Genomic DNA, 113,168 nt, shown 5'->3' on the forward strand with positions numbered 1-113,168 from the left:
CTTGTCGGCTCGCAACCTGAGTTATCGCAGCAATTGCGTGGCGGACTACGCGCGTTTCGATTTGCCAGCCATTGCCGCATTCGTCGTCGAGCAAAGCGGGCAGATACCGCACTGGATCGGCCACTCGCTGGGCGGCACCAGCCTGGCGGCAGCCTTGGGCGGTCAGTATCTGGGTGCTGATACTGCGGCGTCCGTGGCGCTGTTCGGCAGCCAGGTCAGCCGCACCTACTGGCCGCTGAAAGTCCCGCCACTGCAATGGTCTGCGAAGTTGCTGCTGAGGTCCTTCGAGCATATTTCCGGCCCGCGTTTCAAGCGCGGGCCGGAAGACGAGCCGATCGGTCTGGTTCTGGAAAGCATGCGCTGGCACGGGCTGTTCGGACGTTTCGGTGAGCGTGACAACAACTGGTGGGCAGGGTTGAGCGCGGTTCAGGTGCCGCTTCTGGCTGTCGCTGCGGCCGGCGACCAGCAGGACCCGGTGTGGGCTTGCCGTGAACTGTTCGAGCAGATCGGCAGCGCACACAGGCAATTCCTCTGCCTGGGCCGCGAATACGGCTTCAGCGAGGATTTCGACCATGTGCAGATGCTGGTCAGCAAGGCTGCGCAGCAGCAGGTCTGGCCGCGAGTGATCGAGTGGCTGGGTGAGCGTTCCGTTCCTGAACAGGTTGCAGAGTTTCAGGTCGCGGTAGGCAGTTAGCCGGTAAAGTCGCTATGGTTATGCTCATCCGGTCGTGTCTGTTTCAATAAATCGTCTGTATCAATCGCGACCCCATAGCCGATGACAGGAGTTGACCCATGCACTACCTCACCCCCGATCTGTGTGACGCCTATCCGGACCTGATCCAGGTCGTGGAGCCGATGTTCAGCAATTTTGGCGGCCGCGATTCGTTTGGTGGCCAGATCGTCACGCTGAAATGTTTCGAGGACAACTCCAAGGTCAGGGAGCAGGTCGACCTCGACGGCAAGGGCAAGGTGCTGGTCGTCGACGGCGGTGGTTCGCTGCGTTGCGCGCTGCTGGGTGACATGCTGGCAGACAAGGCTGCCAAGAACGGCTGGGAAGGCATGTTGATCTACGGCTGCATCCGTGACGTGGATGTCATCGCCCAGACCGACCTGGGTGTCCAGGCGCTCGCCAGTCATCCGAAGAAAACCGAGAAGCGCGGCATAGGCGAACTGAATGTGCCGGTGACCTTTGGCGGCGTGACGTTCCGCCCGGGTGAGTACCTGTATGCCGACAACAATGGCGTCATCATTTCCCCATCCCCCCTGACCATGCCGGAATAAGCGAAGTATCCATGTTCGATGAAGCAAACGCGCAGTGGGGGCTGGTTCATGCCCTCGTTTTGGACGGTAAGGGTGGGGCGCGTTTCATCGCTCGAACCGAGTTGCAGGACCTTGCATTGCAGCCAGAAGAAAGCCTGTGGCTGCATTGGGATCGTAGTCACCCGCAGACACATGCGTGGTTGCGCACCGGCAGCGGTCTGAGCGAGTTTGCTTGCGACCTGTTGCTGGAAGAGAACACCCGGCCGCGTTTGCTGCCGTTGCCGGAGCAGGAGCTGCTGCTGTTTCTGCGCGGCGTGAATCTGAATCCCGGTGCGGAACCTGAAGACATGGTCTCGGTGCGTATCTTCGCCGCCGCGCAGCGAGTCATCTCGCTGCGCCTGCGTCCGTTGCGTGCCACCGAGGAGCTGATTGAGCTGCTGGGGCAGGGCAAAGGCCCGAAGGGCGCCTCGGAGCTGATCCTGCACCTGGCGCAGCACCTCACCGACAAGGTTCAGGATCTGGTGGGTGAGCTGACCGAATCGGTCGATGAAGAGGAAGAAAAGAACGATGCCGACGAATGGTACAGCCCCGAGCACGGCAAGCTGCTGCATATTCGTCGGCGCGCCGCCGGCCTGCGCCGGTTCCTCGGGCCGCAGCGGGATATTTATGGCCAGCTTTCACGCATCAAGCTTTCCTGGTTTGCGCATGACGACGCTGACTACTGGAATGAGCTGAACAACAGCCTGACCCGTTACCTGGAAGAGCTTGAGCTGACCCGCGAGCGGGTGGGGCTGCTGCTAGAGTCCGAGGACCGGCGCCTGCGCGAGCACATGAACCGCACCATGTACCGCTTCGGGATCATTACCTGTATCTTTCTGCCGATGAGTTTTCTCACCGGTCTGCTGGGTATTAATGTTGGCGGCATTCCGGGTTCGAGCAGTTCGTACGGCTTCCTGGTGGCCTGTCTGCTGATCGTCGCGCTGGGCGCAGGGCAGTGGTGGTTGTTCCGCCGTTTGCGTTGGGTGTAGGGCGGGCCTGTGATGGTTATTTGGCGAGCCTGTGTGACTTGTTGTTTTCGCGTCGCGTCTTTGAATGACATTACGTGAGGTGCCTGATGCACGATCCGTTTGAAGAATCTTTACGCGACATGCTCAATTCTTCATCCTCCAGCCGGGATGATGACGCATGTCTGGGACGCGTCCTGAAAACCGCCAATCGCCAGGTCGGCGCCGGTGTGTTGTTCGGGTTGCTGGGCCGCTGGTCGGAGGCGCTGATGATCGCCGTGAACAACGGCTCGGCCCACGTCTCTCCCGTTTCTCGTCGCACCTCGAACGGTGCGCGTTCTCTCGATAAGGCTGATTGAGCATGGAATTGAATCTCTGGACCCAGAGCCTTCTTGCTGCAATGACTGCATTGTGGACCAAAGTCGCAAACTTCATTCCCAACCTGTTCGGCGCCCTGGTTGTGGTGCTGCTCGGTTTTGTCGTCGCCAAACTGCTCGACGCACTGCTTTCCAAATTACTGGCCAAACTGGGCCTTGATCGTCTGGTCGGCGGTACCGGCCTGACCAAGATCATCGGCCGCGCTGGCGTCAAGGTGCCGGTCTCCACGCTGATCGGCAAGGTCGTCTATTGGTTCGTTCTGCTTATCTTTCTCGTATCGGCCGCTGAATCTTTGGGCCTGCAGCGGGTCTCAGCGACGCTGGACATGCTGGCGCTGTATTTGCCCAAGGTATTTGGTGCCGCGCTGGTGTTGCTGGTCGGTGTGCTGCTGGCGCAACTGGTCAATGGTTTGGTGCGCGGTGCTGCCGAAGGTGTAGGGATCGACTACTCTGCCGGCCTGGGGCGAATTGCCCAGGGGCTGGTCATTATCATCAGTATTTCGGTCGCCATCAGCCAGCTCGAGGTCAAGACCGACCTGCTGAACCACGTTATTGTGATTGCGTTGATTACCGTTGGTCTGACAGTGGCGCTTGCCCTGGGCCTCGGAAGTCGCGAAATTGCCGGGCAGATCATTGCCGGAATCTACGTCCGCGAATTGTTTCAGGTCGGCCAACAGGTACAGATAGGCGATACGGAAGGGCAGATCGAGGAAATCGGTACGGTCAAGACAACGCTGCTGACAGACGAGGGGGAGCTGGTGTCGTTTTCCAATCGCATCCTGCTCGAGCAGAGAGTAAGCAGCCGTTAAGCGGTTAACCTGCTAATGTATGCCGCCAGGTTGCCGATACAGGCCATGGCGGACACTGACCTGACTGTCGGCAAGATTTGTTTTGAATAAACCTCAACCGTTTTCGACGCGCTACGATCCACGCGAGCTCTCAGATGAGGAGCTGGTTGCGCGCGCCCACGTTGAGCTGTTCAATGTGACGCGGGCCTACGAAGAATTGATGCGCCGTTACCAGAGAACACTTTTTAACGTCTGTGCACGTTATCTGGGGAACGATCGCGATGCTGACGATGTCTGTCAGGAGGTGATGCTTAAAGTGTTGTATGGGTTGAAAAATTTTGAAGGTAAATCTAAATTTAAAACCTGGCTGTACAGCATCACCTACAATGAATGCATCACGCAGTACAGGAAGGAACGGCGTAAGCGTCGCTTGATGGACGCGCTGAGTCTGGATCCACTTGAGGAAGCGTCGGAAGAAAAGGCGCCCAAACCTGAAGAACGGGGCGGACTTGATCGCTGGCTTGTGTATGTGAACCCGATCGATCGGGAGATTCTGGTGCTGCGGTTTGTAGCAGAACTTGAATTCCAGGAAATCGCTGACATCATGCACATGGGCTTGAGCGCAACGAAAATGCGTTACAAGCGGGCTTTAGATAAATTACGAGAGAAATTTGCGGGAATCGCCGAAACTTAATACGGTGCAAATATCTCTAACAAACTGGCAAGGTCTGGTAGACTTGCCGCTGAGTTGTCCCCCTGTGTGGGACTGCTTAATAATCATCAGATGGGGATTTAACGGATGAAACTGAAAAACACCTTGGGCTTGGCCATTGGTACTATTGTTGCCGCAACTTCGTTCGGCGCTCTGGCTCAAGGCCAAGGCGCGGTCGAAATCGAAGGCTTCGCCAAGAAAGAGTACTACGACAGCGATCGTAACTTCAAAAACGACGGCAACCTGTTCGGCGGCTCCGTTGGCTACTTCCTGACTGACGATGTTGAGCTGCGTCTGGGCTACGACGAAGTCCACAACGTCCGTAGCGACAGCGGCAAGAACATCAAGGGCGCAGACACTGCTCTGGACGCTCTGTACCACTTCAACAACCCAGGCGACATGCTGCGTCCATACGTATCTGCCGGTTTCTCTGACCAGAGCATCGGTCAAGACGCTCGCCGTGGCCGTGACGGTTCCACCTTCGCCAACATCGGCGGCGGCGCCAAGCTGTACTTCACTGACAACTTCTATGCCCGTGCAGGCGTTGAAGCTCAGTACAACATCGACCAAGGCAACACCGAGTGGGCGCCTAGCGTCGGTATCGGTGTAAACTTCGGCGGCGGCAGCAAGAAAGTTGAAGCAGCGCCAGCTCCAGTAGCTGAAGTGTGCTCCGACAGCGACAACGACGGCGTGTGCGACAACGTCGACAAGTGCCCGGACACCCCAGCCAACGTTACCGTTGACGCTGATGGCTGCCCAGCAGTTGCCGAAGTGGTTCGTGTTGAGCTGGACGTGAAGTTCGATTTCGACAAATCCGTAGTCAAGCCTAACAGCTACGGCGACATCAAGAACCTCGCTGACTTCATGCAGCAGTACCCACAGACCACCACCACTGTTGAAGGTCACACTGACTCCGTCGGTCCTGACGCTTACAACCAAAAACTGTCCGAGCGTCGTGCAAACGCCGTTAAACAGGTTCTGGTTAACCAGTACGGTGTTGGCGCTAACCGCGTAAACTCGGTTGGTTACGGCGAATCCCGTCCAGTTGCTGACAACGCAACTGAAGCTGGCCGCGCAGTTAACCGTCGCGTAGAAGCAGAAGTAGAAGCTCAAGCTAAGTAATTAGCCGCTTATACTGAAAAGCCCGGCTCAGGCCGGGCTTTTCTTTGCCTGCGATTTGGTGGGGCGTGTGCTCAGACGAGCCTGGGGTCAGCCGGCATTCAACTGCGCGTGGTCCATCAGGGTTTGATCGATCAGCTCATTGTTGTACGCGGCAACCGCACCGATCACCAGGATGGCGGGGCTCTTCAACTGGAAAGCGGCTGCGTCCTGTTGCATGGCATTCAGGGTGCTGCGGCATTCGCGCTGCCACGGCAGCGAAGCGTTCTCGATCATCGCCACCGGCATCTCGCCACTCATTCCGCCTGCCAGCAGACTCTCGCGAATTTCCGCCAGTTTCGCCACGCCCATGTAAACCACCAGGGTGGTTCCGCCTTGCGCGAGTGCCTGCCAGTTGAGGGTGCTGTCGTCCTGAGTGTGGGCGGTGACCAGTGTTACGCCACGGCTTATACCGCGCAGGGTCAGCGAAATGCCGCACTGTGTTGCGCCGGCAAGACCCGCTGTAATGCCGTTGACCAGCTCCACGGCGACACCGCGCTCCTGTAGCCATTGAGCCTCTTCACCGCCACGTCCGAAGATGCACGGATCGCCGCCTTTGAGGCGAACGACACATTTGCCCTGACGTACGTAGCGCAGCATCAGGCGATGGATGAACGCTTGCGGCGTCGAACGACAACCGCCGCGCTTGCCGACCGCGATGACCCGCGCTCCCGGACAATGTTCCAGCACTGCGGGGTTGACCAGATCGTCGATCAGCACCACGTCGGCTTCAGCCAGGGCACGTACTGCCTTGAGAGTCAGCAGTTCCGGGTCGCCTGGGCCCGCGCCCACCAGCCATACTTTTGCGCTCATGCCGCATTCCTCATTCTGTAACCGCCACGGTATGGATCAGTCGTCTTATTTCCGGCACGCAGGAGCCGCACTGGGTGCCGCAGCCCAACTGTGTCTTGAGTTGATTCAGGTCCAGGCCACGCTCGATAGCGCTCATTACCGCGCTCTGGCTGACGTTCATGCAGTTGCACAAGGTCTTGTCGCGAGGCTGTGTCGAGTCTTTGCCCGGTTCGCTGCTCAACGGTGCCAACAGCCAGCGCCGCAACGAAGCCTCAACGCGCTCTTCCAGCCACAACGTCTGCAGCCAATACCGGGCAAGTGTTTCACCGGCCAGGCGAATAGCAGTAATACGTTCGCCGTCGATCCGTACCCGTTTGCCGATCGAGCGCTTGGGGTCGTCATACGCCATGACCGGTCCTTCATCCAGGCCCAGTACTTGATCAATCTGCTGCAGCAGCGCTGAATCGGGTGCTGCTGCGCTGGCGGCGCGTATCACCAGCGCCGGTCGCTCGCGTCCGGCAAGGCTCATGCTCAGATAGGTGAAGGTGTCGCACAAGGGGCGCAGCTTTTCCATCCGTTGCTGCACGTTGCCCTCGACCAGCGCAAAGAACTGCCAGGGCAGTCGGGCTTTTTCGATCCTGACGCCGGCGTGCTTGAGTTCCGGTTGCTTCGAAACCGGGTCGAAGGCTGGCTGGGTGAGAACGTTGACACCCCCCTTGAGGAACCTGTCGCCCCAATGCATCGGCACAAAAGCCTGGCCGACTGCAACGCTGTCCTCACTGCCGACCGGCAACAGCAGCTCGCCGCGTCGACTGATCAGCTTGACCAGGTCGCCGGGCTGCAGGTCATGGCTGAGCATGTCCTGCGGATTGAGGCTCAGCACCGCTTCACTGACATGCCCGAACAAGCGGGCAGCGGTGCCGGTGCGGCTCATGCCGTGCCACTGATCGCGCAGTCTGCCGGTATTGAGCGTCAGCGGGTAGTCGGCATCGCGCACTTCCCTGGCGGCGATGTAAGGCTCGGACAGAAACTGCGCCCGGCCTGAATCGGTGGGAAAGATGCCATTGTTGTACAGGCGCGGCGTGCCGCTGCTGGCGCCACGCGGGAAGGGCCATTGTTGCGGACCCTGCTGATCGATGAGCTCGCGGTCGATTCCGGACATGTCCAGATCGCGCCCGACCGTCAGGCCCTTGAACTCATCGAACAAGGCTTTGGGTGTAGCGAAGTCGAACAGCGCGGGTGCGCCGGGTTGCAGGCGTTTTTGCAGGCGCTGGGCGAAATCCACGGTGATCGCCCAGTCGGAGCGCGCTTCGCCGGGCGCCTGAATAGCTTTGCGCACGTTGGAGATGCGTCGTTCGGAGTTGGTCACCGTGCCTTCTTTCTCACCCCAACTGGCAGCAGGCAGCAACAGATCGGCATAACGCGCGGTTTCGGTGGTCTTGAAGGCCTCCTGGAGTACCACGAACGGGCAGGTTTCCAGCGCTTGCCTGATGCGGTTCTGGTCGGGCAGTGACTGTGCCGGGTTGGTGCAGGCAATCCACAGGGCCTTGATCGTTCCATTCTGCAATTGCTCGAACAGTTCGATGGCTGAAAGGCCGGGATTGGCAGGCAGGCTATCGACGCCCCAGTAGTCTGCAACCTCCTGACGATGCTGAGGATTTGCCGCGTCGCGATGGCCAGGCAACAGGTTGGACAGACTGCCGGTTTCACGTCCGCCCATGGCGTTGGGCTGGCCGGTGAGCGAGAAGGGACCTGCGCCGGGTTTGCCAATCTGTCCGGTCGCCAGGTGCAGGTTGATCAGCGCGCTGTTTTTCGCGCTGCCGGCCGTGGACTGATTCAGCCCCATGCACCACAGCGACAGAAAAGCCGGCGCTTCGCCCATCCATCGGGCGCAGGTGTGCAGCTGTTCCAGAGTAATGCCGCAGAGGGCGGCCACGTATTCAGGTGGGTAGTCACGGGCCAGCGTGGCCAGTTCCTCATAGCCCTGCGTGTGCGCGGCAATGAACGCCGGGTCGATCAGCCCTTCGTTCATCAGTATATGAAAGATGCCGTGAAACAGCGCGACGTCCGTGCCGGGCTGAATCGCCAGGTGAAGGTCAGCCAGTTCGCAGGTGTCGGTGCGTCGTGGATCGATGACGATGAGTTTCATCTGCGGGCGACGGCTTTTTGCCTCTTCCAGACGGCGAAACAGAATCGGGTGTGCGTACGCCATGTTGCTGCCGACGATCATCACACAATCGCTCAGTTCCATGTCTTCATAGCTGCACGGTGGGGCATCGGCACCCAGGCTGCGCTTGTAGCCCGCCACGGCCGATGACATGCACAGCCGTGAATTACTGTCGATATTGTTGGTGCCGATCAGTGCGCGCGCCAGTTTGTTGAACGCGTAGTAGTCTTCGGTCAGCAACTGGCCGGAAATGTAGAAGGCAACGCTGTCGGGGCCATGTTCGCGAATGCTCTCGGCGAACACATTGGCCGCATGCTCCAGCGCGGTATCCCAATCGGTGACGCTGCGCGCCAGGCCCTTGCTCAGGCGCAGTTCCGGGTACAGCGCGCGGGCTTCAATGTCGCCGGTCAGGTGCAGGCTCGACCCTTTGCTGCACAGCTTGCCGAAGTTGGCCGGGTGCTTCGGGTCGCCGCTGACACCAAGAATATGCTCGCCGTCATGTTCGATCAGTACGCCGCAGCCTACGCCGCAATAGCAGCAGGTAGACGCCGTGACCCGGGGGGTGTGGAGGGCAAGGCTGTTCATGCGCAGGCAGCCTCTGGAGCAACGGGTTTGCCGAACATCAGGTGGTCGCGAATGGCGTCGATACCCTGGCCATCACGGATCTGCTGCAAGTACCAGTTGCCGTCGGCGGTGTCGCCGTACAGGCAGGCGCCGACCAGTACATCGTTCTTTATTACCAGCTTCTTGTAGATACCGCCGATGGGGTCGGAAAGGGTGATGCTTTCAGTGCCTTCACCGCCGAGGAAATCCCCGGCGGAAAACAGGTCGATACCGGTGACTTTCAGCTTGGTCGAGGTGACCGAGCCCGGATAACGCGCAAAGCCCAGTTGCGCGAGGTGGTTGGCGCAGACCCGCGCCTGCTCGAACAGCGGCGCCACCAGCCCATAGGCGATGCCACGGTGGCTGACACATTCGCCAATCGCGTAGATGCGCGGGTCGTAGGTCTGCAAGGTGTCATTAACCAGAATGCCACGGTTGCAGGGCAGGCCGGCTTGCTCGGCCAATTCGGTGTTGGGCCGTATGCCTGCTGCCATGACCACCAGATCGGCGTCGATCCTGTCGCCATTGTTGAATTGCACCGCGGTTACCCGGCCCTGATCATCGCCGAGCAAGGCGTTGGTCTGTTCGTCGAGGCGAAAGCTCAGGCCGCGCTTTTCCAGCGCCGCTTGCAGCATGCGCCCGCTGGTCTTGTCCAGTTGGCGCTCCAGCAGCGTCTGGCCGTTATGCACCACCGTCACGTGCATGCCGCGCAGGCTCAAGCCGTTGGCCGCTTCCAGGCCGAGCAGTCCGCCGCCGATGACGACTGCGCGCTTGTGCGTGACGGAGGTGTCGATCATCTGCCGCGTGTGGCCGATGTCGCGATAACCGATCACACCGTTCAGCGTGTTGCCGGGGATCGGCAGTATGAACGGCCGCGAACCGGTGGCAATCAGCAGCCGATCATAATGGGCCTGGGTGCCGTCATCGGCGATCACCAGGCGTCTGATGCGGTCGATCTTCACCACGCGACGGTTGAGCAACAACTGGATACCGTTGCGTTCGTACCAGTCGAGGTCGTTGAGCACGATGTCTTCGAAATTCTGCTCGCCGGCCAGTACCGGCGACAGCAGAATGCGATTGTAATTGGGGTGTGGCTCGGCGCCGAAGACCGTGATGTGGTAAAGGTCTTCGCTCAGTTTCAGCAACTCTTCGAGTGTGCGCACGCCGGCCATGCCGTTGCCGATCATCACCAGTTTGAGTTTGGTCATCTTGCCTCCGAGTCACTGCAGCGCGTGCTCGATACGTTTCGCGCAAACAAAAAAAGGCGTCCCGTCAGTGGCCTGACGAGGACGCCTTTGTCCGGTCCCGTTCGCTCGGGAGACGCAGCCTTCATCGTTGAGGGCGGCGTGTTATGAATTATCTGCCAGTGACCATGCAGCGCTTGTGCCAACTCGGATTTGCCAGCCTGCGCGGTGTGCAGTCGATAACCCTGGCGCTTTCTGCACTGCGTTGAGGCGCGTTGCACAGAAGCGGGGCGCAAGGGCTCAGTGGCGGCCCATCAACCAGATCACCAGCATCAGGTTGAACAGCAGAGAGAGCAACGCCAGTGTTCGCCAGACTTTCAGCGGTTCGCGTTCCAGCAGCGGACGCGGCTTTGCCACCAGCGGACGATGCTCGGCCTGCTCCAGCTCCAGCAACCACTGTTCGGCGGTTTCATAACGCTGGCTCGGGTCGGCGTGCAGTGCCTTGTCCAGGCTTTGGCTCAGCCACTGCGGCAGATCCGGTCGATAACGACTGGCAGGTATCGGTGCGCCGAAGCGACGGTGCTGAAAGGCTTCGATCTCGCCGTAAGGGTATTGCCCTGTCAGCAGGTAGTACAAGGTGACGCCTGCTGCGTACAGGTCCTGTTGCGGATGCGGTTCGGCGCCGTTGAAGGCTTCCGGTGCTATATAACTGGGTGTGCCGGGCAGGTCTTCGGTGTTGACCGCCGACAGGCCCGGGCAGAACGCCAGGCCGAAATCCAGCAGGCGCAACTCGCCGTCGTCGGCCAGCAGCAGGTTTTCCGGTTTGATATCGCGATGGATGATGTTGCGTCGATGCAGCAGGCCCGTGGCCCGTAACAGTCGGGTGGCCAAGTCCTGCCACTGGGCCAGCGGCAACGGCCCTTTGTCGGTGAAGCGCTCGGCCAGTGTGTGCCCGCGATACTCGCGCATGACGTAATACAGATGCTGACGGTCTGGCAGCGGGTGTATCTCGGGAAAAAAACGCCCGGCGACCCGACGCAGAAACCACTCCTCCAGCAGTAAACCCTGACCGGCACCGGTCTCGTCATGACGACTGGCTGGCAGGGTCTTCAGCAGCCAGGGCTGCTCATTGATATCGGTGACTCGATAAACGATGGACTGGCGTGATTGCGCCACGATGCTGACGACTTTCCAGCCTTCGAATGTCTGATCGGCCTTGAGTGCGGGTGGCAGCGGCCATTGCTGCAATTGCAGTAGCGTATCGCCCAGATCGTCCTCGCCGAGCGTGTCGACCTGAATCAGCAGGGCGCTGGCATTGTCCTGACTGCCGGCCAGGTGCGCCGCGCTGACCAGGGTTTTCACTGCCGCGTCGAGGTCGTGCTGTTCGCCCAGAATCGAGCGGATACTTGCATCGCCCAGTGCCGCCCATACGCCGTCGCTGACCAGCAGCAGGCGTTCGCCTTCACACAGCTCGCCGTCCAGGTAATCCATGACCACGTACTGATCCAGGCCCAGCGCACGTTTGAGCACATGCTGCATGTCGGCCTGTTCCCAGACGTGATCTTCACTGATGCGTTTCAGCGTTCCGGTGTGCCAGCGGTAAGCCCGGCAGTCGCCGACATGGGCGAGGGTGAAACGCCTGCCACGCAGTACCAGAGCGCTGAGGGTGGTCAACAGGCCGTTGGCCAGCAGCCAGCGATTCTGCGCCAGCAGCAGGCGATCAAGGGACTGCGCCACGCCCCAGGTTTCCGGCGTGGCGTAATAGTCGAGGGCCAGCGCCTGCAGGGTCGACTGCGCGGCCAGTGCGCCGTCGGCACATTGGCTGACGCCGTCGGCAAGGGCGAACAGATAGCCCTTGCTGGCCGCCAGTGCCGGGACTGGCGTGACCAGGCGCACGGCGTCCTGATTCTCCGCTCGCGGTCCGCTGGCGCTGAATTGAGCGAACTGCAGTTGCAGGGTCATCGGCGCTTCAGACCCGGGCCGCCGTGACCGCGGCCGAACCCCAGGTGGTTCTCCAGCGACGTTTGACGTTCAGCAGGCCGAACCAGGCCAGTATCGCCAGGCCGGCGAACAGCCACAGACCCAACTGGTAGTCGCCGGTGTTCTGTTTGATGCTGCCCAGGCCCGCCGCCAGCAGGAAGCCACCGATGCCACCGGCCATGCCGATCAAGCCGGTCATGACCCCGATTTCCTTGCGGAAGCGCTGCGGTACCAACTGGAACACCGCACCGTTGCCGGCCCCCAGGCCCAGCATCGCGGCCACGAACAACGCCAGTGCTGCCCACGAACTCGGCAGGTTGAAGCCCACGGCGGCAATGCCGATGGCGGCAACCGCATACATCACGGTCAGCGTGCGAATCCCGCCGAAACGGTCGGCCAGCGCACCACCCAACGGACGCATCAGGCTGCCACCGAACACACAGGCAGCGGTGTAGTAACCGGCAGTGATCGGGCTCAAGCCATATTGGTCGTTGAAATAGCCGGGCAGGGCGCTGGCCAGGCCAATGAAGCCACCGAACGTCACACTGTAGAAAAACATGAACCACCAACTGTCACGGTCACCCAGCGCCTTGAGGTAGTCCGCCATGGATTTGGGTTTGCTGCGTTGCGGGGCGTTGCGGGCCATCAGGGTGAAGGCGATCAGGGTCAGAACCAGCGGGATCAGCGCCAGGCCGAAGACGTTGCCCCAGCCGAAACTGGCGGCCAGCACCGGCGCGATCAGCGCGGCCAGTACAGTGCCGGAGTTGCCCGCACCGGCGATGCCCATGGCCTTGCCCTGGTGCTGCGCCGGATACCATTGCGACGCCAGGGGCAGCGCGACGGCGAACGAGGCACCGGCCATGCCGAGGAACACGCCCAGTACCAGCACCTGGCCGTAGGTGTGAATGCCCAATTGCCAGGCACCCAGCAGCGCGCCGATGACGATCACCTGGCCGATGATTCCGGCGGTTTTGGGCGACAGCTGGTCGGCCAGCAGGCCCATGAAAAAGCGCAGCACCGCGCCCGCCAGAATCGGCGTGGCGACCATCAGGCCACGTTGCTGAGTGGTCAGGTGCAGGTCAGTGGCAATCTGTACCGCCAGTGGGCCCAGCAGGTACCAGACCATGAAACTCAGGTCAAAATAGAGAAAGGCCGCGAACAGGGTCGGTTTGTGGCCTGCCTTCCAGAAGCTTGTATCCATGTGCACACCTCATCATCTGCTAGTTAGTCAGTCGGGCCATGACCGCGACACGGGTGGTTCAGACGCTGTGGTGGAGTGTTCCGAATGACGGCGACTCCACCGGCCCCTTCGCCGGGGCCAAAACGCAAAAAACGTCGCCTCTCTGTCCACGGGGCGGAAAGAGATGAGCGACGTCTTTGTCGTAAAAGGTGATAGCCGCCGTTGGCTACCGGTGCGATTGCATTAGCAATAGACGGGCCAATGGTCGTGCAGGCGCGTCAGCCATACGTTGCAGGCAGGTTGTATGGCTTTCAGAGACTGCGAGCAGACTGATGTATGACCTCGAACCGGGCGTGGGCCATCAGACGCGCTGCAAAAAAGGGCGTGGCGGCGAAAAGCCAGATAACGGCTTGCACAGTCCGTATCAGTCAACAGAAACAGGCAGTTAACAGGGTTTAAGTATGTTTTATTAAAGTTCAAACTATTTAATATTATTTAATGTGCCATCAGTTTTGCGTGTAAGTACTGTCATTGTGATGCTGTTTCGATACGCAGCTATGGTGGCCTTAATATATATAATTTAATGCGCAGCTCTCACCGTTGTACGATAGCAACGCTGTAAATATTTAATTTACTTTGCGTGGCATCTCTGAGAGCATCGCTTCTGTTGCGACGTGTGACGCTTATTAAAAAAGGTGGTTTCACTTTTCAATCCGGTAATCTGTAGTTGCAGTTTGCCAGTCAATCTCGATAAATGCTTACTTCGAAAGAAGTCATCGGCTACTCGCTCTTTTATCGGCGTCCGGCTGTCCTCGACACCTGAATGCCCGACACACTCTGCACCTCGGCATTGCACGCATGCCTGCCGTGTTGCCTTCCTATACGCGCTGCTTGTACAGGCGCCAGCAAAGGACATCATCATGAGTAACATCAATTACGCACCTACCATCTGGTCCCGTGCCGATGCGTTGAAGGTCAATGAAAATGACCCGACCACCACGCAGCCATTGGTAAAAGCGGACTTTCCGGTCATGAGTGATAAGGTCTTCATCTGGGACACCATGCCGTTGCGAGAGCTTGACGGCACGGTGGTCTCAGTCAACGGCTGGTCGGTTATCGTCACACTGACGGCTGATCGCCACCCCGACGACCCGCAGTATCTCGGCGCCAACGGCCGCTACGACATCAAGCGCGACTGGGAGGATCGTCATGGACGGGCGCGCATGTGCTACTGGTATTCGCGCACCGGCAAGAACTGGATCTTCGGTGGCCGGGTCATGGCCGAAGGCGTGTCGCCCACCACCCGTGAGTGGGCGGGCACACCGGTATTATTGAATGACAAGGGTGATATCGATCTTTACTACACCTGCGTGACACCGGGGGCGACCATTGCCAAAGTGCGCGGCCGTATTGTGACGTCCGATCAGGGCGTGGAGTTGAAAGACTTTACCCAGGTCAAAAAACTGTTCGAGGCCGACGGCACTTATTATCAAACCGAGGCGCAGAACTCGACGTGGAACTTCCGCGACCCGAGTCCGTTTATTGATCCCAATGATGGCAAGTTGTATATGGTCTTTGAAGGTAATGTGGCCGGTGAACGCGGTACGCATACCGTTGGCGCTGCAGAACTTGGCCCGGTGCCACCCGGCCATGAAGAAGTGGGGGGTGCGCGTTTTCAAGTGGGCTGTATCGGCCTGGCAGTTGCGAAAGATCTCAGCGGAGAAGAGTGGGAAATACTACCGCCACTGGTGACTGCGGTGGGCGTCAATGACCAGACTGAACGTCCGCATTATGTCTTTCAGGACGGCAAGTATTATTTATTCACCATTAGTCACAAGTTTACGTATGCCGACGGTGTGACCGGGCCGGACGGCGTTTACGGTTTTGTGGGCGAGCATTTGTTCGGGCCTTACCGGCCGATGAACGCTTCCGGACTGGTGCTGGGCAATCCGCCTGCACAGCCATTCCAGACGTACTCCCACTGTGTGATGCCCAACGGCCTGGTGACTTCGTTCATCGACAGCGTGCCCACCAGCGGCGATGACTACCGTATCGGCGGCACCGAGGCGCCGACGGTCAGAATCCTGTTGAAGGGCGACCGCTCGTTCGTGCAGGAAGAGTATGACTACGGCTACGTCCCGGCGATGAAGGATGTGCAGTTGAGCTGACAGGCTGCGCCTCTGTAAACGGTGAAGAACGCCTGTGCGGGCAGGCGTTCTTCCTGGCTTCAGCCCAGCAGTTCGCTCATTGCGATAATCTGCTCGGCCACCTGAATCAGCTTCTGCTGACGACTCATTGCCTGACGTCGCATCAGCGTATAAGCCTCTTCTTCGTTGCAATCCTTCATCTTCATCAGTAGCCCCTTGGCCAGCTCGATGCGCTTGCGCTCGGCCAGTTGCTGATCGCGGGCATGCAATTGCGCACGCAGCGCCTGATCGCTTTCAAAGCGGGCCATTGCCACATCCAGAATGGGTTGCAGCCGTTGTGCCTGAATCCCCTCGACGATATAAGCGCTGACCCCGGACTTGATGGCCTGGCGCATCACGCCTGGATCGTGCTCGTCGGTGAACATCACGATGGGACGTGGCTGGTCGCGGCTGACCAGCACCACCTGCTCCATCACGTCGCGACCTGGCGATTCAGTGTCGATGAGGATGACGTCCGGGCGCACGGCTTCGACGCGTGCGGGCAGGTCGATGATCAGGCCGGATTCGTCGATCACTTCGAAACCGGCCTCTATCAAGGCTGACTTGAGGCGACCGACCTTTTTGGCGGTGTCATTGATAAGCAGGATACGCAGCATGGTCACGTTCTCCGTCAACGACTGGCCACAGCGGGCGCGTCGTCGGCCAGCGAATGGAGCTTGAAGCTACGCGCGTAGCCCGCCGGATCGCTGCCGTCCCAGATCCTGCCATCGATCAGCTGACTGCTGCGCATGGTTGCGGCGGGTACGTCGATGCCCAGCGCGCTGGCCGCCTGACGATACAGGTCGAGTCGCTGGACGCGACTGGCGACCGCCAGGTAATCCGGGTCTTCGCGCAACAGGCCCCAGCGTCGGAACTGGGTCATGAACCACATGCCGTCGGACAGCCAGGGGTAGTTGACCTGTCCTTGGGCATGGAAGCTGACCGCGTGAGGGTCTTGCCAGCGATTGCCGAGACCGTCGCTGTACTGACCGAGCAGGCGCGGCTCGATGCAGTCCACTGAGGTGTCCAGGTAATCGGCACCGCTGAGAAGTTGTGCGGTGCTGCGCCGGTTATGATCGTTTTCCTCGATGAAGCGGCTCGCTTCCAGTACGGCCATGATCAGCGCTCTGGCGGTATTGGGGTTCTGCTCGACGAACTCACGGGTACAGCCCAGCACCTTGCCCGGGTGATCCGGCCAGATCGACTGGCTGGTCGCCATGGTGAAGCCCAGTTGCTGTTGAACGGCGCTGGCGCCCCAGGGTTCGCCGACGCAGAAACCGTCGATGCGCCCAGCCTGCAGGTGTTGCGCCATTTGCGTGGGCGGCACCACGACACTGGTCACATCATCGAGCGGATGAATGCCCTGACTGGCCAGCCAGTAGTAGAGCCACATGGCGTGGTTGCCGGTGGGGAAGGTCTGCGCGAAGGTCAGCCTTGATCCGCTTTGGTGCGCGCGTTTGTCCAGTGCTTCAGGAGTGATCACGCCCGCCTGCTGCAACTCGCGGGACAGGTTGATGCACTGGCCGTTCTGGTTGAGCCCCATGAGGATGGCCATGTCGGCCGCCGGGCCACCGCTGATGCCCAGTTCCACCGCATAGATCAGACCGTACAGGCTGTGTGCCGCCTGCAACTGCCCGCTGACCAGCCTGTCGCGCAGCCCGGCCCAAGAGGTCTGACGCTCGAGGTTCAGGCTCAGGCCGTAAGGCTGGGCGAAACCCTGAGTGGCCGCGACCACCAGCGGGGCGCAGTCGGTCAATGCCATGAAGCCCACGTCCAGGCTGTTCATTTCCGGGGCGTCGCTACCGGCCACCCAGTCCAGCGCATTACCGGTTCGTTCGTTCATCGCGCGTGCTTCATCAAAGGTCCGTCCAGAAAAAAGGCGTCGTCCGACCCATTGCAATGCAAGTGTCGAAGCGACGCCGTTGTCCATGCACCGCTCCGCCGTTGGAGTGAGTGCCGATAGCGGTTTCAAGCAAGGCATATGCCATCGCCGGGGAGGGGCGAGCAACAAGTTTGTCGCGCGCCTCGCCTGACAGGCCCGCACACGTCTATAATCGCCACCCTGAATTCAGCTGCTCACGAGCCCATCCCGCCATGTATAACCTGGCCCGCCAGTTACTGTTCAAACTTTCCCCGGAAACCTCTCATGACCTGTCGCTGGACCTGATCGGTGCAGGCGGACGGCTGGGCCTCAATGGCCTGCTGAGCAAGTCCCCGGCGAAGTTGCCGGTCAGTGTGATGGGCCTTGAATTTCCCAACCCTGTGGGGCTGGCAGCCGGCCTGGACAAGAATGGTGCAGCCATCGATGGCTTCGCGCAACTGGGCTTCGGGTTCGTCGAGATCGGCACAGTGACGCCACGTCCGCAGCCGGGCAACCCCAAACCGCGTATTTTCCGCCTGCCCAACGCCGAGGCGATCATCAATCGCATGGGCTTCAACAATCTGGGTGTCGACAACCTGGTGTCCCGTGTCGAAGCGGCAAAATATCGCGGCGTTCTGGGCATCAATATCGGCAAGAACTTCGACACGCCGGTCGAGCGCGCGGTCGACGATTACCTGATCTGTCTGGACAAGGTCTATGCCCATGCCAGCTACGTTACGGTCAACGTCAGTTCGCCCAATACGCCGGGGCTGCGCAGCCTGCAGTTCGGCGACTCGCTCAAGCAACTGCTCCAGGCCCTGAGCCTGCGCCAGCAGGAGCTGACGCAACGGCATGGCAGGCGTGTGCCGCTGGCGATCAAGATTGCCCCGGACATGACCGACGAAGAGACCGTGCTGGTGGCCGCAGCCCTGATCGAGTCCGGTATGGACGCAGTCATCGCCACCAACACCACGCTTAGCCGCCAAGGCGTCGAAGGCCTTCCGCATGCTGATCAGGCAGGCGGCTTGTCCGGCGCGCCGGTTCGGGAAAAAAGCACGCACATCGTCAAGGTCCTGGCCGGTGAGCTCGCGGGGCGTCTGCCGATCATCGCCGCAGGCGGGATCACCGAAGGCCGACACGCCGCCGAGAAGATCGCCGCGGGGGCCAGTCTGGTGCAGATCTATTCGGGGTTCATCTACAAGGGCCCTGCGCTGATTCGCGAGTCGGTGGATGCCATTGCGGCAATGCCTCGCGCCGCACGCTGAGCCCGGGGTAAAAAAAGGGGCTCTGCAAGAGAGCCCCTGGGCGTTGGCCCGCCGCCCGGGTCGGGCGTGCATGGTGCAGGTGTGAATCAGTCAATCATGTGTGTGGCCCGACAGAGGCCGAAAGTCTTTGATGTGAATCGCCTCATCCGACCGCGTGAAGTTCGTTGAGTCTGTGGATGCCCGCAGTGCCGGTCATACCGTCCCAGTTGTCGCCGCGTCCTTCGCGCCAGCCATTGATCCATGCCTGGCGTACTGACGGTAGAGTAAAAGGGCAAAGCTCACGGGATTTACCATGAACGCCGTATTGATATCCGCGTAAAAATGCTCTTTCCAACGGATCACGCTTAAGTCTTCTCATAGGGTAATGCCCTCGTCTGTTGACTGTAATATCCCTGAGACCCCGTGATGAGGTCGGGCAGAATCTTCTGCCGTTGGGGCCCGCTGCCGGCGTCGCGGGCCTTGATGCCATAACCATTGCGGCGATGACCTGAGACGATTTCTAACCAAAGCGCAGGGCGGTGTGAATGATCGTTTTGTCATAAGCACGTCACATTCAGGTCTGTCGAGCAATAAGCGATGACCTGTTTCAACCATGATTTTTTCTGCAGCCCCTTGAACATGGGCGTTTGCAGGCTAATTGAAATCGCTTATCAGGCTCATATACTGGCTCAATGCCTTGGCTGGTTAAGCGACGAAGGGTCATGATCGGCGCTGCACAAATGTGACTTTTCAAAACACCACTTTTGATTGCGTGCCTTATTGCCGACATCGACTTGCCTGATATCTGTTCTAATACGCGCCAGAACTGCCGCAATGACATGACAGGATCATGCGGTGGACCGGCACACATCACGTGCCACGCAGGCGTTCTCCATGAAAGACGCCTGTTCAAATCTGGCAGGGCAATGCGTTGCCCGCCGCAGACGGCTCAGGCCCTGGAATACACATGTCGGATCGCTACGAACTTTTCCTCACTTGCCCCAAGGGCCTCGAAGGCCTGCTTGCCGAGGAAGCCACTGCGCTGGGCCTGCAAGAGACCCGCGAGCACACTTCAGCCATTCGCGGCTCTGCCGACATGGAGACCGCTTACCGGCTATGTCTCTGGTCGCGACTGGCCAACCGCGTGTTACTGGTGCTCAAGCGCTTCCCGATGAAGGATGCCGAAGACCTCTACCATGGCGTACTGGATGTCGAGTGGCAGGATCATCTTGAATCCGACGGCACCATTGCGGTGGAATTCAGTGGTCATGGTTCGGGCATCGATAACACCCATTTCGGTGCATTGAAGGTCAAGGATGCGATCGTCGACAAGCTGCGTACTCCGGATGGTGAGCGTCCTTCGGTCGACAAGATCAACCCCGACCTGCGCGTGCACCTGCGCCTGGATCGCGGCGAAGCCATTCTGTCCCTCGACCTGTCCGGGCATAGCCTGCACCAGCGCGGTTACCGTCTGCAGCAGGGCGCTGCACCGCTGAAGGAAAACCTCGCCGCCGCTATCCTGATTCGTGCTGGCTGGCCGCGCATCGCTGCCGAGGGCGGCGCGCTGGCTGACCCGATGTGCGGTGTCGGTACGTTTCTGGTCGAGGCCGGGATGATCGCCGCCGACATCGCCCCGAACATCAAGCGTGAACGCTGGGGCTTCTCGGCCTGGCTGGGCCACGTCCCGGCGCTGTGGCGCAAGCTGCACGACGAAGCGCTGGCCCGCGCAGAAGCCGGGTTGGCCAAAACACCTTCGTGGATTCGCGGTTACGAGGCTGATCCGCGACTGATCCAGCCGGGACGCAACAACATCGAACGTGCTGGTCTGAGTGACTGGATCAAGGTCTATCAGGGCGAAGTCGCGACCTTCGAGCCGCGTCCCGACCAGAACCAGAAAGGTCTGGTGATCTGCAACCCTCCGTACGGCGAGCGCCTGGGTGACGAAGCCAGCCTGCTGTATCTCTACCAGAACCTCGGCGAGCGCCTGCGTCAGGCCTGCCTTAACTGGGAAGCTGCGGTGTTCACCGGCGCGCCGGACCTCGGCAAGCGCATGGGCATTCGCAGCCACAAACAGTATTCGTTCTGGAACGGCGCCTTGCCGTGCAAGCTGCTGCTGATCAAGGTCACGCCTGACCAGTTCGTGACCGGCGAGCGACGCACCCCCGAGCAGCGTCAGATCGAACGCGAAAACCCGGTCGAGGTTGAAGTCGTTGAGCGCAAACTCAACAAGAACGGCAACCCGATCAAGCCGGAACCGGTGGTGGTCGAACAGGCGCGCCTGAGTGAAGGCGGGCAGATGTTTGCCAATCGCCTGCAAAAGAACCTCAAGCTGATGGGCAAGTGGGTACGTCGCGAGGGGATCGATTGCTACCGCGTGTATGACGCCGACATGCCTGAATACTCGCTGGCGATCGATCTGTATCACGACTGGGTGCATGTTCAGGAATACGCCGCACCCAAGTCCATCGATCCGGAAAAGGCGTCAGCCCGGCTGTTCGATGCGCTGGCGGCCATTCCGCAAGCCCTGAACATCGACAAGAACCGCGTAGTGATCAAGCGTCGCGAGCGTCAGAGCGGCACCAAGCAGTACGAGCGCCAGAGCGCCCAGGGCCAGTTTCTGGAAGTCAGCGAAGGAGGCGTCAAGCTGCTGGTCAATCTGACCGACTACCTGGACACCGGGCTGTTTCTCGATCACCGGCCGATGCGCATGCGTATTCAGCGCGAGGCGGCCGGCAAGCGCTTCCTGAACCTGTTTGCCTACACGGCGACGGCCAGTGTGCATGCTGCCAAGGGCGGTGCGCGCAGCACCACCAGCGTCGACCTGTCGCGGACCTATCTGGACTGGGCGCGTCGTAACCTGTCGTTGAACGGTTTCTCCGACAAGAATCGTCTCGAGCAGGGCGACGTGATGGCCTGGCTGCAGGCCAATCGCGACGAGTACGACCTGATCTTCATTGACCCGCCGACGTTCTCCAATTCCAAGCGCATGGAAGGCATTTTTGATGTCCAGCGTGATCAGGTCGAGCTGATCGATCTGGCCATGGCGCGTCTCGCACCGGGAGGCGTGTTGTACTTCTCCAACAACTTCCGCAAGTTTGTGCTTGATGAAAACCTGAGTCAGCGTTACGCGGTCGAGGACATTACCGCGCAAACCATCGATCAGGACTTCGCCCGTAACGGCAAGATCCACCGCGCCTGGAAAATCATGGCGCATAGCTGATCCGGTGCGCGATGAACTGATCGGTAATGGTCCGTTCATCGCGCCTCGCGATACCTCCTGCACTCGCTTGCATGCCCGTGCAGACAGACCAACGGATCGTCCTGAAACCGCCATAAGCCTATGAAAATTACTGGCGAATAGCTATAACAGAAGTCATAGCCAGCCTGACGCTTCCGTATGTTGGCGTCATGAGTTTGTGTGTATGACAGTGAAACGGTTCAAGCTGAGAATTCTGAGTTTCATCAATGGTCAGCGATCAGCGTGGCTTATCGCAGTGTTGGTATTGCTCATCGGTACGGCACTTACGATCATGCTGGCGCTGGCCGATAACGAGTTGTATCAGCGCCAGTTGCGTCAGCGTTTCGACATGGTTGCCGCGGAACGCTTCAGTCGCCTGCAGGAGCGTCTGGACCGGCAGGTCACCCGGCTCGACACGTTGGCTCGCTTCTTTATCTACTCCCATCAGGTTGAACTGTCCGAATTCGACGGGTTTGTCGCGCCGTTGCTGATTGGCACCCAGGCGTATGCCTGGAACCCGAGGGTGCTGCAGGCCGAGCGTGCAGCCTTTGAACGACAGTCGCGTGAGGAAGGATCGCCCGGGTATGCCATACGCGAGATGGATGAAAACGGCGCCTTGAAAATCGCCGCCGTGCGAAATGAATACTTCCCGGTTCGATTCATCCAGACCCTCAGCAACATTCCAACGCCAGCGGGGTTTGATATTGCTTCCGAGCCGGTGCGGCGTGCCGCTCTGGAGCGTGCGCGCTTGCTGAAACGAACGGTCGCAACGCCTCGTATTCGCCTGCTGTCCCTGGAGCCGTCCGATACCTACGGCATTTTGCTGGTCGCACCGGTGTTCTCGATTGGCCAGCCGGTTCCGCCATTGAGGGGCTACGTCACCGCAGTGATCAGCCTGACGCAATTGATGAACGTTGGAACGGCGGAGCAGGACAACCTTGCCGTGACCATGCTCGACCTCAGTTCGCCGGAAACGCCCGAGCAGGTCTACCAGTCTCCGCTCCCCGCAATACGCAATCAGCTGTACGCCAGCAGCCTGCTGAGCCTGGGCGACAGGGATTATCTGGTCGAGGTTCGCCCTACGCAGATTTTCAGTCTGAATAACCAGATCATGATGCCCGGTCGGGTGCTGTGGCTTGGAGGACTTTTGAGCCTGATGCTCAGTGCCTTGCTCTACAGCCTGATCAGCCAGCGTCAGCGCGCCTTGCAACGGGTGGCGCAGCGTACCCGCGAGCTGCGCCAGCGCGAGCAACAATTGAGGGCTGCGCACGGTCAACTGCGCAGTGTGCTGGATGCGGCAACAGAAGTGGCAATCATCGCGACCGATCTGGACGGGCTGATCAAGACGTTCAATGTCGGGGCACAGAAAATGCTCGGCTATGCACAGGAGGATGTGCTGGGCAGGTTTCGCCTCATGGACTTTTATCAGTCTGCTGATCTGGAGGCCCGAGCGAGCCGCTTGAGCAAAAGCCGCGGGCAACCGATCAGCGCCTCGCAACTGATGTTTCTCGACGCCGTGCAGGATGGTAACCACCCTTCGCAGGAGTGGACCCTGCAGCGCAGCGATGGCAGCACGCTGGTGGTGAATATGCTGGTCACCGCGGTGCGTGACGATCAGGGGCTCTGGACCGGGTATCTGGCCGTGTGCATCGACGTTACCGAGCACAAGCGTGTCAATCAGGCCCTTGCCGAGCAGGGGCAGTTGCTGAAAAAGCTCGGCTCGCAAGTCCCAGGCGGTATTTACCAGTACCATCTGGCCGTTGATGGCAGCGCGCGTTTCAGGTACGCCAGCGCCGGCATGTGCGAGCTGTTCGAAGTGGATGAAGAGCAGTTGCTGGGCGACTCTGAAACTATCCTGCAACGCATACAGCCGGTGGATCTGACACGGGTCAAAAGCTCCATTCTGATCAGCGCCAAACACCTGACACCGTGGAGTCAGGAGTACCGCGTCGATCTGCCACGCAAGGGTTTGCGCTGGCTACGCTCGGCGTCGACGCCTGAGCGCCTGGCCGATGGCAGCGTGCTGTGGCATGGCTTTGTGTCCGATATCACCGACCTCAAGCGCGTCGAGCAGGAGTTGCGTGCGCTGTCGGTCACTGACGTGCTGACCGGTGCCTATAATCGGCGCTACTTTCAGGACCGGATGCAGTCCGAGCTGAAAAGAATCGACCGGCACGGCGGTAACCTGTCGGTCATCATGCTCGATATCGATCACTTCAAACGGATCAATGACCGCTTCGGGCATGCCGCAGGCGATCAGGTGCTCAAGGCCATTTCGGAAAAGATCAGCCAGCGGCTGCGCAGCGATGATGTGTTCTGCCGCCTGGGTGGCGAAGAGTTCATGGTGATCTGCCCGGGAACGCGCGGTGCCCAGGCCTATCAACTGGCACTGAGCCTGCGCGATGAACTGCGCAAGCAGGTTATCGAAGGCGTCGATCAGGTGGTCACGGGCAGCTTCGGGATCGCCAGCTGGCGCGAGGGTGAGGGTGTGGACGCGATGTTGCTGCGCGCCGACTCGGGTGTCTATGCGGCGAAACAGGCCGGTCGCGATCGGGTCGAGCCCGAGCAACGCTGATGAAGACAGACCCGCTGCGACAGCGGGTCTGTTGTTGATGGCCAGTATCGGTTGGTTATTGCTGGATCGAGACCGTGGTGTTGGTCAGCTTGGGCTGTCGATACAGATCGATCAGTACCTCGTCGAGTATCGAGGATGCGCCGAACGGACGCGGGTCGTTGAGGATCGCCACGACTGCCCAAGTGTTGCCGTTACTGTCGCGGCTGAAGCCGGCAATCGCGCGTACGGTATTCAGGGTGCCGGTCTTGATGTGCGCCTCGCCCAGCAGCGGGGTGCGTTTGAGTCGCTTGCGCATGGTGCCGTCGAGGCCGGCCAGCGGCATTGAGCTCATGAATTCGGCCGCATAGGGGCTGCGCCAGGCCGCTTGCAGGATCACCGCCATTTCACGCGCGCTGACACGCTCGGCCCGCGAAAGCCCGGAGCCGTTCTCCATGACCAGATGCGGCGCAGTGATGCCTTTCTTCGCCAGCCACTGACGGATGACACGTTGCGCGGCCTTGCCGTCGTCACCGTCTGCTTCGTTGCGGAACTCTTCGCCCAGGCTCAGGAACAGTTGCTGGGCCATGGTGTTGTTGCTGAATTTGTTGATGTCACGAATGACTTCCACCAGGTCCGGTGAAAAGGCCTTGGCCAGCAACTTGGCATTGCCGGGCAGCACGCCAACGCGGTCCTTGCCCTGAATGGTGCCGCCCAGTTCCTGCCAGATGGCTCGCACTGCGCCGGCCGCGTAGGTCGGATGGTCCAGCAGTGACAGGTAGGTCTGTGAGTTGCAGCCATTGCCCAGCTGGCCGGTGACCGTCACGTTGACGCTGCCATCGGCCTGGGTGACCGGGTTGTAGCGCACATCCCCGGTGCATTGCTTCGAGGCGCTTGCCTTGACCTGATTATCAATGCGGATGCTGGCAATCGGCGGCTCGACCGAGACCAGAATCCTGCCATCGTCATTACGGGTCACGAATCGCAGCGCCTTGAGGTTGACCATAAGCGCGTCGGGTTTGACCAGAAACGGCTTGTTGTCGTCATTGCCGTCATCGTTGAACACCGGCAATTGCGGTTGCACAAAATGACTGCGGTCCAGTACCAGGTCGCCGGTCACCTGCTGTACACCGTTGGCGCGCAGGTCACGCATCAGCAGCCAGAGCTTTTCCATATTCAGCTTGGGATCGCCACCGCCCTTGAGGTACAGGTTGCCGCGAAGCACGCCATTGCTCAGAGTGCCGTCGGTGAAGAATTCGGTTTTCCACTGATGGGTCGGGCCGAGCATTTCCAGGGCCGCATAAGTGGTGATCAGCTTCATGGTAGAAGCCGGATTGACCGATACGTCGGCGTTGAACACGGTCGGCGTGCCCGGGCCGTTAAGCGGCAACATCACCAGCGACAGTGCGTCATCGCTGAGTTTGCTGGCTTTCATAGCCTGTTGAACCTTGGGGGGCAGCGTGGTGTTGATGACGGCGGCGTAGGAGGGCAGAGCCAAGGGCAAAAAAAGTGACGCGAGCAACAATGGACGTAGCGACTTGATCATTGACTAAAACCCTACTGCAAAGAGGGAAACGAAAAAGAGGGCATGGATGAATTCCCTCGGTAACTATTGCAAATGGCGATTCGATTTCGATAACTATAGTAGTGAATGCGCGGCGGGCTTTTTTCGTAACACGCAATGCCACGCATGAAACGAGTCGCATTATGCCCCAAGCGGGGCAGGCTTGTGACCGGGGGGTAAGCCCGTAAATGCTATTTTTTATTGATTCGGCATCGCCGGCTGCTGCAAGGCCGGATATCCATCACCTGCTGTAATTGTCGGGCTTTTAAATTGCCAAGCTGGTAAAGTGCCGCCCGATATTTATTGATGAGGATTGTCCCATGGCCACTAACCGCTCCCGCCGTCTGCGCAAGAAACTGTGTGTGGACGAGTTCCAGGAATTGGGTTTCGAACTGAACCTGGACTTCAAGCAAGAGCTGGACGACAAGGCAATCGATGCTTTCCTTGACGCTTTCCTGAAAGAAGCAATGGAAGCCAACGGTCTTGGCTATGTGGGCGGCGACGACTTCGGTCTGGTTTGCCTGAGCAAGCGTGGCTCGGTCAGCGAAGAGCAGCGTGCTGCTGTCGAAGCCTGGCTCAAGGGCCGCAGCGAACTGACAGAAGTCACTGTCAGCCCGCTGATCGACGTCTGGTACCCGGAAAAAGAAATCAATCCGGCCGCCTGATGTAGCGGGAAGCAGGCCAGCGCCTGCTTCCCTTGCCTGTTCCCGCGCACCCTTTCGTACATACCCTCGCCATACCGTCTTCAGCGCTCGCTCAGTCAGGCTTCGCCTGTTGCAGCATCAGTGCGTCCTCAAGCTCGATCATGGCCAGTTCGACCGCCTGCTGGCAGGTGCGAAACTGTTCATCCGGCGTGTCCGGTTCGCAGGCCAGTTCGAGTGCATCACAGGCGTCGACCACCCTTGAAGCCTGGATGATCCGTGCTGCGCCCTTGATCCTGTGCGCCAGGTCACGGGTTTTCTGACGATTGTTTTTCGGCATCAGTCTGGCGAGCAACAGCCGGTCTTCGTGGTTACTGTGCAGCAGTTGCGCGAGCAGGCGCTCAACCATTTCAGGACGGTCACCGGTCAGGTTGCTGACGCTGTCGAGGCTGAAGGGCAGGGCCCGCGGGGGCGCCAGCGGGGCAATGGCTGCCAGCCGCTCGCTGAGCATCGAGAGGCTGATGGGTTTGAACAGGCAATCGTCCATGCCTGCCGCCCGGCAGCGTTCTATCTCGTCGGGCTGCGCGTTGGCCGTGAAGCCCCAGACCGGGCAGCGTTCGCGTTCGCAGGCGCGCTCCTGTTCGCGGATAGCCGCGGTCATGTCGTAGCCGTTCATGATCGGCATGTTGCAATCGGCGACGACCAGATCGAAGGTATCGGTCTTCCAGCGCTCGAGCCCTTGCGCGCCGTTTTCGGCCATTTCGCAGTGATGGCCTAGAAAGCCGAGCTGCTGGCAAAGCAGCAGTCGATTGGCCGGATGATCGTCGACGATCAGGATTCTGAGTGCCTGATGAACGACGGCTGCCGGTTGCGCAACGACGGGCTGCCCGGTCAGCGCTTCAAGTGTGGTCAGCACCAGGTTCATGCTGATCCGGGTACCGTGCCCCGGTGTGCTGTCGAGCGAGAGATTGCCGCCCATCATCATGCACAGGCTGCGGCAGATCACCAGCCCGAGCCCGGCGCCGGTACGCGCCATTTGTCCGGTGTTATCGGCCTGAGCGAACGGTTCAAACAGGCGTTGCTGGTCTTCGAAACTGATGCCGATGCCGCTGTCCTGAACGGTGATGTGCAGATGCAGCAGTTGCGGGTCCGGACTTTCGGCTGCCTGCAGTACGACCTTGATCCGCCCCATCGGGGTGAACTTGATGGCATTGCTGACCAGGTTGGACAGTATCTGTTTGAAGCGCAGCGGGTCGATCAATACGTCGGCATTGATCCTGCTGTCCAGTTCCAGTACCAGCTCGAGGTCCTTCTGCCGCGCCAGACCGTCGAATACCCTGAGCACCGATTCCACCAGACGACGCAGATTCGCCCGCTCGGGGTTGAGTGACAGCCGCCCGGATTCGATGCGGGCGATGTCGAGGATATCGCCGATCAGGTCGAGCAGGTCGTTGGCCGAACTGTAGGCGACTTCGATGGCGGAGCGATCCAGTTCGCCGTGATCGGCACGTTTGAGCGCCAGTTCCAGCATGCCGATCACTGCATTCATGGGCGTGCGGATTTCATGGCTCATGGTGGCAAGGAAGGTGCTCTTGGCCCGGCTGGCGGCGTCGGCCTGCTCCTTGGCAGCCTGCAAGTCCTCGATGAGCTGGCGACGCTCGCTGATGTCGATCCAGCCACCGATAATGCCCTGCACTTCGCCCAGAGAGTCACGAAACGGCAGGATCCAGTGGTAGATGGTCAACTGTCGATCGCCAATGCGCAGAGGGCGGTCGAGGATCAGTGCGGTATTGCTGGCCATGACCCGCTGATAGTCGGCAGCATATTCCCGGGCTTCGAAGGCATTGCCCAGCACCCCTTCGGTAGCACTCTTGCCGATGATGTCCTCCCTTTGCGCGGAGAAAACCCTGAGGTAGCTGTCATTGCACATGCGCAGCATACCTTCGCGATCCCGTACGTAGATTGGATGCGGTGTACCCTCGACCAGCGCGCGCATGAACTCGAACTGATCGCCCAGCGCTCGTTCCGCAGCCTCGCGCTGACGTATCTGCCGGCGCATCCAGGCATTCCAGGCCAGCAGGCCCAGCAGCAACAGGCCTGCACCCACCACAATCTGATAGATCAGCCGCTCATAGTCATGCCAGTTGGCGCGTGAGGGGGTGTAGACGCGCCATCGGTTGTTGATCGCTGCCAGATCCTGCGGCGCGATACTCGCCAGCGCCTTGTCGAGAATCGAACTCAGCTCGATGGCATTGCGTGAGGTCGCCATCGAAATCAGCGCCGGATCCTCGCCGACGGTGGCGGTCATCTGCAAACGCTCCTCGAAGATGCCGGAAGACAGGAAATAGTCCGCGCTGAGCAGCGAGATGACCGCACCTTCCGCTCTGCCCAGCGACAACATGTCCAGCGCCTGGAATGGATTGTCGATCTCCAGCGGCACGACCCTGGGGTATTTGCGGCTTAGCCAGTCCAGCATCGGGCTGCCTTGGGTGATCGCCAGACGCTTGCCGTCCATCTGCTCCAGATAGCTGGGGGCACCCTGGCCCTTGTGGGTGACCAGCACGAACGAGTTGTCGATGTAGGGCCGGGTGAAGCTCAAGCGGTCCTCACGCGCATCACTGGACACCAGCGCGCCGATCATGTCGGCCTGGCCTTCGCTGACCTGATTGAGCATGTCGGTCAGGCTGGGCGAGCGTTTGACGTCGAACCTAAGCCCGGTACGCAGACGCACCAGTTCGAGCAAGTCTGCGGTGATGCCGCGAAAGTTACCCTTGGCATCGAAGAATGTCAGCGGCGCATACGCTTCGTTGACGACCACGCGTACGGTCGGGTGCTGCGCGATCCAGCGTTCCTCGCGTTGCGTCAGTTGCAGCTTCTGGTCGGTGAGCATCAGGTCGCTGCCCGTGCTCCAGCGTCTGGAAATATTGATGCGTTCATCGACGGGGATGGCTTTCAGCGTCTGATTGATGATGCCCAGCAGTTGCGTGTTTTCGTTGCTGACCGCGAAGCTGAAACCGTTGGGCTCGTGCTGGCCGAAATTCGACATCTGCACGTTGTTCAGATAACCCTTGTTGATGATGTATTGGGTGGAAATCGTATCGCCCAGAAACACGTCCGCCTGATTGAAAGCGACTGCGTTGATGGCGTTCTGAAAAGAGGGATAGGTTTTCAGCGTTGCGCCTGGATAGGACGCTTCGACCTCGGCAGGCGGCAGGTAGTGATAGACCATGCTCAGCCGCATGCCTTTCAGGCCCTCGTTCAGGGGGCGGGTGTCTCCGACCCGGGTGACCAGAACGGGTTGATCCACCGAGTAGGGCTGCGAAAGCCTGATGTTTCGATCGATGGCTTCAAAACCGTTTGCGGTACCCAGCAGATCGATCTGGCCTGCGGCAAGGGCCTTGATCGCCGCATCACGGGTTTCGAAACGCTGAACCCTGACGGGCAGGTCCAGCGCATCCGAAATGATCCCTGCATAATCGGCAGTGATGCCTTCGTAATCGTTACCCGACATCGTGATATCAAAGGGCGGGTAATCGGGGTTCGAGGTGCCGAGAATCAGTTCGCGTTGACCGCGCACCCACTGCCACTGGTGACTGTCCAGCTTCACATCCATGTGCGCCGGGCTCGAGCGACCGAGCAGGGTATAGTGATCGGCCGCATGAGGACCGGCCTCAGCACCCCAGCCTGTGCACAGGCTTGTAGCCAGTATTAATAATTGTCTGAAGCGCTTGGGCATCCGTTTTCTCACACTAGCGCGTTGCGTTTTGCCATCTCGATAAGTTCTACCAAGGTTCTTGTTTTTAGTTTTTGCATCAGTCGCGTTTTGTAAGTACTGACGGTTTTGTTACTGAGAAACATACCCTTGGCTATTTCCTTGTTGGAACGGCCCTGGGCAAATAACTGCAATACCATCAGTTCGCGGTCATTGACCAACTTGAACAGCTCCAGCTCGTGGGTCTGTCCATCTTCACGAACTGCGCACGTCAACGCTTGACTGGGAAAGTAATTGTAGCCGGATAATACCGCTTTCACCGAACTGAGCAGCTCGCTAAGGTCTTCCTGCTTGCACACATAACCCGAGGCGCCCGATTGCATGCAGCGAATGGCAAACAGGTTGGGAGTTTGCGACGTCAGCACCAGAATCTTGGAGGACAGCCCCATCGTATTGAAACGAGCCAGCACCTCAAGGCCGTCGAGCTTGGGAATGCTGATATCGAGGATGATCAGGTCGGGCATGCATTCACGAACCATTTGCATGGCGTCGACACCGTTATCGGTTTCGCCGACCACCTCATAGTTTTCGTTCTCCAGAAGCATTCTTACCGCCATCCGGATGACCGGGTGATCGTCGATGATAAAAACTGAGTTCATATTCCATTCCATAACAAGCAGTGAAGAAAGCGCGCACCTTAGCTCAGATGTTCGGGCAGGCACATAAAGAGACTTGCTCGGCAGGCATATATAGGAAAAGTCCTACAAAAATTAGCGTATCGGAGTACGTAAAAGCCTACGTAGAACACAAGTGTGTTTAAACGTTAACGCTTATTTCATTGTGTGTTTGGCGAGCGATGCACCCAATGTTTATTACTTTCTGGAATCATCATTCATGTTGACTGATAATTTCCTACGCGTCTGAACGTCGAATGTAAGCGGTACGGTTTGCCGGTTTAAGGTATGTACCGGTTTTTACCCGGGATATCCAAAAGCGCATAAAGCCGGGTTGCCGATGTCAGTCAACGAGGTGCCCCAGCAGGCGGCTGAGGTCGGGTCCGTGCAGGGGTTTGCTCAGGCAACCGAGCAGAGGGAGATCGCGCTGCAGGGCGAGTTGCTGCAGGTTTTCAAGCTGTGTATCCGGCAAGCCGCTGAGCAGAATGGCCTGGCGCAGCCAGCCGTGTCGGGATGCCTCGTCGATCAGGTCGAGGCCCGACATGTCCGGCAGGCACTGGTCGCACAACACAAGCCCGTAGGGTTCGGCACTGCGTTGCATGGCGGCCATCGCCTCGGCAGCCGTAAGCACGGGAGTCAGCAGGAAGTAGCCATGATTGTTGAGCAGCACTTGGGTGGCAATCAGTTGAAACGGGTGATCTTCCACCAGAAGGATGCGCAGGCTATGTGTGGACATGAGCGTTCCGGAAAGGCCCTGGCGAAGCGTTCAGGCATCGGCAGGCGGCGTGCGGACCCGTGAGTATCGCAGGCGGATGGATGACGTGCCGGATGGCAGTTGAAGTGGCTGGAATTATTGAGGGATGCAAGAAAACCTGCGATAGGACCCGTCCGACATGCTTGTAGGGCCTGTCTGAGTTTTGCGAGGCAATCAGTCTGACCAGCCTTTTGCCTGCATCCGTTCAGGCAGCGGGCGGGTCGAGGGAGGCTATATCTGTCCGGAGCGGCCGGTCATTTCCCGGGCCATTTCGCTGGCGTAGCTGTCGGTCATGCCCGCGATGAAGTCGATCATGCGCAGGAACGAGGTATGCAGCGGTGCCTTGGGATCGGGCGCACTGTTACCCAGCAAGTCGAGGATGCGCCGATGCTTGAACGATGGCGTCCTGCCGCCGAACTGTTCGACGGCCGCGCCGCAGAACGCATTGAGGAGGATCTCCAGCGTGGTGTAGGCACCGATTTCATGCAGGGTCTTGCGCTTGTCCTGGAAGATTTTCTTGCGCGCCATGTCCTTGGCATTCAGCACACAGCGTTTGGCCGGACCGTGCATGTGCTCGACCAGGTCGCCAGGCAGGGTGCCGGCCAGCAAGGCATCCTGCTGCTCGACGAAGGCTCTGGCGGCCGCGTTGGTCAAGTGTTCGATGGCCTTGCCGCGCAGGATTGCCAGTTTGCGCCGCCGTGAGTCGCCCGGGCCCAGTTGCCGGTAGGTTTCCGGAAGATCATCACCGACCAGCCCGAGCAAAAGTGATTCCACTTCTGCGTAGTTGAGCAGGTCCATCTCCAGACCGTCTTCCAGGTCGATCAGGGCGTAACAGATGTCGTCGGCAGCCTCCATCAGATACACCAGCGGATGGCGCGCCCAACGTTGATCTTCGAGCTGCGGCAAACCCAGCTTGCCGGCAATCTGCTCAAGAATCGGCAGTTCGCTCTGATAGCAGCCGAACTTGTGCTTCTTGTAGCCCAGCGAATCTGCGTGGCGCGCGGTCCACGGGTATTTGAGGTAAGTGCCCAGCGTGGCGTAGGTCAGGCGGGTGCCGCCGTCGAACTGGTGGTATTCCAGCTGCGTCAGCACCCGAAAGCCCTGGGCATTGCCTTCGAAATTGAGAAAATCATTGCGCTCGGTGTCGCTCATCGCATCAAGCCAGCCGCGCCCGGCCGCCTGATTGAACCAGTTGCGAATCGCATCTTCGCCCGAGTGACCGAACGGCGGATTGCCGATGTCGTGCGCCAGGCAGGCCGATTGCACGACCATGCCCAGGTCGCTCGGATCGCACCAGTCGGGCAGGGCAGAGCGCAGCGTTTCGCCGACGCGCATCCCCAGCGAACGGCCGACACAACTGACTTCCAACGAGTGGGTCAGGCGCGTATGAATATGATCGTTGCTGGACACCGGATGCACCTGGGTCTTGCGCCCCAGGCGGCGAAAGGCCCCGGAAAAGATGATCCGGTCATGGTCCTTGTGAAACGGACTGCGCCCCAGTTCCTCGGGGCTGTGCAGGGTCTTGCCCAGTCGTTCGCGGTTAAGCAGCGTTTGCCAATCCAATGCGTTCACTCCGTCAGTAATAGGGGCGTAGCTTCCCGGTTCGACACGCCTGCCGCAAGGGCTGCATTGATGAAAACAGGCCCGTAGAAAAACAAATGCCCGCTCCGGAATACCGGAGCGGGCATTTATATTCAGGCCGATACAGTCAGGCCTGGGTCACGCTGGACGCATGGCGCAATCAGACTTTGCGATTGCGATTCTGCAGGGCGCGCGTTTGCATGGCGACCTTGACCACTGGCGTCAACGTGATGCCCAGCTTCAACAGGCGACCCAGCAGGCTGGTACGTCCGGTCTTGGCGCGTTTGCCGCTCAGAAAACCCAGCAGGGCAACCGAGCCCACGCCCCAGAGCGGCGCGTGGCGAAAGCCCAGCGCGCTTTTCCAGTCGTGACGGATGCCGCGAAAGCGTTGCAACGGTTGCATCAGTTGCGCAGATTCGTGGCGAATTTCCTGGCGGTGCATTTCCATGCGCAAGCGAATCAATGCCTTGCGCAGTTCTCGACGGGTATTGCTCTGGTGCGACTTGGGTTCACTCATGGCATCAATCGCTCGCGGTCATTGGCCAGTTCTTCGAGGGTCGCATGGAAGGGCGAAGACTCGTCGAAGATCGCTGCCTTGAGGCGCAATCCACAGAAAATCGCGGCCAGCAGGTAAAACGTACACAGGCCGACGATGCCGGCCAGGCGATAGCTGTCCCACAGAACGATCAGCAGCAAGGCCGAGAGCCCAGTGAGCAGCAGCAGGCCGAAAACCAGTGCCAGACCGGCGAACAGCAGCAGGCTGACGGTTCGCGCTTTCTGTTCCTGCAATTCGATGCCGAACAGCTCGACGTGAGTGTGCAACAGGCCAAGGAAGGCAGCGCCCAGGCGCCGCGGTGAAGAGCCCGGAGTTCCCTCGGGCGGTGCTGATTCCGTTCCCAGAGTCATGATGTTAGCGCCTTGTAGCCAGCAGACCGATCAGAAAGCCGACACCTGCGGCGATACCGACGGACTGCCAGGGGTTGTTCTGAACGTAATCTTCGGTGGCGATCACTGCAGCTTCGCCGCGCTCGCGCAACGAATCTTCGGTGGTCTTCAGGGTTTCCTTGGCACGCAGCAGGCTTTCGCGGATCTGGGCGCGCAGTTCATCGGCCTGATCACCAGCGAGAGAGGCGGTATGCGCCAGCAATTTCTCAGTGTCGGCAACCAGTACCTGGAAGTCGGCTCTCAGGATTTCCTGAGCATTCTGTGCAGTTTGGCGGGCCATGATGTTCTCCGTTTGGTGGGCGTATGAATGTTTCGAGTACAGGTGATTCCTGAAGGTTCACTTCGATTGGCGTATCGTGTTCGATCAGGCTTTACGCAGCCGCTGCACCTTACTCCAAAACTATCTGCCAGGAAAAACCGCAAGCACTGGAAGATTGGGGTTCCGTATTTCTGGCCATTGGCTATGCTCCACACGCGTGACCACGGGATGGCCTGGCGCGCGCGACATCCGTTGAATGGAGAGAGGCATGGAGCGGCTGTATTCCCTGCAGGGGCTCAGGGGCGTAGCGGTCCTTGGCGTTGTGTTGTTTCACATGATGTCGGTGGAGAGCAAGTTTTCCGGTGGCGATATCCTTTTGCCGCCCTGGCTCGATTTTTTTCAGTTGGGCGTCGATCTGTTTTTCGTCATCAGCGGATTCGTCATGGTGATTGTCAGCCGTGGCCGTTTTCAGAGCGGAGTCGAGGCTCAGCGCTTTCTGTTCAATCGGGTCTCGCGGATCTATCCCACCTACTGGTTGTACTTTTTCATCACCCTGGCGGTTTATCTGGTGCAGCCGGGCATGGTCAACAGCGGGCATGGCTCGTCCAATCTGATCATGTCGTTCCTGCTGTTGCCCAACGACAAGGTGCTGCTGGTGATGGTGGCCTGGTCGCTGCTGTTCGAGCTGTGGTTCTACGTGGTGTTCTCCGGCTTCCTGCTGTTTCGCGAGCGCAGTCTGCCGTTTCTGCTCGGTGTTTGGGGCATGATCATCGTGGTGTTCAATACGCTGGCAGACTGGCAGGACTATTCCTCGGCCGTGAAGATCATCCTGCATCCCTACGCCCTCGAATTCATGCTGGGTGCCGCGCTGGCCTTGTTCTTTTACGGTCGCCACAGTGCCCGCGTGCCGACGGCTGCGGTCTGGTTGCTGCTCGGTGTCGCGTTGTTGGCGGCGGTGCCCCTGATCGGCTATTACCGGTTGTACGAAAGTCAGGGGCTGCTGCGCATGCTCATGGTCGGCGGCACGTTCGGCATACTGGTGGTGACGCTGGCCTTGCTCGAACGGCGCCGACAGCTGGTGGTGCCGGTGTTTCTGGTTGCCGTGGGCGATATGTCCTACACGATCTATCTGTCTCATCTGCTGGTGCTGGGGGTGATCGGCAGGGTCTGGAGTCTGGTGGGGGCCTGGCCCGAAAGCTACCTGGACAACCTGTTTTTCGCGCTGCTGATGATGGCTGCGGCGCTGTGCTATGGCTGGGTCGGTTACCGCTGTTTCGAGAAACCGGTGCTGGACCGCGCCAATGCGTTCAGCAAGGCGCATTTCCGGGTGTCGACGTGATCCCGGTGCGCGCCTAGAATAATTTCCGCTTACCGAGGATTCGCCGAGGATCGACTCATGACCCCCGAATGCCAGCTGTTCAGCACCCTGGGATGCCCGCTGTGCGAGGTTGCCGAAGCAGTTTTACTGCCGTTTGCCATTGAGCACGGCCTGCTGGTTGAGTTGGTCGACATCTGCGAGGATGAGCAACTGCATGAACGCTATGAGTTGCGCGTTCCTGTGTTGCGTCGGATCGACACCGGCGACGAGCTGGACTGGCCATTTGACGCGCCTCAAGTGGCGTCGTTTCTGAGTCGCTGAGCTGCCTTGTCGTTGAGCTGCATTCCCTTTCATTTACCGGACACGACGCGCAGTGAATATCGATACACGCATCAAATTTCGCCATCTGGTCTGCTTTCTCGAAGTGGCCCGGCAGGGCAGTCTGGCGCGTGCTTCCGACGTTCTGGCGATCAGTCAGCCTGCGCTGTCGAAAAGTCTCAAAGAGCTGGAAACCCTGCTCGACACCACGTTATTCGTGCGCAGCAAGAGCGGCGCGGCACTCACCGAAGCCGGCGTGGCGTTCATGCGGTTTGCCGGGCCCAGCGTGCAGGCCCTGCGCGAGGGCGTCAGCAGCCTGCGCTCGGGTGAGCATGACACCGTCACTGCACGACTGGGTGTACTGTCGACAGCCGAAAGCCTGCTGGTGCCTGAGGTCGTTCATCGCCTGCACCAGCGGCACCCGGCGCTGATCGTCAGCGTGATGACCGGGCCCAGCGCGTATCTGCTGTCGCAATTGAGGGTAGGGGAGCTGGATCTGGTGGTCGGGCGCATGACAGACAGCCCGCAGATTCAGGGCCTGACGTTCGAGCACCTGTACAACGAGTCGATGACGCTGGTGGTGCGCAGCGATCACCCGTTGCTGGCTGCGCCGCTCAAGCCCGAAAGTCTGGAGCAATTCCCGCTGGTATTGCCGCTGGCAGGCACCACCATCCGCAAGTTTGCCGACAGCCTGTTCGTGCAGTGCGGTATCCGCATGCCGCGTCAACGCCTTGAAACCCTCTCGCTCACCCTCAGCCGCCGCTATGTGCAATGCAGCGATGCGGTGTGGATCGCGCCACTGGATGCCGTGTCGCTGGAGTTGAAAGGCGGCACGCTGGTGGAGCTGGACATGGGTATTCGTGAACCGGGCGGCTCGGTCGGTTTGTGCAGCAACCCGGCCTTGCCACTCACGCGCGCAGCGCAGTGGTGCGTGGACGAACTGCGGAGCCTTGGAGAGGCCTATCGCAATGTCTAGCATCCATAACCAATTGGTTATGGATCATGGGGTTTATTTCAGTTCTCTATAAGCATGGATCGCGCGACACTTCGCCGCAGCCTGTAGCGCATGTGACCCACGCCTGCGCGCCCCATAAGAAAAACGAGGAGAACGCCATGTCTGCCGCGGACAACAGCCGCTTCGTCATTCGTGACCGAAACTGGCATCCAAAAGCTCTCACCCCTGATTACAAGACCTCGATCCTGCGCTCGCCGCGTCAGGCGCTGGTCAGTATCCCGCAGTCCATTTCCGAAACCACCGGCCCGGATTTCTCGCATTTGAAATTCGGTCAGCACGATAACGATCTGCTGCTCAATTTCAACAACGGCGGTCTGCCCATCGGCGAGCGTATCCTGCTGGCCGGGCGGGTCTGCGATCAGTACGGAAAGCCGATTCCGCACACGTTGGTGGAGATCTGGCAGGCCAACGCCGGTGGGCGTTATCGCCACAAGCGCGATGCCTATCTGGCGCCCATCGATCCCAATTTCGGCGGCGTCGGACGTGCACTGACCGACAGCGAAGGCAATTACAGCTTCCGTACCGTAAAGCCAGGGCCTTACCCGTGGCGCAACGGTCCCAACGACTGGCGCCCGGCGCACATTCACGTGTCGATCAGCGGGCCGTCGATTGCCACACGCCTGATTACCCAGTTGTATTTCGAAGGCGATCCGCTGATTCCGATCTGCCCGATCGTCAAGGCCATCGCCAATCCGGACGCCGTGCAGAGCCTGATTGCCAGGCTCGACCTGGGCATGGGCAATCCGATGGATTGCCTGGCGTACCGCTTTGATATCGTGTTGCGCGGCCAGCGCAAGACTCACTTCGAAAATTGCTGAGGAGGCCCGACATGCCCGTTCAATTGCTGCAGGAAACCCCTTCGCAAACCGCTGGCCCTTACGTCCACATCGGTCTTGCACCACAGGTGGCCGGCAACCCGACCCGCGAACTGGAAATCTGGAACGAGATGGCCAGGCCCGAGGCGCCCGGCGAGCATATCGTGTTGCTGGGCAACGTCTTCGACGGCAACGGTCATCTGATCCGTGATGCCTACCTGGAATTCTGGCAGGCGGATCATCAGGGCGCGTATCACAGCGAATTCGACCCGGACAGGCCGTTCAACGGCTTTGGTCGCACGGCTACCGCGGACGATGGTCAATGGATCCTCAAGACCATCAAGCCAGGCTCGGCGCGCAATGCGGCGGGTGTGCCGATGGCGGCGCACATCAATGTCTCGCTGTTTGCCCGTGGCATCAATATTCATCTGCAGACGCGGCTGTATTTCGACGACGAAGCCCAGGCGAATGCGCAGGACCCGGTGCTCAATCTGATCGAGCAGCCCCCGCGTCGCGAAACCCTGGTGGCGCGCCGTTGCACGCACGAGGGGCAGACGGCCTATCGTTTTGATATCCGTGTGCAGGGTGAAGGCGAGACAGTGTTTTTCGATTTCTGAATCGCTTGTCGATTCAGAAATCAATGTGCGTGCGTTTCAAGGCGCCTGCATCGGCAGGCGACCCTATAAAAATAAAAGGACACCTTCATGACGCTTTCCGCCAGCAGCCCTGCGTCGAGTACGCTCGACGTTCAGGCTTTCATCAATGCGCAACCGCTGTCCGGCTATCAGTGGCGAGTGGTTGCGCTGTGTTTTCTGATCGTGTTTCTCGACGGCCTCGATACTGCCGCAATGGGCTTCATTGCACCCGCGCTCAGCCAGGATTGGGGGATCGATCGGGCCAGTCTGGGGCCGGTGATGAGTGCCGCGCTGATCGGCATGGTGTTCGGCGCGCTGGGTTCCGGCCCGCTGGCCGACCGTTTCGGGCGCAAGGTGGTGCTGGTGGTCGCGGTGCTGCTGTTCGGTCTTTTCAGCCTGGCCTCAGCCTATAGCAGCAACATCGATCAATTGCTGGTGCTGCGCCTGTTGACCGGGCTGGGGCTTGGCGCAGCGATGCCCAATGCCACCACGTTGCTGTCGGAATACACCCCGGAACGGCTCAAGTCGTTGTTGGTGACGAGCATGTTTTGCGGTTTCAATCTGGGCATGGCCTGCGGCGGTTTTGTCTCAGCCAAGCTGATCCCCAGCATGGGCTGGCACAGCCTGTTGATGCTGGGCGGCATCCTGCCCATCCTGCTGGCGGCGGTGCTGATGGTCTGGCTGCCGGAGTCGGCGCGGTTTCTGGTGGTACGCAATCGCGGTGCAGAGCGGATTCGCAAAGTGCTGGCACCGATTGCGCCGAAGGCGCTGGCTGGCATCACTGACTTCAGCGTTCCCGAGCAGAAAACGGTGAGCAGCCGCAATGTGCTGAAAGTGATTTTTTCCGGCACGTACAGCGCAGGCACCCTGTTGCTGTGGCTGACATATTTCATGGGCCTGGTCATCGTTTACCTGCTGACCAGCTGGCTGCCGACGCTGATGCGCGACAGCGGCGCGAGCATGGAACAGTCGGCCTTCATCGGCGCGCTGTTTCAGTTCGGCGGGGTGTTGAGCGCTGTAGGCGTGGGCTGGGCGATGGATCGTTACAACCCGCACAAGGTCATTGGTTGTGCCTACGCGCTGGCCGGGGTATTTGCCTGGCTGGTCGGGCAGAGTCTGGGTAACGTCGCACTGTTGGCGACATTGGTGCTGCTGGCCGGTATGTGCATCAACGGCGCACAGTCGGCAATGCCGTCACTGGCAGCGCGTTTCTATCCCACCCAGGGGCGTGCCACGGGCGTGTCGTGGATGCTCGGGATCGGCCGCTTCGGCGCGATTCTCGGCGCGTGGGCCGGTGCCACGCTGCTGGGCCTGGGCTGGACGTTCGAGCAGGTGCTGACCGCGCTGGTGGTTCCGGCGGCGCTTGCCGCGATAGCGGTGCTGATCAAGGGCTGGGTCAGTCATTCGGACGCTACCTGAAACCTTTCAATCTGGAGTGGTGATGTGAACAGAGCGAGCAATCAACTTTTCGATGCCTACTTCATGCAACCCGAAATGCGTGAGATCTTTTCGGATGAAGGCCGGGTGCAGGGCATGCTCGATTTCGAGGCTGCACTGGCTCGGGCACAGGCACGAGTAGGCCTGATCCCGCCCGAGGTGGTCGCTGACATCGAGCTGAGCTGCGACGCACGGCTGTTCGATTTCGACGCGCTGGCAATGGCCATCGGCAGCGCCGGCAATTCGGCGATTCCGCTGGTCAAGGCGCTGGGCAAACAGATTGCCGCACGCAGCGCTGAAGCCGAGCGCTACGTGCACATGGGCGCGACCAGTCAGGATGTGATGGACAGCGGTCTGATCCTGCAACTGCGTCGAGCCATCGTACTGCTTGAGCATGATCTTGCTCGACTGGCCGATGCGATGGCTGAGCAGGCACAGCGTCATGCTGGCACGCCGCTGGCTGGACGCACCTGGCTGCAACAGGCCACGCCGGTCACCTTGGGGATGAAAATCGCCGGCTGGCTGGGCGCGGTCACTCGTCATCGACAGCGCTTGAACGAGATCAAACCACGCCTGCTGTGCCTGCAGTTCGGCGGTGCTTCCGGCAGCCTCGCGGCGCTGGGCGATCAGGCGTTTTCGGTGGCCGAAGCGCTGGCCGGTGAATTGCAACTGGCGTTGCCCGAGCAGCCCTGGCACACCCAGCGTGACCGACTGGTAGAGTTTGCCGGTCTGCTGGGCCTGATCGCCGGCAGCCTCGGCAAACTGGGGCGCGACGTGAGCCTGCTGATGCAGACCGAAGTGGGCGAGGTCTTCGAGCCTTCGGCACCGGGCAAGGGCGGATCTTCGACCATGCCGCACAAACGCAACCCGGTCGGTGCTGCGGTCATGATCAGCACCGCCACCCGTGCACCGGGGCTGGTCGCCACGATGCTGGCCGCCATGCCGCAGGAGCACGAGCGCAGTCTGGGCCTGTGGCATGCCGAGTGGGAGACCTTGCCGGAGCTGTGCTGCCTGGTTTCCGGTTCGCTGCAGCAGGCGTTGCAGGTGATACCCGGCCTGCAGGTCGATGCCGAGCGTATGGCGATCAATCTGCAATCCACCAAAGGCCTGGTTCTCGCCGAGGCAGTGAGCATTGCGCTGGCTCAGCGTATCGGCCGCGATGCTGCCCACCATCTGGTTGAACAGTGCTGCCGGCGTGCGGTGGAGCAGGGCGCCCATTTGCGTCAGGTGCTCGGCGAAACCCCGCAGATCAGCGAGCAGTTTTCTTCCGACGAGCTGGATCGACTGCTCGATCCGGCCCATTACCTTGGCCAGGCTCGCCATTGGGTCGAGCGTGCCGTGGCTGAACACACAAGGATTTCCCGATGACCGAAGACGAACGTTACGAAGCTGGCATGCAGGTGCGCCGTGCGGTGCTGGGCGATAAGCATGTCGATAACAGCCTGAGCAAACTGACGCCGTTCAATGAAGAATTCCAGGAGATGATCACCCGTCACGCCTGGGGTGATATCTGGACCCGTCCGGGGCTGCCACGCCACACGCGCAGTCTGATTACCATTGCGATGCTGATCGGCATGAATCGAGAAGGCGAATTGCGCCTGCACCTCAAGGCCGCGAAAAACAATGGCGTGACCCGTGAGGAAATCAAGGAAGTGCTGATGCAGAGCGCGATCTACTGCGGCATTCCGGCGGCCAATGCAACGTTCCACCTCGCTGAAGCGGTGTGGGATGAAATGGGCGTGGAGTCGTTGCAGGACAATTGAGGGTGTGATCGAGAACGCCGCCGCGCCATCGGCCACGGCGGCGTTCTGTCTGGATCAGAGCAGCGACAACGGGTAGCTGACGATCAGGCGGTTTTCGTCAAACTGGTTGGTGTTGTAGTCGCGGCGCATGGTGGAGTTGCGCCATTTGACTGACAGGCTTTTGAACGCGCCGCTCTGGAACACGTAGGCCAGCTCGGTTTCCCGTGCCCACTCTTCGCCGTCGGTGATGGCGCCGGTATGCACGTTGTCGCCGCTGATGTAGCGGTTCATGAGGGTCAGGCCGGGCACGCCCAAGGCTGCGAAGTCATAGTCGTGGCGCAACTGCCAGGATTTTTCCCTGGCGTTGTCGAAGCTGGAGTTGTAACTGTCGTTGGCCAACGTCCCGCCACTGGTACCGTTGACGCGCATCCAGGCGCTGTCGCCGCTGACTTTCTGCAGGCCCACATAAAATGTGTTGCCACCGTGCCGTGCCGAAAGCAGCGCTGACCAGGTCTTGTTGTCCAGCTCGCCGGCCAGCGACTGACCGTCGTCCTTGCCCTGGAAGTAGCCAAGGTTGGCCCCCAGCGTCCAGCTGCCCAACGGCTGACTGTGCAGCAGGTTGAAATATTGCTGGTGGTAGATATCTTCAAGCTCGGCGTACCACACGCCGACCTGGGTGCGCTTTTCGTTGAACACGTACTCGCCGCCGCCAAAGTTGAAGCGGTCGGAAGTGAACGCGGTACGGCCATTCAGGGACATGTCTTCCATGCTCGCGTCGTTGCGCGGGCTGTTGCCACGGAACTGACCACCGTAGAGGCTCAGGCCGTCGATCTCCTTGGAGGTGATCTGCCCGCCCTGAAAGGTTTGTGGCAGCGAGCGGCCGTCATCCGAGCGCAGGATCGGCAGCACAGGCATCCACTCGCCGACTTTCAATTCGGTCTTCGAGAAGCGCGCCTTGCCGGCCACGGCCAGTCGCCCGAAGTCGTCGGCCGGGCGCCCATCGCTATGGATGGGCAGCAATTGCGTGCCGCCGGTACCCTTGCCGCCGTCGAGCTTGAGCGAGTAGAGGCCCAGCGCGTCGACACCGAAGCCGACGGTGCCCTGGGTGAAGCCGGAGCGTGCGTCGAGGATGAAGTTCTGCGTCCACTCCTCGGCGTAGTTCTGTGCGTTGGCCGGGTCGACGAAGTTGCGGTTGATGTAGAAGTTGCGTAGGTTCAGATTGACCTTGGCGTCTTCGACGAATCCGGCGCTGTTGCCGCTGATGGGCGTCAGGCTTGCAGCGACGGCCGCTGACAGGCCGCAAAGGAGTTTGCAGGGGGAATTCACGCGCATGGAGCAGACCTTTTTTGTAGTTATTGAGTCGTGTAGCTGGCTGCGATAGTGAAATGCCGGAAAGCGCTGTGCAATTGTGAAACAGCTGTTCTGGGCGATTATCGAACGTTAATGAACCGGTTCGAACATTTTCTGCGAAGCGCTGCAAACGGGTGTGCGATGCTCACGGATCTGTCGATATGAGCAGCGGGCGCTGGCGCTTTCGGCCACGCTGTCAGGCTGCTGAAACTTGAACAAGGAAGCGCAATGAGCACTGCCAGCACGCCGTTGTCCGGCGTCAATCAACCTCTCAAAGGTATTGGCTTCATTCTTCTGGCGACCTTTCTGTTTGCCAGCCATGACACACTGTCCAAATACCTGTCCGGCTTCTATCCGATCATTCTGGTGGTCTGGGCACGCTATCTGGTGCATACGCTGTTGATGGCCTGCATCTTCATGCCGTCAGCGGGGTTGCGGGTGTTGCGCACCAAGCGTCCTGGCCTGCAGGTCTTGCGCGCCCTGGCCTTGCTGGGCACCAGTCTGCTGTTTACCAGCAGCCTGATGTTCATCCCGCAGGCAGAGGCGACGGCGGTCAACTTTCTTGCGCCGTTGCTCGTTACCGCGTTATCGGTGCCGCTGTTGCATGAGCGTGTCACGCGTGGGCAGTGGATAGCAGTGGTCGTCGGGTTTGTCGGGGTGATGATCATCATTCATCCGGGGGGCGAGCTGTTTACCCCGGCGATTCTGTTGCCCCTGTCGTCAGCCTTGTGCTTTGCGCTGTATCAACTCCTGACGCGGCTGGTCAGCCCGTTTGACAGTCCGACCACCAGCAACTTTTTCGCGGGGTTGTTCAATACCCTGTTGATGAGTGCACTGGTGCCGTTCTTCTGGGAAGTGCCGGCGCTCAAGCACTTGCCGTTTCTGCTGGCGCTCGGCGCGTGCGGGATGTCGGCGCATTTGCTGCTGACCCAGGCCTTCCGCTTCGCCGCCCCGGCCATGCTCGCACCGTTCAGCTATTGCCAGATCGTGTTTGCCGGGCTGCTGGGTTTCGTGGTGTTCGACCACATGCCATCACCGACCGCACAGGCAGGCATCGCCATCATCTGCCTCAGCGGCCTGGCGGCGGCTTGGCAACAGCGGCGCAAGGGTGGGTGATGAGCTGTTCCCTCGCACGAATACACAAATCTAACTGACTATCGTGCCAATGCTCTGCGTTGGCATGCAGTTCGTGACGCTCTGCGTCACATCTGTACCGCAGCACAACGTAGTGTCTTGCGCGCAATCACTTTACATAAATAAAGCGCTTTTTTATCGCGGTGGCACTGACGACGCAGAGTGCGACTTTAGTGACAGGGCGAAGGAATCCGACGAAGTCGGGCCGGAAACAAGCGCGAGGGGATTTGCCTACTTTGGCCCCATCAAAGTAGGTCGCCGAGGGGCGAAAAGGTGACCTGAGTCGAACCCTAATCTACCTGAAACCACAGAATCGCCGTGTGACGCCGAGCGTCAAGAACTGCATTCCCACGCGGAGCGTGAGGAACGAGAGGCGTCCGGGAGAGTACTTTTCGTCACTCTGCGCAAAGCGTGGGGACAATAGCAAAAAGGCCCGGTCACTGAGTGAGCCGGGCCTTTTTGATGGTGTCAGACGATCACTCGCTGAGCGTCGGAACCTTGCGAGGCGCCATGAAGTACAGCCAGATCAGGGCAATGAAATACATCGCCGGGATCATGGTGAACAACACGTTGTAGTTGTTATTGGTGGCGGTCAACACGGCACCGACAATCTGGGTCATGAACATACCACCAATGGCCGCACACATGCCGCCGAAGCCGAACACGGTACTCATCATGTGCTTGGGCGTGTAGTCCATCACCAGGCTCCAGATATTCGCGGTCCAGGCCTGATGCGCACCTACGGCAAGCGAGATGGCCAGTACCGCCACCCATAGCCCGCTGGCATTGGCAGCGAACACCACGCTGCAGATCGTGATGGCAAAGATCAGCATCGACAACAGGCGCGCAGTCGTCGCACGCATGCCACGACCAATCAGCCAGGACGACAGAATGCCGCCACCCACACTGCCGAAGTCAGCCGTCAGCCAGATCAGAATCAGCGGGATGCCCATCTGCGTCACGCTGATCCCCAGGTTGTATTGCTGATTGAGGAACGGCGGCAGCCAGTACAGGTAGAACCAGAAAACCGGAGCAGTAATCGCATACGCCAGCGCGAACGCCCATGTGCCACGCATCTTCAGAATGCCGGTGAACGGCACCTTGACCGGCGCCGGTTCTACTTCCTGATTGATGTAATCCAGTTCGGTCTTGCTGACGGTCGGGTGATCTTCAGGGTTGTAATACTTCAAGCGCCAGGTGATGACCCAGAGCAGCCCCAGCGAACCCATTGCCACGAAGGCGGCCTGCCAGCCCCAGACAGTCAGGATCACCGGCAACAGGGCAGGGGTCAGCATGGCGCCGACGTTAGTGCCGGCGTTGAAGATACCGGTGGCCACCGCACGCTCACCGGCAGGGAACCACAGCCGCGTGGTCTTCACACAGGCCGGGTAGTTGGCGGCTTCGGTCAGGCCCAGAATGAAGCGGCAGACCATGAAGCCGACGGCGGAAGTGGCAAGGCCGTGTGCGCCGGTCGCCAGGCTCCACAGCAGCACCGCGAGGAAGAACGCGCGCTTGACGCCGACCTTGTCGATGAAGCGACCCTGCAGCACGAAGCCGACCGCGTAGCCGACCTGAAACCAGAAGTTGATGTTGGCGTAGTCCATCGCCGTCCAGCTCATTTCCTTGGCGAGGATGGGCTGCATGACACCGAGCGCGGCCCGGTCGATGTAGTTCAGCGTAGTGGCGAAGAACACCAGGGCGAGCATGCCCCAGCGAGTCTTGCCCACGGCGAGTGCGCCGCGGATCTTTTCGCCCATCCCGGCACGGGCGGCCTGGGCGACAGGGTTGGTCTGGGTGTTAAGCATGATGTTCTAACCATCCGTTCCAGGACTGTGCTGCTGGCAACAGTCGGACTGAGAAGTCCACTCGATGCAGGCGTTGTGCAGGTAAAGTGAAGTCGTAGAACCGTGATTCGACTGGCCTGTAGACTCAGGCTGTCCTCGAAACGATCCGTCGGGCCGACAATTTACAGGTTGGGCCGCGTAAGTGTGTTGGAATGTTTCAGGCGACGTGTACCCAGGCCGGGCTTTTGGCCGGGCGGGTTCGTCGAACAGGACGTCTGGTAAGACGGATGGGCGAGCGGGCCAGCAAAGCGAGAAGGGTGCACATGAGCAATGTTCCTGTTTTTTGAATTGTTATGGGTTGCTGCTGATGAAGCGACGATCAAAAATGTTGGACTGCGGGTCTATCCTGCAATGTGATGCTGATGTTGAGCATTGCGAGATACAGCGTCAATTGAGTAAAACGGCTTTTGTTCGATAATCGAACGTAAAACTAACCGGTTCGTACACTTTATGTTGCTGTAGTATTTTCACAGGCAAATACTTTACTCGCACCTCTGAATAAGGCCGGGAAAGGCCAGGAATGCGGTGCTGTCCAGTCGCGACCCAAGCAGGTCGCGTTCATCCAGGAGCTGAAAAGCATGCAGCGTTCAATTGCTACCGTATCCTTGAGCGGTACTCTGCCCGAAAAGCTCGAAGCCATCGCCGCAGCCGGCTTTGACGGCGTCGAGATTTTCGAAAACGACTTGTTGTACTACGACGGCAGCCCACGCAATATCAGGCAGATGTGTGCCGACCTGGGCATCGCCATCACCCTGTTCCAGCCGTTCCGCGATTTCGAAGGCTGCCGCCGTGACCGTCTGCAGCGCAATATCGACCGTGCCGAACGCAAATTCGATCTGATGCAGGAACTGGGCACCGATCTGGTGCTGGTCTGCAGCAATGCGTCTGCCGATTCGGTGGGCGACGAAAACATTCTGCTCGATGATCTGGGCCTGCTCGCCGAGCGCGCCGGCGCCCGTAACCTGCGCGTCGGTTATGAAGCGCTGGCCTGGGGCAAGCACGTGAACACCTGGCAACAGGTCTGGAACCTGGTGCGTCAGGTTGACCACCCGGCGCTTGGCGTGCTGCTCGACAGTTTCCATACCCTGTCGCTGAAGGGCGATCCGAGCGCCATCGCGCAGATCCCGGGCGACAAGATCTTCTTCGTGCAGATGGCCGACGCGCCGCTTCTGGCGATGGATGTACTGGAGTGGAGCCGTCATTTCCGCTGCTTCCCGGGCCAGGGTGAATTCGATCTGGCCGGCTTCCTCGCGCCAATCCTGCGCAGTGGCTACACCGGGCCGTTGTCGCTGGAAGTGTTCAACGATGGCTTCCGTGCAGCGCCGACACGCGCCAATGCCGCGGACGGTCTGCGTTCGCTGCTCTATCTGGAAGAGAAAACCCGCCAGCTGATGGCGCGTGACGAGCCGGCCGCCGCTCCCGAAATCCTCTTCAATCCACCCGCTGCCAGTACCTACAATGGCGTCGAGTTTCTCGAGTTTGCCGTTGACGAGAGCCATGGCGCTCGCCTGTCGGGCTGGCTGCAACGGCTGGGCTTTGCCAAGCTGGGTCAGCATCGCTCCAAGGCGGTCAGTCTGCTGGGGCAGGGCGATATCAGGATTGTGCTCAATGCCGAACCCTATTCCTTCGCCCACAGCTTCTTCGAGGCGCACGGCCCTTCGTTGTGCGCGACCGCCTTGCGTGTCGACGACGGTCATCAGTCGCTGGAGCGTGCGCGTGCCTTCAAGGGCCAGCCCTATCGTGGCCTGGTCGGCCCCAACGAACGGGAGATTCCTTCGGTCCGTGCGCCCGACGGCAGCCTGATTTATCTGGTAGACAACGCCGCACCGGGAGAATCGATTTACGACAGCGATTTTGTCGTCGATCCGCAAGCAGTCGCCAAGGGCGGGTTGCAGCGTATCGACCACATGGCCATGGCGCTGCCGGCCGACAGCCTGGACAGCTGGGTGCTGTTCTACAAAAGCATTCTGGACTTCGAGGCTGACGACGAAGTGGTTTTGCCCGACCCCTACGGTCTGGTCAAGAGCCGTGCACTGCGCAGCCGTTGCAGCACCGTGCGCCTGCCGCTGAATATTTCCGAGAATCGCAATACGGCCATTTCCCATGCGCTGTCGAGCTATCGTGGCTCGGGCGTGCACCACATCGCGTTCTCATGTGAAGACATCTTCGCCGAAGTGAGCCGTGCCAAGGAAGCGGGCGTGCCGCTGCTGGACATCCCGCTCAATTACTATGATGACCTGGCGGCGCGTTTCGATTTCGACGAGGAATTTCTCAGCGAACTGGCGTACTACAACGTGCTCTATGACCGCGATGCGCAGGGTGGCGAGTTGTTCCACGTCTACACCGATGCGTTCGACGGGCGCTTCTTTTTCGAAATCCTGCAGCGCAAGAACGGCTACGTAGGGTACGGTGCTGCCAACGTCCCGGTGCGTCTGGCTGCGATGGCCAAGGCGCGCAATGTGGCAGCACGTCAGGCGCGTCTGTAAGGCGAATCCGATTGCAGGGCTGCTGCGAGGGTTCGATGCCCTCGCAGCTTCCCTCGGTTGCCGGTCGGCTTCATACTCCGCGCATCACTCGTGGTCATGAGCCAACAATGAAAACAACTGACGACTCCGTTGCCGTTGCGTCGAAAGGGCGCAAGAACAATCCGGAAAAGACCCGCGAAGACATACTGCAGGCCGCCGTTGCCGAGTTTGTCGCCCATGGCCTGTCGGGGGCGCGCGTCGATGCCATTGCCGAACGCACCAAAACCTCGAAACGGATGATCTATTACTACTTCGGCAGCAAAGAGCAACTGTACGTCGAAGTGCTGGAAAAACTCTACGGCGCGATTCGCAACACCGAGAGCCAGCTCAATCTGTCCGAACTCGAGCCGGTGGAAGCGATTCATCGTGTGGTCGAGTTCACCTTCGATCACCACGACAGCAATGTCGATTTCGTCCGTATCGTGTGCATCGAAAACATCCATAACGGCGAGAACGTCAAACAGTCCGAATCGATTCAGGCCAAGAGCCAGAACATCATCAGGGCGCTCGACGGCATCCTGCGTCGTGGCGAAGCCAGCGGCCTGTTTCGTGACGGTGTTCATCCGGTGGACCTGCACCTGATGATCAGCTCGTTCTGCTTCTACCGGGTCTCCAATCGCCATACCTTCAGCGAGATCTTTCAGATCGAGTTGTGGAGCGAGGAGGTCAAACAGCGTCACAAGGCAATGATCTGCGACGCTGTGTTGCGTTATCTCAAACGCTGATGTTTACAACGTGTGGAAGTGCGCCATCATCCGCTCTGCATCGGCGGACTGGCCACTGAACAGTTCAAAGGCCTTGACTGCCTGAAACACCGCCATGGTACTGCCATCCAGCGTTCGGCAGCCCAATGCGCGGGCATGCTTGAGCAGCTCGGTTTCCAGCGGAAAGTAAATGATTTCCGCCACCCACAGCTCGGGCCGCAGCAACCCGACCGGCAACGGCGTGCCTGGCAGTTTGGTCATGCCGACCGGCGTGGTATTGACCAGTCCGTCGGCTTCGGCCATCGCCGCAGGCAGGTCGATGCCCACCTGAGCGCGCCCGGCACCGAAGTGCTGGTTGAGGTTGTCCACCAGCCCTTGGGCGCGTTGCGGCTCGACTTCGAACACGCTGAGGCGCTCGACGCCCGCGCCCAGCAGCGCATGAGCCACGGCAGCGCCCGCGCCGCCTGCACCCATCTGCACCACCTGTTGACGTGGTGCCTTGTCCAGGCCGCGCTGGAAACCTTCGGCGAATCCCAGGCAGTCGGTATTGTGACCGATGCGCTTGCCGTCCTTGAACACCACCGTATTCACCGCGCCGATACCGCGCGCTTCATCGGACAGCTCATCCAGTAACGGGATGACTGCCTGCTTGCACGGGAAGGTGATATTCAGGCCAGTGAAGCCGCACTGTTGGGCGCCTTCCAGAAGCCGGGGCAGGGCGTGGATGTCCACTTGCAGGGCATCGATGTCGATCAGCCGATACAGATAGCGCATGCCTTGCGCATCGCCTTCATGCTCATGCATGGCGGGCGTTCGCGAGGCCTGGATGCCCGAGCCGATGAGGCCGGCGAGGATGGAGGGTTTTTCAGCATGAGTCATAAAATACGTCTCTTGTTTTTGTGTCACTGCCCGATTGGCGGCAGGTGTTAAACGGAATGTACCAGATGGTTAATAGTGCCGCAGGCAGGAGTCGATTACCACGCAGCGATGTTGTGCGGTGATCGCACTAATCAGTGATAATCCACCGCCAGCCGCTTCAGGCTTACACGAGTCCGAGTTCCCGCATGTCCGAGTCCGTCTTCAACGCCGCACAGCAGCAAGCCAGTACGTTGTATCTGCCACCGGGCTCGTGGGCCACGGTGCTCGATTGCCTGTGCGCGAAATTTCCGGCCATCAGCCGCGAACAATGGCTGGATCGGTTTGCCCGCGGCCGGGTGCTGGACGAAAACGGCAAGGCCATCGCGCCTGATCTGGCGTATCGGGAAGGGCTGCGGGTTCACTACTTTCGTGAGGTTGCCAACGAAACGCCGATCCCTGTGGTTGAAACGATCCTCTACGCCGACGAGCATCTGGTGGTGGCTGACAAGCCGCACTTCCTACCGGTGACACCCGCAGGCGAGTATGTCGAGCAAACCTTGCTGCGGCGCTTGATCCATCGCCTGGACAACCCTGATCTGGTGCCGCTGCACCGCATCGACCGGCACACCGCAGGGCTGGTGCTGTTTTCCGCCAACCGGCAGACGCGCTCGGCTTATCAGGCATTGTTTCCCACCCGGCGCATCGACAAGTTTTACCAGGCCATTGCACCAGCGCTGCCGGAACTGATATTTCCGCGTCTGCACGAGAGTCGTCTGGTCGAGGGTGAACCGTTCTTTCGCATGCATGAAGGCGTCGGCGCGAGCAACACCCGTACGCAGATCGAGGTGCTCGAACGGCAGGATAAATTGTGGCGTTACGGGCTTTATCCGGTGACCGGCAAAAAGCATCAGTTGCGCGTGCACATGGCTGCGCTGGGCGCTGCCATCTGCAACGACCCGTTTTACCCGGACGTGGTGAAAGACCCGGTGGACGACTATCGGCATCCCTTGAAGCTGCTGGCCAGCAGCTTGCGCTTCATCGATCCCATCAATGGCGAGCCGCGCCACTTCGAGAGCCTGTTGCAGCTCGACTGGTAGTACAGGGGCAGTGAAATGACAGGCAAAAAAAACCCGCACTCGGCGGGTTTTTTCAAATCAGTAACGCGACATCCGGATCACAGATCCTTGACGGTACGTACCTGATCCTTGTTGATGCGGGTCTGCTTGCCGTCGAGTTGCTTGAACTCGTAGAAGCCGGATTCTTCATCGTACTTCGGCGTGTCGACAGCCTGAATTTCACGACCATCGTTCAAGGTGATCACAGTGGGCGATGCGCAGCCGGCGAGGGAGGCAATGCTCAGTGCAAGCAGGAAGGCAGCGGGGAGGGTCCGTTGTTTCATTACTGTGTCTCCAGATGGATTCTTGATTTGCTGAACTCTCAGACGGATACACCGTCAGCAAGTTCCGTATACACCCGCAGCAACTTCAATGACCAGTCACTTGTTGCGGTTTTCACTGATCCCGGTCAACAGACAGGGAGTGTTCAGGTTGGCCAGGCGTGGATCACCGGCTTCCAGTTGCAGAGCGACTGGCTGCAGCGGTTCCAGAGCCCGTCTCGGACTGCGTTCGCCGGCCTGCCATGCGGCTTCCAGCGTTGCGGCGTGAGCGACAGGGATCATACCTAAAAGCGGCTGCCAGTGCTGACCTTCACGCACCATTATCGGTCGCTCCGGGTATTCAGAGGCTTTTTCACGCAATGCGTGCAGCAACGCTTCATCGACCAAAGGTGCGTCGCAGGGCAGGATCAGCAACCATCGATGCCGCGCCAGGGGCAGTGCGGCGCGAATCCCGGCCAGAGGGCCGTTGAAATCGGTATCGTCGTCCTGCACCAGTCTATCGGCGTAACGCGCATAGCGATCGATATTGCGATTGCAGGAAATGATCAGATCGTCGGTCAGCGGCCGGGTCAGACGATGCAGATGTTCGATAAGCGGGGTGCCCTGCCATTCGATCAGGCCCTTGTCGCGCCCGCCCATGCGCTGTCCCCGGCCTCCGGCCAGCAGCAGAATCGAGCAGGGCGGCAGTGGGGCAGGAACATTCATCGAACACTCGTCGGGCAGTCAAAAGGAGGGCTGTGATATAACACCCGCCTGTTTTCTTAACAACTGGATGAGGCCATGAAAGCCAAGGCTGACACACCTTTCGTACCCCTTAATATCGCCGTACTGACCGTCAGCGATACCCGCACCCGTGAAACCGATACCTCGGGGCAGATGTTTGTCGACCGCCTGACCGACGCAGGCCATGGTCTGATCGAGCGCGTGCTGCTCAAGGATGACCTGTACAAGATCCGCGCTCAGGTAGCGACCTGGATTGCCGACGATCAGGTGCAGGTCGTGCTGATCACCGGTGGCACCGGCTTTACCGGCCGCGACAGCACACCTGAAGCCGTAGCCTGCCTGCTGGACAAGCAAGTCGATGGTTTTGGCGAGCTGTTCCGGCAGATATCGGTGCCGGATATCGGCACGTCCACCATTCAGTCCCGCGCGCTGGCCGGCCTGTCCAATGGCACGCTGGTGTGCTGCCTGCCAGGGTCCACCAATGCGGTGCGCACGGCATGGGACGGCATTCTTGCCCAGCAGTTGGACTCGCGTTTCCGTCCCTGCAACTTTGTGCCTCACCTCAAGCAGGCCGAGCCCTGTGCGACTCGTGGTTGAGTGCTCATGAGCAACGAGCCGAAAACCCTGCTGCCTGTTGAAGACGCCATTGCGCGTCTGTTGAAAATGGCCGAAGCCACGCCGATCACCGAGCGCCAATGCGTCTCGCTGGCCGATGCCGAAGGCCGCGTACTGGCAGTGGATCTGGTCTCCACGCTGGATCTGCCGCCCTGGCCGAACAGCGCCATGGACGGTTATGCCTTGCGCGCGGCGGACTGGCACGGCGAGCCGTTGACGGTCAGTCAGCGTATCTTCGCTGGTCAGGCCCCCGAGCCTCTGGCCCCTGGCACCTGCGCGCGTATCTTCACTGGCGCGCCGATGCCCGAAGGCGCTGACTGCGTCGAGATGCAGGAAAACGCTGAGGTGCTGACGGATCAGCGTGTGCGGTTCAACGAACCGCTGGGCGCCGGGCAGAATATTCGTCCGCAAGGCCAGGAAACCCGGGTCGGCGATACTGTGCTGGCCGCCGGCACGCGGCTGGGTCCGATCGAACTGGGTCTGGCGGCCTCGCTGGGCCTCGCCGAGCTGGAGGTCATTCGCCGCGTGCGGGTCGCGGTGCTGTCTACGGGCGATGAGTTGATTGAGCCCGGTCAGCCGTTGGGGCCGGGGCAGATCTATAACAGCAACCGGGTGTTGCTGTGCAGCTGGCTGAAGCGGCTTCAATGCGAGGTCGTGGATGCCGGCATCCTGCCGGACGATCTGGAAAAGACGCGTGCTGCGCTGGCGAATCTGCAGGGTGTCGATCTGATTCTCTCCACGGGCGGAGTGTCCGTGGGCGAAGCTGATTTCCTCGGCCACGCATTGCGTGAGGAGGGCGAGCTGACGCTCTGGAAGCTGGCCATCAAGCCTGGCAAGCCGCTGACCTTCGGGCATTTTCGGGGTGTGCCGGTGATCGGTCTGCCTGGCAATCCAGCCTCTACGCTGGTTACCTTCGCCTTGCTGGCTAGGGCTTACCTGCTGCGTCGCCAGGGCGTGATCGACGTCGCTCCCTTGCAGTTTCCGGTGCCGGCCGGGTTTGTCTGGACGCGTCCTGGCAATCGTCGCGAGTACCTGCGCGGCCGTCTGGAGCAGGGCCGGGCGGTGGCGTATCGCAATCAGAGTTCGGGAGTCCTGCGCAGCGCTGCGTGGGCCGATGGTCTGATTGAAGTGCGCGAAGGCTCGACCGTTGCCGAAGGCGACTGGGTCAACTTCATCCCGTTGAGTGAAGTGCTGGGCTGAGTGCATTCGAATGGTGGGGCGGGTACGCATGAGCTACGCTCAACAACGCTGACACAGTGGGCAACCGGACTTCGCCCTGGAGTATTGTTATGGCGCCATTGAGAGTGGCTTGTGTGATCCCGACCTACAACGGACGCAAGGATCTGGAACGTCTGCTGGATTCACTGGCTGCGCAGACTGCCAGCTTCGATACGCTGATCGTGGACTCCAGTTCCTCGGATGGCACGCTGGAGCTGGCGCAAGCCCGATGTGCCAATGTGCTGCGCATCGACAGCAAGGATTTCAACCACGGCGGTACCCGGCAGATGATGGTCGATCTGCATCCTGACTATGATGTGTATGTCTTCATGACCCAGGATGCGTACGTTGAAGACATCAATGCCATCGCCAACATTCTGCTGCCGTTCGCCGACTCGAAGGTCGGTGCGGTATGCGGGCGACAGTTGCCGCACAAGGACGCCAACCTGCTGGCCCAGCATGCGCGGCTGTTCAATTACCCGCCGACCTCGCAGATCAAGACGCTCGCCGACGCCGGTACGCTGGGTATCAAGACGCCATTCATGTCCAACTCGTTTGCGGCCTATCGAGGCGAAGCGTTGCGGGCCATCGGCGGTTTTCCGCAGCATGTGATCCTTTCGGAGGACATGTACGTCACCGCGAAAATGCTTATCGATGGCTGGAAAGCGGCTTACGAAGGCTCGGCTGTATGCCGTCATTCCCATAATTACAGCCTGCGCGAAGAGTTTCGCCGTTACTTTGATATCGGCGTGTTCCAGGCCCGCGAGGCGTGGATCTACGAAACCTTTGGCGGCATTGGCGGCGAGGGCATGCGTTACGTCAAGTCCGAGCTGAAATTCCTCGGTCCCCGGCGAATCCTCTGGTGGCCTGTGTCGTTCGTGCGCAATGCGCTGAAGCTGCTGGCCTACAAGCTGAGCCGACAGGAAAAGCGCTTGCCGCGCGGCGTGAAGAAGAAGCTCGGCATGTACGCGCGCTACTGGGACAGCCCTTACGCCTGAGTTGCGCCGCAGACCACGCCTGCGGCGTATAGGCAGGTCAGCTTTTTGCGGCTTCTTCGTCCAGACGGTCTGCCTCGAACAGTTGCGCGAGGTCGGCCCTGGCTTCGCGGGCGGTCTGCAGCACCTTGGCGTCGTCGTCATACACCTCATGCTGAGCGGCCAGCACCTGTTCGTCGTGACGCTTGAAGCGACTGATGCGTGCGTCGGCCTGTGTTTCGCTGAGGCCCAGGCCCATGAGGGTCTGGCGACTCATTTCCAGGCTTGAGTAGAACGTTTCGCGAACCGCGTGAGCCCCCAGGTCCATCAACCGATGAACATGCTGGCGGTTACGTGCGCGAGCAATGATCTTCATGTGCGGATACAGTTTGCGAATCAGCTCGGCAGTCTTGATGTTGGTGTCCGGATCATCGGTCGCGATGACAAAGAATTCGGCCTCATCGACCTTGGCGGCACGCAATATTTCCGGGCGCAGCGGGTCGCCATAGAAGACCGGGACATTGCCGAAGCTGCGTGAGAACTCGATGGACTCTACGGCGGTGTCCAAAGCGATGAAAGGAATCTTCTGCGCGCGCAGGATACGCGCGACGATCTGCCCCATACGGCCCATGCCGGCAATGACCACCCGTGGTTTGTCGGTCTGGATATCGCGGTACTCGTCCGGCACCTCGACAGGCTTGATCCTGGGTTTGATCCAGCGCGCCAGGGCAATGAACAGCAACGGTGTGATCGCCATCGACAAGGTGATGGTCAACACCAGCATGTCGTACAGCCCGGCCTCGAACAGCCCCTGAGCGCTGCCGATCTTGAACACCACGAAGGCAAACTCGCCGCCTGCGGCCAGTACCAGGCCCAACTGCAACGCGCTGCGGTTGTTGAGTTCGCCAAGGGTGCGACCGATCAGGAACAGCATCGGCAGCTTGATTGCGATCAGCAGCAGCGTCAGGCCCAGCACGATCAGCGGCGAGCTGAGCAACAGGCCGACGTTGGCGCCCATGCCGACGCTGATAAAGAACAGCCCCAGCAGCAATCCCTTGAACGGTTCGATCTGTGCTTCCAGTTCGTGACGGTACTCGGAGTCGGCCAGCAACAGGCCAGCGAGAAACGCGCCCAGCGCCATGGACACCCCCACCAGTTCCATCAGCCACGCCGTGCCTATCACCACCAGTAAGGCCGTGGCGGTCGAGACTTCCTGGATTTTTGTCTTGGCGACGATACGAAACACCGGACGCAGCAAATAGCGTCCGCCAATCACCACAATGGCAATGCTGCCCAGCACGCGCAGGCCGTGGTTGATGCTTTCGCCGGTGTCCATCGCGTGATCGGCCCCGGCCAGGAATGGCACCATCGCAATCAGCGGGATCGCCGCGATGTCCTGAAACAGCAGAATGGCGAACGCCATCCTGCCGTGCGGGCTGTTCAGTTGTTTGCGCTCCGCCAGGCTCTGCAGGCCAAAGGCCGTGGACGACAGGGCAAGGCCGAGGCCCAGAATGACCGCAGTGTTCAGCGACTGGCCGAAGGCAGCGAAGGCGACCCCGCCGATGATCAGGCCGGTGAGTAGCACCTGCGCCATGCCGACGCCAAACACGGATTTGCGCATCACCCATAAACGTTTGGGCGAAAGCTCCAGGCCAATGATGAACAGCAGCAGTACTACGCCAAGTTCGGAAATATGGCTGACGCTCTCGGTATCGCCGATCAGACCCAATACCGAAGGGCCAATGATCACGCCGGCGAACAGATAGCCGATCACCGCGCCCAGCTTCAGCCGCTTGGCCAACGGAACAGTCAGCACGGCGGCGAGTAGAAACACTACTGCGACCTGCAGCAGGCTGCCTTCATGGGGCATGTGAAACTCCTTGGTAATAATTGAACACACTGTTGAAGCAGGGGCGGTATTAAAGCATGGGAGTTTTACACGGCAACGCGCATCGCGGCATGACGATAATCAACGTCGTTAATAGAACGTGCAGGAGAGGGCGTGCAGGAGAGTGAGGCGAGACAGAGGGTGACGATGCCATCCGTCGCGCATCGGCGTAAGATATGCGCGCAAACAGGCAGCGTCAGTTGCCCGCTCATGAGCATTCAGGAAGCCGTTATGACCAACAAGCAGCGTTTGATTTACTCGATTCTGATCGCCCTCGGCGTTCTGGCGATCATGCTGGGCTTGTCGCATCTGCAAAACACCGGTGCCATCACCGAAAAGACCTTTCAGTACATCGCGATCAGCGTGGCGGTGCTGGTAGTGATCCTCAACGGCATCATGCGTCGCAAGGTCAAGCGCTAAGCGCTGATGGTCGATGCGGCAAGGGGGCTGTGCTTACTGGGCGCTGTCCTTGCCGACGTCTCCCAGCCATTCCCGGGCGCGAGGGTGCAGACTGTAGGTCTTGTCATCGTTGAGGTGGATCACGCCCTCGTCGCACAGACGCTTGAGCACCTCGCGCACGCTCAGAAACGATAGCGGCACATCGAGCCTGAGCAACTGGCTGTGTACGCCGCGCACTCCTAGGGGATGGCCTTCCTCGCTCGAGACCAGCAGCGCATCGAGCACCTTGAGCCTGACCAGGCTGGTGCGCAGGCCAAAGCTTTTCAGGAGCATCCGGATGTGCTCGTTTCCGGGGCGCTCGGCCTCCAGAGCGGGCGACTGTGCCTGCGCAGCCAGTGCGGTTTGCCGCAGCAGGGTGCGAGTCGTGATTCCTTGGCGATTGAACATCCGTAAACTCCTTTTCAGGCTTTTTTTAAACACTCTCGATTACTAAGACGAACGAGCTCGGCAAAACCTCAGTTATCAGCGGAAAAAAATGTGCGGCTCAACGTGTACAGGCTCGCTGCAGCGTTGTGCGCTTGAGGTTAGATGAACAATCGTCGGTCGCGAGAGGAGATTGTTCCGACGGTGGGCGCAGTCGAAGTCGCTGCGCATCGGCAAGACTGCGAGTGCGATCAGCCTTTCGGTGTGTCGGAGGTGCGGCGATTGAGCACCGGATTGCCGTTCTGATTCTGCGTCACGTAAACCGGCAGCACCTTGGGCAGAGAAGTCAGCAGGCTCGACAGGTCATGGGTGTTGTAACTGCCGCCCAAGCGCATGGCACCGGTTGCGCTGTCCGCCAGCAGGATAGGTGTTTGCAGGTAGCGATTGATCAGCGGCAGTGCCTGGCTGAGCGGCAGATCATTGAAGATCAGCTTGCCATTGCGCCACGCCAGGCTGGTATCGCGTGCTTCGGTCTGACTGATCAGTGGAGCATCGTCGCCCGCCTTGTAGCTGGCCTGCATGCCAGGGGCGAGAGGGTGGTTCGAGGAAGGATGTGCACGATCACTGGTGACCTGAACCGACCCCTCGACCAGCGTCACGCGTACCTGATCCTGGTACATCCATACATTGAAACGTGTGCCGGTGACCGTGATGCTGCCTGAGCCGGCGTCGACAACAAAGGGGTGGGTGTTGTCGTGGCTGACCTCAAAGAACGCCTCGCCCTTTTTCAGCGTGACGCTGCGTCGATCCCGGTAATTGGCATAGGTCAACTCGGTACCCAGGTTCAGCTCGGCGCGGCTGCCGTCTTCCAGCATGACCAGGCGTGTGGTGGTATCGGCGTTGTAAGTTTCGTAGGTATCAGGCAGCCAGCCTTGATGCCAGCCGACGTACCCGGCAATCGGTAGCGCCAGGGCAACGACCGCTGCGGCTGCGGCCAGTTTTGCCCAGCGGCGACCGCGACGAGGCCGAACCTGACCGGGCCGATCAGTCTGGGCTTGGCGCACAGGTGCCGGATTAAGCGGTTCGATTTGCCCGGTGATATCCCAGACTTCCAGCATGGCGTTGTATTCGACCGCATGCAGGGGGTGGGCCTTCAGCCATTGCTCGAATGCTTTTCGTTCGGCAGCGGTACAGTCTTCTGCATGCAGGCGCATGCACCAATGCGCAGCGGCATCGGTGATCGCGTCGTGTTCTGCGTTGCTGAAAAGAGGGTCGCTCATGGGCGCTCCGGCCTATACCTTCGGCGCATTCTACCCTTTGATTTCAGGGAGAGAGAACATTTGCCGGCTATTGCCTATCAAGGTGCTGCGTATTTTCTGGTGAATGCAAGCTGCTCTCATTGAAAACTATCCGTCGCAGTCTGCCCGCCGCAATGAAGTTAGTGCCCGGGGAGTGTCTTTGCAGAGTCCTCGGCGCTACTCTCGGAACCTGTCTTCGCCTTGTCGTTCTCGCTAGCGTTCTCGATCTACCGCCATGAACAGGAGTTTCAGATGCGCGCCAACCCTGCCGATCAGTCGACCCGGACCGTTTCCTTTGAGCAACTGACAGATCTGTTGCGCCGGATCTTCCTTGCCCACGGCACTAGCACGGAGGTTGCCGACGTGCTGGCCGAGAACTGCGCCAGCGCCCAGCGCGACGGCTCGCATAGCCATGGCATCTTTCGCATTCCCGGCTATCTCTCATCGCTGGCCAGCGGGTGGGTGAACGGCAAGGCTGTGCCGGTGGTCGAGGATGTCGGCGCTGCGTTTGTCCGGGTCGACGCCGGGGGCGGCTTTGCCCAGCCTGCACTGGCGGCGGCCAGAGCCTTGTTGATCGACAAGGCACGCAGTGCCGGAATTGCGGTTCTGGCCATCCGCAACTCTCATCACTTCGCTGCGTTATGGCCGGATGTCGAGCCTTTCGCCGAACAGGGGCTGGTTGCCCTGAGCATGGTCAACAGCATGACCTGCGTTGTGCCGCATGGTGCGCGTCAGCCTCTGTTCGGCACCAACCCGATTGCCTTCGTCGCGCCCCGTGCAGGCGGAGTGCCTATTGTTTTCGACCTGGCGACCAGCGCCATCGCCCACGGTGATGTACAGATCGCCGCACGTGAAGGTCGGCTGTTACCAGCGGGCATGGGTGTCGATCGCGACGGCCAGCCCACTGAAGAGCCGCGCGCCATTCTCGAGGGTGGTGCGTTGTTGCCGTTCGGCGGGCACAAGGGTTCGGCATTGTCGATGATGGTCGAGCTGCTGGCCGCAGGGCTGACAGGGGGCAATTTCTCGTTCGAATTCGACTGGTCGAAGCATCCCGGTGCGCAGACGCCCTGGACCGGCCAGTTGCTGATCGTCATCGATCCTGACAAGGGCAGCGGTCAGTCGTTTGCACAGCGCAGTGAGGAACTGGTGCGGCAACTGCATGGGTCCGGGCAGGAGCGTCTGCCGGGGGATCGACGCTACAGCGAGCGCGCTCGATCAATGGCGCACGGTATCAGCATCGCCCAGGCTGATCTGGATCGCCTGCAGACCCTGGCGGGGCATTGAGCCATTTACACATTCACCGACCATTCGTCGCGACCGGTCTTGTATCGGCGCGCAGTTCAAAATACTGTATGCATGAACAGTAAAGAACGAATGAGGTCTGTCATGTCCCTTAAGTCAGCGCAAAGCCCGGTTGCTCAACAACATCGCATGCTCTCTGCAGCCAACGAAATGCAGCGTGAGGATTTTCTCCAGTTGGCGGCCGCACTGCGCCAGTTCAATGCCTACGAGCCAGAGGTGTCGATAGTCATCGCGGCTGCCCGCGCGGGCGGCGAATACCGCCAGGCTGGCTCGATGGAATAAGGTGGCTGATCACAGCCACGGCACGTCTCGGGTTGATTGTGAGTATACGCAGCGTATATGCTTCATATATTCAACTTGAGGTGAATCATGGGTCTGGTAAAAATTTCCGAAAACATGCACGCCAATCTGCGCTCTGCCAGCGTTGCGCTCAGCCGCTCGATCAATGCGCAGGCCGAGCACTGGATGCGTGTCGGTATGCTCGCTGAACTGCACCCGACGCTGGATTACAGCGAGATCTGCCAGATGCTGATCCGTCTCGAAAATGCCGGTGAGACCGTGCTGACCGCTTCGAACTTCAACGTCTCGGAGCTTTCGGCTTCCAGCCTTTCCAAGGCGGTCTCATGAGCAGCGCTATCGGTCTCAAGACCGAACAGGACCTCGTGCAACTGCGCATAGCCGGCAGACTGGCTGCCGATGTACTTGCGATGATCACGCCTTACGTCAAGGCGGGCGTCAGCACCGAAGCGCTTGACGACATCTGCAACGAATACATCGTCAAAGAGCTGAAAGTGATTCCTGCGAATGTGGGCTATCACGGTTTTACCAAGACCACCTGCATCTCTCCGAACGCCGTGGTGTGCCATGGCATACCTTCTGCCACCGATATCCTCAAGGAAGGCGATATCGTCAATATCGATGTCGCGGTCATCAAGGACGGCTGGTATGGCGATACCAGCCGTATGTACCTGGTGGGTGAGGTCAGCCCCCTGGCCAGGCGTCTGGTCGAGACGACCTATGAGGCAACCCGCGCCGGTATTCATGCTGTGCGTCCGGGTGCAACCCTGGGTGATATCGGTTACGCCATCCAGAGCGTCGCTCATCGCGAAGGCTTTAGCGTAGTGCGTGAATATTGCGGACACGGCATTGGGCGCAAGTACCATGAAGAGCCGCAGGTTTTGCACTACGGTGCGCAGGGCAAAGGCCTCAGGCTCAAGCCGGGCATGGTGTTCACCATTGAACCGATGATCAATGCGGGCAGGGCGGGCACCCGGACGCTGCCGGATGGCTGGACGGTTCTGACCAGCGACCTTTCACTGTCTGCGCAGTGGGAGCATATGGTTGCCGTCACCTCGACCGGTTTCGAGCTGCTGACGCCGTGGCCTGATGGCACAGGCGCTTACCCTGCCATTTGATCCGCAAGTGTCTGGCAATGCATAGGAACAACGGCCTTCTCGAAGGCCATTGTTGTGTTGAACAGGACGATGTTTCAGGCTTGCAGCGAAGCCCTTCTCCAATGCACCTGCGTCACGCCAAAACGCTTTGCCTGCAAGGTTGCGACGCCTATCGGGCCTGCGGATATATTGCCGCTCACGGTCCCGACACCTGCATGCAGGGTCGCACAGTGCAAGGCGTCGCTCTGGCACAGTTGCGTTGCCTGATGCAGAAAGCAGTGAGGTTGGCCATTGAATTGATAGTGAATTTCAAATTCCGTTTGATGATTCATCTTCCCTGCCTGCTAACGTGATAATCAGCCTGACTGTTTTGGGCATATACACGAAAGGGGGCCTCCCGATCACGCCTTTGATTCCAGAGAGTAGACCGAAAATCGTAGCGTTCATGGATTGAGTTAAGAGATGTCCGATAAGTGGTTTTGGATTCACTCAAGCGCGTTAATCAATGGCCGAGCACTCATCCGTTTGAGGGCTCGGCCTTTGATCAAGCTTCGTTATTTACACGACTTCAGGTCTACCGGGCCTACAAAATCATTACCACGTCCCATGACACAGGCGACCTGCTGGTTACGCTGGCGCTCCCATGCCTGGGGCGGATAGGTTTTATCCCAGGCCTGATAGAGCTGCTGGTCCTGGCGCGAGAGGCGCAGATTGTACTGTTTGCTCATGTAGAAGTAGGTGCGCGCGATCATGCCGCGTATCGAGGGGCGAGGCATGACCTTTTTGGCCTTGAAATCCACCTGTGTCAGGCATGAACCGTACTGGCCCTTTTGCTCGGGTATCCAGCCAAAACTGAAGTTGCTGCGGTCACCGTTGACCTCGCCGATGCTGGGTACCAGATTGTGCAGGTCTGCCTCGGCGCGTTTGTAAATCGGGTCAGCTCGTGTGCAGTTCTTGCGCCCGCCGTTCTGCCAGCATTGGCGCAAGTGGCCGATCTGCCAGGCAGGCACAATGTGCTCCCATTCGATACGACTGGCCCGTTTGGCGCTCTTGCGCGGGACATAGCCGCAGCCCGCGAGGTCGACCCGATTGCCGGTGTATTTGCAGCCGCAGTAAAACTCGGTCGACTGCGGTGCATACAAGCCCCAGGCAACTTTCTTGGCTTCGCTGAAGGTACGCGGGGCTTGTGCCTGGGCGGCGAATGAGGCGGTGATGAGCAGGGTGGTGCAAAGCAGTGTGGGAAATCGAAACGTCATGCCGTCAGTCTTCCTTCGGCAACGTCCAGAATATTTGCACGCCACCGTCGTCGCGCCAGGCGAGGGTGACATTGTCGTTCTCGGCTATTTCTTCAAGGAGTTGCGCCCAGTCGTCCTCTGCCTCGTCTGGCTGACGAAAGAGCAGGGCAGCCCTGGATTTCTGTGCGGTGGGCGAGTTGATGATCTTCTGTACCCGCATGCCCATACGCTCGTAAGGGCCGGGAATGGAAGGTGTCGCTGCGCTTTGTTTTGCCACGGAAAAAGGTCCCTGAATATTGCTGTACGGGCATACAGTATTTCAGTGTCGGATCTTTCGCAACATCTATGTAAGATAAAGCGCTCGAAGTGGCACACTATTGCCTTGAAAAAACACCCTGACGTTTCCGGAGTCACGCATGAATATCAAGTCACTGGCATTTCCGTTACTGGCCTCGGCAGTTGTGCTGCTGGCAGGCTGTTCCACGCCCTCGGTCGTCACGCTGCAAAACGGTACTCAGTACGTGACCAAAGACATGCCCAAGACCAAGACACGCGACGGTTTCTACGAGTTCGAGGATATCTCCGGCAAGACCGTCCGGATCAAGGCTGATGATGTAGCGACGGTCAAACCTGAAGAGTGAGACCCGACTGATCGTGACGCCCGTTCCCCGCGCTAGCGGGGGCGGGCAGCTCGGTAAGATTTAATTTCAGGTGGATTGACAAAGGTTGCAGCTTTTTCCATAGTTCGCTCCTCGCAAACGTTTGCGCGTCGATGCCCGGCATCGATCCTGCGCCGTTCGCCCGAACAATAATCACAAGATCGGAGATGAACTCATGAAGCTGCCATTCGCTGGACGCCTTCTCGCTGTCGCCATGTTTGCTGCCGTCACGGCAGTCATGCCCCTCTCTACCGTCTATGCCCAGACGCCTGAAAAACCCAAGGTCGCACTGGTCATGAAATCGCTGGCCAACGAGTTCTTCCTGACCATGGAAGACGGTGCCAAGGCCTACCAGAAAGAACATGCCACCGAATTCGACCTGATCTCCAACGGGATCAAGGATGAGTCCGACACGTCCGCGCAAATCCGCATTGTCGAACAGATGATCGCCTCCAACGTGAATGCGCTGGTGATCGCACCAGCCGACTCCAAGGCGCTGGTACCGGTGCTCAAGAAAGCCACCGATGCCGGAATCAAGGTCGTCAACATTGACAACCAACTCGATGTCGACGTGCTCAAAAGCAAGAACCTGCAAATCCCGTTCGTAGGGCCTGACAACCGCAAGGGTGCCAAGCTGGTGGGCGACTATCTGGCCAAGAAACTGACCGCTGGCGACGAGGTGGGCATCATTGAAGGTGTGTCGACCACCAATAATGCTCAGCAACGCACCGCCGGTTTCAAGGACGCCATGGACGAAGCGAAAATGAAAGTGGTGTCCACGCAGTCCGGTAACTGGGAAATCGACAAGGGCAATGCTGTGGCCTCGGCGATGCTCAACGAATACCCGAACCTGAAAGCCTTGCTGGCCGGTAATGACAGCATGGCGCTGGGCGCCGTCTCTGCAGTGCGTGCGGCAGGCAAGGCTGGCAAGGTCATGGTCGTGGGCTACGACAACATCAATGCGATCAAGCCGATGCTCAAGGATGGCCGGGTTCTGGCCACGGCCGATCAGTACGCAGCCAGGCAGGCGGTCTTCGGCATCGAAGCTGCCCTCAAGCTCGTCAAAGGCGAGAAGGTCGACACTAACGACAAGGGCGTGATCGAAACGCCGGTGCAACTCGTTACTCAACCTTGATCCACGCCGTGTAAAGGTGCCCGTCCGCAGAGGACGGGCGCTGGGAGAAATGTATGTCAGCGTCTGCTCAGACAGCTGTTCTTTCGGTCAGTGGCATCGGCAAAACCTACGCACAGCCCGTACTTGGTGACGTCGACCTGACGTTGATGCGTGGCGAAGTGCTCGCCCTGACCGGGGAAAACGGTGCCGGTAAAAGCACCTTGTCGAAAATCATCGGCGGGCTGGTAACCCCTACCACCGGAAACATGGAGTTCCAGGGCCAGCCTTATCAGCCTGCAAGTCGTACCCAGGCCGAAAAACTCGGCATTCGCATGGTCATGCAGGAGCTCAACCTGCTGCCGACCCTGACCGTGGCCGAAAATCTGTTTCTTCATGACCTGCCACGCAGGGCCGGCTGGATCGACCGCAAGCGCTTGCGCGAAAACGCGATCGAGGCCATGGCCCAAGTGGGGCTGGACGCCATTGATCCCGACACGCTGGTCGGCGAATTGGGGATCGGCCACCAACAGATGGTCGAGATCGCCCGCAACCTGATCGGCGACTGTCACGTGCTGATTCTCGACGAACCCACTGCCATGCTCACCTCGCGCGAAGTGGAAATGCTCTTCGAGCAGATCACACGGCTGCAGGCACGTGGCGTCTCGATCATCTACATCTCCCATCGGCTTGAAGAGCTGGCCAGGGTGTCCCAGCGCATCGCTGTGCTGCGCGACGGCAAGCTGGTGTGTGTCGAGCCGATTGCCCGATACAACAGTGAGCAACTGGTGACCCTGATGGTCGGCCGTGAGCTCGGCGAGCATATCGACATGGGCGCCCGGCAGATTGGTGAGGTGGCGCTGTCGGTCAAGGGGCTCAATCGCGCCGGCAAGGTTCAGGATGTGTCCTTCGACGTGCGTCGAGGTGAAATCTTCGGTATTTCCGGGCTGATCGGTGCCGGGCGTACCGAGTTGTTACGCCTGATCTACGGTGCAGACGTTGCCGACAGCGGTGACATCGAAGTCGGAAAGCCGCTGCGGAAAGTCAGCATTCGCTCGCCAGCCGACGCGGTGGAGCAGGGTATCGCGCTGATCACGGAAGACCGAAAGAGCGAAGGCCTGCTGATGTCGCAATCGATCAGCGCCAACATTGCGCTGGGCAACATGCATTCGATTTCCAGCGCGGGCATGGTCAACAGCGACGACGAGCTGAAGCTGGCGCAGCGCCAGGTAGCGGCCATGCGCATTCGCAGCTCCAGTCCGGGCCAATTGGTCTCCGAGCTGTCGGGTGGCAATCAGCAGAAGGTGGTGATCGGTCGCTGGCTGGAACGTGACTGCACGGTGATGCTGTTCGACGAGCCGACACGGGGCATCGACATCGGTGCCAAGTTCGATATCTACGCGCTGCTGGCCGAATTGACCCGTCAGGGCAGGGCGCTGGTGGTGGTTTCCAGTGATCTGCGCGAGCTGATGCTGATCTGTGATCGTATCGGCGTGCTGTCTGCCGGTCGCCTGATCGACACGTTCGAACGCGACAGCTGGACCCAGGACCAATTGCTGGCCGCTGCCTTCGCCGGTTATCAGAAACGTGACGCGCTGCTCAATGATGCGGCGCCCAGGAACGACTCATGAAAAATACTCCTTCTCCGACGCTGACTGTGCCAGTCCGTCGCGGCGGCAACTACTTTGGTCTGGGTACCTACATCGGGTTGGCCGGTGCGTTGCTGGTGATGATTGTGCTGTTCTCGCTGCTCAGCGATCACTTCCTGTCCTACCAGACCTTCAGCATGCTCGCCAACCAGATCCCGGACCTGATGGTGCTGTCGGTCGGCATGACGCTGATCCTCATCATTGGCGGCATCGACCTGTCGGTCGGCTCGGTGCTGGCCCTGGCCGCTTCGGCGGTCAGTGTGGCAATCCTCGGCTGGGGCTGGAGCGTGTTTCCGGCGGCGCTGCTGGGCATTGCCTGTGCGACGCTGGCGGGTACGGTCACCGGTTCGATCACGGTCGCCTGGCGCATCCCTTCGTTCATCGTGTCTCTGGGCGTGCTGGAAATGGCCCGTGGCGCGGCCTACCAGATGACCAATTCGCGTACCGCCTACATCGGTGATTCGTTCGCCTGGCTGTCCGATCCGATTGCCTTCGGCATTGCGCCGTCCTTCATCATCGCGTTGCTGATCATCTTCGTCGCTCAGGCAGTACTGACCCGGACCGTTTTCGGTCGCTACCTGATCGGTATCGGCACCAACGAAGAGGCCGTGCGTCTGGCGGGTATCAATCCCAAGCCTTACAAGATTCTGGTGTTCTCGCTGATGGGGCTGCTGGCCGGTGTCGCGGCATTGTTCCAGATATCCAGGCTGGAAGCGGCCGATCCGAATGCCGGCGCCGGGCTTGAACTGCAGGTCATTGCAGCCGTGGTGATCGGCGGCACCAGCCTGATGGGCGGACGCGGTTCGATCATCAGCACCTTTTTCGGTGTGCTGATCATTTCCGTGCTGGCCGCAGGCCTGGCGCAGATCGGTGCGACCGAGCCGACCAAGCGGATCATCACCGGTGCGGTGATTGTGATCGCTGTGGTACTGGACACCTATCGCAGCCATCGGGCTCGGCGCCAGGGCTGATATGGCAACCATCAAGGATGTCGCGGCCCTGGCGGGGATCTCGTACACCACGGTTTCCCACGTGTTGAACAAGACCCGGCCGGTGAGCGAGCCTGTCAGGCTAAAGGTCGAAGCCGCCATTGCACAGCTCGATTATGTGCCCAGTGCAGTGGCGCGTTCGCTGAAGGCCAAGACCACCTCGACCATCGGCCTGTTGATTCCCAACGGCATGAACCCGTATTTCGCCGAGTTGGCGCGGGGCATCGAGGATTACTGCGAGCGCAACGGTTTTTGCGTGATCCTTTGCAACTCCGATGATAATCCGGAGAAACAGCGTGGCTATCTGCGCGTGCTGCTGGAAAAGCGTGTCGACGGTCTGATTGTTTCTTCGGTGGGTGGCGATGCCGGTATTGCAGGTGGCCTTGCCGAGGTTCGTACGCCGTTGGTGATCGTTGACCGGGAACTGGACGGTATCGATGCCGACATGATCCGTATCGACCATGAGCAGGGCGCTTATCTGGCGACTCGGCACTTGCTGGACCTCGGGCATCGCGCCATTGCCTGCATCGGCGGGCCATTACACAGCACAGTGGCCGAGATGCGTCTGGCGGGGTACCGGCGCGCCCTGCAGCAGGCGTCCGTTCAGGTGCGGGCCGAATGGGCGGCGCACAGTGAGTTCACCAGCTCTGCCGGTCATGAGGCAGCGTGTCAGCTTCTGGCAGCGCATCCGCCAACGGCGATTTTTGCCGGCAACGACGTCATTGCCATCGGCGTATTGCGCGCCGCCGCCGAGCGCTTGATTCGCGTACCTCAGGACCTGTCGGTGATCGGTTTCGATGATATCCAGATGAGTCGCTATGTTTATCCGGCGCTGACCACCGTGGGGCAGTCGATCATGCAACTGGGCGAAACCGCCGCAGAAATGCTGCTGAGCAGAATCGCCACACCCCATGGGCTTCCTGCCGAAAAAAGACTCGTGACGCCCAGCGTCGTGGTGCGCGAGTCCACGGCAGCGCCCACTACTTTGTCCAACGAATGACGCGCACGCGCAGCAACGGATTAATGAGCCATGCAAGCAAAAATAGTGATAGTGGGCAGTCTGAACATGGATCTGGTCATCCGCGCCCAGCGTCTGCCGCGTCCCGGCGAGACCTTGAGCGGGGAAACATTTGATACCGTGCCGGGCGGCAAGGGGGCGAATCAGGCGGTTGCTGCGGCACGTCTGGGTGCCAGCGTAGCGATGATCGGTTGTGTCGGGGCTGATGCCTACGGTGAGCAACTGCGTGCGGCGCTGCTGGCCGAGCATATCGATTGCCAGGCGGTGACCGTCGTTGAGGGTGTGTCCACCGGGATCGCCTCGATCGTGGTCGACGCCAACAGCCAGAACGCTATTGTCATCGTGGCCGGTGGCAATGGTCGGCTCAGTCCGGCATTGATCGAGCGCTTCGATGCGCTGCTGGCGGATTCGCAAATCGTCATCTGCCAGCTCGAAGTGCCGACCGAGACCGTTTTCCATACCCTGGCCCGCGCACGTGCGCTGGGCAAGACCGTCATTCTCAATCCTGCGCCGGCCAGCGAGCCGCTGCCGGCAAACTGGTATGCCCTGATCGACTACCTGATCCCCAACGAAAGCGAAGCGCAGACCCTGACCGGTGTCAGCGTTGACTCACCGGCGGCCGCTGAAAACGCGGCTTCGGCGATGCTGGCGGCCGGCGCGCGCAACGTGATCATTACCCTTGGCGAGCGCGGAACCCTGTTCGCCAATGCGTCTGGCGTTGAGCATATTCCCGCACGTCGTGTGCAGGCCGTGGACACCACCGCTGCAGGTGATACCTTTGTCGGCGGTTTTGCGGCGGCATTGTCCGCAGGCCATGGCGAATTGCAGGCAATTCGTTTCGGTCAGGCTGCGGCGGCCATCTCCGTCACCCGAGCGGGTGCCCAGCCGTCCATCCCGACGTTCGAGGAAGTACAGGAATTCAATTCGCTATGAAAAAGACCCCGCTACTCAATATTGCCCTGTCCCGCGTGATTGCATCGCTGGGTCACGGTGACATCCTGATGATCGTCGACGCCGGCATGCCAGTACCGGCGGGCGTCGAATTGATCGACCTCGCGCTGACCCGCGGTGTGCCGGATTTCATCAGTGTGCTGGATGTCGTGCTGAGTGAAATGCAGGTTGAAAGCCACGTATTGGCCAACGAGATGGCCGAGATCAAGCCGCCTGCTTTGCAGGTGATCGAAAGCCTGAATCTGGACGACCAATTGGGGCAACAACGCTGGATAAGCCATGAAGACCTCAAGGTCTTGAGTCGCAAGGCCAAGGCAATCATCCGTACCGGAGAATGTCAGCCGTACAGTAATGTGGCGCTGGTGTCCGGAGTCGTCTTCTAGGCTATGTGCAAAAAGTGGCTGCGCTCGGTGATGCTGCGTTAAAAACAGGCTCGGAATGCTCATTTACAACACGTAGACTCCGCTTCCTCGCCTGTTTTTGCCTTGCCTGACCTTCGCTCGCCGACTTTTCGCAAAAAGCCTAGTTATTCAAGAAAGGGAGTTTCATATGACATTGATACAGTTTTCCAGACAGTTCATTCGTGGAGCGTTGCTCTTGTCCATCCTCGGTACTGCCGCTGTCCAGGCGGCTGAAAAGCGCGATCTGATCATCGATACCGATCCAGGTGCGGACGATGTCGTCGCGCTATTGTTGGCGCTGGCGTCACCTGAAGAGCTGAACGTGATGGCTATCACCACGGTGGCTGGTAATGTGCGCCTCGACAAGACCTCGCGTAACGCCAGGCTGGCGCGGGAATGGGCCGGGCGCGAAGAGGTGCCTGTGTATGCCGGTGCGCCCAAGCCGTTGGTGCGTACACCAATCTATGCCGAGAACGTTCACGGTCAGGAAGGCCTGCCGGGTGTACCCGTGCATGAGCCCGCCAAGGGGCTGGCCGAAGGCAATGCCGTCGATTACCTGATTCGCACCCTGAGCAAGGCCAAGCCGCACAGCATCACCATCGCCATGCTCGGCCCGCAGACCAATCTGGCGCTGGCGCTGGTGCAGGCTCCGGAAATCACCCAGGGCATCAAGGAAGTGGTAGTCATGGGTGGCGCGCATTTCAACGGCGGTAATATCACTCCGGTTGCCGAATTCAACCTGTTCGCCGACCCGCACGCCGCGCAGATCGTTCTGGCCAGTGGTGTGAAGCTGACGTACGTGCCGCTGGACGTGACCCACAAGATTCTCACCAGTGAACAGCGCCTCAAGCAGATCGCCGCACTGGGCAATAATGCGGGCAAGCTGGTGGACGGCATTCTCAATGAATACGTCAAGCTGGACATGGAGCATTACGGTTTGCCCGGCGGACCGGTACACGATGCCAGCGTGATTGCCTGGCTGCTCAAGCCTGAGTTGTTTTCCGGACGGCAGATCAACGTCGCAGTGGACACCCGTGAGGGTATCGGTTTCGGTCAGACAGTGGCCGACTGGTACGGCACACTCAAGCAGCCGCAGAACGTATTCTGGGTCGAGAACGGCGACGCTCAGGGGTTCTTCGATCTGCTGACCGAGCGTCTGGCGCGCCTCAAATAATCACGCATTCTGAAGCCGCGTATCAGGCGGGCAATCCTGCCGTGGCGTAGCGGCTCAGCACTTGGCTGATGAAGGCACGGGCACCCTCGGTGCCCAGTTCCTTGATCAGCAGGTCAACTGCGATGATCATCAGTTCTTCCGGATTCCCGGGGCTGTGCGAGCAGTGGCCCTGAGGCCATCTGGCCTTGATGTCTGCGTCTAGGGTTATGGCTGTCATGTCTGTCTGATCTCCAGTGAAGGGTCACGCACACGCTGCTCGCTTCCCGGCGCTTGTGTCTCTGGCAGTAAACCATCCCGTGCGCATTTTGACACTCCTACTTACATATGATCCTGATAGCCCGCCTCAATGCGCATCGGCGATAAACGTTTTGTGACGATTTCTTCGCGCGCCCTGTGTCATGCCAAGGCAGACTCCCGGTCCAGGCAGATCAACAGGTTACACAAGGCATGTCGGCACGGACCGTGCAACCAACGCGCCTTAGCGCGGTCGGACAGGTCTGGAAATGTTCATTGGCAGAGGAGGGTGTATGCCCCGGAAATTCGCAACATTGGGTTTTGTGGTCGTGGCTTCATTGGTGGCAGGCTGCAGCAGTACGGCTTCGGATAGCAGTGCCAGTGCTGAGGCGCCCGTCAAGGTCGACGCGCCCGCCAGCAACGCGATATCTGGCCGTTGTGATGCAGGGCTTGCCCAGTTCGCTGTCGGCAAGCAGGCTTCCATAGACCTCCTTTCTCAAGTCCGCACCCGTTCCGGTTCGCAGGATGCGCGCATTCTCGGTCCTGACGACATGGTCACGCTGGAATACCGGTCCGAGCGGGTAAACGTCAACACCGATGCGTCGGGGAAGGTGACCCGTATCAATTGCGGTTGAGCCGATACTTTCTTCCGCGCATAAAAAAACCCCGTCAGTGACGGGGTTTTTTTGTGTCAGGTGAATCAGGCCACCTGAACTTCTTCTGCTTGCATGCCTTTCTGGCCTTTAGCAGCAACAAAAGTAACGGTCTGGCCTTCTTTCAGGCTTTTGAAACCGTCGCTCTGGATTGCTTTGAAGTGTACGAACAGGTCGTCACCGCCACCTTGTGGAGTGATAAAGCCGAAGCCTTTTTCATCGTTGAACCATTTTACGGTGCCGGTTTGGCGATTAGACATGGTGTATCTCCAGAAACATAATTTTCAGTAACGTGCTGCTCAGGCCAACTGGGCACACCGGGCTATCATAGTCGAAATGGGCAAAAAAACAGCTATTAAGGTGGGCGCTTTGCGTAAAGGTCCCGTATATGCAGTTCACCATACTCCGCAAAGCGCCCTCCGGCGTGCCAGACCCGGTACTGAACGGGCTGTGGCAATAGCGCTTAACGCCATGATTTCAATGGCTTTCAGAAGGGGCTGGGCCAACTGCTATCAGTGCCCGTCGTGCGCGTTTTACCCCGGCTGAAAAAAATGATTATTTTGTCGCCGTGCAGTTCTCTGCGACCAGTTTTTGCAGTTTTCCCGTCAATGCAGCCGGTGGCGCTGTCTTGGTGTCCTTGAGTGAGGCTATTTCCTTGTCGGTAAAATGACTGTCCACCTGTTTTGCACCGCATTCGCAGTGAGTCGTTGCGGTCTTGTCATCCAGCCCCTGTTTCTTGGCCGCAGCCACGCATTCCTGAGTGAAGGTAGCGCGTGTCGTTCCGTCCATTGCGGCGTGAGCACCCAGAGGGATAATGGCGGCGCTGCAGAGGAGGAGGCTGGTCAGGCGTGAAAACTTCATGGTGTTCTCCTTGATTGCTGGAAAAAACGTTCGGGGTCTCGATGGTTTCTGACGCCCATGAAGCCTGCCAGTTCAGGTGGTGTGCCAATTCCATTTCATTTGCGTGGATGTGCATCCCGGCCGGTCTGGCTGTGTTAGGATGCGCGTCCTGTTATTTTCAAGCGCCCCATGGCCAATGCCTTTCGGTGCCGCGCAGGCAGGTTTTTCGTACATTCCAGTCATCTGGTCCGGTTCAAGGTTGGCCCCAAGGCTCCTGCCACTGTGAGGCAGGCATACCACCGGATCACGTACTGGCTCATCCCAACCCACGTGACCTTTGGTAGGGGTCACCACTAGGAGAGGAGGCGCCATGCCAACTATTACTCTTCCCGACGGCAGTCAACGTTCATTCGATCATGCGGTTTCCGTAGCCGATGTCGCGCTTTCAATCGGTGCCGGTCTGGCCAAGGCCACCGTCGCCGGCAAGGTCGACGGCAAGCTCGTCGACGCCTGCGACCTGATCGAAAACGATGCCAGCCTGCAGATCATCACCCCCAAGGATCAGGAAGGACTGGAAATCATCCGTCACTCCTGCGCGCACCTGGTAGGGCACGCGGTCAAGCAGTTGTATCCGACTGCAAAAATGGTCATCGGCCCGGTGATCGACGACGGTTTCTATTACGATATCGCCTACGAGCGCCCGTTCACGCCTGACGATATGGCGGCGATCGAGCAGCGCATGCAGCAGTTGATCGAAAAAGATTACGACGTCATCAAGAAAGTCACCCCGCGCGATGAAGTGATAGAGGTGTTCACCGCCCGTCACGAAGATTACAAGCTGCGTCTGGTCGAAGACATGCCGAACGAGCAGGCCATGGGCCTGTATTACCACGAAGAATACGTCGACATGTGCCGCGGTCCGCACGTGCCGAACACGCGTTTCCTGAAGTCATTCAAGCTGACCAAGCTGTCTGGCGCCTACTGGCGTGGCGATGCCAAAAACGAGCAGCTGCAGCGTGTCTACGGCACTGCCTGGGCTGACAAGAAGCAGCTGGCGGCCTACATTCTGCGCATCGAAGAAGCCGAAAAACGCGACCATCGCAAGATCGGCAAGCGTCTTGGCCTGTTCCATACCCAGGAAGAAGCGCCGGGCATGGTCTTCTGGCACCCACAGGGCTGGACCCTGTATCAGGTGCTCGAGCAGTACATGCGCAAAGTGCAGCGTGAAAACGGCTACCTCGAGATCAAGACCCCGCAAGTGGTCGATCGCTCGCTCTGGGAAAAATCCGGGCACTGGGCCAACTACGCCGACAACATGTTCACCACCGAGTCCGAAAGCCGCGACTACGCGATCAAGCCGATGAACTGCCCTTGCCACGTGCAGGTGTTCAATCAGGGCCTGAAAAGCTACCGCGAGCTGCCGATGCGTCTGGCCGAGTTCGGTGCCTGTCACCGTAACGAGCCGTCGGGTGCCCTGCACGGCATCATGCGCGTGCGTGGCTTCACTCAGGACGATGCACACATCTTCTGTACCGAAGACCAGATGCAGGCTGAGTCCGCCGCGTTCATCAAGCTCACGCTGGATGTCTATGCCGATTTCGGCTTCAAGGATATCGAACTCAAATTGTCCACTCGCCCTGAAAAGCGTGTAGGCTCCGACGAGCTTTGGGACCGTGCCGAATCGGCGCTGGCTTCCGCACTCGACAGCGCAGGTCTGCCTTATGACCTGCAGCCGGGCGAGGGCGCGTTCTACGGTCCTAAAATCGAGTTCTCCCTCAAGGATTGTCTCGGTCGGGTATGGCAGTGCGGCACCTTGCAGCTGGACTTCAATCTGCCGATACGCTTGAGTGCCGAGTACGTGTCGGAAGACAACAGCCGTAAGAATCCGGTCATGCTGCACCGCGCAATTCTCGGGTCTTTCGAGCGTTTCATCGGGATTCTGATCGAGCATTACGAAGGCGCGTTTCCGGCCTGGCTGGCACCCACCCAGGCAGTGATCATGAATATCACTGACAAACAGGCCGATTTTGCCCTCGAAGTGGAAAAAACTCTGGCTGAAAGCGGGTTTCGTGCCAAGTCTGACTTGAGAAATGAAAAGATCGGCTTTAAAATCCGTGAGCATACTTTGCTCAAGGTTCCTTATCTCCTCGTGATTGGAGATCGGGAGGTTGAAATGCAAACTGTCGCTGTGCGTACACGTGAAGGCGCTGACCTTGGCTCGATGCCGGTCGCCCAATTCGCTGAATTCCTCGCACAAGCGGTTTCCCGGCGTGGTCGCCAAGATACGGAGTAATTATTATTAAGCGTGAAATGAGACAAGATAAACGAGCTGCACCCAAGGCCCCGATCAATGAAAATATCTCGGCCCGCGAGGTTCGTTTAATTGGCGCTGACGGCGAGCAGATTGGCATCGTCTCGATTGATGAAGCGCTTCGTATTGCCGAAGAGGCGAAGCTGGATCTGGTAGAGATTTCTGCCGACGCAGTCCCTCCGGTCTGCCGTGTGATGGATTACGGCAAATCGATCTTCGAGAAGAAGAAGCAGGTTGCTGCAGCGAAGAAGAACCAGAAGCAGATCCAGGTTAAAGAAATCAAGTTTCGTCCAGGGACGGAGGAAGGGGATTACCAGGTAAAACTACGCAACCTGGTACGTTTCCTGAGTGACGGGGACAGGGCCAAGGTATCGTTGAGATTCCGCGGTCGTGAGATGGCCCACCAGGAGCTGGGTATGGAATTGTTGAAGCGGGTTGAAGGTGACCTGCTCGAATACGGTTCCGTCGAACAGCATCCTAAGATGGAAGGACGCCAGCTGATCATGGTCATCGCCCCGAAAAAGAAGAAATAACCACCAGGGCACGGCAGGCCTTGCGGTTATATTTATCAACTGAATGCGGAGTATCCGAACATGCCAAAGATGAAGACTAAAAGTGGTGCAGCTAAGCGGTTTTTGAAAACCGCCAACGGCATCAAGCACAAGCACGCTTTCAAGAGCCACATCCTGACCAAAATGTCGACAAAGCGTAAGCGTCAATTGCGCGGTAGCAGCTTGCTGCATCCGTCTGACGTGGCAAAAGTCGAGCGCATGCTGCGCCTTCGTTAATTTTGATCAAGATATAGAGGAAGTAACTCATGGCTCGTGTAAAGCGTGGCGTCATTGCCCGTAAGCGTCACAAAAAAATTCTGAAACTTGCAAAAGGCTACTACGGCGCGCGTTCACGCGTATTCCGTGTTGCCAAGCAAGCGGTAATCAAGGCAGGCCAATACGCCTACCGTGACCGTCGTCAGAAAAAACGTCAGTTCCGCGCTCTGTGGATCGCTCGTATCAACGCTGGTGCTCGTGTTAACGGTCTGTCCTACAGCCGTTTCATTGCCGGCCTGAAAAAAGCGTCCATCGAGATCGACCGTAAGGTTCTGGCTGATCTGGCAGTGAACGAAAAAGCGGCGTTTGCTGCGATTGTCGAGAAAGCTAAAGCCACCTTGGCCTAAGTCCCCGACAATCACTTGCCCCGGTTCTCCGGGGTCGGTGTTAAACGTCATAGATAGGGGAAGAGCCTTCAGCTCTTCCCCTATTTTGTATCTGGAGTCTGTACATGGAAAACCTGGACGCGCTGGTCTCTCAAGCTCTTGAGGCTGTGCAAAGCGCCGAAGATATCAATGCCCTGGAGCAAATCCGGGTTCACTACCTCGGCAAAAAAGGCGAGTTGACTCAGGTGATGAAGACCCTGGGGAACCTGCCTGCTGAAGAGCGTCCGCAAGTCGGTGCGCTGATCAACGTTGCCAAGGAACGTGTCACAGAGGTTCTCAATGCGCGCAAGGCATCGTTTGAGCAGGCAGAACTGACTGCCAGGCTCGCAGCCGAATGCATCGATGTGACCCTGCCGGGCCGCGGTCAGACCTCCGGTGGTCTGCACCCGATTACCCGTACTCTGGAACGTATCGAACAATTCTTCACGCACATCGGCTACGGCATCGCCGAAGGCCCTGAAGTGGAAGACGATTACCACAACTTCGAGGCGCTCAACATCCCAGGCCACCACCCGGCTCGGTCGATGCATGACACCTTCTATTTCAATGCGAACATGCTGCTGCGCACCCATACCTCACCGGTACAGGTCCGCACCATGGAATCGCAACAGCCGCCGATCCGCATTGTCTGCCCAGGCCGTGTGTACCGCAGCGACTCCGATATTACCCACTCGCCGATGTTCCACCAGATCGAAGGTCTGCTGGTTGATCGCGACATCAATTTTGCCGATCTGAAAGGCACCATCGAAGAATTCCTGCGGGTGTTCTTCGAGAAAGAACTGGCCGTGCGCTTCCGTCCTTCGTATTTCCCGTTCACCGAGCCCTCGGCGGAAGTGGATATGGAATGCGTCATGTGCAGTGGCAAGGGTTGCCGCGTCTGCAAGCAGACTGGCTGGCTTGAAGTCATGGGCTGCGGCATGGTCCACCCGAACGTGCTGCGCATGTCGGGCATCGACCCTGAAGAGTTTCAGGGCTTCGCGTTCGGCATGGGCGTAGAGCGTCTGGCCATGCTGCGTTACGGCGTCAATGATTTGCGCCTGTTCTTCGACAACGATTTGCGGTTCCTCGCGCAATTTCGCTAAGTCGTACGAACCTTTCAGGAGAGCAGGATGAAATTCAGTGAACAATGGCTGCGCGGCTGGGTAAGCCCGCAGGTTTCCCGCGACGAGCTGGTTGCTCGTCTGTCGATGGCCGGTCTTGAGGTTGACAGCGTGACGCTGGCCGCCGGCGTTTTCAGCGGCGTGGTGGTGGGTGAGGTGCTGAGCACCGAGCAACATCCCGATGCCGACAAGTTGCGTGTGTGTCAGGTCAGCAATGGCAGCGAAACCTTTCAGGTTGTCTGTGGTGCGCCAAACGTGCGTCCGGGCCTGAAAATTCCATTTGCCATGATCGGCGCCGAGCTTCCGGGCGATTTCAAGATCAAGAAAGCCAAGCTGCGCGGCGTCGAGTCCAACGGCATGCTGTGTTCGGCTGCCGAGTTGCAGGCCGGCGAGGGCAATGATGGCCTGATGGAGCTGGCCGCCGATGCGCCAGTCGGTGAAGACATTCGTGTCTACCTGAACCTGGACGATGCCAGCATCGAGGTCGACCTGACCCCTAACCGTGGCGACTGCCTGTCGGTGGCCGGTCTGGCGCGTGAAGTCGGTGCGCTGTACGCCACTGACGTCACCCGTCCGCAGATCGCTGCTGTCAGCGCTGTGCACGATGAAGTGCGCCCGGTCGAAGTATTGGCTCCGGCTGCATGCCCGCGTTACCTGGGCCGCGTCATCCGCAACGTCGATCTGTCGCGTCCGACTCCGCTGTGGATGGTCGAGCGTCTGCGTCGTTCTGACGTGCGCAGCATCGATGCCGCTGTCGATATCACCAACTACGTGATGCTGGAGCTGGGGCAGCCTCTGCATGCTTTCGATCTGGCCGAAATCAACGGTGGCATTCGTGTACGCATGGCCGAGGAGGGCGAGAAGCTCGTTCTGCTCGACGGTCAGGAAGTCAGCCTGCGTGCCGACACGCTGGTCATTGCCGATCACCAGCGCGCGCTGGCAATCGCCGGTGTCATGGGTGGCGAGCACAGCGGCGTAACTGCCGGTACTCGTGACATCTTCCTGGAAAGTGCTTTCTTCGACACCATCTCGGTGGCTGGCAAGGCGCGTTCCTATGGTCTGCACACCGATGCCTCGCACCGTTACGAGCGTGGTGTTGACTGGCAGCTGGCCCGCGAAGCCATGGAGCGGGCGACTGGCCTGCTGCTGGAAATCACCGGTGGTGAGGCTGGTCCGATAACAGAAGTGGTCAGCAAACAGTATTTGCCATCGATTGCTCCGGTTACGTTGCGCGCCAGCCGAGTCGAGCAGATGCTCGGTCTGGTGATCGAAAACGCCGAAATCGAGCGTCTGCTGACAGGTCTCGGCCTGGCTGTGACTGCCGAAGCCGACGGAAAATGGCGTGTCGAAGTGCCAAGTCATCGTTTCGACATCAGCCTTGAAGTCGACCTGATCGAAGAGCTGGCGCGTCTGTACGGCTACAATCGCCTGCCGGTCCGCTATCCGCAAGCCCGTCTGGCTCCCCAGGCCAAGGCCGAAGCCAAGGGCGATCTGCCTGAGCTGCGCCGCCTGCTGGTTGCCCGCGGTTATCAGGAAGCGATCACCTACAGCTTCATTGACCCGAAATGGTTCGAGCTGTTCACGCCGGGCGCCAAGCCCTTGCTGCTGGCTAACCCGATCTCCAATGACATGGCAGCCATGCGTGCCTCGCTGTGGCCTGGTCTGGTCAAGGCGCTGCAGCACAACCTCAACCGTCAGCAGGATCGTGTGCGGATGTTCGAAAGCGGCCTGCGCTTCGTCGGTCAGCTCGACGGCTTGAAGCAAGAGCCGATGCTGGCCGGCGTTGTCTGCGGCAGCCGCCTGCCTGAAGGCTGGGCGCAAGGTCGCGATGCAGTCGATTTCTTCGACGTCAAGGCTGACGTTGAAGCCGTGCTGGGCTTTGCCGGTGCGTTGGGCGAGTTCACCTTCACGCCGGGGCAGCATCCTGCCTTGCACCCAGGTCAGACGGCTCGCATCGAGCGTGATGGCCGTGAAGTCGGTTTCCTGGGCGCCATTCACCCGGAATTGTCGAAAACCCTGGGGCTTGATCGTCCCGTGTTTGTTTTCGAGCTGGTTCTGGCGGAAGTGTCCACCGGCCGTCTGCCGAAATTCCACGAGCTGTCGCGCTTCCCTGAAGTGCGCCGCGACCTGGCACTGCTGGCTGATCGGGATGTTTCGGCCAGTGCGGTTCTGGACGTTATTCGTGAAAATGCAGGCGAGTGGCTCACAGACCTCAGGTTATTTGATGTTTACCAGGGTAAAGGCATTGATCCGCATAGAAAAAGCCTTGCAGTCGGCTTGACCTGGCAGCATCCATCACGCACTCTTAATGACGATGAGGTAAACGCAACGACACTTGCTATCCTCACCTCGCTTGAGGAGAGGTTAAACGCCACGTTAAGGAAGTAGCGTATGGGGGCTCTGACGAAAGCTGAGATGGCCGAACGTCTGTACGAAGAGCTGGGCCTGAATAAACGGGAAGCCAAGGAACTGGTCGAACTGTTTTTTGAAGAAATCAGGCACGCTCTGGAAGATAACGAGCAGGTGAAGTTGTCAGGTTTCGGCAACTTCGACCTTCGAGACAAGCGCCAGCGGCCTGGGAGAAATCCCAAGACCGGTGAAGAGATTCCGATTACGGCGCGCCGTGTGGTCACCTTTCGTCCAGGGCAGAAGCTGAAGGCCCGAGTTGAGGCATATGCTGGAACCAAGTCATAACGACGAGCTGCCGCCGATCCCCGGCAAACGCTACTTCACCATCGGTGAGGTCAGCGAGCTCTGCGCGGTAAAACCGCACGTTCTGCGTTATTGGGAGCAGGAGTTTCCTCAACTCAACCCCGTCAAGCGGCGCGGAAACCGTCGGTATTATCAGCGCCAGGACGTGCTGATGATCCGCCAGATCCGCGGCCTGCTCTACGATCAGGGCTTCACCATCGGTGGCGCCCGACTTCGTCTCACCAGCGGTGAACCGAAGGATGATACTCAGCAGTACAAGCAGATGATTCGGGAGATGATTGCCGAGCTGGAAGACGTACTCGTCATGCTCAAGGCGTAATTGAGCAGTCAGGATACTTCCAAAATTCAAATGCTTAGGGTATATTCCTCAACGTTTTCGCACGTTGCAAAACAGATACACGCCTAGTCGGGGCGTAGCGCAGTCCGGTAGCGCACTAGCATGGGGTGCTAGGGGTCGAGTGTTCGAATCACTCCGTCCCGACCATATAATTTAATGACTTAGCCACCTTTGGGTGGCTTTTTCATTTCTACCCCAGTGAAATTTCGAGTGCCCTTGGGTTTTTGACCTACACTTGCCTCCTCTTCAGAATCACCAGCGCTGGCGCGCGTGAGTCGGTTACTGATACCTTGTTTGCCGCTGTAATAAGCTGATCCAGCTCCGCTGTCGAGTAGTGGGTGTTGATACTCCGTTCTTGTGCCCGAGCAAAGCTTTCCGGTCTTCATCGGTAACGCCAGCGGCACGCAGCCGTCTTCCAAATGAATGCTTGAGGTCGTGGATGCGGATCCTCAAGAAATCTTCTCGCGCTGCTTGCTTGCACATAAAATTCTGTCGCTTTTTATAAGAGGCGCGGCCCCGTGCCAGCGTCCACATCCAGCCGCTCGGAATAGCCAAGAGCTGTTACCTAAAAACTGTGGCGACCTTCTTCCACGACAACGCTTTGCCCTTAGGCCCGCGACGCGAGCTCTGGCTATGGTTCCCACGGTCTCCAAAAAACAATTTGACATATGTTATTTGTGATCACATATTAGCCCCATAAGAACGCTAATATGAGTTACTCCCCATGACAGACCTTCCGATCCTCCTGCCCGCCATGCGGCAGGTCTCTCGCGATACCCTCCAGGACCAAGTCTACCGGCAGATCCGTGAAGCACTGATGAGCGGGCGCTTTCAGCCGGGTCAGAAGCTGACGATTCGTGGCCTTGCCGAAGCGCTGGGTTCCAGTCCGATGCCGGTGCGCGAGGCGTTGAATCGCCTCAGTGCCGAGAACGCCTTCGAAGTCACCGAAACCGCTCGTCTTCGCGTACCCATGATGACCCCGGAGCGGCTGCGCGAGATTCGCGATGCGCGGGTTGCGCTGGAGGGGCTGTTGGCCGAGAAGGCGGTCATTCTGATCAACGACGCCGATCTTGCTGACATCAGCCAGCTCTGCGGGCAGATGCAGACGGCTGCTGACAGCGTTGATGTCGCGCTCTATCTGTGGACCAACTTTGCCTTTCACCGGCGCATTTACGCGGTGGCCAAGGCCGAACTCATCGTGGCAGCAGTGGAGAATTTCTGGCTGCACATCGGTCCGTGTTTCGCGCTGGTTGCGCCTGACAAGGCGCATCTTCAGCGTTCGATGGAAGCACACAACCGTATCGTCGAGGCGCTGGCGGCGCGTGATGGGGCGGCCGCTCGTGCAGCGGTCACCGACGACATCATGCAGGCGGCTGATTCTCTGACGCGCCTGATCGCAAAGAGCGACCGCTCCAGGTCGCGGGTCTCGGGAGTGAAAAAAGCATGAGTGTTCTCAATCGGCTGGTTCCCTACACAGGGCTGCGCGTCCTGATTTCCGGTGGTGCGGCCGGGATCGGTGAGGTGTTGGCGGCGGCTTATATGGAAGCCGGGGCAAAGGTACATGTGTGTGATGTCAGCGAGGCGGCCATTGCGGCATTCCTTGATCGCCATCCAGGCAGCGTTGCCACGCGCGCAGACGTTGCTGATCCGGTGCAGATCGAAGCGGTGTTCAGGGTGCAGCGTGAACAGTTCGGCGGTCTTGATGTGCTGATCAATAACGCCGGAATCGCTGGCCCTACGGCAGGTATCGATGCTATCAGCGAAGAAGAGTGGCAGCGCACCATTGATATCAATCTCACTGGGCAGTACCGCTTCGCTCATCACGCGGTGCCGTTGCTCAAGGCCTCACCCAACGCACACCTGATCCATATCGCTTCGGTCGCTGGTCGCCTGGGCTATGCCTGGCGCACCCCGTATGCCGCGACCAAGTGGGCGATTGTCGGGCTGATGAAGTCGCTGGCGTCCGAGTTGGGGGAAAGTGATATCCGCGTCAATGCCTTGCTGCCGGGTATCGTCGAAGGTCCGCGCATGGACGGGGTGATTCGGGCCCGTGCACAGCAGATGAACGTGCCGGAGGAGGAGATGCGCGAGGAGTACCTGAAAAAGATTTCGCTCAAGCGCATGGTCACCGCCGAGGATGTTGCTGCGATGGCGCTCTTTCTGTGTTCGCCCGCCGCCCGCAACGTCACGGGTCAGGCCATCAGTGTGGATGGCAACGTCGAGTACCTCTGAGGATTCGGCCCGATAGCAACGATGACCGGACATCTTCCGAGTCATGTTCCACATCAGACTTCTCGCCAACAACAAGAATGGAGAATGCTCATGCCCAAGAAACGTCCGGTCATCATCACCTGCGCAGTGACGGGTGCGATCCACACCCCGTCGATGTCGCCTCATTTGCCGATCACGCCGCAGGAAATAGCCGATGCAGCCATCGGTGCCGCCGAGGCCGGGGCCTCGATCGTTCATTTGCACGCCCGCGACCCACATGACGGAAGGCCCAGTCAGGATGTCGATCTGTTTCGGCAGTTCCTGCCGCAGATCAAGGCCAAGAGCGACGTGGTGATCAATATCACCACCGGCGGCGCGCCGACCATGGGCGTGGAAGAGCGCCTGCAGCCGGTGGCGCAGCTCAAACCGGAACTGGCCTCGTTGAACATGGGGTCAATGAACTTCGGGCTGTACGAAATGCTGGATCGCTACAGCGAATTCAAGCACGACTGGGAGCGTCCTTATCTGGCCGACAGCGACGACCGGATTTTCCGCAACACCTTCCGCGATATCGCGCACATCCTCAATACCTGCGCCGAAAACCGCACACGCTTTGAAATTGAATGCTACGACATCGGTCATCTGTATACCGCAGCGCACTTCCTGCAGCGCGGGTTGCTCAAGGCACCGATTTTCATACAGTCGGTATTCGGTTTGCGTGGCGGTATCGGCGGGCATCCTGAAGACCTGGCGCATATGCGCCGTACGGCTGATCGCCTGTTTGGCGATGCCTATCAGTGGTCGATCCTGGGGGCCGGTCGCAATCAGATTCCGCTGGGCACCATGGGCCTGTCGATGGGCAGCCATGTGCGGGTCGGTCTGGAGGATTCGTTGTGGGATGGACCGGGCAAACTGGCGGCGTCCAATGCCGATCAGGTCAAGCGTATCCGCACGGTGATCGAAGCGCTGGGCGGGCAGGTGGCAACGCCGGACCAAGCCCGTGAAATGCTAGATCTGAAGGGACAGGACAAGGTTAATTTCTAGTCGTCGCAAAATGTGTCATCTCAATAACAACAAGACAGAGGTGAAAAATGCGTATCGAAATCGTTGTCGACGTTAAGACCACGCTGGGCGAAGGCCCGGTCTGGGATGTCGAGCAACAGCGCCTGTACTGGATCGACAGCTTCGACGGCCGCGTTCTGCGCTGCACCAACGACGGGCGCGAACTGCGCGCCTGGGATGTCGGTCAGAAAATCGGCTCCATGGCCTTGCGCAAGCACGGCGATGCGGCGCTCGTGGCGTTGCAGACGGGTATCTACAACCTTGACTTGCCGAGCGGTGATCTCGAGCTGATCGTCGACCCCGAACCGGGGCTGCCGAACAATCGACTCAATGATGGCAAGGTCGATCGGCAGGGCCGGTTCATCGTGGGCTCGATGGACACGCAGGAGGATCAGGCCAGCGCCAAGCTGTATCGCCTCGATCCGGACCTGAGCCTGCACACTCTGGATGAAGGCATCATCGTGTCGAACGGTCCTTGCTGGAGTCCGGGCGGGGAAACCTTTTATTTCGCCGACACCTGGTCAGGGGAGATCTGGACCTACGATTACGACAACGCCAGCGGCGCAGTCGCCGACAGACGTACGTTTGCAAAGGTCGACACCTCAGGCGGAGGGGCGGCGGATGGCTGCACCGTGGATGCCGAAGGCTGTCTGTGGCAAGCGCTGGTGTATGCCGGAAAACTGGTGCGTTACACCCCCGACGGGCAGGTGGATCGCATCATCGACATGCCGGTGAAAAAAGTGACCAGTCTGACCTTCGGCGGCCCGAATCTGGACACATTGTTTGTCACCTCCATGGCCAAGCCGCCATTGCCGCGCTTTCCGGAAGATGGCCAGCAGCGCGGTGCCCTGTTCGCCATCACCGGACTGGGTGTGAAAGGCATCGCCGAGCGGCGCTTTGCCAGTTAACCCGTCGACAGACTGAACCTGAACGTTAAGGACGACTGGACCCTTTCTCGCAGGGGCGTGTGCGGCACGCCTGGAGATTTCCCATGCCAAATAACAAGAACGCATCGCTGGGCAAGATTCATCGTTTTTCGTGGGTGTCGTTGCTGGTCTGCTGGATGATCTGGATTCTGAATGCCTACGATCGCGAGATCGTCTTGCGTCTGGGCCCAACGATTTCCAAGCATTTCGACCTGTCTGCGGACCAGTGGGGGACGGTAGCTACGGTGGTCATGCTGGCGCTGGCCGTTCTCGATATACCCGGCTCCATCTGGAGTGATCGTTACGGCGGGGGCTGGAAACGGGCGCGCTTTCAGGTGCCGTTGGTACTGGGTTACACCGCGCTGTCGTTTTTGTCGGGCTTCAAGGCATTAAGTGGCAGCCTGGCCAGTTTCATTGCCTTGCGGGTCGGGGTGAACCTGGGCGCTGGCTGGGGCGAACCGGTCGGCGTCAGCAACACTGCCGAGTGGTGGCCTGTTGAACGCCGTGGTTTTGCCTTGGGCGCGCACCATACCGGTTACCCCATCGGCGCCATGCTCAGCGGCATTGTCGCCAGTTTCGTGATCAGCACCTACGGTGAGGAAAACTGGCGTTATGTGTTCTTCTTCGCCTTCGTGGTTGCGTTGCCACTGATGATCTTCTGGGCACGCTACTCCACGGCCGAGCGCATTACTCAACTGTACGTGGACATCGCTGCCAAAGGCATGACCCCGCCGGACAGCACGCCGTCGACCAATGTAAAAGGCCAGGTCTGGAAGTCGGTAAAAGCGACGCTGAGTAACCGCAATATCGCCCTGACTGCCGGCAACACCCTGCTCACGCAGGTGGTGTACATGGGCGTCAATATTGTTCTGCCGGCCTACCTGTACAACATCCTCAACCTGTCGCTGGCCGAGTCGGCGGGGATGAGCGTGGTGTTCACGTTGACCGGCATTCTCGGGCAACTGATATGGCCTTCGCTGTCGGACATCATCGGCCGGCGCATCACCTTGATCATCTGTGGCATATGGATGGCGCTCAGTGTCGGGGCCTTTTACTTCGCCAACACCATCCTGATCGTTATCGCCGTACAGTTGCTTTTCGGTCTGGTCGCCAATGCCGTCTGGCCCATCTACTACGCAGTCGCTTCCGACTCTGCACAACCTTCGGCAACCTCTACAGCCAACGGGATCATCACCACGGCGATGTTCATCGGCGGCGGTATTGCCCCGGTGCTGATGGGGACGCTGATTTCCATGGGCGGCGGCTGGACCAGCCTCAGCGGTTATACCGTGTGCTTTTTCGTGATGGCCGGTTGCGCGTTGGGCGGGGCGTTTTTGCAACTGTTTTCACACCATCCGGAATTGCTGACAGCGCAGCGGAGCGTGTAAGGGTGAAAAGGAAGGTCACTTGGTTTTGATCTTCCAGAACGGGAAGTCACTCTGTAATGACGCGCTGTATCTGGACAGATGCGTCGGCTTACGGGGACCAGAAAGAGAACGTCAGTTCTCAACATCTGTCCCCGTATCAGCCAAAAAGTGCCACTTTCAAGAGCGTCAGCATGCGTTTGCCGGACCATACGGCCAATGGGAGTGGAAGAATAAAGTATTACTTTTTACTGGCATTACTTGTTGTGCAGCGACATCTCAGCTGTCGCGATCAGAACATGCCTTGACTATCAGAGGCAAAAAATTGACGTCATAAAAACTGGATCGTCAAGTTTTTTGAGTCGTACAGCGAATGAAATGCCAAGTCTAATAAAAATTTTTTAACCTTTAATATCAACAGGTTGGGTGGGATTAGAGCCTTTATTCAGGTTCGATGAAATGACGGTCTCTAAAGTTACTGAGCTGGCGGGCGACATGAGTAATATCTCAATGACATCAATCATAAAAGTTGGTTCAGCCTATTTTTACGAGCGATAACGCCCACCATGCAAGCCACGGAACGGCTATGTTCAGGATCGACATCATGTTCAGCAAACTCAGCATCTCGCAAAAGCTTTACTTCAGCTTTGCCGCGATCATCGTATTTATCGCCGTCCTTGTCGCGAGTGCTTACAGAGGCTTCGAGCAGGTCGAGGAAGCCACCAACAGCAATGTCCATACGTACCAGGTGCTGAGCGAAGCTCAACTTGCCCTTGAACAGCTGATCAATATCGAAACTGGCATGCGCGGCTTTGTCATTGCCTCGAAGGATGCGTTTCTGGAGCCATTGGTGGCGGGGGAAAAGCGCTTCACCGAAGAGCTCGATTCGCTCAAGCGCCTGACAGCCGACAATGCGGAGCAGCAGCGCCGCCTGGCTGCACTGGGTGAAACCCAGAAGCGCTGGCTTGACGAGGATATCAATCCGATCATCGCCCTGCGCCGCGATCTGACAGCACGCAATGCGGCTGATGATGAACTGGATGCACGCATCACCTCGGGGGCTGACAAAGCCAAAATGGACAGCATGCGCGCTCTGCTGGCTGAGATCAGCGGCACCGAGCAGAAGTTGCTGCTTCAACGCAGCCAGGAAATGGCGGATGCCAAGCGGCTCGCGATCATGATCCTGATGTGCGGTGGCCTGGCAGCTGCCGTTCTGGCGATGATACTGGCCGCGGCACTGGGACGCAGCACCACGGCGCGCCTGCAACTGGCCATTGATGCCGCAACAGCAATTGCCAATGGCAAGCTGGATACCGTGATCGACACCAGCAGTCACGATGAACTGCCGAAAGCTTTCGATCGTATGCAGAATCGTCTGCGCGAGATGATTCAACAGATCAGCCAGGCCGCCAATCAACTGGTCGTTGCCGTACAACAGATTTCCGGTGCGTCCGAGCAACTGTCCGGTGCGATCCAGGAACAGTCGACGTCCGCCTCGGCGATGGCGGCCACAATCGAAGAACTGACCGTCAGCATCCATCACGTCTCCGAAAACGCCGACGAGGCGCATGAACTCGCCAGTCGTTCAGGGCAGCAGTCGAAGGACGGTGCGCAGGTCATCGAAAACACCCTGTCCAGCATGAATGGCATCGCCCGGACCGTGCAGCTGTCTTCTACTCAGGTCGCAGGCCTGGGTCAGCACTCCGAGCACATTTCATCGATCGTCAGCGTGATTCAGGGCATTGCCGACCAGACCAACCTGTTGGCACTCAACGCGGCCATCGAGGCTGCTCGGGCCGGTGAGCAAGGCCGTGGCTTCGCAGTGGTTGCTGACGAGGTACGCCTGCTGGCGCAGAACACTGGCAAATCCACCAAGGAAATCGCCGGGATGATCGAGAAAATTCAGGCGGGCGTACGGGAGACCGTCGAGAGCATGCGCAGCGGCGTTCAGGAAGTGAACGAAGGCGTCGAAATGGCTGGCACCGCCGGTCAAGCGATCATCGAGATTCGCGACAGTTCGGGCAAGGTTCTGCAGGTGGTCGACCAGATATCCTTCGCGCTGCGTGAGCAAACCGCAGCCAGCCAGGATGTCGCACGTAACGTCGAGCGCTCCGCGCAAATGGCTGAACAGAACAACATGTCGGTTCAGGAACTGCTCAAGACCAGCGGCGGCCTGAAGACCCTCGCCACCAGCCTGCAGACGGAAGTGGGCAAGTTTCGGCTTTAAGGTCTGAACGCGAATCGTCAATACGTTAGCGCCGCTGAAAACCCCGGGATTAGTCGATGGCTAATGCCGGGTTTTTTTGCATATTCAAAAAACGCGCCTAACCTTTGGTTCGCTGGATGACGATCCCGTCCAGCGTATCGAAATTCATGCAATGAAATGGCAGCGCAGGTTGTCTCGGGGCTGATGCCTTTTTACGTCAATGCTGAGCCAGAATACTGTCCAGCAGACCCGGGAACCGGCTCTCAAGCACCTGTTTGCGTAGCGAGTTCATGTGCGTGGTGCCCACGTTGCGCGTCTGTACAAGCCCGGCATCGCGCAGCACGCGGAAATGATGGGACATGCTCGATTTAGGACGTCCGCCGTCCAGTTCGCCGCAGGTGGCTTCTGCGACGCCGGCCAGGCAGCGCACGATTCCCATGCGAACGGGATCACTCAAGGCATAGAGTAAGCGTTCGAGTGTGAGGTCTTCAGGATCGGGGTGTTGGAAGGTTCGCATGGAGGGGATGATATCAAGGCTTCCGTTTATTGCCATAGTTCGATTACCATCGAACAACTGAAATCAAAAGTCATCTGGCCTACGGGAGCTTTCCAATGTCTGCATTGTTCGAACCCTTCAAACTGAAAGACGTTACGCTGCGCAACCGAATTGCCATTCCTCCGATGTGCCAGTACTCGGCAACCGAAGGTGTCATCAACGACTGGCACCACGTGCACCTGGCCAGCATGGCACGTGGCGGTGCTGGTCTGTTGGTGGTCGAAGCTACCGCCGTTGCGCCGGAAGGACGTATCACTCCCGGTTGCACCGGTATCTGGAACGATGAACAGGCACAGGCATTCGTACCTGTCGTCAAAGCCATCAAGGCCGCAGGTTGCGTGCCGGGTATTCAGATTGCTCACGCGGGTCGCAAGGCCAGTGCCAATCGTCCATGGGAAGGTGATGACCATATCGCTGCTTCCGATTCGCGTGGCTGGGACACTATCGCTCCGTCCGCCATTGCGTTCGGTGCCAACCTGCCGAAAGTCCCGCGCGCCATGACCCTGGACGACATCGCGCGTGTTCGCCAGAACTTCGTCGATGCTGCGCGTCGCGCCCGCGATGCCGGCTTTGAATGGATCGAGCTGCATTTTGCCCACGGCTACCTGGGGCAGAGCTTCTTCTCCGAGCACTCCAACCAACGCACCGATGCGTACGGCGGCAGCTTCGATAACCGCAGCCGTTTCCTGCTGGAAACCCTGGCCGCAGTACGTGAAGTCTGGCCTGAGAACCTGCCGCTCACCGCACGTTTTGGCGTGATCGAATACGACGGTCGCGACGAGCAGACGCTTGCCGAGTCAATCGAACTGGCGCGCCGCTTCAAGGCTGGCGGGCTGGATCTGTTGAGCGTCAGCGTCGGTTTCAGCACGCCGGACGCCAACATTCCGTGGGGGCCTGCGTTCATGGGACCGATCGCCGAGCGTGTGCGTCGTGAAGCGGATATTGCAGTGACCAGCGCCTGGGGCTTCGGCGAGCCGAAGCTGGCTGAAGAGGCGGTCAAGTCAGGCCAGCTCGATCTGGTCTCGATTGGCCGTGCGCATCTGGCCGATCCTCATTGGGCCTATTTCGCGGCGAAAGAACTGGGCGTTGAAAAGTCGGCCTGGACCTTGCCGGCGCCTTACGCTCACTGGCTTGAACGTTATCGCTGAGTACGCCTGATCTGAAAGGATGCGTTCGTTGGTGACACCTACAGCGTAGGCATCCTCTCTTCAGGTGAAGTGGTGGAAGGCATTTGCCAACCACCACCCAGCGCTTTGAAGACGGCGACCGCCGCCTGTGCGGATTCGACCTGTGCCTGCGCCTTGGCGTCAGCGACCTGCAGCATTTTCTCGTCAGCGCGCAGAACCTCGATCAAACTGGCAGCACCTTTGCTGTAGCTTGCGAATGAGGATTGCCGGGCTGAAGCAAGTGCAGTTTCTCCTTTACCCAGCATTGCAGCTTGAGTTTCGCGGCTGGTCAACGAAGAAAAAGCGTTTTCAACGTCCTCAGTGGCGCGCAAAACTGACTGTCGATAAGCCGCCAGAGCTTCTGCCTCTTGTCCTTTGGCTTGTCTGATCCGGGCGTTCACCCGGCCGAAATCAAAAAGCCTCCAGCGAAGCCCCAAAATACCTGCTGACTGACTGGCACCATCGGTAAACAGGTTGCCGCTCGACACGGCTGTGGCGCTGCCCAGCAGTGCGCTGAGTGAGAGTTTGGGATAATACTCGCTGATCGCCACGCCGATACGTGCGTTCGAAGCGGCAAGGCGCCGCTCGGCCACGATCAGATCAGGTCTGCGACGGAGAAGATCGGCTGGCGTTCCTGTCGACGTGAGCTCGGGTGCGTGTGGGATTCGACCTGTTTCAGCCAGAGAGCTCCGGTGAGTGCCAGGCGGCACGCCCAACATCACATCTAGCGCGTTCATCGTCGCGTCGAGACCTGTTTGCAGAATAGGCACTGTTGCCTGCACCTGTAAAAGCTCCGCTTCGATCTGACGAGCTTCATATTCCGGGGACAGACCACGCTCATGAAGGAGCTGGACTTTTTCCAGCAGGTCCTGCCGGGTTTTAACCTGTCGGTTCGCGATTGCCAGTCTGGCTTGCAGACCACGGACGGTGATGTAGGTATCAGCGGTCCGGGCTGCCACAGCCAGCCTGGCAGCCGCAACACCTGCCTGCGAAGCTTGATATTCAGCCAGTGCAGCCTGTCGGCTGCGTCTCAAACCGCCAAAAACGTCCAGCTCCCAGCTTGCCGTCAGATTGGCTTCATAGGAATTGCCATAACGATCGTAGCCAGGTGTCGAGTTCAGGACCTGACCGAGTGGAGTCTCTACCGATTGCTGCGCGCGAGCCGTCTGTGCATCGATGTTGCCCGATGGGAGCAGGGCGGCGGTTGCCGCATCTGCTCCGGCGCGTGCCTGAGCAAACCGCGCACGGGCTTGGGCGAGATCGAGGTTCTGCGCCAGTGCGCGTGACACGAAGCTGCTCAGTAACGGATCATCAAAACCGTCCCACCACGCGGCACTGACAGGCGGATGCGCGGTAATATTCGCAGCGCCACGTGGTTGAGTCAGATAACGGTCAGGCAGGGGCGCATCCGGGCGCTGGTAATCCGGGCCCACGGCGCAGCCCGACAGCAGGCCGGTGCTCATGACCAGTACATAAGTACAAATCGGGCGCATGGAAATTCCTTGAGATGATCAGGTTGTGACTATATTACGATTTGGTCACTTGTTGTCAACGAGTGTTCACATAGCTAAGCTGGAAACATGACTAATCAAATCAAAACATCGCCAATGCGCGGTCCCTCCGACCACAGCGTTCGCGATCAGGTTGTCGAAGCGGCAACACAGCATTTCGGCCACTACGGCTATGAGAAAACCACGGTCTCCGATCTGGCCAAAGCCATTGGTTTTTCCAAGGCCTACATCTACAAGTTCTTCGACTCCAAGCAAGCCATTGGCGAAGTGATTTGCTCGAACCGGCTGGCCATGATCATGGCGCTGGTGAACTCGGCAATCAGCGAGGCGCCAACGGCCTCCGAAAGGCTGCGCCGCCTGTTCCGCTCGCTTGTGGAAGCCGGTAGCGATCTGTTTTTTCACGACCGGAAGCTGTATGACATAGCCGCTGTCGCAGGCCGCGATCAGTGGCCTTCTGCTGCCGCGCACGACGAGCGTATTCGCCAGCTCATCCAGCAAATCGTTCTTGAAGGCAGGGAGTCGGGAGAGTTCGAGCGCAAGACACCTCTGGACGAGGCCGTTCAAGCCATTCACCTGGTCATGCGCCCGTACATCAACCCGGTGCAATTGCAATACAACCTCGACATTGTGTCGACGGCTCCGGTCCAGCTATCGGCGTTGATACTGCGAAGTCTGGCACCATGAAGTTGTGACCATTGACTAATTTGGTCACTTTACGGAGAATCGTTTCCCTGCTCACTTGATTTCAAGTAAGGGATCCCATGCTCCTGTCCAGACCCAAAACCACTGCCTTGCTGTTATTGCCTCTCTTTCTGACTGCGTGCAGCGAGTCGTCCGCGGTGCGCGATCCACGTACCCAGCCGCCGCTGGTAAGGGCGGCCACTGTTGCAAATGCTGATCAAGCCTTCCGTTCTTTCACAGGTGTCGTGGTCGCTCGGGTTCAGAGCGACCTGGGGTTTCGGGTTTCCGGGAAGGTGCTCGAGCGCCTGGTTGATACCGGCCAGACCGTCAAGCGCGGTGAGCCACTGATGCGCCTGGACCCCGTTGACCTTGGGCTTCAGGCTCAGGCCCAACAGCAGGCGGTTGCCGCCGCTGTGGCGCGAGCCAGGCAGACTGCAGATGACGAAGCGCGCAACCGTGACCTGGTCGTCGCTGGTGCGATATCCGCTTCCGCCTACGACCGGATCAAATCCCTGGCCGACACCGCCAAGGCAGAACTGAATGCGGCTCAAGCGCAGGCCAGCGTGGCACGTAACGCAACCGGGTACGCCGTTTTACTGGCGGACGCCGACGGCGTGGTGGTCGACACCCTGGTCGAGCCTGGGCAGGTCGTCAGCGCAGGCCAGCCCGTGGTCAGGCTGGCAAAGGCCGGGCCACGCGAAGCCATTGTCCATCTGCCTGAAACCTTGCGGCCGGCGATGGGTGATCGGGCTGAGGCCAGACTGTATGGAAACAGTGCGAGCGTCATACCGGCAAGGCTGCGGCTGCTCTCTGACGCAGCAGATCCGCTGACGCGTACCTTTGAAGCCAGGTATGTGCTTGAGGGTTCAAACGTCAGTGCGCCTCTGGGTTCAACGGTGTCCCTCGATATCGCTGTTGGCAAGCCTGCCCGGCAGTCGCTGGCGATACCCATTGCCGCTCTGCATGATCCGGGTCGAGGCCCTGGTGTCTGGGTCATCGCAGGTACGCCTGCAAAAGTCACCTGGCGCGCTGTGCAACTGCTGGGTGTGAGTGAAGATTCGGCAAACGTGAGTGGTGGTCTAGAGGCCGGTGAGCAGGTCGTGGCATTGGGCACGCATTTACTTCATGACGGTGAAGAAGTGCGTGTGCAGCAGGGTGGTATCACCGCTGAGGCGCGACCATGAATCCGGGACGTTTCAACCTTTCTGCACTGGCGGTTCGCGAACGCTCCATTACGCTGTTTCTGATTGTTTTGATCGGCGTGGCCGGTACGCTTTCATTTTTCAAACTGGGGCGTGCGGAAGATCCGCCTTTCACTGTCAAGCAAATGACCGTTATTTCTGCGTGGCCTGGCGCAACCGCTCAGGAGATGCAGGATCAGATCGCCGAGCCGCTTGAAAAACGCATGCAGGAATTGAAGTGGTACGACCGTAGCGAGACCTACACCCGGCCGGGTCTGGCATTCACTATGGTTTCATTCCAGGACAAGACCCCACCTTCCCAGGTGCAGGAAGAGTTTTATCAAGCGCGCAAGAAACTCAGTGATGCCGCGAAGTCGTTACCTGCGGGGGTTATTGGTCCGCTGGTCAATGATGAATTTTCGGATGTGACCTTTGCGCTGTTTGCGTTGAAGGCAAAAGGTGAGCCGCAGCGGCTGCTGGTACGCGATGCCGAGTCACTGCGCCAGCGTCTGCTGCATGTGCCGGGCGTGAAGAAGATCAATATCATCGGCGAGCAAGCCGAACGAATCTTCGTGTCGTTCTCCCACGAGCGGCTGGCAACATTGGGTATCGCTCCCCAGGACATTTTTTCGGCGCTCAACGACCAGAACGTCCTGACCCCCGCCGGTTCGATTGAAACCAGCGGGCCGCAGGTGTTTATACGTCTGGACGGTGCCTTCGACACCCTTGAGAAAATCCGCAACACGCCGATTGTGGCGCGGGGTAAAACGCTGAAGCTGCAGGACGTGGCGACAGTGGAACGCGGCTACGAAGACCCCGCGACCTTTCTGGTCCGCAATCAGGGCGAGCCGACCCTGTTGCTGGGCATCGTGATGCGCGACGGCTGGAATGGTCTGGACCTGGGTAAGGCGCTGGACGCGGAAACAGCCAGAATCAATCAAGGCATGCCATTGGGAATGACGCTTTCGAAGGTCACTGACCAGTCGGTGAACATCAGTTCGGCGGTTGACGAGTTCATGATCAAGTTCTTCGTCGCCCTGCTTGTGGTGATGCTGGTGTGCTTTCTCAGCATGGGCTGGCGAGTCGGTGTGGTGGTCGCTGCAGCCGTACCGCTCACGCTGGCCATTGTCTTCGTGGTGATGGAAGCGACGGGCAAGAACTTCGACCGGATTACCCTGGGATCATTGATCCTGGCACTGGGCCTGTTGGTGGACGACGCAATCATTGCCATCGAAATGATGGTGGTGAAGATGGAGGAGGGCTACGACCGGATCAAGGCGTCAGCCTATGCCTGGAGCCACACCGCAGCGCCCATGCTTGCCGGTACTCTGGTGACCGCTATCGGCTTCATGCCGAACGGCTTTGCGCAGTCGACTGCCGGTGAGTACACCAGCAACATGTTCTGGATTGTCGGCATCGCCTTGATTGCCTCCTGGATAGTTGCAGTGGTCTTCACACCTTATCTGGGGGTGAAGATGCTGCCGGAAATCAAGCCGGTTGAAGGCGGACACGCCGCCATCTACGACACTGCGCATTACAATCGTTTCAGACGGGTTCTGGCCCACGTCATTGCCAGGAAGTGGTGGGTGGCGGGTGCGGTGATCGCTGCATTTGTCGTGGCAGTTCTCGGGATGGGGGCGGTCAAGAAACAATTCTTCCCGACCTCCGATCGTCCGGAAGTACTGATCGAAGTGCAGATGCCCTATGGCACATCCATCGAGCAGACCAGCGCAACCACCGCCAAGGTAGAGGCGTGGCTGCAACAGCAGGATGCCGCGAAGATCGTCACGTCCTACATCGGACAGGGCTCGCCACGGTTTTATCTGGCAATGGCGCCGGAGCTGCCGGATCCGTCGTTTGCAAAAATCGTTGTACTGACTGAAAGCCAGGACGCACGAGAAGCGCTCAAGCTGCGGATTCGTGAGGCCGTTGCTAACGGGCTTGCACCTGAGGCCCGGGTCCGGGTCACACAGCTCGTGTTCGGTCCTTATTCGCCGTTTCCTGTGGCGTATCGCGTGCGCGGGCCAGACCCTGACACATTGCGCGAGATCGCCAGTCGGGTCGAAACCATCATGGCGGCGAGTCCGATGATGCGCACTGTCAACAGCGATTGGGGAACGCGAGTGCCTACGCTGCACTTCTCTCTGAATCAGGATCGCTTGCAGGCCGTCGGGCTGACCTCAAGCGCAGCAGCCCGGCAATTACAGTTCCTGCTCTCGGGCATCCCTGTCACGTCTGTACGCGAAGATATCCGCTCGGTGGAAGTGATGGGCAGGGCGGCGGGTGACATCCGCCTGGACCCCGCGAAGATCGAGGGCTTCACGCTGGTGGGGGCTGCCGGTCAGCGCATTCCTCTTTCGCAGGCCGGAGTGGTTGAAGTGCGTATGGAAGACCCGATTCTGCGCCGTAGAGATCGTGTGCCGACCATCACCGTGCGCGGTGATATCGCGGAAGATCTGCAACCGCCGGATGTCTCCGCCGTGATCATGAAAGCACTGCAGCCGATCATCGACAGCCTCCCGGAGGGCTATCGGATCGAGCAGGCCGGATCAGTAGAGGAATCGGCAAAGGCTACTGCGGCATTGGCCCCGCTGTTTCCGATCATGATTGCCGTCACCTTGCTGATCATCATCCTTCAAGTGCGTTCGATGTCGGCGATGATGATGGTGTTTTTCACCGCTCCACTTGGGTTGATCGGTGTTGTGCCGACACTGCTTTTGTTCAATCAGCCGTTCGGTATCAACGCTCTCGTCGGGCTGATCGCGCTGTCCGGCATTCTGATGCGCAATACCTTGATCCTGATCGGGCAAATCGACCACAACGAAAAGCAAGGGCTAGACCCGTTTCAGGCGGTGGTCGAAGCAACCGTACAGCGGGCACGCCCGGTGCTGCTCACGGCACTGGCGGCGATCCTGGCGTTCATCCCTCTGACCCATTCGGTGTTCTGGGGGACGCTTGCCTACACGCTGATCGGAGGCACCCTCGGCGGGACTGTGATGACGCTGGTGTTCCTGCCAGCCATGTATTCGATCTGGTTCAAAATCCGTCCGGATAGAGGATCGCTACCCCCAAACTCCAGCAGTCATGCCTCAACGGGCACAGAGATGAAGAGGATCTGATCATGAATCAATATGTCCAAAAGCGGATCGTCGTAACCGGTTGCGGCATAGTCAGTCCCTTGGGGTGCGGAGTCGAGAAGGTATGGCACAGATTGTTGGGTGGCCGCTCGGGCATTGGCTTGCTGCCGGGCAGTGTCAGTGATGGCACCGGTGTTTCAGTCGCAGGCCAGGTGCCGACCCTCGGAGAAGACCCGGTTGCCGGGTATGCCCCGGATAGCGTGATCCCGATGAAAGAGCGCAAGAAGATGGACCGCTTCATCGAGTTCGCGCTCGTCGCTGCTCATGAAGCGCTCGCGCAGGCTGGTTGGCATCCTGACTCCGAGGTGGAACAGCAGCGAACGGCGACCGTCATTGCGTCGGGTGTCGGCGGTTTTGGCGCTATTGCCGACGCTGTGCGTGTCACGGATACACGTGGACCTCGCAGACTGTCGCCATTCACTGCGCCATCTTTTCTGGCGAACATGGCGGCTGGCCAGATTTCCATCCGTTATGGCTTTAAAGGTCCGTTGGGCGCCCCCGTGACTGCCTGCGCAGCCGGCGTGCAAGCCATTGGCGACGCAGCGCGGTTGATCAGAAGCGGTGAGGCCGACATTGCAATCTGCGGTGGTGCCGAGGCCGCCATCGATCGCGTCACGCTGGGGTGCTTTGCTGCGGCTCGTGCGCTTTCCACGAGCTTTACGGGTCGGCCGCAAGAGGCCTCACGCCCGTTTGACCGGGACCGTGACGGTTTCGTCATGGCTGAAGGGGCGGGCCTGCTGGTCATCGAATCACTGGAGCATGCCCTGGCGCGGGGCGCGACGCCGCTTGCGGAACTGACAGGCTACGGCACCAGTGCGGACGCCTATCACCTGACAGCCGGGCCGGAAGACGGTCGCGGTGCGCGCAGAGCAATGGAGCAAGCACTGCATCAAGGTGGCGCAGGGGTTGATGAGGTGCAGCATATCAATGCCCACGCCACCTCGACGCCTGTCGGTGACAAGGGTGAGCTGGCTGCCATTCGCTCATTGTTCGGCACTCGATCAGGCGTCGCCATTAGCTCTACAAAATCGGCCACCGGACATTTGCTGGGTGCGGCCGGCGGAATCGAGGCAGTTTTCACAGTGCTGGCACTGAGAGACCAAATCGTGCCACCCACATTGAACCTCACTCACCCGGACGAGGCTGCCGATGGGCTTGACCTGGTGGCCATGGTCGCCCGAGAGACCCCAATCGTCCACGCCCTTTCAAACGGGTTCGGATTCGGCGGGGTCAATGCCAGCGTTCTTTTTCGGCGCTGGGAAGGCATGCCGTAAGTCGTTTCAGCCTGGAAAGTGCTCTGCAGTGGCCTGACTGCTCACTTGCGCCGCACCCGTGGCGCAAGTCCTGTCAATTGCTGACGAACGCATGCCCAGGCCAGGTGCAGCGCATTACGCAACGCCACCGCATCGGCGCTCATCATGCGTACGGACACGCCGCAATCGTTCGGCAATGCGCTGACGCCCTGGTAGCTATCGGCAACGTCGTGTAACGCTTCGCGCAACGTCCGTTTCAAATCCTCTATCGGCAAACCCTGGCCCACCAGCATGAACGTCGCCAAGGCTTGCCGTTGAGCGCTCACACCAGGCAGTCGGCGTTGCAGGTCTGCGCCGGTCATTGCCAGTCGGTCACCGGCCAGCAGTTTTCCGGCCGGGCTGTAGACCTGCAGATCGGCGCGGTAAAAGTCGGGCAACCCTTCGCTGCCTGGAGGTGTGTGCAGGCAGAATGCGTCGCACAGCAACACTCTTGCGCCGGGGTGCAGCGTTACGTTTACCTGGCTATGCAGCCGCGTCTGTGGAAACAGAATGGTGGCCATCGGCAGGTACTCCAGCAGTGCATCGGCTTCGGCGACCAGCGTCACGGTCTGCTGCGCCGACTGCTCAAGCATGCTGTGCGCGACCGTCGCAGCGCCGGTGCTGACGTGCACTTGTGTGCCTGGCCCTGCGTGCAGACGCAGGTGCAGTTGTTCCCCGGCGAACAGGCCTCCCGAGCACGACTGCAGGTAGACCGCCGCCATGCCGGGCGGGTCTTGTGGCAGGGTCAGGTTACGGCCCAGATGGAAGGGGTAGCCGACTTCCTGACGAGACACATAACTGGCCCCGGAAGGCGCCTTGCTGAAAGCAATATGCGCCGTGCTTTTTGCCTGTGCGGGCAGTGACGATTGATGGGCGTTCATGTGCGGTCGAACAACACGGCACGGCTTATCGCTTCAACCACCGCGTCGACGCCTTCGCCGGTATTGCAGTTGGTAAACAGCACCGGCTGGCCGTTGCGCGCCTGCGCCGACTCGCGCCGCATGCGCGGCAGGTCGACCCCCACATAGGGTGCCAGGTCGTATTTATTGACCACCAGCAGGTCGCAGCTCAGCACGCCGGGTCCGCGTTTGCGCGGGATATCGTCACCGCCTGCGACATCGATGACGAAAATCCAGTAGTCCACCAGATCCAGCGAAAAGGTCGAGGCCAGGTTGTCGCCGCCGGATTCGATCAGCACCAGATCGAGATTGCCGAAGCGCGCCTCCAGCTCATCGGCCATTTGCAGGTTGAGGGTCGGGTCTTCACGAATGGCCGTGTGCGGGCAGGCACCGGTTTCCACCGCACGAACCCGCTGAGGATCGATCAGGCCGCTGCGCTGCACACGCTCGGCATCCTCGCGGGTCGCAAGGTCATTGGTGATGATCGCCAGCTCGGTGCCGCGCGCAATGAAGCGCGGGATCAGTTGTTCCAGCAGACGTGTCTTGCCCGAGCCGACCGGCCCGCCGATACCGACGCGCGCTGCGCCGGGATGAGGTTGGGCGTCGGTGTGCGGGGCGGATGCATTCAGAGGCAGGCTCATGTCGGGGTTCCTGTGCGGGAGGGTTTCAACGCAGCATGTAGCGTTGCGCAAGTGGCACTTCGCTGACCGGCTCGCAGTGCAGGCGCTCGCCGTCGGCATACACATCGAAGGTCTGCGGGTCGACGCGGATGTCCGGGCAGGCATCGTTGTGCAGCATGTCGGACTTGCGCAGGGTGCGAGTGCCGAACGCGGGCAGCAGTTGCTTCTTGAGCCCCAGGCGTGTGGCGGTGTCGGCCTCGACGGCAAGACGGTTGACGAAGTTGACTGACAGCGCCTGTTTGGCCTCGCCAAATGCGCCCCATTGCGGACGCATCACCAAGGGCTCGCAGGTGTACAGCGAGGCGGCGGAATCACCCATCACGGCGTGCACGATGAAGCCGCCCTTGACCACCAGCTCCGGCTTGATGCCGAAGAAGGCCGGCCGCCAGAGCACCAGGTCGGCCAGCTTGCCGGGCTCCAGAGAGCCGATGTAGCTGTCGATGCCGAATACCCGCGCGGCGTTGATGGTGTATTTGGCGATGTAACGCTTGATCCGTTCGTTGTCGCCCAGTGCCGTGGTTTCTTCCGGTAGGCGACCGCGCTGGTCTTTCATTTTCGACGCCAGTTGCCAGGTCCGGCAGATCACCTCATTGATACGGCCCATGCCCTGGCTGTCGGAGCCCAGGATCGAAATGGCGCCGGTGTCGTGCAGGATGTCCTCGGCAGCGATGGTCTGCGGGCGCACCCGCGATTCGGCGAACGCCACGTCTTCCGGCACGTCCGGATTGAGGTGGTGGCAGACCATGATCATGTCCAGGTGCTCGTCGAACGTGTTCACGGTGTAGGGGTTGGTCGGGTTGGTCGAGGAGGGGATGCAGTTGCTTTTGCCAGCGACGCTGATGATGTCCGGCGCATGCCCGCCGCCTGCGCCTTCGGTGTGGTACATGTGAATGGTGCGGTCACCGATCGCCGCCAGCGTGTCTTCGAGAAACCCGGATTCGTTGAGGGTGTCGGTGTGCAACTGAACCTGAAAATCGTATTCGTCGGCGACTTTCAGGCAGGTGTCGATCACCGCCGGCATGGCGCCCCAGTCCTCGTGGATCTTCAGCCCCAGGCAACCGCCACGCAGTTGCCCGAGCAGCGATTCAGGCTTGCTGGAATTGCCGCGCCCCAGAAAACCGAAGTTGATCGGCCAGGCTTCGGCGGCCTGCAACATTTTGCCGACGTTCCATTCCCCGCCACAGTCGATGCCTACCGTGATCGGCCCCAGCGAGCCGCCGATCAGTGTGGTCAGACCTGCCGCCAGCGCGTGATCGCAGAGTTGCGCCGAGTCGAAATGTACATGCACGTCAATACCGCCGGGGGTCACGATCAAGCCCTCGGCATCGCGTACGGTCGTGGCGACGCCGCAAATCAGTTGCGGGTGCACCCCGTCCATGATCTGCGGGTTGCCGGCCTTGCCAATGGCGACGATCTTGCCGTCCTTGATACCGATGTCGCCTTTGACGATGCCGATCACCGGGTCAATGATCAGCGCGTTGCAGATCAGCATGTCCAGGGCCCCGTCAGCGCTGTCGTGCCCGGGCATCAGGCCCATGCCGTCACGCAGCGTCTTGCCACCACCGTGCAGACACTCATCGCCAGGCACCGAGTGGTCGAACTCGACTTCGGCCAGCAACGAGGTGTCACCCAGGCGCACGGCATCGCCGGTCGTGGGGCCGTACATGGCGGCGTATTCCTTGCGCGTCATCGTTGCCATGCCTCAGGCTCCTTTGAAGAGTTGGGCGCGGGCACGCTCCAGCGCTGCGAGCTTGCAGGCCGGATCGTGCAGGTTGCCATTGGTCAGGCCACTGAAGCCGTGGATGTCGCCAGTTCCGCCAAACTGCACCAGTTGCACTTCGCGCAGCTCGCCGGGTTCGAAGCGCACCGCCGTGCCTGCGGGAATATCCAGGTGCATGCCGAAGGCACGTTCACGCGGGAAATCCAGCGCCTTGTTGACTTCGAAAAAGTGATAGTGACTGCCGATCTGCACCGGTCGGTCGCCGGTATTGATCGCGCGCAGGGTGGCGGTCGGCCGGTCGCCATTCAGGTGGATATCGCCGTCAGGTGAAAGAATCTCTCCCGGTATCGGCATGACCGCCAGCGGCAGTCGGCCCGGCCGGATCGGTTGATGCACGGTGACCAGTTTGGTGCCATCCGGAAACGTGCCCTCGACCTGCAGCACCGGCAGCAGGTCGGCGACCCCAGGCATCACGTCATCGGTGTTGAGGATCGTCGAGCCGAACCCGATCAGCTCGGCAACACTTCGGCCTTCGCGTGCGCCTTCAAGAATCTCGTCGGCAATCAGGGCCGAGGCTTCCGGGAAATTCAGGCGCAGGCCCTTGCTGCGGCGTTTGCGTGACAGCTCGGCGGCGGTGTACAGCGTGAGTCGTTCAAGTTCGGTAGGGGTCAGCAACATGAGGGGGCTCCAGAGCTGTCAGTAGAGGGCCGGTTCAATTGGCAAACAGGCGCAGGTCCTGGGTTTCGTGGCGCATCACGGCGATTTCGGCCATGGGTGTGAAGCCGCACGCGTCGTCTGGCTCAGGCGGTTCCTGCGCCAGCAGTTCGGTGATCAGCGGTTGAATATCGGTCAGCACCCGTTGCGCATCGATGTGGCCCATGACCCCGAGGCGTACGGCGGCGCTGACCAGCCCGGTGCACAAGGCGTGTGCGGCAGCCAGTTGGCAGTGATCGCGGTGCATGCCCAGGTGATTCCAGAGCAGGCCCTGCACCACGGGCAGATGGCCCGGTGTGTGGCCTGCCAGAATCTGCTGTTGATAGGACGCCGCGCCCGATGTGCCCAGCGCGACATGCACGCCCAGCAATGCCTGGCCGACACGTCGTGAGCCCTGGCGCAGTTCCTCGGCCAGGGTCAGTGCTTCGATCTGAGTGTCCAGAGCCATCAACGCCGGCTGGTCATCGGCCGCGTGCCAGGCGGCGAGCAGAAACACTCGATCAAAACTGTTCCAGCGATGGCGCAATTGGCCCTCGACGAAGCCATGTACCTCGGCACTGCGGCTATGGCGAACCGTTCGTTGCCGGCGTCGTGGCGCGACGATTTCGCCGTGACCGAGGTGTCCGTCAGCGACCAGCGTTTCCAGACCCCATGACCACGCCACCGCACCGCCGGGAAAGAAACTGTCGGCCTGCTGCAGGGCCAGCAACAGGCTGCTCGAGGCGTTCATGCGCGCTGCACCCGGCCGTCCGCGAGCATGGGCGCCAGACGCTCGAGGTAGTCAGCTTCCGGGCCGTTGAGCGGGATCTGCAAGGTGTCTCCGGCAAAGCGCACTGCCCAGTGCATGTTGCCGGCGAAATAACCCAGTTCCAGCGCGGCCGCCGCATCGCGTGGTTGCAGGTCGAGGTATTGCTGATCCTGCATTTGCACGACGATGGCGCGTTGACTGTCGAGCATCAGCACCGAGCCGTTGCGCAGGTGTTGGTGACGTTCCAGACGAATCGCGCAGTCGGTGCCCCGATCACTGGTCAGGCGCAGGCGATGGCGCTGAATGTCACTGCCGGACAGGCTCAGGGTTTCGACCTGACCGGCATGGCTCAGGTCATGCAGGCGGTCGGCGAGGGCCGGGTCGCTGGCCTGGCCCAGAATGCGGTCGAGTATCAGCATGGCGATGGCTCCCGTACGTTGTTCAGATTGTCAGGTAGCGCAGGATGCGCTCGCGGTCGACGGTTTCGCGGACTTCGCTGTGCACGAATTCGCCTTTTTCGATGATCAGGTAACGGTCTGCCACCGCCATGGCGAACGACAGCACCTGCTCGGAAACAATCAGCGAAAACCCGCGTTCCTTTTTCAGCAGGTTGAGGGCTTTGGCGATGTCCTTGATGATCGACGGCTGGATGCCTTCGGTGGGCTCATCGAGGATCAACACCTTGGGGTTGGAAACCAGCGCCCGGGCGATGGCCAGCTGTTGCTGCTGACCGCCGGACAGGTTGCCGCCCTTGCGTCGGCGCATCTCGAACAGCACCGGGAAGTATTCGAAGATGTAGTCGGGAATCGGCGCTGCGGGCGCACCCTGCATGCCGGTGAGGATGTTTTCCTCGACACTCAGGTAGGGGAAGATCATCCGCCCCTGAGGCACGAAACCGACCCCGGCGGCGACACGCTCGTAACTCTTGCTGCCGGTCAGTTCCTGCCCGGCCAGGGTGATGCTGCCGCTGCGCGTCGGCAACATGCCGACCAGGCTTCTGAGCAGTGTGGTCTTGCCCATGCCGTTGCGGCCCATGACCGCGAGTGACTCGCCTGTCGCCAGCTCCAGGCTGAGGTCACGTAACACGTGACTGTCGCCGTAATACACGTTGAGGTGAGAGACATTCAGCATGTTCAGTGCCCCAGGTAGACGTCGATGACGCGAGGATCGTTCTGCACCTGATCCATCGAGCCGTAGGCCAGGGTCTTGCCCTGATGCAGGACGGTGACCTTGTCAGCCACCGATTTCACGAACTCCATGTCGTGCTCGATGATCACCATCGCGCGACCCTTGGCGATGAGCTTGAGCAGGCCAGCGGTTTTCTCCCGCTCGCCTGCGCTCATGCCGGCGACGGGCTCGTCGAGCAGCAGCAGTTCCGGGCGCTGCATCAACAGCATGCCGATCTCCAGCCACTGTTTCTGGCCGTGGGACAATAGCCCGGCCTTGCGTCCCAGCTGGTCCTTGAGAAAGATCATTTCGGCGGTCTGATCGATTTCGGCATTCAGCGCTGCGTTCTTCCCGGCGAACAGGCAGTTGAAGATGCCGCGCTTGTCCGGCGAGGAAATGTCGAGGTTTTCACGCACGGTGAGGTCTTCGTAGACCGACGGGTTCTGAAACTTGCGGCCCACGCCAGCGCGGGTTATCTGGTACTCGATCATGTTGGCCAGTTGCAGGTCCTTGAAGCGGATGCTGCCGGCACTCGGGCGGGTCTTGCCGCAGATCATGTCGAGCAGGGTGGTCTTGCCCGCGCCATTGGGCCCGATCACCACATGCACCTGGTTTTCCTCGACATAGAAATTGAGGTTGTCGACCGCCTTGAAGCCGTCGAATGACACGGTCAGGTCTTCGACACTCAGTAACATCGCGCTCATGACTGCGCCTCCTTGTTGCTCAGGCGCTGCAGCAGTCCGGCCAGCCCTGTGGGCAGGAACAGCACGACGGCCATGAACAGGAAACCGATGAAGTACTGCCAGAAACTGACGAAGTTTTCCGACAGCCAGGTTTTGGCCGTGCCGATCAACAGCGTGCCGTACACCGCACCCACCAGCGAGAGGCGTCCACCCAGCGCGGCGTAGATGACGATCTCGGTGGACGGAATGATGCCCACCAGCGAGGGCGACGCCAGGCCGACCTGCAAGGTGAACATCACCCCGCCCAGCGCGGAAATCAGTGCGGCCACGGCAAAAATGAAGGCCTTGAACAGCGCAGTGTTGTAACCGGAGAAACGCACCCGGTCTTCGCGATCACGGATTGCCACGATCACCTTGCCCAGGCGGCTGCGCAGAATGAACCCGCACATCGCGACGCTGGCCAGCAGCAACAGTGTGGTGATCAGGTAGAGAATCCAGGGCGTCTGGGGCGTCTGCAGGCTCAGGCCGAAGGCGGTCTTGAAATCGGTCAGGCCGTTGACGCCGCCGGTGTAGCCCTGTTGGCCGATGATCATGATCGACATGATCGAGGCCAGTGACAGGGTAATGATCGAGAAGTACACGCCGCCCACGCGTTTTTTGAAGTAGGCATAACTGAACAGAAACGCCAGCAGTGCAGGCAGGATCAGGATCGCGGCCAGGGTAAAGGTCGCCGACTCGAACGGTTTCCACCACCAGGGCAGGGCTTCGACGCTGTTCCAGATCATGAAGTCCGGCAGTGCCGAACCGTAGAAAGCGGCGAGGGCGCTGGCCGCTTCATCCGTGGCGGTGGCTTCGAGTTTGAGGTACATCGCCATCATGTAGCTGCCCAGGCCGAAGAAAATCCCCTGACCGAGGCTGAGGATGCCGCCGTAGCCCCAGATCATCACCATGCCCACTGCGCAGAACGCCAGGCTCAGGTATTTGCCGGCCAGCCCGAGGCGAAAATCCCCCAGTATCAGTGGCAACGCCACCAGCAACAGCAGCGACAGCCAGATCAGGCTGTAGCGCTCGATCAGCGTCAACCAGCCACCCGCTGGCTTGCCTGCGCCCGGCACTGTGGCCTGCGGCCGCAGCGTCGGCTTTTCAGTCATGTCATTCATCTCAACGTCTCACTTTCGTGGCGAACAGGCCGTTGGGGCGGAAGAACAGCAGCACGATGACCACCAGCAGGGTGATCGCCTTGGCCATGGAGCCGGTGGTGAGGTATTCCAGCGAAACCTGGGTCTGGCCGATGGCGAACGCCGAAAGGAAGGTGCCCAGCAGGCTTTCCACGCCGCCGAACACGACGACGATGAAGGTGTCCACCAGGTACTGCTGACCGCTGACCGGGCCTGTGGAGGCGAGCATGGTGAATGAACTGCCGGCAATGCCTGCCAGTCCGCAGCCCAGCGCGAAGGTCACCGAGTCGACCCGCGCGGTGTTGATCCCGGCTGCACCGGCCATGGCGCGGTTCTGGGTCACGGCGCGAATGCGCAGGCCCCAGCGACTGCGGTAGAGGAACAGGAACACCGCAGCGGCAATCACGAAGGTCAGACCAATGATGAAAATCCGGTTGAGGGGCAGCTCCAGCCCGTCGCTGATTTTCCATGCGCCCTGCAACCACTGCACGGTGGGCACGCTGACTTCCTTGGGGCCGAAGACCTGGCGAAACAGCTGCTGAAGGACCAGAGACAGCCCCCAGGTCGCCAGCAGGGTGTCGAGCGGTCGGTTGTACATGAAGCGAATGAAGCAGCGTTCCAGCAGTAGACCGAAGGCAAAGGTCACCACAAAGGCCATCCCGATGCCGATGATGAAATACCAGCCCATGAGCTCCGGAAAGTAGCGCTGAAACACCACGGAGGTGACGTAGGTCATGTATGAGCCCATCGCCATCAGTTCGCCGTGCGCCATGTTGATCACGCCCATCAGGCCGAACACGATGGTCAGCCCGAGTGCCATCAGCACCAGCACGGAAAACAGCGAGAACCCGCTGAAGACTTGCATTACCAGCGTATCGAGAGTCATGCCGTCGCTACCTGTTGCTGCACATTGACGAAAGCGGGCGCGAAGCGGATCGCGCCCGTGCCGGGATCAGAGTTTCGGAAAGGGGTTGGGCTCGATCGGTGCCGACTCGTAGATCACGTCGACCTGGCCCTGCGCATTGAGGGTGCCGATGCGCGCACGCTTCCACAGGTGGTGGTTGTCCTTGTGCACCTTGATCTCGCCTTCGGGCGCATCGAGGGTCAGTTCCGAGGACGCGGCGATTACTTTCGGCACGTCGAAACTGCCTGCTTTCTCGACGGCCTTTTTCCACAGGTACACTGCGGTATACGCCGCAGCCATCGGGTCACCGACGACGCGCTGCTGCCCGTAGCGTGTTTTGAACGCCTGGACGAACTTCTCGTTGACCGGGTTTTTCAGGCTCTGGAAATAGCTCATGCAGGTCAGGAAGCCAACGAGGTTCTCCGCACCGATGCCGGTGACTTCCTCTTCGGTGATCGCCAGCCCCATCAGCGTCTGGTTACTGCTGTCGATACCCGCGGCCTTGAGCTGTTTGTAAAACGCCACGTTGGAGCCGCCGACGATGGTCGACAGCACGATGTCCGGCTTGGCCGCCTTGATCTTGTTGATCACCGAGGAAAACTCGATGGCCCCCAGCGGCAGATAGTCTTCGCCGACGATGGAGCCGCCCTGTTTGGTCACCGATGCCCGTGCCAGTTTGTTGGTGGTGCGTGGCCAGATGTAGTCGGAACCGACCAGATAGACGCTTTTGCCCTTGTTGGCCATCAGCCAGGTGACGGCGGCAAGGGTCTGCTGCGAGGCTTCGGCACCGGTGTAGATAATGGCCGGGGATTTCTCCAGCCCTTCATAGAAGGTCGGGTAGTAGAGCAGGCCCTTGTTGCGCTCGAAGACTGGCAGCACCGCTTTGCGCGAGGCCGAGGTGAACGCGCCAAAGGTGACTGCGACGTGGTCGTTTTCCAGCAGCTTGCGTGCCTTCTCGGCGAAGGTCGGCCAGTCGCTGGCACCGTCCTCGACGATTGGCTCGATGGTTTTGCCCATCACGCCGCCACTGGCGTTGATCTCTTCGATGGCGAGTTTTTCTGCGTCGACCACCGAGGCTTCACTGATGGCCATGGTGCCGGTCAGCGAGTGGATGATGCCGACTTTCACAGTCTCGTCCGCCTGCGCCTGACCGATCAGGGAAAACGGCAGCAGGCTGATCGCACCCAGCAACAGAGCATGCTTGATCAAACGGCGTTTGTCGTTGTGCATTCACTTATCTCCCAGGAATGAAAAAAGCCCGACGTCCCGGCCAAATCAATGGGCGGGAGGTCAGGCTTTTGTGCCGAATCTGGCGGGACAACTGCGTCCGATCCAGTCGTACGCGAGGTGTCTCCCTACTTGCCGAGAGGGGCGTAGGGCAAACAGCTGGCGCGATGTCTCAGGAGGAACTTAGCAAGGGCAATGCCAACTGGCGAAACGGCTGTTGGCGCGCGTTTCGAAACCCTGAGGCAGAGCATCCCTGCATTAATTGCACGCACACACCGACATGCGCCGCTTTGGCGCGAACAGGGCTCTAGCGCACCAAAAGCGTGAGGCGGAAGACGCTTTTTTTTTCGCGATGTGTACTCATGCATAGGCTGAGATATTTTGCTTTGCAGGAGCGAACTAGTTCGCGAAAGCAATGTTCGAGGCAACATAAACCCCATGAATGCATGGCCGTCTTCGCCATCGAATTCGCTTCTCCCCGACGCGCCGCGTCACGTATGGCCCGCTCCCTGCATGAGCCTGCCCGACACCCTCGCAGGGTCTCTTGCCACACGCCCATTCTCGGCAAGTGTGGAAGGCCCCTCGCACGACTGGTCCTGACACTGCCGTCACGCCAGCCCCAGGCACAACCGCCTGAGAGCCACCGTTGAATCCACGGTTATTCGCTCAGTCTTCTTTTCAGGCTCCCGGCCACCTGCGGGCGTCTCATCTCACGTGAAAGGTTTATAGGCATGACTGACCCGTCGATCCGCATAGGAGGTCTGTTTTCCAATACCGGCGTCACCGCTGCCGGTGAGTGTTCAACAATGCGCGGCGCACAGTTTGCAATTCATCAGATCAATGCCGCCGGGGGCGTGAATGGCCGTCCTCTGGAACTGATCACCCGCAACCCGGATTCCACGCCTGCGCTGTTTGCCATGCATGTTGAATCGCTGATTCGCGAAGAGAATCTGCGGTTTTTCTTCGGTTGCTACACCTCGGCGGCGCGCAAGGCGGTATTGCCTGTCGTCGAACGCTACAACGCATTGCTGCTTTATCCGGTGTACTACGAGGGCTTCGAGTATTCGCGCAACATCATCTACACCGGCGCTACGCCGAATCACAATGCGGTGCCACTGGGCAGCTACATGTTCGATCACTTCGGCAGTCGCGTGCTGATGATCGGCTCCGAGTACGTCTACCCCTACGAAACCAACCGGTTGATGAGCGACCTGCTTTACGAGCGGGGCGGCAGCAAGCTGGGTGAGTACTACTTGCCACTGAAAAACGCCAGGGCAGAGGACTTCGCCAGGCTCATGGTCAAAGCTCGGGAACTGAAACCCTCGTTCATTTTTTCGACAGTGGTCGGCGACACCATGGCCCACTTGTATCAGGCCTACGCTGATGCCGGTTTCGACCCTGCGGTCATGCCGATTGCCAGTGTCACTACCAGCGAAACCGACATTCAGCAGATGGGCGTCCATCTGGGCACCGGGCACATTTCGGCAGCGACCTATTTCCAGTCGATCGACACGCCGCTCAATCGCCAGTGCATTGCCCAGTATCGGGAAATGTTTGGCCAGCATCAGGTGACCGACCGCTGTTGGGAGGCCGCTTACTTTCAGGTCCATCTGCTGGCCAAGGCGATCGCCCGTGCAGGCAGTACCGAAGTGGAGAGTGTGTTGCAGACCATGCGCGGTCTGGAATACGACGCGCCTCAGGGACGGGTGCGTATCGATGAACACAATCACCATACCTACCTGTACTCGCGGATCGGCCGTGCCAATGCCGACGGGCAGTTCGACATCCTTTACGAAAGTCAGAAAGCGCTGAAGCCCGATCCTTATGCGGTGGCGCCTGACTTCAATGGCTGGTCCAGCCTGACCGGGAGGCGTCCATGACCCTGCGTGCCGCCAAGAAACGTTTGCGCAACGACAGCGCAGGCGGCATCAAGGACCTGCGCGATATCAGCGTGCTGGTGATGCATCCCGATGACGAAGACGGTCGCAACCTGATCGCTCAGTTGCAGCGCATTGGTTGTCAGGTGCGGGTGCAATGGCCGATTCCCGAGCGTCTGCACAGCGAGGCTGACGTAATCGTACTGGCGGTATCGCCGGAAAGCCTGTCGACCAACACACCCTGGCTGCTGCACAGTTCGACACCACCGATCATTCCGGTGATCGCCTATGAAAACCCGATCATTGTCGAGGCGCTGGTGCAGCTCAACGCCTGCTCGGTGATTCCGTCGCCGGTCCGCTCGTTCGGCCTGCTGACCGCTCTGGCCATCACCCTCAGCCAGGCCCGCAAGACGCGGGAAAGGGAAAAGCATGTCAAGCGCCTGGAAGGGCGCATGGCGGTTATGCGTACCGTGCAGCAGGCCAAGATCATCCTGATGGAAACCAAGGGCCTGTCTGAAACGGACGCCTATAACGCGTTGCGTGATCAGGCGATGGCCAAGCGCGAGCCGGTGGAAAAAATCGCCGAGGCGCTGGTCAAGGCCCATGAACTGTTTCAACAAGCCTGTTCCTGACAGGTTGCAGACAAGCTTCGAGTATCGGGCGCCACGCCTGATCCTCTTCTGCGTGGACGGTTGCCATACGCCCTGAACCGGCAGGTATGGAACACCGCGTGGCGACCGGCGTGGACAACGACGTCCTCCGGATCGAGCCCAGGCCTGTGCGCCCCTGCGCAGGCGGCTCCAGTCAATGACTGCCTGAACCCGGGCTGTCCTTACCGTTATCTGGAGAACACCATGTCCGTAAAACGCCCCAGCAAAGCCGACTTTCTGATTGCCGCCCAGGACCATGGCTACGACCTGTCAGACAGCCAGATGGAGTCGTTCCTCAGTCTTGCAGACGAAACCCTGGGTTCCTACGAAGCCATTGATGCCCTGTACGCTGCCCATGTCGCCCAGCCTGCGCCGTTGCGCGAACACAGCAAACCGGCTGCCGCCGAGAACCCGTACGGTGCCTGGTACGTCAAGACTCACATCACCGGTGCTGCCAGTGGCCCGTTGGCGGGCAGAACGGTGGTCATCAAGGACAACGTCTCAGTGGCCGGCGTACCGATGGCCAACGGCTCACTGAGCCTTGACGGTTACGTGCCGTCCGAAGACGCCACGGTGGTCAAGCGTCTGCTGGCCGCCGGAGCGACGGTCATTGGCAAGTCGGTGTGCGAAGACCTGTGTTTCTCCGGCGCCAGTTTTACCTCGGCCACCGGCGCGGTGAAAAACCCCTGGGACCTGACCCGCAACGCCGGCGGTTCATCCAGCGGCAGTGCCGTGCTGGTCGCTCTGCAGGAAGTGGACATGGCCATCGGTGGCGATCAGGGTGGATCGATCCGCATGCCGTCGGCGTGGAGCGGCATCGTCGGACACAAGCCCACCTATAGCCTGGTGCCTTACACCGGCGCCTTCCCGATTGAACGGACCATCGACCATGTCGGCCCGATGGCCAATAACGTGCGCGACTGCGCAATCATGCTCGATGTGATCGCCGGCGCCGACGGGCTCGACTCAAGGCAGAAAAACCCGCCAGTCGTCAGTTGCGTCGCGACCCTCGATCAAGGCGTTGCGGGCCTGAAAATAGGCCTGCTGAGTGAAGGCTTCGCGATTCCCGGCATGTCCGAGCCGCAGGTTGACGCACTGGTTCGCGCCGCCGTGGCTCAGCTGGAAAGTCTCGGTGCGACGGTCGGTGACGCCAGTGCGCCGTGGCACCGCGGGGTGGCGCTGGACATGTGGAATGTCATCGCCACCGATGGCGCGGCGTACCAGATGCTGCAAGGCAACGGTTATGGCATGAATGTCGACGGCTATTACGACCCCGAGATCATGAGTTACTTCGGCGCCAAGCGTCGCGAACACGCCAATGCGTTATCCAGCAGCGTGCGTGCCGTGGCGCTGACCGGGCATTACAGCCTGAAAAACCTGCACGGTGCGTACTACGCCAAGGCGCGGATGCTGGTGCCAGAGCTGACCCGTCAATACGATGAAGCCTTCAAGCAGTTCGACGTGCTGGTCATGCCGACCATGCCGTTCGTGGCCACCACGCTGACCGCCGCCGACGCGCCAATCGAAGAGTACGTGCACAGCGCGTTGAACATGCTGGCCAACACCGCACCGTTCGACCTGACCGGCCACCCGGCCACGTCGATACCTGCCGGTCTGGCCGACGGACTGCCGGTCGCCATGATGATCGTCGCGCCGCGCTTCAAGGATGCCCTGGCGTTGCGTGTCGCGCAGGCTTATGAAACCGCTCGCGGAGCGTTTCCAACGCCGCCGGGTGTTTGAGTTCAGCGTTTGAACGGGGGCATACATTACTCGAGGTGAGTGTGTATGCACCCGTGACACCTCCACACTTCGCGCCTTGTACAGCAAATCGGTTGCGGATAACGCACTGGCGACCTGTACGTCATCCCCGACCTTGGTTATCAGCACCTCACGGCCAGGTCTACGCCTTGCTCAAGTACCTGATCGGGTCGCAACGAACAAATATTGATCCTGGGCAAAACCTGCACGTCTACAGTATTTCAAGGTGACGAAAATAATTGATATGTCGGTGATCCGGCCGATATAGGCCTACGTATGCAGCGCTCTGTTTACCCACGTCTTCTAGAACAGGAGTTCCATGGATCCACGTCTTGCTGGACTTTCCTTTTTGCTGACCCTGGGCTGGACTGGCGCCGTGATTCTCGTCATCTGGTTTTACTCTTGATGGCGGCGAGGTGTTCAAAGCGGGTAAAGGCGTGATGCACGAAGCGCTCTTGGCCGACCACCGGCTGGGCCAAAGGATACGTATCTGTGTAGTGGCGACCCGCCGGCCCTAAAGCTGTTCCAATTGATGCCGATGTTAATGCTGTAGCTATATGCCAACTGGGATCAGTCGTTCCATCGGCGCTGATGAACTGACGGTTTGCGCTATGGACGGCATTGAAAAAGACGATTAACCGGCTTGACCGGCAGCCTCCATAGTCCGCACATCGGTGTGTCTGACAGGGCTCGCAGAGACCGGGGCTTTATAACAATACTTCCACAGATGCTTACTCGCAGAGTACTTCCACATGTCGACCACAATTGAAAGCACCTACAGGGAACGGGCCGGGCTGGAACTTGATCTTCACTCGCTGTTGACGGCCATTGACCGTTCCCAGGCGATGATCGAGTTCGATCTTGAAGGCAATATCCTGCGGGCCAATACCAATTTTCTGGATTGCGTCGGTTATCGGCTGGATGAGGTCCAGAGTCGGCATCACCGTATGTTCTGCACGCCGGAATATGCGTCCAGCGTCGAATACGCGACGTTTTGGGAAAAACTGGGCAAGGGCGCTTTCGACGAAGGGCAGTACAAGCGCCTGGGCAAGAACGGGCGCGAGATCTGGTTGCAGGCCACTTATAACCCGGTGTTTGACGAGCAAGGCAATCCGTTCAAGGTGGTGAAGTTCGCCACGGACGTGACTGCGCAGCGCAAGTCCAATTCCGAGTACGAAGGCAAGGTTGCGGCCATCGATCGCTCGCAGGGTGTCATCGAATTCGACCTTAACGGTCGCGTGCTCACCGCCAACGAAAACTTTCTCAAGGTCCTGGGTTATCGTCTGGACGAGATTCAGGGTCAGCACCATCGCATGTTCTGCGAAGACGACTACCTGAACAGT

At 59.5% G+C, this 113,168-nt stretch carries 106 protein-coding genes, 1 tRNA gene and 2 pseudogenes (2 of these 109 cut by a window edge); 65 read left to right on the forward strand and 44 right to left on the reverse strand.

Annotation, left to right across the window (positions count from 1 at the left end):
* From BT119_RS02405 to BT119_RS02435, 7 genes are all read left to right on the forward strand, one after another.
* Positions 1-694, forward strand: the 3' portion of a protein-coding gene (locus tag BT119_RS02405; protein ID WP_003433044.1) for an alpha/beta fold hydrolase. It extends 296 nt beyond the left edge of the window; 694 of the gene's 990 nt are visible here — the last part of the coding sequence; its start codon lies beyond the left edge, outside the window; it ends in the stop codon at positions 692-694.
* Between the two features lie 98 nt (positions 695-792).
* Positions 793-1,281 (forward strand): ribonuclease E activity regulator RraA, encoded by a 489-nt coding sequence (gene rraA / locus BT119_RS02410; protein WP_072364693.1) that lies wholly within the window; start codon positions 793-795, stop codon positions 1,279-1,281.
* An 11-nt stretch (positions 1,282-1,292) separates the two neighbouring features.
* On the forward strand, positions 1,293-2,288 hold the full coding sequence (locus BT119_RS02415; RefSeq protein ID WP_003366851.1) for a zinc transporter ZntB: 996 nt from the start codon (positions 1,293-1,295) through the stop codon (positions 2,286-2,288).
* 86 nt (positions 2,289-2,374) lie between these two features.
* Positions 2,375-2,623 carry a hypothetical protein gene (locus tag BT119_RS02420; RefSeq protein ID WP_003433041.1) on the forward strand — a complete coding sequence of 83 codons (249 nt, stop codon included), beginning with the start codon at positions 2,375-2,377 and terminating at the stop codon, positions 2,621-2,623.
* Positions 2,624-2,625: 2 nt separating this feature from the next.
* Positions 2,626-3,450 (forward strand): mechanosensitive ion channel family protein, encoded by an 825-nt coding sequence (locus tag BT119_RS02425; RefSeq protein WP_003315687.1) that lies wholly within the window; start codon positions 2,626-2,628, stop codon positions 3,448-3,450.
* Between the two features lie 82 nt (positions 3,451-3,532).
* Complete coding sequence (gene sigX, locus BT119_RS02430) at positions 3,533-4,123, forward strand: RNA polymerase sigma factor SigX (RefSeq protein WP_003315686.1); 591 nt, start codon at positions 3,533-3,535, stop codon at positions 4,121-4,123.
* 105 nt (positions 4,124-4,228) lie between these two features.
* Entirely contained in the window at positions 4,229-5,263 is a 1,035-nt protein-coding gene (locus BT119_RS02435; protein ID WP_003366856.1) for an OmpA family protein, read from the forward strand.
* Between the two features lie 87 nt (positions 5,264-5,350).
* On the opposite strand, the gene cobA is transcribed toward BT119_RS02435, so the two are convergent.
* The 5 genes and pseudogenes from cobA to BT119_RS02460 form a co-directional block, all read right to left on the reverse strand.
* A complete protein-coding gene (cobA, locus tag BT119_RS02440; RefSeq protein WP_003366857.1) occupies positions 5,351-6,112 on the reverse strand; it encodes a uroporphyrinogen-III C-methyltransferase in 762 nt (253 codons plus the stop codon).
* 10 nt (positions 6,113-6,122) lie between these two features.
* A complete protein-coding gene (locus BT119_RS02445; RefSeq protein ID WP_072364695.1) occupies positions 6,123-8,843 on the reverse strand; it encodes a nitrate reductase in 2,721 nt (906 codons plus the stop codon).
* A 26-nt stretch (positions 8,844-8,869) separates the two neighbouring features.
* Positions 8,870-10,069 (reverse strand): annotated as a pseudogene (locus BT119_RS02450) (NAD(P)/FAD-dependent oxidoreductase); the annotation flags it as partial.
* 276 nt (positions 10,070-10,345) lie between these two features.
* Entirely contained in the window at positions 10,346-12,007 is a 1,662-nt protein-coding gene (locus BT119_RS02455) for a bifunctional protein-serine/threonine kinase/phosphatase (RefSeq protein ID WP_003366867.1), read from the reverse strand.
* Between the two features lie 7 nt (positions 12,008-12,014).
* A complete protein-coding gene (locus BT119_RS02460) occupies positions 12,015-13,226 on the reverse strand; it encodes a nitrate/nitrite transporter (protein WP_003433035.1) in 1,212 nt (403 codons plus the stop codon).
* 899 nt (positions 13,227-14,125) lie between these two features.
* Here BT119_RS02460 and BT119_RS02465 point away from each other — a divergent pair.
* Entirely contained in the window at positions 14,126-15,373 is a 1,248-nt protein-coding gene (locus BT119_RS02465; RefSeq protein WP_003433034.1) for a glycoside hydrolase family 68 protein, read from the forward strand.
* 59 nt (positions 15,374-15,432) lie between these two features.
* Here BT119_RS02465 and BT119_RS02470 read toward each other — a convergent pair whose 3' ends face one another.
* Positions 15,433-16,008, reverse strand: coding sequence for an ANTAR domain-containing response regulator (locus tag BT119_RS02470; RefSeq protein WP_003366877.1), 576 nt, complete (start codon positions 16,006-16,008; stop codon positions 15,433-15,435).
* Between the two features lie 14 nt (positions 16,009-16,022).
* Positions 16,023-17,234, reverse strand: coding sequence for a CmpA/NrtA family ABC transporter substrate-binding protein (locus tag BT119_RS02475; protein ID WP_003366879.1), 1,212 nt, complete (start codon positions 17,232-17,234; stop codon positions 16,023-16,025).
* A 251-nt stretch (positions 17,235-17,485) separates the two neighbouring features.
* Between BT119_RS02475 and BT119_RS02485 the strand changes: the two genes are divergently transcribed.
* Positions 17,486-18,517, forward strand: coding sequence for a quinone-dependent dihydroorotate dehydrogenase (locus BT119_RS02485; protein WP_003346110.1), 1,032 nt, complete (start codon positions 17,486-17,488; stop codon positions 18,515-18,517).
* 142 nt (positions 18,518-18,659) lie between these two features.
* Here BT119_RS02485 and rmf read toward each other — a convergent pair whose 3' ends face one another.
* Entirely contained in the window at positions 18,660-18,875 is a 216-nt protein-coding gene (gene rmf / locus BT119_RS02490; RefSeq protein WP_002553055.1) for a ribosome modulation factor, read from the reverse strand.
* Between the two features lie 588 nt (positions 18,876-19,463).
* Here rmf and rlmKL point away from each other — a divergent pair.
* Positions 19,464-21,716 (forward strand): bifunctional 23S rRNA (guanine(2069)-N(7))-methyltransferase RlmK/23S rRNA (guanine(2445)-N(2))-methyltransferase RlmL, encoded by a 2,253-nt coding sequence (gene rlmKL, locus BT119_RS02495; RefSeq protein ID WP_072364697.1) that lies wholly within the window; start codon positions 19,464-19,466, stop codon positions 21,714-21,716.
* Positions 21,717-21,918: 202 nt separating this feature from the next.
* On the forward strand, positions 21,919-24,309 hold the full coding sequence (locus BT119_RS02500; RefSeq protein ID WP_072364699.1) for a sensor domain-containing diguanylate cyclase: 2,391 nt from the start codon (positions 21,919-21,921) through the stop codon (positions 24,307-24,309).
* 55 nt (positions 24,310-24,364) lie between these two features.
* On the opposite strand, the gene dacB is transcribed toward BT119_RS02500, so the two are convergent.
* Positions 24,365-25,831: a D-alanyl-D-alanine carboxypeptidase/D-alanyl-D-alanine endopeptidase gene (dacB, locus tag BT119_RS02505; protein WP_003366890.1), complete on the reverse strand. Its 1,467-nt coding sequence runs from the start codon at positions 25,829-25,831 to the stop codon at positions 24,365-24,367.
* A 338-nt stretch (positions 25,832-26,169) separates the two neighbouring features.
* Between dacB and BT119_RS02510 the strand changes: the two genes are divergently transcribed.
* Complete coding sequence (locus BT119_RS02510; RefSeq protein WP_003346101.1) at positions 26,170-26,514, forward strand: YggL family protein; 345 nt, start codon at positions 26,170-26,172, stop codon at positions 26,512-26,514.
* Positions 26,515-26,605: 91 nt separating this feature from the next.
* Here BT119_RS02510 and BT119_RS02515 read toward each other — a convergent pair whose 3' ends face one another.
* The 7 genes from BT119_RS02515 to BT119_RS02545 all read right to left on the reverse strand — a co-directional run bounded on the left by BT119_RS02515 (position 26,606) and on the right by BT119_RS02545 (position 34,436).
* Complete coding sequence (locus BT119_RS02515; RefSeq protein WP_072364701.1) at positions 26,606-30,226, reverse strand: transporter substrate-binding domain-containing protein; 3,621 nt, start codon at positions 30,224-30,226, stop codon at positions 26,606-26,608.
* Positions 30,227-30,234: 8 nt separating this feature from the next.
* A complete protein-coding gene (locus BT119_RS02520; RefSeq protein WP_003366922.1) occupies positions 30,235-30,861 on the reverse strand; it encodes a response regulator transcription factor in 627 nt (208 codons plus the stop codon).
* A gap of 358 nt (positions 30,862-31,219) precedes the next feature.
* Positions 31,220-31,612: a response regulator gene (locus BT119_RS02525; RefSeq protein WP_003366924.1), complete on the reverse strand. Its 393-nt coding sequence runs from the start codon at positions 31,610-31,612 to the stop codon at positions 31,220-31,222.
* Between the two features lie 249 nt (positions 31,613-31,861).
* Positions 31,862-33,193: a deoxyguanosinetriphosphate triphosphohydrolase gene (locus BT119_RS02530; protein WP_003433027.1), complete on the reverse strand. Its 1,332-nt coding sequence runs from the start codon at positions 33,191-33,193 to the stop codon at positions 31,862-31,864.
* Positions 33,194-33,371: 178 nt separating this feature from the next.
* Entirely contained in the window at positions 33,372-33,728 is a 357-nt protein-coding gene (locus tag BT119_RS02535; protein WP_003366928.1) for a hypothetical protein, read from the reverse strand.
* Positions 33,725-34,117: a phage holin family protein gene (locus BT119_RS02540; protein WP_002553117.1), complete on the reverse strand. Its 393-nt coding sequence runs from the start codon at positions 34,115-34,117 to the stop codon at positions 33,725-33,727. Before BT119_RS02540 ends, BT119_RS02535 begins: the two co-directional genes overlap by 4 nt.
* A 4-nt stretch (positions 34,118-34,121) precedes the next feature.
* The gene (locus tag BT119_RS02545) at positions 34,122-34,436 is read right to left on the reverse strand and encodes an ElaB/YgaM/YqjD family protein (protein ID WP_002553118.1); all 315 of its coding nucleotides are present in this window, start codon (positions 34,434-34,436) and stop codon (positions 34,122-34,124) included.
* 247 nt (positions 34,437-34,683) lie between these two features.
* Here BT119_RS02545 and BT119_RS02550 point away from each other — a divergent pair, with 247 nt between their 5' ends.
* The 8 genes from BT119_RS02550 (at position 34,684) to pcaC (ending at position 41,716) form a co-directional block, all read left to right on the forward strand.
* Positions 34,684-35,754, forward strand: a complete 1,071-nt coding sequence (locus BT119_RS02550) for an acyltransferase family protein (RefSeq protein ID WP_072364706.1) — start codon at positions 34,684-34,686, stop codon at positions 35,752-35,754.
* 57 nt (positions 35,755-35,811) lie between these two features.
* On the forward strand, positions 35,812-36,054 hold the full coding sequence (locus BT119_RS02555) for a glutaredoxin family protein (RefSeq protein WP_003433025.1): 243 nt from the start codon (positions 35,812-35,814) through the stop codon (positions 36,052-36,054).
* A gap of 52 nt (positions 36,055-36,106) precedes the next feature.
* Positions 36,107-37,027, forward strand: coding sequence for a pca operon transcription factor PcaQ (gene pcaQ, locus BT119_RS02560; protein WP_003366937.1), 921 nt, complete (start codon positions 36,107-36,109; stop codon positions 37,025-37,027).
* Positions 37,028-37,164: 137 nt separating this feature from the next.
* On the forward strand, positions 37,165-37,884 hold the full coding sequence (pcaH, locus tag BT119_RS02565) for a protocatechuate 3,4-dioxygenase subunit beta (protein WP_003366939.1): 720 nt from the start codon (positions 37,165-37,167) through the stop codon (positions 37,882-37,884).
* A gap of 11 nt (positions 37,885-37,895) precedes the next feature.
* Positions 37,896-38,498, forward strand: coding sequence for a protocatechuate 3,4-dioxygenase subunit alpha (gene pcaG, locus BT119_RS02570; protein WP_003366941.1), 603 nt, complete (start codon positions 37,896-37,898; stop codon positions 38,496-38,498).
* 87 nt (positions 38,499-38,585) lie between these two features.
* Positions 38,586-39,935, forward strand: coding sequence for a 4-hydroxybenzoate transporter PcaK (locus tag BT119_RS02575; RefSeq protein WP_044308284.1), 1,350 nt, complete (start codon positions 38,586-38,588; stop codon positions 39,933-39,935).
* A 24-nt stretch (positions 39,936-39,959) separates the two neighbouring features.
* Entirely contained in the window at positions 39,960-41,321 is a 1,362-nt protein-coding gene (locus tag BT119_RS02580) for a 3-carboxy-cis,cis-muconate cycloisomerase (protein ID WP_072364708.1), read from the forward strand.
* The gene (gene pcaC, locus BT119_RS02585) at positions 41,318-41,716 is read left to right on the forward strand and encodes a 4-carboxymuconolactone decarboxylase (protein ID WP_060707586.1); all 399 of its coding nucleotides are present in this window, start codon (positions 41,318-41,320) and stop codon (positions 41,714-41,716) included. The genes BT119_RS02580 and pcaC overlap by 4 nt, the downstream gene beginning before the upstream one ends.
* 54 nt (positions 41,717-41,770) lie before the next feature.
* Here the strand turns inward: pcaC and BT119_RS02590 are convergent, their stop codons facing one another.
* Positions 41,771-43,027 (reverse strand): OprD family porin, encoded by a 1,257-nt coding sequence (locus BT119_RS02590; protein ID WP_072364711.1) that lies wholly within the window; start codon positions 43,025-43,027, stop codon positions 41,771-41,773.
* Between the two features lie 246 nt (positions 43,028-43,273).
* On the opposite strand from BT119_RS02590, the gene BT119_RS02595 reads away from it, so the two are divergent.
* Complete coding sequence (locus tag BT119_RS02595) at positions 43,274-44,161, forward strand: DMT family transporter (protein ID WP_054081863.1); 888 nt, start codon at positions 43,274-43,276, stop codon at positions 44,159-44,161.
* A gap of 494 nt (positions 44,162-44,655) precedes the next feature.
* Here BT119_RS02595 and BT119_RS02605 read toward each other — a convergent pair whose 3' ends face one another.
* Positions 44,656-45,984: an MFS transporter gene (locus tag BT119_RS02605; protein ID WP_003433019.1), complete on the reverse strand. Its 1,329-nt coding sequence runs from the start codon at positions 45,982-45,984 to the stop codon at positions 44,656-44,658.
* Between the two features lie 617 nt (positions 45,985-46,601).
* Here BT119_RS02605 and quiC point away from each other — a divergent pair.
* Together quiC and BT119_RS02615 are read left to right on the forward strand one after the other, a co-directional pair.
* Positions 46,602-48,509: a 3-dehydroshikimate dehydratase QuiC gene (quiC, locus tag BT119_RS02610; protein WP_003433018.1), complete on the forward strand. Its 1,908-nt coding sequence runs from the start codon at positions 46,602-46,604 to the stop codon at positions 48,507-48,509.
* A 107-nt stretch (positions 48,510-48,616) separates the two neighbouring features.
* A complete protein-coding gene (locus BT119_RS02615) occupies positions 48,617-49,273 on the forward strand; it encodes a TetR/AcrR family transcriptional regulator (RefSeq protein WP_003433017.1) in 657 nt (218 codons plus the stop codon).
* Positions 49,274-49,276: 3 nt separating this feature from the next.
* Here BT119_RS02615 and BT119_RS02620 read toward each other — a convergent pair whose 3' ends face one another.
* Positions 49,277-50,131 carry a shikimate dehydrogenase gene (locus tag BT119_RS02620; RefSeq protein WP_003433016.1) on the reverse strand — a complete coding sequence of 285 codons (855 nt, stop codon included), beginning with the start codon at positions 50,129-50,131 and terminating at the stop codon, positions 49,277-49,279.
* A 185-nt stretch (positions 50,132-50,316) separates the two neighbouring features.
* Here BT119_RS02620 and BT119_RS02625 point away from each other — a divergent pair, with 185 nt between their 5' ends.
* Positions 50,317-51,207, forward strand: coding sequence for a pseudouridine synthase (locus BT119_RS02625; protein WP_072364713.1), 891 nt, complete (start codon positions 50,317-50,319; stop codon positions 51,205-51,207).
* Positions 51,208-51,284: 77 nt separating this feature from the next.
* Here BT119_RS02625 and BT119_RS02630 read toward each other — a convergent pair whose 3' ends face one another.
* Both BT119_RS02630 and mobA read right to left on the reverse strand, forming a co-directional pair.
* The gene (locus BT119_RS02630; RefSeq protein WP_002553129.1) at positions 51,285-51,509 is read right to left on the reverse strand and encodes a YgdI/YgdR family lipoprotein; all 225 of its coding nucleotides are present in this window, start codon (positions 51,507-51,509) and stop codon (positions 51,285-51,287) included.
* Between the two features lie 96 nt (positions 51,510-51,605).
* Entirely contained in the window at positions 51,606-52,211 is a 606-nt protein-coding gene (gene mobA / locus BT119_RS02635) for a molybdenum cofactor guanylyltransferase MobA (RefSeq protein WP_024663339.1), read from the reverse strand.
* A 75-nt stretch (positions 52,212-52,286) separates the two neighbouring features.
* Between mobA and moaB the strand changes: the two genes are divergently transcribed.
* From moaB to BT119_RS02650, 3 genes are all read left to right on the forward strand, one after another.
* Positions 52,287-52,826 carry a molybdenum cofactor biosynthesis protein B gene (gene moaB, locus BT119_RS02640; protein ID WP_002553131.1) on the forward strand — a complete coding sequence of 180 codons (540 nt, stop codon included), beginning with the start codon at positions 52,287-52,289 and terminating at the stop codon, positions 52,824-52,826.
* A gap of 6 nt (positions 52,827-52,832) precedes the next feature.
* Positions 52,833-54,044, forward strand: a complete 1,212-nt coding sequence (glp, locus tag BT119_RS02645; RefSeq protein WP_003433014.1) for a molybdopterin molybdotransferase MoeA — start codon at positions 52,833-52,835, stop codon at positions 54,042-54,044.
* Positions 54,045-54,133: 89 nt separating this feature from the next.
* The gene (locus tag BT119_RS02650; protein WP_003366963.1) at positions 54,134-55,060 is read left to right on the forward strand and encodes a glycosyltransferase family 2 protein; all 927 of its coding nucleotides are present in this window, start codon (positions 54,134-54,136) and stop codon (positions 55,058-55,060) included.
* 37 nt (positions 55,061-55,097) lie between these two features.
* Here the strand turns inward: BT119_RS02650 and BT119_RS02655 are convergent, their stop codons facing one another.
* Positions 55,098-56,906: a monovalent cation:proton antiporter-2 (CPA2) family protein gene (locus BT119_RS02655; RefSeq protein ID WP_058397558.1), complete on the reverse strand. Its 1,809-nt coding sequence runs from the start codon at positions 56,904-56,906 to the stop codon at positions 55,098-55,100.
* 249 nt (positions 56,907-57,155) lie between these two features.
* On the opposite strand from BT119_RS02655, the gene BT119_RS02660 reads away from it, so the two are divergent.
* A complete protein-coding gene (locus tag BT119_RS02660) occupies positions 57,156-57,344 on the forward strand; it encodes a hypothetical protein (protein ID WP_003366968.1) in 189 nt (62 codons plus the stop codon).
* A 33-nt stretch (positions 57,345-57,377) separates the two neighbouring features.
* Here BT119_RS02660 and BT119_RS02665 read toward each other — a convergent pair whose 3' ends face one another.
* Entirely contained in the window at positions 57,378-57,770 is a 393-nt protein-coding gene (locus BT119_RS02665) for a Fe2+/Zn2+ uptake regulation protein (RefSeq protein WP_024663342.1), read from the reverse strand.
* Between the two features lie 227 nt (positions 57,771-57,997).
* Entirely contained in the window at positions 57,998-59,026 is a 1,029-nt protein-coding gene (locus tag BT119_RS02670; RefSeq protein ID WP_072364715.1) for a FecR family protein, read from the reverse strand.
* Positions 59,027-59,296: 270 nt separating this feature from the next.
* Between BT119_RS02670 and BT119_RS02675 the strand changes: the two genes are divergently transcribed.
* The 4 genes from BT119_RS02675 to map all read left to right on the forward strand — a co-directional run bounded on the left by BT119_RS02675 (position 59,297) and on the right by map (position 61,761).
* Positions 59,297-60,328: an Ldh family oxidoreductase gene (locus BT119_RS02675; protein WP_072364717.1), complete on the forward strand. Its 1,032-nt coding sequence runs from the start codon at positions 59,297-59,299 to the stop codon at positions 60,326-60,328.
* A gap of 102 nt (positions 60,329-60,430) precedes the next feature.
* Complete coding sequence (locus BT119_RS02680; protein ID WP_003366979.1) at positions 60,431-60,628, forward strand: hypothetical protein; 198 nt, start codon at positions 60,431-60,433, stop codon at positions 60,626-60,628.
* Between the two features lie 87 nt (positions 60,629-60,715).
* Positions 60,716-60,973 (forward strand): ParD-like family protein, encoded by a 258-nt coding sequence (locus BT119_RS02685; protein ID WP_003366981.1) that lies wholly within the window; start codon positions 60,716-60,718, stop codon positions 60,971-60,973.
* Entirely contained in the window at positions 60,970-61,761 is a 792-nt protein-coding gene (map, locus tag BT119_RS02690; protein ID WP_003433008.1) for a type I methionyl aminopeptidase, read from the forward strand. Before BT119_RS02685 ends, map begins: the two co-directional genes overlap by 4 nt.
* A gap of 74 nt (positions 61,762-61,835) precedes the next feature.
* Here the strand turns inward: map and BT119_RS02695 are convergent, their stop codons facing one another.
* From BT119_RS02695 to BT119_RS02705, 3 genes are all read right to left on the reverse strand, one after another.
* On the reverse strand, positions 61,836-62,072 hold the full coding sequence (locus BT119_RS02695; RefSeq protein WP_003366986.1) for a DUF6555 family protein: 237 nt from the start codon (positions 62,070-62,072) through the stop codon (positions 61,836-61,838).
* A gap of 222 nt (positions 62,073-62,294) precedes the next feature.
* Positions 62,295-62,996, reverse strand: a complete 702-nt coding sequence (locus BT119_RS02700) for an endonuclease (RefSeq protein ID WP_003433007.1) — start codon at positions 62,994-62,996, stop codon at positions 62,295-62,297.
* A 4-nt stretch (positions 62,997-63,000) separates the two neighbouring features.
* Entirely contained in the window at positions 63,001-63,252 is a 252-nt protein-coding gene (locus BT119_RS02705) for a DUF1654 domain-containing protein (RefSeq protein ID WP_003366989.1), read from the reverse strand.
* Between the two features lie 139 nt (positions 63,253-63,391).
* Here BT119_RS02705 and BT119_RS02710 point away from each other — a divergent pair, with 139 nt between their 5' ends.
* The 8 genes from BT119_RS02710 (at position 63,392) to BT119_RS02745 (ending at position 70,927) form a co-directional block, all read left to right on the forward strand.
* Positions 63,392-63,616 carry a YgdI/YgdR family lipoprotein gene (locus BT119_RS02710; RefSeq protein ID WP_003433005.1) on the forward strand — a complete coding sequence of 75 codons (225 nt, stop codon included), beginning with the start codon at positions 63,392-63,394 and terminating at the stop codon, positions 63,614-63,616.
* 193 nt (positions 63,617-63,809) lie between these two features.
* Complete coding sequence (locus BT119_RS02715; protein WP_003366993.1) at positions 63,810-64,769, forward strand: sugar ABC transporter substrate-binding protein; 960 nt, start codon at positions 63,810-63,812, stop codon at positions 64,767-64,769.
* Positions 64,770-64,822: 53 nt separating this feature from the next.
* Positions 64,823-66,376 (forward strand): sugar ABC transporter ATP-binding protein, encoded by a 1,554-nt coding sequence (locus BT119_RS02720; protein ID WP_003366996.1) that lies wholly within the window; start codon positions 64,823-64,825, stop codon positions 66,374-66,376.
* Positions 66,373-67,365 carry an ABC transporter permease gene (locus tag BT119_RS02725; RefSeq protein ID WP_003366998.1) on the forward strand — a complete coding sequence of 331 codons (993 nt, stop codon included), beginning with the start codon at positions 66,373-66,375 and terminating at the stop codon, positions 67,363-67,365. Before BT119_RS02720 ends, BT119_RS02725 begins: the two co-directional genes overlap by 4 nt.
* 1 nt (position 67,366) lies before the next feature.
* Entirely contained in the window at positions 67,367-68,383 is a 1,017-nt protein-coding gene (locus tag BT119_RS02730; RefSeq protein WP_060707595.1) for a LacI family DNA-binding transcriptional regulator, read from the forward strand.
* 30 nt (positions 68,384-68,413) lie between these two features.
* Positions 68,414-69,334 carry a ribokinase gene (gene rbsK / locus BT119_RS02735; RefSeq protein ID WP_044308301.1) on the forward strand — a complete coding sequence of 307 codons (921 nt, stop codon included), beginning with the start codon at positions 68,414-68,416 and terminating at the stop codon, positions 69,332-69,334.
* Positions 69,331-69,735, forward strand: a complete 405-nt coding sequence (rbsD, locus tag BT119_RS02740; protein ID WP_003350274.1) for a D-ribose pyranase — start codon at positions 69,331-69,333, stop codon at positions 69,733-69,735. Before rbsK ends, rbsD begins: the two co-directional genes overlap by 4 nt.
* A 166-nt stretch (positions 69,736-69,901) precedes the next feature.
* Positions 69,902-70,927: a nucleoside hydrolase gene (locus BT119_RS02745; protein ID WP_003319093.1), complete on the forward strand. Its 1,026-nt coding sequence runs from the start codon at positions 69,902-69,904 to the stop codon at positions 70,925-70,927.
* A 22-nt stretch (positions 70,928-70,949) separates the two neighbouring features.
* On the opposite strand, the gene BT119_RS02750 is transcribed toward BT119_RS02745, so the two are convergent.
* Entirely contained in the window at positions 70,950-71,144 is a 195-nt protein-coding gene (locus BT119_RS02750) for a hypothetical protein (RefSeq protein WP_003367008.1), read from the reverse strand.
* 310 nt (positions 71,145-71,454) lie between these two features.
* Between BT119_RS02750 and BT119_RS02755 the strand changes: the two genes are divergently transcribed.
* Positions 71,455-71,796, forward strand: a complete 342-nt coding sequence (locus BT119_RS02755) for an I78 family peptidase inhibitor (RefSeq protein WP_072364719.1) — start codon at positions 71,455-71,457, stop codon at positions 71,794-71,796.
* Positions 71,797-71,861: 65 nt separating this feature from the next.
* Here the strand turns inward: BT119_RS02755 and BT119_RS02760 are convergent, their stop codons facing one another.
* Both BT119_RS02760 and BT119_RS02765 read right to left on the reverse strand, forming a co-directional pair.
* Positions 71,862-72,074 (reverse strand): cold-shock protein, encoded by a 213-nt coding sequence (locus tag BT119_RS02760; RefSeq protein WP_003315566.1) that lies wholly within the window; start codon positions 72,072-72,074, stop codon positions 71,862-71,864.
* Between the two features lie 295 nt (positions 72,075-72,369).
* On the reverse strand, positions 72,370-72,675 hold the full coding sequence (locus tag BT119_RS02765; RefSeq protein WP_072364722.1) for a hypothetical protein: 306 nt from the start codon (positions 72,673-72,675) through the stop codon (positions 72,370-72,372).
* Between the two features lie 349 nt (positions 72,676-73,024).
* Here BT119_RS02765 and thrS point away from each other — a divergent pair, with 349 nt between their 5' ends.
* The 9 genes from thrS to BT119_RS02810 all read left to right on the forward strand — a co-directional run bounded on the left by thrS (position 73,025) and on the right by BT119_RS02810 (position 80,474).
* Entirely contained in the window at positions 73,025-74,947 is a 1,923-nt protein-coding gene (gene thrS / locus BT119_RS02770; protein WP_072364725.1) for a threonine--tRNA ligase, read from the forward strand.
* Positions 74,947-75,498 carry a translation initiation factor IF-3 gene (gene infC, locus BT119_RS02775; RefSeq protein ID WP_170846037.1) on the forward strand — a complete coding sequence of 184 codons (552 nt, stop codon included), beginning with the start codon at positions 74,947-74,949 and terminating at the stop codon, positions 75,496-75,498. Before thrS ends, infC begins: the two co-directional genes overlap by 1 nt.
* Before the next feature lie 60 nt (positions 75,499-75,558).
* Positions 75,559-75,753 carry a 50S ribosomal protein L35 gene (gene rpmI, locus BT119_RS02780; protein WP_002553160.1) on the forward strand — a complete coding sequence of 65 codons (195 nt, stop codon included), beginning with the start codon at positions 75,559-75,561 and terminating at the stop codon, positions 75,751-75,753.
* A gap of 29 nt (positions 75,754-75,782) precedes the next feature.
* Positions 75,783-76,139: a 50S ribosomal protein L20 gene (rplT, locus tag BT119_RS02785; protein ID WP_002553161.1), complete on the forward strand. Its 357-nt coding sequence runs from the start codon at positions 75,783-75,785 to the stop codon at positions 76,137-76,139.
* Between the two features lie 104 nt (positions 76,140-76,243).
* Entirely contained in the window at positions 76,244-77,260 is a 1,017-nt protein-coding gene (gene pheS / locus BT119_RS02790; RefSeq protein WP_003367019.1) for a phenylalanine--tRNA ligase subunit alpha, read from the forward strand.
* Positions 77,261-77,287: 27 nt separating this feature from the next.
* On the forward strand, positions 77,288-79,666 hold the full coding sequence (gene pheT / locus BT119_RS02795) for a phenylalanine--tRNA ligase subunit beta (protein ID WP_003367021.1): 2,379 nt from the start codon (positions 77,288-77,290) through the stop codon (positions 79,664-79,666).
* Positions 79,667-79,669: 3 nt separating this feature from the next.
* Complete coding sequence (gene ihfA, locus BT119_RS02800; RefSeq protein WP_002553164.1) at positions 79,670-79,972, forward strand: integration host factor subunit alpha; 303 nt, start codon at positions 79,670-79,672, stop codon at positions 79,970-79,972.
* Positions 79,953-80,309, forward strand: a complete 357-nt coding sequence (locus tag BT119_RS02805; protein ID WP_003315559.1) for a MerR family transcriptional regulator — start codon at positions 79,953-79,955, stop codon at positions 80,307-80,309. Before ihfA ends, BT119_RS02805 begins: the two co-directional genes overlap by 20 nt.
* A gap of 88 nt (positions 80,310-80,397) precedes the next feature.
* Positions 80,398-80,474 (forward strand) — tRNA-Pro (locus BT119_RS02810).
* 82 nt (positions 80,475-80,556) lie between these two features.
* On the opposite strand, the pseudogene BT119_RS27415 reads toward BT119_RS02810, so the two are convergent.
* Positions 80,557-80,858 (reverse strand): annotated as a pseudogene (locus BT119_RS27415) (site-specific integrase); the annotation flags it as partial.
* 193 nt (positions 80,859-81,051) lie between these two features.
* On the opposite strand from BT119_RS27415, the gene BT119_RS02820 reads away from it, so the two are divergent.
* From BT119_RS02820 to BT119_RS02845, 6 genes are all read left to right on the forward strand, one after another.
* Positions 81,052-81,774: a GntR family transcriptional regulator gene (locus BT119_RS02820; protein WP_003432997.1), complete on the forward strand. Its 723-nt coding sequence runs from the start codon at positions 81,052-81,054 to the stop codon at positions 81,772-81,774.
* The gene (locus tag BT119_RS02825; RefSeq protein ID WP_003432996.1) at positions 81,771-82,559 is read left to right on the forward strand and encodes an SDR family oxidoreductase; all 789 of its coding nucleotides are present in this window, start codon (positions 81,771-81,773) and stop codon (positions 82,557-82,559) included. Before BT119_RS02820 ends, BT119_RS02825 begins: the two co-directional genes overlap by 4 nt.
* A 90-nt stretch (positions 82,560-82,649) precedes the next feature.
* Positions 82,650-83,582, forward strand: a complete 933-nt coding sequence (locus BT119_RS02830) for a 3,5-dioxohexanoate:acetyl-CoA acetone transferase (RefSeq protein ID WP_003432995.1) — start codon at positions 82,650-82,652, stop codon at positions 83,580-83,582.
* A 47-nt stretch (positions 83,583-83,629) separates the two neighbouring features.
* Complete coding sequence (locus BT119_RS02835; RefSeq protein WP_003367029.1) at positions 83,630-84,508, forward strand: SMP-30/gluconolactonase/LRE family protein; 879 nt, start codon at positions 83,630-83,632, stop codon at positions 84,506-84,508.
* Between the two features lie 83 nt (positions 84,509-84,591).
* Entirely contained in the window at positions 84,592-85,914 is a 1,323-nt protein-coding gene (locus BT119_RS02840; RefSeq protein WP_024663768.1) for an MFS transporter, read from the forward strand.
* A gap of 580 nt (positions 85,915-86,494) precedes the next feature.
* Positions 86,495-88,117, forward strand: coding sequence for a methyl-accepting chemotaxis protein (locus tag BT119_RS02845; RefSeq protein WP_032609426.1), 1,623 nt, complete (start codon positions 86,495-86,497; stop codon positions 88,115-88,117).
* Positions 88,118-88,313: 196 nt separating this feature from the next.
* On the opposite strand, the gene BT119_RS02850 is transcribed toward BT119_RS02845, so the two are convergent.
* A complete protein-coding gene (locus BT119_RS02850) occupies positions 88,314-88,649 on the reverse strand; it encodes an ArsR/SmtB family transcription factor (protein ID WP_003367037.1) in 336 nt (111 codons plus the stop codon).
* 59 nt (positions 88,650-88,708) lie between these two features.
* Here BT119_RS02850 and BT119_RS02855 point away from each other — a divergent pair, with 59 nt between their 5' ends.
* On the forward strand, positions 88,709-89,800 hold the full coding sequence (locus BT119_RS02855; RefSeq protein WP_003367039.1) for an NADH:flavin oxidoreductase/NADH oxidase: 1,092 nt from the start codon (positions 88,709-88,711) through the stop codon (positions 89,798-89,800).
* A 38-nt stretch (positions 89,801-89,838) separates the two neighbouring features.
* Here BT119_RS02855 and BT119_RS02860 read toward each other — a convergent pair whose 3' ends face one another.
* Positions 89,839-91,311 (reverse strand): efflux transporter outer membrane subunit, encoded by a 1,473-nt coding sequence (locus BT119_RS02860; protein WP_072364728.1) that lies wholly within the window; start codon positions 91,309-91,311, stop codon positions 89,839-89,841.
* Between the two features lie 87 nt (positions 91,312-91,398).
* Between BT119_RS02860 and BT119_RS02865 the strand changes: the two genes are divergently transcribed.
* From BT119_RS02865 to fabF, 4 genes are all read left to right on the forward strand, one after another.
* The gene (locus tag BT119_RS02865) at positions 91,399-92,013 is read left to right on the forward strand and encodes a TetR/AcrR family transcriptional regulator (RefSeq protein ID WP_032609397.1); all 615 of its coding nucleotides are present in this window, start codon (positions 91,399-91,401) and stop codon (positions 92,011-92,013) included.
* A gap of 77 nt (positions 92,014-92,090) precedes the next feature.
* Positions 92,091-93,194, forward strand: a complete 1,104-nt coding sequence (locus BT119_RS02870) for an efflux RND transporter periplasmic adaptor subunit (protein WP_072364730.1) — start codon at positions 92,091-92,093, stop codon at positions 93,192-93,194.
* Entirely contained in the window at positions 93,191-96,310 is a 3,120-nt protein-coding gene (locus BT119_RS02875) for an efflux RND transporter permease subunit (protein WP_060707638.1), read from the forward strand. The genes BT119_RS02870 and BT119_RS02875 overlap by 4 nt, the downstream gene beginning before the upstream one ends.
* A gap of 2 nt (positions 96,311-96,312) precedes the next feature.
* A complete protein-coding gene (gene fabF / locus BT119_RS02880) occupies positions 96,313-97,602 on the forward strand; it encodes a beta-ketoacyl-ACP synthase II (protein WP_060707639.1) in 1,290 nt (429 codons plus the stop codon).
* A gap of 41 nt (positions 97,603-97,643) precedes the next feature.
* Here the strand turns inward: fabF and BT119_RS02885 are convergent, their stop codons facing one another.
* The 11 genes from BT119_RS02885 to urtA all read right to left on the reverse strand — a co-directional run bounded on the left by BT119_RS02885 (position 97,644) and on the right by urtA (position 107,543).
* The gene (locus tag BT119_RS02885; protein ID WP_072364732.1) at positions 97,644-98,501 is read right to left on the reverse strand and encodes an urease accessory protein UreD; all 858 of its coding nucleotides are present in this window, start codon (positions 98,499-98,501) and stop codon (positions 97,644-97,646) included.
* Positions 98,498-99,160, reverse strand: a complete 663-nt coding sequence (ureG, locus tag BT119_RS02890) for an urease accessory protein UreG (RefSeq protein ID WP_003367054.1) — start codon at positions 99,158-99,160, stop codon at positions 98,498-98,500. The genes BT119_RS02885 and ureG overlap by 4 nt, the downstream gene beginning before the upstream one ends.
* Positions 99,161-99,185: 25 nt before the next feature.
* The gene (ureC, locus tag BT119_RS02895; protein ID WP_003367057.1) at positions 99,186-100,898 is read right to left on the reverse strand and encodes an urease subunit alpha; all 1,713 of its coding nucleotides are present in this window, start codon (positions 100,896-100,898) and stop codon (positions 99,186-99,188) included.
* Positions 100,899-100,901: 3 nt separating this feature from the next.
* The gene (locus tag BT119_RS02900) at positions 100,902-101,597 is read right to left on the reverse strand and encodes an urease subunit beta (protein WP_054081847.1); all 696 of its coding nucleotides are present in this window, start codon (positions 101,595-101,597) and stop codon (positions 100,902-100,904) included.
* A gap of 34 nt (positions 101,598-101,631) precedes the next feature.
* Entirely contained in the window at positions 101,632-102,363 is a 732-nt protein-coding gene (locus BT119_RS02905; protein ID WP_003367062.1) for an urease accessory protein UreF, read from the reverse strand.
* Positions 102,360-102,800 (reverse strand): urease accessory protein UreE, encoded by a 441-nt coding sequence (ureE, locus tag BT119_RS02910; protein ID WP_003367064.1) that lies wholly within the window; start codon positions 102,798-102,800, stop codon positions 102,360-102,362. Before ureE ends, BT119_RS02905 begins: the two co-directional genes overlap by 4 nt.
* Before the next feature lie 22 nt (positions 102,801-102,822).
* Positions 102,823-103,512 carry an urea ABC transporter ATP-binding subunit UrtE gene (gene urtE, locus BT119_RS02915; RefSeq protein WP_003367065.1) on the reverse strand — a complete coding sequence of 230 codons (690 nt, stop codon included), beginning with the start codon at positions 103,510-103,512 and terminating at the stop codon, positions 102,823-102,825.
* A 2-nt stretch (positions 103,513-103,514) separates the two neighbouring features.
* Complete coding sequence (gene urtD / locus BT119_RS02920) at positions 103,515-104,252, reverse strand: urea ABC transporter ATP-binding protein UrtD (protein WP_003367067.1); 738 nt, start codon at positions 104,250-104,252, stop codon at positions 103,515-103,517.
* Positions 104,249-105,391 carry an urea ABC transporter permease subunit UrtC gene (gene urtC / locus BT119_RS02925; protein WP_003432974.1) on the reverse strand — a complete coding sequence of 381 codons (1,143 nt, stop codon included), beginning with the start codon at positions 105,389-105,391 and terminating at the stop codon, positions 104,249-104,251. The genes urtD and urtC overlap by 4 nt, the downstream gene beginning before the upstream one ends.
* A gap of 1 nt (position 105,392) precedes the next feature.
* Positions 105,393-106,295 (reverse strand): urea ABC transporter permease subunit UrtB, encoded by a 903-nt coding sequence (gene urtB, locus BT119_RS02930; RefSeq protein ID WP_003432973.1) that lies wholly within the window; start codon positions 106,293-106,295, stop codon positions 105,393-105,395.
* 66 nt (positions 106,296-106,361) lie between these two features.
* Positions 106,362-107,543 (reverse strand): urea ABC transporter substrate-binding protein, encoded by a 1,182-nt coding sequence (gene urtA, locus BT119_RS02935; RefSeq protein ID WP_016567925.1) that lies wholly within the window; start codon positions 107,541-107,543, stop codon positions 106,362-106,364.
* A 728-nt stretch (positions 107,544-108,271) separates the two neighbouring features.
* Here urtA and BT119_RS02945 point away from each other — a divergent pair.
* The 4 genes from BT119_RS02945 to BT119_RS02960 form a co-directional block, all read left to right on the forward strand.
* Positions 108,272-109,420: a transporter substrate-binding domain-containing protein gene (locus BT119_RS02945; protein WP_004412535.1), complete on the forward strand. Its 1,149-nt coding sequence runs from the start codon at positions 108,272-108,274 to the stop codon at positions 109,418-109,420.
* Positions 109,417-110,049 carry an ANTAR domain-containing response regulator gene (locus BT119_RS02950; RefSeq protein WP_003367076.1) on the forward strand — a complete coding sequence of 211 codons (633 nt, stop codon included), beginning with the start codon at positions 109,417-109,419 and terminating at the stop codon, positions 110,047-110,049. The genes BT119_RS02945 and BT119_RS02950 overlap by 4 nt, the downstream gene beginning before the upstream one ends.
* A gap of 222 nt (positions 110,050-110,271) precedes the next feature.
* The gene (locus BT119_RS02955; RefSeq protein WP_072364734.1) at positions 110,272-111,807 is read left to right on the forward strand and encodes an amidase; all 1,536 of its coding nucleotides are present in this window, start codon (positions 110,272-110,274) and stop codon (positions 111,805-111,807) included.
* A 770-nt stretch (positions 111,808-112,577) separates the two neighbouring features.
* Positions 112,578-113,168 carry the 5' portion of a methyl-accepting chemotaxis protein gene (locus BT119_RS02960; protein ID WP_072364736.1) on the forward strand. Its footprint extends 1,542 nt past the window's final position, so only the first 591 of its 2,133 coding nucleotides appear in the window; its start codon is at positions 112,578-112,580; its stop codon lies off the right edge, out of view.

This window comes from Pseudomonas sp. NFACC10-1, from assembly GCF_900119195.1.
In the GTDB taxonomy this organism is placed as follows: Bacteria; Pseudomonadota; Gammaproteobacteria; order Pseudomonadales; family Pseudomonadaceae; genus Aquipseudomonas; species Aquipseudomonas cerasi.

Excerpts from the sequence above, each read along its gene's own strand:
- rraA (WP_072364693.1), top strand. The coding sequence starts at position 793 with ATGCACTACCTCACCCCCGATCTGTGTGACGCCTATCCGGACCTGATC.
- BT119_RS02415 (WP_003366851.1), top strand. The coding sequence starts at position 1,293 with ATGTTCGATGAAGCAAACGCGCAGTGGGGGCTGGTTCATGCCCTCGTT.
- BT119_RS02420 (WP_003433041.1), top strand. The coding sequence starts at position 2,375 with ATGCACGATCCGTTTGAAGAATCTTTACGCGACATGCTCAATTCTTCA.
- BT119_RS02425 (WP_003315687.1), top strand. The coding sequence starts at position 2,626 with ATGGAATTGAATCTCTGGACCCAGAGCCTTCTTGCTGCAATGACTGCA.
- BT119_RS02435 (WP_003366856.1), top strand. The coding sequence starts at position 4,229 with ATGAAACTGAAAAACACCTTGGGCTTGGCCATTGGTACTATTGTTGCC.
- cobA (WP_003366857.1), bottom strand. The coding sequence starts at position 6,112 with ATGAGCGCAAAAGTATGGCTGGTGGGCGCGGGCCCAGGCGACCCGGAA.
- BT119_RS02445 (WP_072364695.1), bottom strand. The coding sequence starts at position 8,843 with ATGAACAGCCTTGCCCTCCACACCCCCCGGGTCACGGCGTCTACCTGC.
- BT119_RS02455 (WP_003366867.1), bottom strand. The coding sequence starts at position 12,007 with ATGACCCTGCAACTGCAGTTCGCTCAATTCAGCGCCAGCGGACCGCGA.
- BT119_RS02460 (WP_003433035.1), bottom strand. The coding sequence starts at position 13,226 with ATGGATACAAGCTTCTGGAAGGCAGGCCACAAACCGACCCTGTTCGCG.
- BT119_RS02465 (WP_003433034.1), top strand. The coding sequence starts at position 14,126 with ATGAGTAACATCAATTACGCACCTACCATCTGGTCCCGTGCCGATGCG.
- BT119_RS02470 (WP_003366877.1), bottom strand. The coding sequence starts at position 16,008 with ATGCTGCGTATCCTGCTTATCAATGACACCGCCAAAAAGGTCGGTCGC.
- BT119_RS02475 (WP_003366879.1), bottom strand. The coding sequence starts at position 17,234 with ATGAACGAACGAACCGGTAATGCGCTGGACTGGGTGGCCGGTAGCGAC.
- BT119_RS02485 (WP_003346110.1), top strand. The coding sequence starts at position 17,486 with ATGTATAACCTGGCCCGCCAGTTACTGTTCAAACTTTCCCCGGAAACC.
- rmf (WP_002553055.1), bottom strand. The coding sequence starts at position 18,875 with ATGAGAAGACTTAAGCGTGATCCGTTGGAAAGAGCATTTTTACGCGGA.
- rlmKL (WP_072364697.1), top strand. The coding sequence starts at position 19,464 with ATGTCGGATCGCTACGAACTTTTCCTCACTTGCCCCAAGGGCCTCGAA.
- BT119_RS02500 (WP_072364699.1), top strand. The coding sequence starts at position 21,919 with ATGACAGTGAAACGGTTCAAGCTGAGAATTCTGAGTTTCATCAATGGT.
- dacB (WP_003366890.1), bottom strand. The coding sequence starts at position 25,831 with ATGATCAAGTCGCTACGTCCATTGTTGCTCGCGTCACTTTTTTTGCCC.
- BT119_RS02510 (WP_003346101.1), top strand. The coding sequence starts at position 26,170 with ATGGCCACTAACCGCTCCCGCCGTCTGCGCAAGAAACTGTGTGTGGAC.
- BT119_RS02515 (WP_072364701.1), bottom strand. The coding sequence starts at position 30,226 with ATGCCCAAGCGCTTCAGACAATTATTAATACTGGCTACAAGCCTGTGC.
- BT119_RS02520 (WP_003366922.1), bottom strand. The coding sequence starts at position 30,861 with ATGAACTCAGTTTTTATCATCGACGATCACCCGGTCATCCGGATGGCG.
- BT119_RS02525 (WP_003366924.1), bottom strand. The coding sequence starts at position 31,612 with ATGTCCACACATAGCCTGCGCATCCTTCTGGTGGAAGATCACCCGTTT.
- BT119_RS02535 (WP_003366928.1), bottom strand. The coding sequence starts at position 33,728 with ATGAGTGAACCCAAGTCGCACCAGAGCAATACCCGTCGAGAACTGCGC.
- BT119_RS02540 (WP_002553117.1), bottom strand. The coding sequence starts at position 34,117 with ATGACTCTGGGAACGGAATCAGCACCGCCCGAGGGAACTCCGGGCTCT.
- BT119_RS02545 (WP_002553118.1), bottom strand. The coding sequence starts at position 34,436 with ATGGCCCGCCAAACTGCACAGAATGCTCAGGAAATCCTGAGAGCCGAC.
- BT119_RS02550 (WP_072364706.1), top strand. The coding sequence starts at position 34,684 with ATGGAGCGGCTGTATTCCCTGCAGGGGCTCAGGGGCGTAGCGGTCCTT.
- BT119_RS02555 (WP_003433025.1), top strand. The coding sequence starts at position 35,812 with ATGACCCCCGAATGCCAGCTGTTCAGCACCCTGGGATGCCCGCTGTGC.
- pcaH (WP_003366939.1), top strand. The coding sequence starts at position 37,165 with ATGTCTGCCGCGGACAACAGCCGCTTCGTCATTCGTGACCGAAACTGG.
- pcaG (WP_003366941.1), top strand. The coding sequence starts at position 37,896 with ATGCCCGTTCAATTGCTGCAGGAAACCCCTTCGCAAACCGCTGGCCCT.
- BT119_RS02575 (WP_044308284.1), top strand. The coding sequence starts at position 38,586 with ATGACGCTTTCCGCCAGCAGCCCTGCGTCGAGTACGCTCGACGTTCAG.
- pcaC (WP_060707586.1), top strand. The coding sequence starts at position 41,318 with ATGACCGAAGACGAACGTTACGAAGCTGGCATGCAGGTGCGCCGTGCG.
- BT119_RS02590 (WP_072364711.1), bottom strand. The coding sequence starts at position 43,027 with ATGCGCGTGAATTCCCCCTGCAAACTCCTTTGCGGCCTGTCAGCGGCC.
- BT119_RS02595 (WP_054081863.1), top strand. The coding sequence starts at position 43,274 with ATGAGCACTGCCAGCACGCCGTTGTCCGGCGTCAATCAACCTCTCAAA.
- BT119_RS02605 (WP_003433019.1), bottom strand. The coding sequence starts at position 45,984 with ATGCTTAACACCCAGACCAACCCTGTCGCCCAGGCCGCCCGTGCCGGG.
- quiC (WP_003433018.1), top strand. The coding sequence starts at position 46,602 with ATGCAGCGTTCAATTGCTACCGTATCCTTGAGCGGTACTCTGCCCGAA.
- BT119_RS02615 (WP_003433017.1), top strand. The coding sequence starts at position 48,617 with ATGAAAACAACTGACGACTCCGTTGCCGTTGCGTCGAAAGGGCGCAAG.
- BT119_RS02620 (WP_003433016.1), bottom strand. The coding sequence starts at position 50,131 with ATGACTCATGCTGAAAAACCCTCCATCCTCGCCGGCCTCATCGGCTCG.
- BT119_RS02625 (WP_072364713.1), top strand. The coding sequence starts at position 50,317 with ATGTCCGAGTCCGTCTTCAACGCCGCACAGCAGCAAGCCAGTACGTTG.
- BT119_RS02630 (WP_002553129.1), bottom strand. The coding sequence starts at position 51,509 with ATGAAACAACGGACCCTCCCCGCTGCCTTCCTGCTTGCACTGAGCATT.
- mobA (WP_024663339.1), bottom strand. The coding sequence starts at position 52,211 with ATGAATGTTCCTGCCCCACTGCCGCCCTGCTCGATTCTGCTGCTGGCC.
- moaB (WP_002553131.1), top strand. The coding sequence starts at position 52,287 with ATGAAAGCCAAGGCTGACACACCTTTCGTACCCCTTAATATCGCCGTA.
- glp (WP_003433014.1), top strand. The coding sequence starts at position 52,833 with ATGAGCAACGAGCCGAAAACCCTGCTGCCTGTTGAAGACGCCATTGCG.
- BT119_RS02650 (WP_003366963.1), top strand. The coding sequence starts at position 54,134 with ATGGCGCCATTGAGAGTGGCTTGTGTGATCCCGACCTACAACGGACGC.
- BT119_RS02655 (WP_058397558.1), bottom strand. The coding sequence starts at position 56,906 with ATGCCCCATGAAGGCAGCCTGCTGCAGGTCGCAGTAGTGTTTCTACTC.
- BT119_RS02660 (WP_003366968.1), top strand. The coding sequence starts at position 57,156 with ATGACCAACAAGCAGCGTTTGATTTACTCGATTCTGATCGCCCTCGGC.
- BT119_RS02665 (WP_024663342.1), bottom strand. The coding sequence starts at position 57,770 with ATGTTCAATCGCCAAGGAATCACGACTCGCACCCTGCTGCGGCAAACC.
- BT119_RS02670 (WP_072364715.1), bottom strand. The coding sequence starts at position 59,026 with ATGAGCGACCCTCTTTTCAGCAACGCAGAACACGACGCGATCACCGAT.
- BT119_RS02675 (WP_072364717.1), top strand. The coding sequence starts at position 59,297 with ATGCGCGCCAACCCTGCCGATCAGTCGACCCGGACCGTTTCCTTTGAG.
- BT119_RS02680 (WP_003366979.1), top strand. The coding sequence starts at position 60,431 with ATGTCCCTTAAGTCAGCGCAAAGCCCGGTTGCTCAACAACATCGCATG.
- BT119_RS02685 (WP_003366981.1), top strand. The coding sequence starts at position 60,716 with ATGGGTCTGGTAAAAATTTCCGAAAACATGCACGCCAATCTGCGCTCT.
- map (WP_003433008.1), top strand. The coding sequence starts at position 60,970 with ATGAGCAGCGCTATCGGTCTCAAGACCGAACAGGACCTCGTGCAACTG.
- BT119_RS02695 (WP_003366986.1), bottom strand. The coding sequence starts at position 62,072 with ATGAATCATCAAACGGAATTTGAAATTCACTATCAATTCAATGGCCAA.
- BT119_RS02700 (WP_003433007.1), bottom strand. The coding sequence starts at position 62,996 with ATGACGTTTCGATTTCCCACACTGCTTTGCACCACCCTGCTCATCACC.
- BT119_RS02710 (WP_003433005.1), top strand. The coding sequence starts at position 63,392 with ATGAATATCAAGTCACTGGCATTTCCGTTACTGGCCTCGGCAGTTGTG.
- BT119_RS02715 (WP_003366993.1), top strand. The coding sequence starts at position 63,810 with ATGAAGCTGCCATTCGCTGGACGCCTTCTCGCTGTCGCCATGTTTGCT.
- BT119_RS02720 (WP_003366996.1), top strand. The coding sequence starts at position 64,823 with ATGTCAGCGTCTGCTCAGACAGCTGTTCTTTCGGTCAGTGGCATCGGC.
- BT119_RS02725 (WP_003366998.1), top strand. The coding sequence starts at position 66,373 with ATGAAAAATACTCCTTCTCCGACGCTGACTGTGCCAGTCCGTCGCGGC.
- BT119_RS02730 (WP_060707595.1), top strand. The coding sequence starts at position 67,367 with ATGGCAACCATCAAGGATGTCGCGGCCCTGGCGGGGATCTCGTACACC.
- rbsK (WP_044308301.1), top strand. The coding sequence starts at position 68,414 with ATGCAAGCAAAAATAGTGATAGTGGGCAGTCTGAACATGGATCTGGTC.
- rbsD (WP_003350274.1), top strand. The coding sequence starts at position 69,331 with ATGAAAAAGACCCCGCTACTCAATATTGCCCTGTCCCGCGTGATTGCA.
- BT119_RS02745 (WP_003319093.1), top strand. The coding sequence starts at position 69,902 with ATGACATTGATACAGTTTTCCAGACAGTTCATTCGTGGAGCGTTGCTC.
- BT119_RS02750 (WP_003367008.1), bottom strand. The coding sequence starts at position 71,144 with ATGACAGCCATAACCCTAGACGCAGACATCAAGGCCAGATGGCCTCAG.
- BT119_RS02755 (WP_072364719.1), top strand. The coding sequence starts at position 71,455 with ATGCCCCGGAAATTCGCAACATTGGGTTTTGTGGTCGTGGCTTCATTG.
- BT119_RS02760 (WP_003315566.1), bottom strand. The coding sequence starts at position 72,074 with ATGTCTAATCGCCAAACCGGCACCGTAAAATGGTTCAACGATGAAAAA.
- BT119_RS02765 (WP_072364722.1), bottom strand. The coding sequence starts at position 72,675 with ATGAAGTTTTCACGCCTGACCAGCCTCCTCCTCTGCAGCGCCGCCATT.
- thrS (WP_072364725.1), top strand. The coding sequence starts at position 73,025 with ATGCCAACTATTACTCTTCCCGACGGCAGTCAACGTTCATTCGATCAT.
- rpmI (WP_002553160.1), top strand. The coding sequence starts at position 75,559 with ATGCCAAAGATGAAGACTAAAAGTGGTGCAGCTAAGCGGTTTTTGAAA.
- rplT (WP_002553161.1), top strand. The coding sequence starts at position 75,783 with ATGGCTCGTGTAAAGCGTGGCGTCATTGCCCGTAAGCGTCACAAAAAA.
- pheS (WP_003367019.1), top strand. The coding sequence starts at position 76,244 with ATGGAAAACCTGGACGCGCTGGTCTCTCAAGCTCTTGAGGCTGTGCAA.
- pheT (WP_003367021.1), top strand. The coding sequence starts at position 77,288 with ATGAAATTCAGTGAACAATGGCTGCGCGGCTGGGTAAGCCCGCAGGTT.
- ihfA (WP_002553164.1), top strand. The coding sequence starts at position 79,670 with ATGGGGGCTCTGACGAAAGCTGAGATGGCCGAACGTCTGTACGAAGAG.
- BT119_RS02805 (WP_003315559.1), top strand. The coding sequence starts at position 79,953 with ATGCTGGAACCAAGTCATAACGACGAGCTGCCGCCGATCCCCGGCAAA.
- BT119_RS02820 (WP_003432997.1), top strand. The coding sequence starts at position 81,052 with ATGACAGACCTTCCGATCCTCCTGCCCGCCATGCGGCAGGTCTCTCGC.
- BT119_RS02825 (WP_003432996.1), top strand. The coding sequence starts at position 81,771 with ATGAGTGTTCTCAATCGGCTGGTTCCCTACACAGGGCTGCGCGTCCTG.
- BT119_RS02830 (WP_003432995.1), top strand. The coding sequence starts at position 82,650 with ATGCCCAAGAAACGTCCGGTCATCATCACCTGCGCAGTGACGGGTGCG.
- BT119_RS02835 (WP_003367029.1), top strand. The coding sequence starts at position 83,630 with ATGCGTATCGAAATCGTTGTCGACGTTAAGACCACGCTGGGCGAAGGC.
- BT119_RS02840 (WP_024663768.1), top strand. The coding sequence starts at position 84,592 with ATGCCAAATAACAAGAACGCATCGCTGGGCAAGATTCATCGTTTTTCG.
- BT119_RS02845 (WP_032609426.1), top strand. The coding sequence starts at position 86,495 with ATGTTCAGCAAACTCAGCATCTCGCAAAAGCTTTACTTCAGCTTTGCC.
- BT119_RS02850 (WP_003367037.1), bottom strand. The coding sequence starts at position 88,649 with ATGGCAATAAACGGAAGCCTTGATATCATCCCCTCCATGCGAACCTTC.
- BT119_RS02855 (WP_003367039.1), top strand. The coding sequence starts at position 88,709 with ATGTCTGCATTGTTCGAACCCTTCAAACTGAAAGACGTTACGCTGCGC.
- BT119_RS02860 (WP_072364728.1), bottom strand. The coding sequence starts at position 91,311 with ATGCGCCCGATTTGTACTTATGTACTGGTCATGAGCACCGGCCTGCTG.
- BT119_RS02865 (WP_032609397.1), top strand. The coding sequence starts at position 91,399 with ATGACTAATCAAATCAAAACATCGCCAATGCGCGGTCCCTCCGACCAC.
- BT119_RS02870 (WP_072364730.1), top strand. The coding sequence starts at position 92,091 with ATGCTCCTGTCCAGACCCAAAACCACTGCCTTGCTGTTATTGCCTCTC.
- BT119_RS02875 (WP_060707638.1), top strand. The coding sequence starts at position 93,191 with ATGAATCCGGGACGTTTCAACCTTTCTGCACTGGCGGTTCGCGAACGC.
- fabF (WP_060707639.1), top strand. The coding sequence starts at position 96,313 with ATGAATCAATATGTCCAAAAGCGGATCGTCGTAACCGGTTGCGGCATA.
- BT119_RS02885 (WP_072364732.1), bottom strand. The coding sequence starts at position 98,501 with ATGAACGCCCATCAATCGTCACTGCCCGCACAGGCAAAAAGCACGGCG.
- ureG (WP_003367054.1), bottom strand. The coding sequence starts at position 99,160 with ATGAGCCTGCCTCTGAATGCATCCGCCCCGCACACCGACGCCCAACCT.
- ureC (WP_003367057.1), bottom strand. The coding sequence starts at position 100,898 with ATGGCAACGATGACGCGCAAGGAATACGCCGCCATGTACGGCCCCACG.
- BT119_RS02900 (WP_054081847.1), bottom strand. The coding sequence starts at position 101,597 with ATGTTGCTGACCCCTACCGAACTTGAACGACTCACGCTGTACACCGCC.
- BT119_RS02905 (WP_003367062.1), bottom strand. The coding sequence starts at position 102,363 with ATGAACGCCTCGAGCAGCCTGTTGCTGGCCCTGCAGCAGGCCGACAGT.
- ureE (WP_003367064.1), bottom strand. The coding sequence starts at position 102,800 with ATGCTGATACTCGACCGCATTCTGGGCCAGGCCAGCGACCCGGCCCTC.
- urtE (WP_003367065.1), bottom strand. The coding sequence starts at position 103,512 with ATGCTGAATGTCTCTCACCTCAACGTGTATTACGGCGACAGTCACGTG.
- urtD (WP_003367067.1), bottom strand. The coding sequence starts at position 104,252 with ATGAGCGCGATGTTACTGAGTGTCGAAGACCTGACCGTGTCATTCGAC.
- urtC (WP_003432974.1), bottom strand. The coding sequence starts at position 105,391 with ATGAATGACATGACTGAAAAGCCGACGCTGCGGCCGCAGGCCACAGTG.
- urtB (WP_003432973.1), bottom strand. The coding sequence starts at position 106,295 with ATGACTCTCGATACGCTGGTAATGCAAGTCTTCAGCGGGTTCTCGCTG.
- urtA (WP_016567925.1), bottom strand. The coding sequence starts at position 107,543 with ATGCACAACGACAAACGCCGTTTGATCAAGCATGCTCTGTTGCTGGGT.
- BT119_RS02945 (WP_004412535.1), top strand. The coding sequence starts at position 108,272 with ATGACTGACCCGTCGATCCGCATAGGAGGTCTGTTTTCCAATACCGGC.
- BT119_RS02950 (WP_003367076.1), top strand. The coding sequence starts at position 109,417 with ATGACCCTGCGTGCCGCCAAGAAACGTTTGCGCAACGACAGCGCAGGC.
- BT119_RS02955 (WP_072364734.1), top strand. The coding sequence starts at position 110,272 with ATGTCCGTAAAACGCCCCAGCAAAGCCGACTTTCTGATTGCCGCCCAG.